Origin of the sequence: Candidatus Merdisoma sp. JLR.KK006 (assembly GCF_036941035.1) — a bacterium.
GTDB lineage: Bacteria > Bacillota > Clostridia > Lachnospirales > Lachnospiraceae > Laedolimicola.
Genome location: NZ_JAYMNS010000020.1, coordinates 1 through 90,601, shown reverse-complemented (window position 1 = coordinate 90,601; position 90,601 = coordinate 1). Strand labels below are relative to the sequence as shown.

The window sequence follows — 90,601 nt, the reverse complement described above, 5'->3', positions numbered from 1 at the left end:
TATTTTTCCTGTGTAATTACATCTAATACATCCTGCGCCAGTCCCTTATCTTTCCAAGATCCAATTACATCTGAAAATCCAGATTTGTCGGCCTGATACATAGAACACAACGCCGTCGCTTTTTGCAAATTAATTTCTTCAATTTTCATCTTTTTCAGCACATCTTTAATATCACTTCTATATTCCGAATAGCAAATATAAAGTGGCTGCATTTTTTCTAGTAATTTGCTATTCTTCTTAAATTCTTCTATGAGTGCATCTAATATCTTTACATATTTTATATCTTTATTCTCCTTAAGTTTTTTTATTAACCGGCTATATTCTGTAGTACGCTTTGATTGTAGAATTTTATTAAATATCGTTAGCTCTGCTTTCCCTAAAGAATCTGATACACTCACATTTATATCTAATGATTCTCTAGTTAAATAAAAATATTTAAGCAAATCTTTTTCATATATATCAATAGGATCTGACTTCAACCATCTAACAAGCTTTTCATCTGACCACTTTCTGTATTCTTCTGGCAATTCTTCATCGTTTCTTGAAATATTTGTTATAGTTTCTAATTCTTTTATTTTGGAATTCTTCTGATTTTCTATAGCCCATTTATACAATTCTTTGAATCGACTCATATCAATATATTCTAAGGTCATAAGTTTTGCTAAAATTGCATAATCAAATGTTCTATCTGTTTTGTAATATATTTCTGCTAGACTTTTTCTTATCAAAAATGAATTAAGAAAACGTTTTGCTTGTCTTGGATTACCCTTTAATATACTTGCGATTACGTCACTAGTTTTACCAATAATGTCAAACATTTTCTCGAATTCATCTATTGTACCCTTATCTAATATAGTATAATCATATTGTTTAAAGGCTGATCTTACAAACTCAAGATCTATTTTTATTCCATTTACAAAGACATTGGTTTCTTTAACTTTAGCCAAAAGAATATCCAATTGATTTTCTTTTGTTGAAGGAACTCTTTTGGACAAAAAAAGTTCACATATTAACAATAGCAAATAATTTTTTATATCTGTTTCCGATAACTCTGGTATACTTATCGGTAACTGAATAATCTTTTCAATATAACTGTCTGAAAAATCTTCTGAGTCCTCTGTGATTTTAGGGTATTTGTTTTCAATAGAATATTTCATAACTTGATTATCTATCGCTATTATAAATGTCGTTTTAGGAACAGATAAAAATAATTTTACAGCTTCCAGTGTTTCTATTACACGTTCAGGCGTACATCTATCCAAATCATCTATCATGACAATCAGATTATCTATTTTTGATTTATCAATCAAATCACTGAATTCTTTTCTAAAAAGCCGAATATTTTCAACAGTAGTATCCTTATCTTCCTCGACTTCTTTCTTACTCCAGACTTGTTTTATATCATCTAAAATTTCTTTTCTTTTTGCTTTTGAAAAATATTGTGCCATAGTAAGTGTAGCTGTCGCCGGATTTATTGCGCTCATAACTAAAGGCATTCCATGTTTTATTGCTGTTGCCCCTAATTTCATAAAGTTAATTCTTCCAATCAAACTCCTTATTTCATCCTTAAGTCCTTCAAAAGCAGGCTGATTATCCATAAGAGTTCGAAGCAAGCTTTCCATAATCGCACTTTTAGCATCATCATACCCTTCAAACACCCAAGAATTTAATGATATGCAGACAAATTTTTTCTTTGTTTCGTCTCTTTCTTCGATATTTTTTTCAACTAATTTTAATAATGTAGACTTCCCGGCACCCCATCGACCAAACAAACCAATAGTTAATGGGTTTAATCGTTCATTTGCTGTTATATTTGTAATTAATTCTGCAAAAGGACTATATGCTAATAAATCAATTTGAGATTCTTTATCTAACCACATAAATCCATTCCTTTCTTCTTTAGCTAAAAATAATGTTAGCACAATGTGTCATTCAAAAAATGTTTCACTATTTCTAAAATACTATCAAATCATCCGAAAATGTTTCAACGCTTCCCTTATAGCCGCTTCTTTCTCTGGCGGACATTTCGGCTGTCTGGACTTTTCCGATTTCGGCATGTTATAATTTGCCCTCTCAATAATACCGCATTTTTGTTTTACCTGTGCGATATACAAGCTACTGACTTTCAATCCCGTATGCTCCAACACATAATCCTTGATTTCCTCATATGTTGCTTTGCTCTCCGCCGCAGTCAAATCCATCTCGCTTATTTCCAATTCCACTTCTATATTCTGTTTTGTATGAAGTTTTGAAAGCAACACGATACTTTCACAATGAACAGTCGAAGGAAACATATCCACCCCACAAGCCCGTTCCACCCTATACCCGCATCCCTGCAGCAGTTCCAAATCTCTCGCCAAACTAGTCGGCTTACAGCTAATATAAACAATCCTCTCCACCCCAAAGTCAATAATCTTTTGAAGCGCCTTCGGATGCACTCCATCCCTGGGCGGGTCAAGTACAATAAGATCCGGCTTCTCCCTCAATCCATCCACTACCTTCAAAACATCCCCGGCAATAAACCTACAATTCGAAAGCCCATTAAGCTCCGCATTCACCTTGGCCGCCTCCACAGCCTCCTCCACGATCTCCACTCCCACAACCTGCTCCGCCACCGGCGCAAGCATCTGAGCAATGGTCCCGGTCCCACTATATAAGTCAAAGATCACCTTATCTTTCGTATCTCCAATATAAGCTCTTGCCGTCTCATAGAGCACCTCCGCCCCCAGAGAATTGGTCTGAAAGAAAGAAAAGGGCGAAATCCGGAACTTAAGCCCCAAAAGCTCCTCATAAAAATAATCTCTGCCATAAAGAAGCTCTGTCCTGTCACTTTGAACCACATCCGCCAAGCTGTCATTATAAGTATGAAGAACCCCCACAAGCTTCCCGTCAAGGGGAAGCTCCAAAAGCCGTTCCAGCCAGGGCACATCCGGAACCTCCATTTGACTGCTGGTCACAAGCACCACCAGAATCTCCCCCGTCTTGACGCCCTTGCGCACCAGCAAATGACGCAGATACCCCATATGACGCAGCTTATGATAAAAAGGCACCTTCTCCTCTTTAAAATAGTCCAGCACACAGGAAAGAATCTTCCGATAATCTTCATCCACAATCCGGCACTGTTTCACCGTCACAATATCATAAAAGCTCCCTCTCTTATGCATACCAAGGGCAAGCGGCCCATCCTTCTCCTCGTCACCAAAGGAAAATTCCATCTTATTCCGGTACATCTCACCATGCGGACTCTCCTTCACCCCTTCAAACAGATAAGGTTCCCCAATGGCACTGTCCAGAAGCTCCTTCAGCTGATTGCTTTTCAGCCGAATCTGCTCCTCATAAGCCAGATTCTGATAGGTACATCCGCCGCAAACCGCAAAATGAGGACACGCTGGTTCTATTTCCAGAGGAGACCGCTCCAGGACCTCCAGGAGCCGGCCCTCACATTTGCCCTTGCGGATCTTGTTTACCTGAAAACGAACCTTCTGCCCAGGGACCGTATGCTTTACAACAACATTCCGCTCCTCACAGGTCACAATCCCTTTATTGGGGAAGTCCACTTTCTCTACCATACCTTCATAAATCTGTCCTTTTTTCATCCCGTTCTCCTCATAATTTTTATATTTCATAGTCCTATACTGCTTCTATTTCTTTTTCTCTCCATCATCCTTCGGCCATTGAAACAGGACCTGTCCCACCAGCGCTCCGCCGCCGAATATGAGGATGAGCATCAGCAAGTAAACATACAAGCTTGTTGCCCGAAATATAAACTGCATATTGGAAATAATAGATGCCAAAATAATTACAATCCCAATTCCGGTTAACAGTTTTGCCCCCACTGAGTCCACATTCAAAAACAGCCAAATAATCCCTGCAATAAAGGGAATCACAATCAAACCGCCGCCAAATCGAATGCCCATAAACCGAAGTCCGAAATAGGTGCTCACAGTCACATTAGACAAAAACCAATATAGCCCCAACGCCAGCATAATCATCCCAATTACAAACTGCCCCAATGGATTTCTCCTTTTCTTCATCAAACGTACCTCCCTCATAGATCAGTATACAATTAAGAAAGAATCTTGAGTCACTTTATCGACCTGATTCCTCTCCGCCCCGGTGCGGTAAATATATTTTATCCCAGAAAAAATTGTAGGGTCTTCCTATTGCGATAAGAAAAAGGGCTGCCGCCTCTGCTGCAACCCCTTCCATACTCTCTTATTCTTCCTCGTCGTCTCCGTCCTCAAAGAAGTCATCGTCAAAATCGTCATCGAAATCATCTTCAAAGTCTTCCAGATAATCCGGAGTAAAGAAACGATACACGGCATAAGCGATAGCCGCTACGGCTGCAACCGCTCCGATGATTGCCAGAATCCAAAGAACCGTATTTTTATTCTTCTCATCTACCTCTCTCTTATGAATCAGCTCATTCAACTTTGTTGCTGTCAGAAAATCTTCCATCTTATTCATTGCACGCACCCTTTCCTAATCGTTAATTGCAATTCATGCTTCGCCCTTGGCTCACACTTACTAAGTGTTCATATTATACCACAACTACATTCAAATTACTATCATTTCCGAAAAATTTATTCTCACAATTTCCTTAACTTGGCAAAAGAAGCAAACAACCGCTTAATCCCGGCTGTGTCAAATTCCACCTTGACCTCGTAATCTTTCTTTCCCTCCGTAATCTCCAATACGGTTCCCTCTCCAAACTTAATGTGGCGTACCCGATCACCCACCCCATATTCCAGTCCGGAGGCTTTTTTCACAATAAGGCTCTGAGATTCATAGGGCTTGGCCCGAAAGCTCTCTTTTGACTGTATCCAGGCAGCCTGCTTCGGAACATTCACAGGCTTTGCGGGGCCTTCCTTTTTCTTCTTGGATTCCAAATATTCCTCCGGAATCTCACGAATAAAGCGGGAAACGGCATTGAACATGGTTTCTCCCCGGACCATTCTCTGACGGGCCGCTGTCAGCATCAGCTCTCTTTTCGCCCGGGTAATCCCTACATAACAGAGCCGCCGTTCTTCTTCCAGTTCTTCCTCCGGATTGTCCCCATTGAGAGACATGTAGCTTGGAAATATCCCTTCCTCCATACCTGCCATATATACATAAGGAAATTCCAGTCCCTTAGCGCTGTGCAGGGTCATCAGCACCACATAATTACTGCTTTCTTCCAGACTGTCAATGTCAGCCACCAGCGCAACCTCTTCTAAAAATCCGCTTAAAGTAGGCTCATCGGCTGTCTCCTCATAGGCTGCCAGCTTATTGAGCAGTTCATCAATATTCTCAATCCTGCCCTTGGCTTCATCTGTCCCCTCATTTTCCAGATCCTTAATATAACCTGTCTCATCCAAAAGTGCTTTCGTCAGTTCAGTCAGGGACATCTCCTTAAGCTGGCTTCGCATATTCTGAATCAATGTGGTAAAAGGCTTAATCTTCCCGCCGCTTCGCCCAAGATTGGGAATCTCCTCAGCCCGAAGAAGAGCATCATAAAAGCTGATGCCATAAGCTCCTGCATAATCCTGCACCCGGTTCAGGGTGGCAGCTCCAATCCCCCGCTTCGGTACATTGATAATTCGGCGGACAGCCACCTCATCCTTTCCATTGTCAATGGTTTTGAGGTATGCCAGCACATCCTTGATTTCCTTTCGGGCATAGAAGTTTACACCGCCTATCAGTTTATAAGGAATCCCTGCTATAATCAGCTTTTCCTCAAACAAACGGGATTGGGCATTTGTTCGGTACAAAACAGCATGATCCTGATAATCCGCTTCACCTTTTCGTACATGGCTGCTGATATCTCCTATAATATGCTCCGCCTCCTCAAATGCATTGAGAAGCAGGTGGAACCCTATGGGCCTTCCCTCCTCGTTTTCTGTCCAAAGCCGCTTTTCTTTCCGCCCATAGTTGTTGCGGATCACCTCATTTGCAGTATTCAGGATATTTTGAGTAGAACGGTAATTCTGCTCCAGCTTAATTACCTTCGCATCGGGAAATACCTGCTCAAAATTCAGGATATTGTAAATATTCGCCCCGCGGAACCTGTAAATGGACTGATCGTCGTCGCCCACCACACAGAGGTTTCGGTATTTTCCTGCAAGAAGGCTGATCAGCTTAAATTGTACTGTATTTGTATCCTGATACTCGTCCACCATCAGATAGCGAAACCGCTCCTGATAGGAGTTCAGAATTTCCGGACAGTTCTGAAACAGTTCTACCGTCTTTACAATCAAATCATCAAAATCCAGAGCGTTATTTCTTCGAAGCTGGGCCTGATATTCCCGGTAGGCTTCTGCCACCCGTTTTTTCTGAAAATCATTTTGTGCCGCCATCTCCATTTCCAGAGGGCTAATCATTTCATCCTTTGCTCTGGAAATAACACTTAACAGGTAACGCTCCTTAAAAATCTTTGTGTCGATATTCAGACGCTTGCACACATCCTTCATAACTGTCTTCTGATCATCCGCATCATAGATGGAAAATGCAGTGTCAAAGCCCAGATGCCCGATATAACGGCGCAGAATCCGCACGCAGGTAGAATGGAAGGTAGCCACCCATACACTGTCAGCTCCCTGGCCCACCAAATTGTTTACACGCTGCCGCATTTCTCCTGCCGCCTTGTTGGTAAAGGTAATCGCCATAATATTCCATGGACTTACCCCCTGCTCCATCATCCATGCAATCCGATGGATCAGAACTCTTGTCTTTCCGGAACCGGCTCCTGCCAAAATCAGAAGCGGTCCTTCTGTGTGAAGCACCGCTTCCTTCTGCTCCGGATTTAAAGTATCATATATACTCATTGAAGTCTCCTGTATCTTTGTGATTAAATGTCCGGTCACAAAACCAATTTATGTGGATTATACCAGCTTTCTTCCGCAATTTGGGCAGAAATTCGCTCCGTTTGTCTTAGTCCCGCAGTCCGGACAGAAATTGGGAGCCGTTCCCCCCACGGCTGCCTGCGGCTGCGAAGCTGCTGCCTGATTCTGCTGCATCTGAGCTGCCATCTGCTGCCCCATTGCCATTCCCATAGCAATACCTGCCATGTCAGAAGCTGCACCGCCGCCCTTCCCGGCAGCGATTGACTCACCCATGGCTACCTGCTGAAAACGTCCCACATCGCCGATCATACTCTGGGCCGCCGCCTTTTCTGCCATCTTCTGCACTTCCTGGGGATAATTAAAGCTGGAAATAGCAAAGCTTGTGATGCTGATTCCGATTTTCAGCATCTCCATATCCAGATCCTCCTGAATGCCCTTTCCTATCTCGGAAGCATTGACCTGAAGGTTAAACATATCCCTGCCTTCTTTTGCAATCCATTTCATCAGAAGCTGATCCAGCATAGAGGTAATGCGCTCCTTTACCTCATCCATCGTATACTGCTGGCGGATTCCGGCTATACGCTCAATAAAGACATCATAGTCCGCCACCTTACAGCTAAAGGTCCCAAAGGAACGAATGGGCATGCCGCCCGGAAGCCCCGGCGCCGGAATCAGCACGGGATTCTTGGTACCCCATTTTACCAGAACTTCTTTTGTGTTGATAAACAGTACCTCTGCCCGAAGGCCGCTGTTAAAGCCGAACTTAAAGCCCTTCAATGTGGACAAAAAAGGAATGATCTGGGACTCAATATCATAGCTTCCATCATCCCTAAACAGTCCCTCCACTTTACCGTTATACAGGAAAATGGCATCCTGCCCCGGACGGATAATCAGGCGGCTGCCCTTTTTTATCTCTTTATTGCTCCATTTCCAGAAAAGTATATCGTCCCGAAATTCCTGCCACTCCACTACATTGGCAAATTGTCCTCCAAATAAGCCCATGCTGCATCCTCCTCTATCTCATAATCATATATTTGCCCTTCTTCCCAGGCAGGCAAAGTATCTGCCCTCATATCAGGGCCGCTGCTGAACCAATATACCAGTGCCACAATAAGCAGAACCAGCAGCACAATGGCACCAATCCGCACCGGGCTTTTGGGATAATCTCCCTCCACCCTTCCGCTCTGTCCATTAATCAGCACCCGGTAGTGCTTCCCTTTATAGGTATAAGCAGTTGAATACATGGGAAGCAGCACATGCTTGTAGGTCTCATCCCGATAGTCTGCCTGAACATGGATATTGCTTACTTCATCATATCTGCCAAGGACCTCACTGCGGGCCATGCTCTCAAGCTCCCGCTCCATGGTTCCCACTGCTTCCCGGTGGGCGTCATCCAGATCCACCGTGTAACACTCTGCACTATAGCCGGACAGATATTCCGGCGCATAAGAAACTACTTGCTTCGTGCCAAAATATCCGGTACGTCGCAGCAGCTTTGAATCCATTTTCTCTGAACCCGGTACAAGAACATCATCAAAAAAATGACGGATGCTTCCGGAGGTAGGGTACCAATCCGTAACTACCTCCCGCACTTCCTTTCCGTCCGGTCCTTTTCGGGTCACAGTCCGGTGCTGTCCTCCCATGGCCGTATAACGGGCATTTACCTTTGCATCAAAAGTCCAATAGGGCACGTAGATCCCCTGAAGCCGGTCCTTCTGATAGAGATGCTTCAACTGGCCGGGAGCAAGCCACCGGCCTTTCATCCACTGACGAAACAGTTCCCCTACCCGATTCTTATCTACCTGAAAGGGCAGAACTCCATCGGGAAGTACCGCATCCGCCTCCCGTTCTGCCAGCACATAGTCCGAACCGCAATAAGGGCACTCAGCAGCCCTGCTGGTACCCTCTACTTCTATCCTGGCACCGCAGCCCTTACATTCCATAGTATGTGTTGTCTTCTCGCTGGCCCGAATTGTTCTCATGGCATGATGAGTAAGACTGTGCTCTACCAATTTACGCTCATCATGAGCAATGGGAACCACTCTGTCACAGTTGGGACATTTAAGGCTCTGCGTAGCTACGTCAAACTCCATGACACCGCCGCAGCCCTCGCAGTAATAGATTTTTTCTTCCATGCTTTTACAGTCCCATCTTCGCCTTTAGAGCTGCCAGCTCATCATCTACAGAAGAAGTATCCTCATCCCCGTCATATTTTGCTGCCAAAGCATCAATGCTGTCTGCCTCAGAATTCAATTCTGCCATAGCATTAGCCTCATCCAGCATCCGATCCACCTTTGCCTCCATGCGGTCAAAGGCTGCCATAGCTTCCCCTGCGCCAGAGACATTTGTGCCCATCTTGTTGAGCTTTTCCTGGGTTTTGGCTACGGCTGCTTTAGCCTTGATCGCATCACGTTTTGCCTGAAGTCCTTCCAGATCCTTGGCCAGCTTATCGTGCATTTCCTTCATCTTGGCTGCATTTGCTGCCGCCAGATCGTAAGCCTGCTGCAAGCCTGCCTGTTTGTTGGTCAACTCGCCCTTTTTCTCCAGGAATCTGCGGGCATCACTCTCATTGCCTGCCATCAGTGCTTTCTCTGCATACTTCTGCATCTTGGCAATCTCATCCTGACATTCGGCAAGTTCCCGCTTTGCCTTGGTCTCCGCCGCCATCACTGCCGCAGTCTCTGCCTTTACGCCCCGCATGTCTTCTTCTATATCCCGAATGTATTTGTCAATCATCTTTTCCGGATCTTCTGCCTTATCCAGAAGTGCATTGATATTTGCTGACATGATATCGCCAAATCTTTTTAAAATATTAGCCATTTTATGTATCCTCCTAATTTCAGTTCCCTAACCCTATTGGCATTGCAAAAAGGGTTATTATTTTGAGTTCTACAGGTTTCATTCCTATTATAATACATCTCAAAAGTCCTGTCATTCTTTTTATTTTCCAAAAAAGAAAAACACAGGAACCTGTTGTCTTACAGGTTTCCTGTGCTTTTTCTACAGGGGATGAGAGAATCGAACTCCCACTAAGGGTTTTGGAGACCCCTGTCATGCCATTTGACCAATCCCCTAACTAAAACGTACTTATTATTTATACCACACCAGTATGTCTCTGTCAAGGTCCAAATTTCTCTCTCATGAAAATAATTCATCACAAATTATCCTTCTGACTCACTTCCATCTCGCAGACGGCTTCCCAGAATGCGGAAAAGAACCCCTGCTCCAAGGATCCCCACCAGGTAAAGCTTTCCTGAAGTCTCTGTCACCAATGGCAGCAGAATACCCAGAATCGGAACGGACAGTCCTACCCTGCCGATAACATTATTGTATGCAATGGGAAGCATATCGTTTCCCGCATTTGCATCGCCTTTGGTGAGAAGTTCCTGCTCTTCCTTATGATTCTCCACAGCCCGATGTGTAATGACTGCGGAAGAATCATGACCGCCATAAAATACGATCACATCGCCGGCTTCTATCTCCTGCGGATTAATCCGCTTGGCATAAACTACACTGCCGACGGAAATCGCCGGCTCCATACTGCCGCTGACAATAGCGTAAAGCTCATACCCCAGCAAACGGGGCACCGTCAGCGGCAGGCAAAGAGCTACAACCAACAGGAGTAAAATCAATCCAAAACCGCTGCATATAGAAGACAGCTCAAAATGCTTTTCCTTTTTCTTTAATTGATCTCCCAATTGTCTATTTCCTCATTCACATGTTTCTTTTTCCAGAACATAATTCCCATTCCAATCAATGCCGCAGCAGCAGATACGCCTATCAAAATAGATGCACCATAGACAAAGCGTCCCTCTGAATTGATAATGAGCTCCTTTAGGTTTGCCAGAGGCACTTCCTCGTCATCCAGATCCACCAGCTCTCCCGGCGCCTGAGGCACCGGATCATCCTGAATGGTCGTTGTTTCAGCTTCTGCATTTTCAGCGTTTTCACCCTCTGCTGCCTCTCCGTCCGTGTCTGCATTGGCATTGGCATTTGCCCCGCCGCCTGTTCCTGTGCCATTTCCTCCGCTTGCATTGCCCTCGCCGGAAATTATCGTAACGCTGCCAGGAACAGCCGTTGTGGTATTGCCGCCTCCTGTCACGGTTGTAGTATTCACTCCGGCCGCTGCCCTGCGATACACAAAGGTGAACTCATTTTTCGACTCATCACTTACCAGTGTCCGGGTCAGATTGTATGCCTGAGGCTCATAGCCTTCAATGTAAAGAAATGCCATCACAGGCTTATCTCCCACATTGCCATAATAGGTTTCGCTGGGTGCCAGCGTATTGCCTGCCTCATCCCTGTAATTTACATGGTAAGCTGCCATATCTCCTTTGATGCCATAGGCTACCACGTAGTCCCGATCACTTTCCACAAGGATAGAATTACTCCTTACCTGCTCCACTGTATTGTTATCACGGCCGCTCTGACGGATTCCCTTTACATAATACTTACTGTCCTCCGGAAGCTTTATAAGGGATACTGCATTAAAGCTTACTCGATCCCGATAGCTTAAGCCGCTGATGGTGATTCTGTCCTGACTGCTTGTAATCATATATCCGGAAGAAAGGCCGGACAAATCTCCAATACCTGAGAACTCCCCCTGATTGCCTGCATAAAAGGTCAGGGTATAGGTATAGGAATCCCCTTGTGCTGCGCCGCTTTCTAAAGGAGCCGCCGAAAAAAACAAGCATAGGGACAGAACAATAAACCAGATTTTACGACATCTACTCATGTTCCTCTCCCCCTTTTCGCCTGCGGCTTGCAGTCGCCAGTCCCATAAATCCGATACCGCTCACCAACGCCAGCAGCGACCAAAGCAGTATGCGGGTCTGATCGCCTGTCCGCACATCATTTCCCACCTTATAAATCTCATTGTCCTCCCGGACGCTTCTGGCATTGGATGATGTGGCTGTGTTTGTATCTCTAAGCTTCTCCACTGCAAAATTCATCTGAAGCTTAGCAATGGTATTCTGATAAGTATTTCCATGAGTTTCTCCATCCAGGGCTACTTTTAGGGAAATGGATGCCTTTTCCCTGCTTGCCAGCTTATCCAGATAAAAGTAATCCTTCAGGCTGTCTGTGGCTTCATGGAGTCCTTCCCCGGCTCTGGTAACAGTCTCACCGCCTACATTTTCGCTGCTGTAGAGGGTTTCCTCCTGTCCGTTGCTGTTCTTATATGTCAAAATATAAGTATAAGCGCTGCCCTCTGCCACCTTCTGGCTGTCCTCCAGGCTTTGGAGCACCTCATTGGTCATATACCAGTCGGTAGATGACGTGTCATTATTTTCCAGACTGATACGAAAGGTAACACTGTCTCCAGGCTCCATTTTTGAAATAGCTTCTGCAACATCAGACGAATTAAAGTTACTTTCCATCTTATTCCCGGTAAACCGGACATACCAGCCCTTTCCGCCTATAAGTTCCTCCGCATGTACAGTCAAAACACTTCCTGCTGCAAGAAGCAGGATCAGAAACAGGCTGCAAAACTTTTTCTTCATTTTCCCTACCTCCCCAGACTCAGATTGCCGGATGCGTCTACAATTACGTCAACACCCCAAGCACTTTTAATAGCATCTGCCCCATTGTGGGTCTGCACGGCATCCGCCTCAACCTCTAATACAAACTCTTCATTCTGGTAAGTATATTTTCCGTCAGAACCCGAGATTCTGAACTCACTCTCTACATCTTTACTGATAGCCAGTGCATCCATAAATGGGGGAGTTGTCTTTCCTGTTCCTACTACCCCCGTATAATAGAGAACAATACGCTCATTTGTACTGGCCGCCTCATCAAGCACCCATCCATTGTAAGAAAGGGTCCCGCTTTGCCCTGTCTCCGTACCATTCCAGGGAGACAGCTTAATAAAGCCCGGAGAAATATCCGTTCTCTTCTTTCTATCCTCTATGGGAACTGGGAGCCCATCGTCTCTCTCCTCTTCATCCACCCAGTAACGGTAAATCAACACTCTCACATATTCGTCGATATTTCCGCTGTTTTTGACACAGAGTACCTCCGGATAATACGTCTCCAACTGAAGTGCTTCCTGCTCTCCGTTCGGTCCGGCATACAGCATATCAGTCAGAAGACCAACGCCATCCTCATACCATTTGTCATCCCGCTGGGTATAATTACGCCAACTCACATCACGGCCGTTTTCCACCAGGGTGACACCAATATCGAAAGTCTGAAGCTGTGCCGAATAATTCTCGCTGTAATATGTCAGTGCCGCCTGACTGCTGCCGGCTACGCTTCCAAGGAGCAGAAGAACTGCCACCGCAAATAAAATTCCTGTGGTGTAGACACCCCGGGATCTGTTTTTCTTTTTCTTCTTCATGATCCGGCCTCCTCATTCTGTTCCGGCCACTCCGCATAGGGTGTACGTGTGCCGTCCGGATTGGTACGGTAAAGCACCGGTGCAGTTTCCTGAACAATCACCACATGGAATGTATCAATAACCGGATTGAGATGCAGATTTTGGTGTGGTGCAAAGGTCATAGCAAGCTCACAGGTCGTTTCCCCTGGCTTTAAGACCTGACTGTAATACCACCAATCACCGTCCTGTGTCCAGTGGACCGCCCCATCCTTTGCATCCGCCTCCTCTACCTTTTTAAGAACAACCATGTCCTCTCCAAAATACGCCCTTATCCGGACAAAGCAGTCTGTCTCTCCTGTATTTTCAATCTGGATCTTCTTGGTCAGATCTTCGATCGTTTCTTCAATCTCCGTATCCGATCCGAAAGTTACCGGCCAGTGGCCGTTTACCCTGGTGTAAGTGGTAAAGTATGCCAGAGAATCCTTTAATGTAGAACCAAACAGAAGCACAAGGGCCAAGGCTGCCAAAAGAGCCGTCCGTCTGCGGTATAATCGCTTTTTACTCATTGGCTGCTCCACCTCCCTGATTTGTTATAATCTGTGCACCCTTCCACTCTCCGTCAATCCGGGTAAATTGATTTACAATACCATCTGTCTTTGGCCCGTCTTCTCCACTGTAATCATTGGTAAATGATACAGTAGCTGCAAGTTCATTCTCTCCCTCTCCGGTTCCCTGGGAAGATACCCAGTCCGCTTTGCCTGACAGGCTGTCTATCACAAAACCGTCTGCCGTCTCCGTTGTTCCCAGAGTAATCCCATCTGCCGGAACTACTTTTTTGGAAACCAGTTGGTACGTTGTGCCGGTACGGATCTCTGTGATTGTCACTTTGGAGCCTGCCGGGACATTCTTTACCCGCACACTCTTGTTACCATCTCCACTGAATTCCAGGCCCACTACATCATGAAACACTACGATTGGCTCTCCATCATCTGTCGTCCCTTTCTCCGCCCTGATTTCAAATATAAACATGGCCTTGCCGGAAGTCGGCTGGTAATTCAATAAGGTCTTATCTATCTCCAGATCCAGATAGCGTTCCTGACGTTCCGGCTTCAGATCTACCACGACATTATAATTCCAATCATCGGAATCCTTATTGAGATCATCCTCTCTTCCATATGCATTGTCCGGAACGGATACCAGGTAAGGAAGAAATGTGTACATATATTTTTCGGTCACAATAGGCTTTGCCCAGACCAGATAGAGCCCCTGGTCTACATCATAGTCTATCCCGTCTCCTGCCAGTATGGTTTTATCATAACATGGCAGACCGATTAAAGTTTCATTCTCTGGGATGTAAAACTTCTTTCCGTCTGACTTCTGCTCTCCCTCCGGAGGAGTTTCCTTATCAACACTATCTTCATTATTTTCATTCTTCTCACTGGTAAATGCGGGAAGTCCTAAAAGCTCTGATACCCAGTGTGCCGTTGTCTCCCACTGGTCGGAGGTTGCATCAAACACCGTCCTGTTCAGTGCCTCGATGTCAAGCACACCCTCCGGAAGCTGACCCGCCAGATCTTTGAATCCATCAACCAGAGTATATTGTCCGTACTCATCCACAGTCGCCAGTTTATACAGATATACCTGCACCTCTGCGTTGGCCAGACTTGCATCTTCTTTCAGCAAATCTTCACTGGTTAAGTTTTCTTTATTTACTTTCAGAGTGTTTTTCTCTCTTTCTGTATCAAGAAGTACTCTGGCTAGGCTGTTCTTATGAGGCAGCATCAGTGTGAGACACAATACAGCCGCCAGTGCGGCACACAGCCAGACCTTTTTTCTGTATTTCCCTCTCATACTCATTCCTCTCTTTCTATCTTCTTCGGTGTCGAATTCGAAACCAGATAAACAACAACAGTAATATGGGCACCATTAAAATCGGCGTAATCAGCACCGGCCTTAACTGCATGGCATCTGCCGTTACGCGAATGGAAGACGCATCCGCCAGATTGTCGATCCGGTGTCCCCGCACCAGCATACGGTGACTGTTGATACCATAAGGCGTACAGGTCACCAGCGTACAGTAATCCATCCCGTCCACCAGTTCCAAATCATTCACCTCTTCCGGCAGAACAATGCGGATCTGATCCACTTCATAAGTCAGAGTCTCATCCAGTACCCGGAGTACAAAAACATCGCCCTCCCGCATCTGGTCCAAATCCGTAAACAGCTTTGCGGATGGCAGACCTCTGTGACCGGACAATACGCAGTGACTTCCCGATCCGCCTACCGGCAGAGAGGTTCCCTCTATATGCCCCACTGCAATCTGAAGCACAGACTCTTCCACGCCGTGATAAATGGGAAGATAGCAGTTGATACTCTCTATCTCAATATAACCCATGATTCCATCGCCGGAAACGTTGAGCAACGATTCATATGCCGCATGTTCCTCCTCTGTGGGATGATATCGGTTGGCCCTGGATCGCAGAGACTGATTGTACTCAACAGCCTCACTCCACAACTGTTCATAGGTCTCATCATCCAAATCCGCCACGGCCTCCGCATAACTGGCAATGGCCTGGGATTGGTGAAATTTGTTCCAGTAGTCGCTGACTGTAGGGTACAGCAGCAAGGACAAGCCTGCAAGCAGGATCACTATTAAAATAATGTTGGATAAATGTTTCTTCATGCAGGATTCTCCTTGCTGTTGTATGCCGGGGATACAAAAGTCTCCCCGGTTGCCGCCATTCACAACAAAAAACTGTGAACTTCAGCCTACAACAGACAAATCATTTATTTTTCACTGCTCATACGCTTCTTTACGACTAACAGGATTCCGGCACCAACTACCAGGATGCCGCCCAGTACGTAGAAGATAGTAGTACCGATACCACCGGTGGAGGGAAGTTCTGCTCCGGTCATATTCTGAACCTTCACCGGATTTGCAAGCATCAGCACTTCATTGCCATCTGCATCTTCCTTTACACTTCCATCTTCATTCAGTTCGGGTATCTGAACTGTTAAAGTTGTCTCTCCTGTGGTTGCATCTGTTGTCTCTGTGATGACAATTTTAACAGGAGCTTTCAACAGATTGTATCCGTCCGGTGCTTTTGTCTCTGTCAGGTAATACGTACCTGCACCCAGACCATCAAGATTGATTTTACCTAATACATCGGTTCCTGCAGGGGATACAACGGTTGTTGTTGTTGTGGCATCCTCTTTTGTTGCTACTCTGTAGTTCCCATTTGTCAGGTCAACAAAACTGATTGGATCGCTTCCGTCTTCATTTTTGGAAAGGGTAAACTCAGCTCCTGCCAATCCTGTTTCTCCACTCTCGGTCTTTGCAAATTTCAGGATGTTTACATCAATATACTTGGTAGGAACTTCCGGTGTCTCTGTTGAGGTGGTATGATTCTCATCACCGTAATCAAGAGTTGCTTTATTGTTTACTTCATCATATTTCAATGCATCCGCATTGATTGTGGCCTTGTAGGTTACTACAATCATGCCGCCCACAGGTAATTTTGCCTCACCGGCTTCTGTAATTGTAATATCAAAGGTATCATCATGATCAAGAGTTTCACCGGACGTAATTGTATAATCCCCGGGAGCTGCAAATCCATCTATTCCGGCCGCATTCTTCACCGCATCCTTATCATCCGGATCCAAAGCGTCAACGGTCTCTTTGCTCAGTACCTTAACCTGAATGGTATCCTCACCGTTAAAGGTCAAACCATCAGACATTTTATCATGAATTACATAATTCTCAGCTCCCGCTGCAATTTTAACTTTTATTACATAGTCAAGAACATCACCAATAGATGCCGTAGGCTGCTCAACCTCTTTCTCAACGGTAGGCTTTTCGTTCTTCTCACTAATTGTCTGATTCGGATTTGTGGTATCCAGGGAACACAGTGCACCTATTGAGGAATCAAGCAGATAATAACCCAAATTCAAATCAGTAAACTTAACAGTAACTGTAGCGTCTGCTGAACTTCCCTCCGGTGCTGCCGGTGCAGTCTCAGTCTTTACAGCCAAATTCTTTCCCTCTGTATAAGCCAGTGCAGCCTTTGCAAATTCTGCCGCATCCTTTTCCGGCACATTTGTATTCCAGGTTACATAGCCATCCTCATCAACTGTAAGATACTTGGAGCCTGCTTCTCCCTTAACAAAATCTTCCCAGCCAGCGGCAACTTTGTACAAATATGCACCATTAGTTGAATTATAGCTTTCCAGATCCAGGATCTTGTAGATGCTGTACTCCGACCCCGGAATGGCATTCTCAACTGTAAGTTCACCTTTCTGATCCTGGTTGTTTCCGCTTGTGGGTTGCGAAGCCATCGCCGTGCTTCCCATTGCCAGTACCAACATCATTGCCAGTACAAGACTTAACAACTTTTTCATACTTTTCATTACTTATTTCTCCTTTTCCCTTTATATCTACTTTGTAACAATGAGTTTCAACGGCCAGGGGCCGCATATTCAGTTCCTGGAGGAACCCGCCCTCCTTTCCCTGATTTTTTTTCTATACATCAGGCCCGCCATCAGCAACAAGCTGATGCCTGCCATTGTATATAAGTTTGTACCCGGCCCTCCGGATTCCGGAAGTTCATAGGTGGTTCGGTTAATGAACGTTACGCTGTCTGTGGTCTCTGTCAGTTCACCGCTGGCTTCGGCCCCCTCTTTTTCATCCTGCTTCCTGTCATCAACTGCCAGTACCGGATCTTCTCCCGTGATATGGCCCACATAATATCCGTCAATGGTAGTCTCCACTACTTTCCAGCTTACTCCGTAGGGCAGACCCTTGATGGTCAGGGTATCTTTTGAACGAAGCTCTATAGATGCCTTTCCACTTTGGAATGTAACCTCTCCTGTCTGTATCTCGGATTCCAGGTTGTCATTAACCCTTTCAATCTCATAAGGGTACGTACCGTCTACGATTACCGTTTCATTACTTCCCGTCAGTTCTATGTCGAACTTGAATGTGGCTTCGCTGCTGTTTCCGCCGGATGCCAGCTTCCGCACTGTCAGATCATGGAGCAGTGTATTCTTAAATGTCAGCGGACTCTTATCGCCTGCGAATGTGACAATTCCGTTTTCTTCCGGAGTAAGGGTAACCTCAGTCGGTTCGACTCCCTCTTTATGAATGAGAACCTTATTCACAGTCACGGTCTCATTCTTTCTGGTAACCTGAACTTCCACCGTATAGGCTGTCTCGTCATATCGTACCGTCGGATCTTTTTCAGTCTCAGTCTCCTCTGCAAGCTCGGTGATCTGGTAATAATATGTTGCAGTCTCTCCATCTTTCAGATTCTTGGTCAGATACAGAATCGGAGCAAATCTCGTTTCCTGTTCTAAAGCCATATCAGCCGTGCCCTTTTCAAACACAAGGGAAACCTCTCCCTTTCTTCCGTCCTCTACTGCATTACCCTGTATGCCGTCCAACTCTACCAGTTGGAATCTGTATGCATGGCTGCTGCCGTCCGGATTACTGAACAACTTATGAATCGGTATCTCCAGTCCTGTACCTTTGGTTGTATTCGTTATTGTAGTAGAAATCTTCGTCTCATCCTCATCATAGATGCTGACGATTCCTTTCACATAGGGTTTTCCGTAATGGGCCTCATCCCCTGCCATTTCATTTCCCATGGCGGGCGGCTTATAGCCTACCTGATACCCCTCTGTGGATGCCGGATCCTCCTGAATGGTATACTCGGTACCTGCCAGAATCTTCTCAATCAGTGCCGTCTCACCGCCCTTTAAGAGAATAATACCCTCCTCCTCTACGGTTCTTGTCTCTTCTGTTCCGTCGGTATTTGTTACCGTGTAGGATGTACCTACCGGCAGCTTCGTGCCGCTTAACTGCACTTCTATGCGGAATGTCTCTTCCGAACTTTCTGCATCCACCTCTCCTATTACCAATTCCTTAGTAATCTTCAGTCTGCCCAGCTTTGTAGTTTTCACTTTATTATCAAAAGCAAAGAACGTGCTGCCGTTCAGCATATGGTAAATTTCCGTCTCTTTTCCTACGAAAGTCTTATCTCCTACATGAATATCATTACGGTCAGTGGTGGAACTGCCTCCTCCCTGCACATCCGCATACTGATCAATGGAACTGCTGTCAAAAAGTTCCCGAATGTAATATCCGCCGCTTATTACCGAAAGCTCCGGAAATACTGCACACTCATCCTTTTTCAGGGTAATGATGCCGCCCTCCCCTGTGATACCCGTTCTTGCCGGATTATCTCCATAGCACTTTCCGCTGTGCCGATGTTCATCGGATGCCGCCATTTTGCACTGCACATAACAGTCCCCATTGTGTCGGTGTTCCTCTGAAGTGTCCATTCCGCAGCGGGGACGATAAACGTTGTACGCCGTGCCCTTTTTGATGAAGAGTTCTTCCGGTTCATTTTCACCCGGCTTATCATTATTGCTGTTTGCTGCCAATACCTGGAACAGGAAGTCCGGATTGCCCAGCACTTCTTCCACTTCTCCGTTATCAACACTCAACGACTTGCCAAGAGCGAGGGCGTTCTTCTCCAGCAATGGGAAGTTGAAATTTATCTTGCACACACCGGAACCGGCACCACGCTCCATATAATAGAACTTGAAATTATGAGCTGAGTTATCCTTAAATGTGGTATAAACTCCATTTTCCTTTTTCAGGGTTGCATCCAGAGCCGCCACAATCTCCGATTCCGTCTTTCCGGCCGCTTTCATGCTCCTCCTGATAACCTGCTCGAAAGTATCTGTCTGATCGGGACTTGTTGTTATATCTCCTGCCTCTACAGTCAAATCATAATAGTAAATTCTTCCATTTACAAAATCAATCTTGCCACCCACATGACGATGAATACCGGACAGATTCAGGTACAGCATCTCATCTATATAGATCCACACATCATCATCACCGGCAAAATTAAATTCCATGGGAATATCATTCGTCAGACCGGTCAGACCCTTTACCGGCTGCGAAAAATCCATCTCCATGCTCATGCCAAAGAAGAAATTCTTTGCCTCGTCATAGTCAACGGAGTATATCTTCTCCAGTTCTTCTTTCGTAAAGGTCCGGGGAATACCGGATGTGGCAAAGTAGGCACTGACTGCTTCTATACCGCCCCAATCTTTGGAACCGTACTTTTCGTCCATCTGCACCACAAATGTTTCCAGATTTCTGCTCAGGGTTTCGTAAGCCGTCTTCAGATTCCCATCGGTTGTCTCTTTTGCTTTTTTTGCCGCAGTCGCCGCAATGATTCGGAAGTAATCCCGGTTAATCTCACTGGCCTGGGTGGCCTCTGTATTAATCTTGCTGAAAGGCAGGAAGTTTCCAAAGGGATACATCATGTAATTAGGCGACAGCAATGCATCATATACAATAAACTGATTGCTGGCCGCATCAAACTCCGCAAAATTGCTGCGGCTGTCAAAGCTGTATTCCCCTGTAGTCTCGTCATAACGGAACAGCCCATCCAGCCCGTCACGGTTCTTCCGTGTAGCATAAGCACTATTACTGAATAAGTAGCCCAGAGATATCCCGCCCTCTTTCAGTTCAGGATAGCCATCCTCTCCCAGATTGGGATTCATCGGACTTGGGTGATTTTCATCCACTCCATGAAGGGGGGTATTTGCACCGCCCACTGTGGCATTGATCAGCCCGCCCTGATTGATAAGACTAAACCCGGTATTCAAATCAGCAACAATATTTCCGCCAAAATTGTAAGAACCTTTCGCTCCCCATAGACTGCCACTATTTAAATCGATCGTTTTCGTTCCGCCGTCATCCTGAAATCCCGGATACCGGTGATCGCTTTTATAAAGATCATTGATATTGCTTCCATAATCGTAGAGGTTAATGTTAATCAGCCCGGCTGTGCTCGCCCTGTCCGAAACAGTTGTCACCTGATTATCCTTGGGTTCTTTGGGGGCTATTAGAGTATCGCCTATGAATACCGTGCCATATCCTCCTCTTACGGCTCCTTGAGGCAATTCGTTAAAGGGTTTTGTTAATGCAAATTCTACAATGTCCCCCTCTTTATAAGCTTTCACCTCGTCCCCATAGAAGAAAAGTATACATCCTCCCTCTGGTATCTTCTCATTGGCTTTGCTCTCACCATTCTTCAACAGCTTAATAACTTCATAGCGTTCATTCTGCCAGCCGACTACGCATCCGCTCCAATATAGAAACGTTGACGTGCTTATATCCCTTATTGATTTATTATCTCCATGAAATAAGGCACACTTATTATCATTGCTATTAGCTGTCATCTGATTGACAGATGTCACTTTCCATTCACTGGCTGTATTGTCCAGTGCCATGGTTGAAGCTTCCCACAATGAACTCATTTCTAAAAGCTTTGGTCCATTGACCACATACTTCTGTAATTCATCCAAATCTTCATAATAACGATAGCTAATCTCTGCCCAGAACGCAGTATCAAGATAATACTCCTCGTATCCCTCATCATCCCCCGCTTCCTCATAGGCCGCCAGCTCCATGCCAATCTCTTCATATGAGGGAAGTTCATCAATCAACTGATCCACATAGAGAATCCGCTCTCTGTCTTCCTCTGAAACCTCCGGTCCGATATAGCAGGCAAAGCTGTGTTCATGCTCCTCCAGGCCGCACTTCAGAACCTTTTCCCCTGCTTCATTTACTTCATAGCATTCCTCTGTATGGGTATGCGTCTCCAGACCGCAGTAAACCGTTCCCTCAAAGCATTCCTCCGTATGTACATGCTCTTCCTTGCCGCAGATCAAATCTTCCGCAAAGCATTCCTCCGTATGTACATGCTCCTGATAGCACCCGTTGTCGTGTACGTGCTCCAGCACCTCTAACTTATCGCACACCAGTCTCCAAAGGAGCTCGCCGTTCTCATCCTGCATCTGGTTTCCGTCATTATCCATGACTGCCTCATAACAGCCGTCTTCTGCCGTATGCTCATGCAGAATGACCTCATCCTTGCCGCAAACCAGTTCTTTCACCACTCCACGGCAGCTTTCCGTATGCTTATGGCCGTTTAAGTTCTCTTCTTTGCCGCAGGTCAATTCACTTTCCACATGATAGCAGGAGTCTCCATGCTGGTGTCCCTCTCTTTCCTCTTCCTGGCAGGTAAGTGTCCTGCTGACTTCATAGCAGGAATATTCGTCATGGACATGTTCGGGATCATCCTCCAGGCCGCAGACGGTCACCCATTCTTCTGTGTAACAGTCATCTATATGGGTATGGCCCTCCCTTTCTTCTTCCTCACAGGTAAGCTCCCGATTCTCTGTATAGCAGGCATCTGCGTGAGTATGGGCTTCCGCCTCTTCCTGGCCGCAGATATATCCGCTGTCATTGACCCGGTAACAGCTTTCCGTATGCTCGTGTTCCTCGATCTCTTCAAGGGGACATACCAGCCTGCCATCCTCATAACAGCCTTGCGTATGCTCATGGACCGCATAATCCGCATAACCACAGATCAGATTGTCTTCTCCGTCATAACATTCTCTGGTATGAACATGCAGTTCCTCCGGAAATGTGCAGACAAATTCAAGGGTTACCGGTTCTTCACTCTCATCCCCGGCTCCCACTTTACCGCAGACTGCTGCCTGGCCGTAACACTCTTCTGTATGGGTATGTTCCTCCAGTCCGCATACACTCTTATGCTCTAAGGCAACCGCAGGCATCAACAGTATATATGCTGTCACAAACACCACGATCGCACCCAGTACTGTCAGGATCTTTCTCCACCGATTATTTTTCCCTTGTTCACGCAGGAACTTTCCCGCTTTCTTCAGAATCGAAGACTCCATCAGAAATCCTCCTTTTTGATACCAACAATCCTTATCCCACCGGCCCTATATCTTTCAGGGGCCACACCCGGAATAACAATCTTCCTACCAACTGCTCTTCAGCCACACAGCCTACGGTTGTACTCCGGCTGTCCACGGAAACGCTTCTGTGATCGCCCATGACGAAGATGCGGTTCTCCGGAACCTGATAGGGAAGCTTAATGTCACACTCGCCTACGGCCCGTTCCACCAGATAGGGTTCATCCAGCAGCACATCATTCACATATACGTTTCCATCCTCATCCATATCCACCCATTCGCCGGACATGGCTATTACACGTTTCACAAGAATCTTATTGTTATAATAAAACGCCACCACATCTCCCTGTTCAAATTCTGTGGTTTTTATGGTGGCGATGATATCGCCGTCATATAACGTAGGGCTCATACTTGTTCCATATATCTGCAGCACCGGCATCAGCAGCGTTGCAATCAGAACGGCTATGGCCGCCACTACAATCAGTGTACTGATCGTGCTTGTCAGCACGCTCTTGTAACGCTTCTTATACTTTACTCTATTCAGCTCTTTCTCCAACTGGGAGAGATCCGGCACCTCGACTGCACTATTTTTTTTCATAATCATCCCCACTGCATCTTCGGAAGCTTACGAACGAAACCCTCCCTGCCGCAGCGGCAAGCTTATCACATCACTGGTTGCTTCCTTTTTTTTTGCAGAACTTACCATATTCTCGCACCGCTTACGAGTGTCCTCTTCCAGTCTCTGGCACTGCTTACGGGTGTCCTCCTCCAGTCTCCGGCATTCCTCCCGGGCACTGTTCAGAAGCAGGTCGGCTCCTCTTTGAGCCTTTTTCAAAATTTCATCTGCTTTTTTTCTGTTTTCCTGTTCTCTCTGCACATAGACTTTCTGCTGCCTGTCACTCAGGTCCTTGATGTTCTCCATATACTGGGACACAGCCTCCTCGGCCGCCTCAAAAATCCCGCTTAAGGCCAGAGAAGCTTCTGCTATGGAACCGGCTTCATCAATGGCGATCTGACGCTTCTCCATCTGTGCTTCCGCTTCCGCCAGACGCTCTTTCAGGCTTTCCATCTCTTTCGCCTGAGCCACCAAAAGCTCCAACAGCTGGGAGCGTCCCAGCTTTCTCAGCTCTTTTCCTGTCATAGCTATTCGTCACCCCTATCCCAACTCTCTTCCGGTGCTTCTTGTGTACTGTCTATCAGCTTCAGCAATTCAAGGGCACTGCGGAAAGGAACGGTCTTATTCTTCTCTGCCCAGGTCACCTGGCCCTGCCAGCTTGCATTCTGACGATATTGAATACGTACCACGAAAGTTGCCTTTTCACCCTGATGTTTGTTCATCGCTTCTTCATTTACCACTATGCTTCGTTCTCCTTTTTGCTTTATTCTGGCTTCCTGTGGGGAAGCCGTCTCCTGGAGAACTCTCCTTTCGGAGGGTTTCTTCCGAAAACTGCGGTTTTCCATGGATGCCTGGGGATACCCCAGCCAGTTATAAAATCCGTCCAATCGCTCCAGCAGCTCCCCCGTATTCCGAAAGCTTACCGGCTTCTCCTGATACCTTGTATAAAATCTGCCGCCCCAGTCCCCGCTCTCAAATCTGTCACAGCAGAGCCGGACAACACTGGAGGCTGCTATACTGATATATTCACTGTTCATCTGCATACCTCTACTTATTCTACCTTATTGTACCTCACGCACTGTTAATGGCCCCATTAAAATTCATCCGTTTTTGTGCAAAAATAGGGCGGAAACTTAAGAAAGTTTCCGCCCCAGAAGTTCCGGGTTGACCGCATAGGTCAATGCAGTCTCTTTTGTAATTCTCCCCGCCCGGTAAAGCCTGAGGATGTCACTGTCCATGGTCCGCATCCCCGCATCTCCTCCGGAATATATCACGTTATCCATCTGGTGTATCTTGCCCTCCCGAATCATGTTCTGAATGGCCGGGTTTACAATCATAATCTCGAATACCGGTTCCAGTCCGCCGTCAACTACAGGCAAAAGCCGCTGGGATACGACTGCCCGCAGCACCATGGAAAGCTGTACCCGCACCTGGGCCTGCTGCCCTGCGGGAAATACATCCACAATCCGGTCTATGGTCTTCGCCGCACCGATGGTATGCAGGGTTGACAGGAGCAGCTGTCCCGTCTCCGCCGCCGTCAGTGCAGTCTGAATGGTTTCAAAATCCCGCATCTCACCTAAAAGTATCACATCAGGTGTCTGGCGAAGAGCCGCCCGCAGGGCAGTCTCGTAACTCTCCGTATCCAGGTCAATCTCCCTCTGGCTTACCAGGCATTTCTGATGGGAGTGAATATACTCGATGGGATCCTCGATGGTGATAATATGTCCGCTCCGCTTTTGATTAATCTGGTCTATCAGGCAGGCCAGCGTCGTAGTTTTTCCGCTTCCGGCCGGGCCGGTAACCAGAATCATGCCGTTCTTCTGGCGATAGAGATCAATGACCGCCTGGGGAATATGCATCCGTTCACTGTCAGGCAGCCCAAATGTTACGATTCGAAGAACGGCTGCCAGAGAGCTTCTCTGCTTATAGGCATTGCACCGGAACCGTCCGGCACCTTTTACAGAAAAGGAGAAATCGTCGTCCCCTCTTCTTTCCAGCTCTTCAATATCACGATTGGCAAGCTGATAGATCTGCTGCAACAGTTCTTTCGAAGAATCCGGCATCACCCGATCTGAGGTGATCGGAAAGATCTCTCCTCCCCTTTTCAGGCTTATCGGAGACCCCGGAATCACAAAGATATCCGAGCCTCCCATTTCCAACCCCGTCTTTAAGATCTCCTGTATCTGTATACTCATCTCACATTCCTCCATCCCAAATATTGACTCCCGGTCCCGGATTCCATTCCACTGTATTTACAAGACGCTGCCAGAGAACCTGATAGCGTCCCTCTCCCTCGGACGGTTCCTTACGCTCTACGATCAGAAGAAGCTGCTGAATCTCCTGTACGTCCGCCTTAAGCTCCCACAATCCCTGGTGGGGTATCTCCGCCGTGCCCGCCAGAAGTTCCGCATCAAGCTGTGCCAGCTGCTCTTGTAACTCTTCCTCCGCCTGATAGTAGGCGGCGGCTGTGGCAAGGGACTTGCGGCTCATCCTCACATCCGTCATGGCGGATACCAGGGAAAGCACACCGAACGTTGTAAAGGCCAGCACCATTACTATCAGCAGAATGGATGCCATTCCTACCCCGGCCCCTCTGGATATACCCCGAACCCCCTCCTTTTGTTCCGGCGGTCCCTCCCACCTGTCTGTCTTCGCTCTCATATCTGATCCTTTCTGTCCCGCTTATGCTTCCGGCACATACCTGGCCGTCTCAAGCTCTGTTTTAAGCTTTCCGTCCCCCACACCGGTAATCAATACCCGGATATGGTATAACACGCCCGCCTCTGTCGCTTCATTCCACAACTCTGTCCGAATCTCATAGGCCGCATCTTCCGGGGCAGACAGCTCCATGCTTTCCGTGCAGCCTGACAGAAAAGTCCGAACGCTGCCGCCGGTCTTTTCTTCTCTCCAGCCGTTCTCCGGAGAAAACAGCAGTTCCGGACTGGCCGGTGTCTCTTTCCACTGCTCCAACAGATCCTCAGACAAGATTAAGCCCAGGGTCTGGGCCTGGCTCTCCTGACTCACCTGATGTGCTTTTACAAAAACCTGGACCAGCACTACGGAGGATAGAGCAAAGAACAGAATCACCAGAACCAGTTCCACCAGTGCCGGATTTCTCTTTTCCGCTATTTTCATACTGATTTCCCCTCTATATACAGATGCAGGCTGTGCTGATTCCCTGCCGCATCCGTTGTATGCATAACCAGATGTCCGTTTTCCGTCTCCTCTATGTGAAACTCCGGGATCTCCATAAGCTTCTCACCCATCTCCGGAGAAAAGGGCTGATCCGCCGCCTGATATACTTCCCTGAGAACGCCGTCACAGTAATAGATCCGGGTCTCATACCCCTCTGTTCCGGACTCAAGAACCAGCACTTCTATTCCGTCCTGCTCCCAAAGCCGGACTGTCCCCGCCGCCCGGGTACTCATCCGAACCTTATTCGCCACATAGGACAGGGATGAGCGTACCTGGGTATTGGCATTGCCTGCCGAGACGATATTTCGGTAAACCCTCGCCCCAACCACCACCAGAAGCAGCGAAAACAGGGCAAAGAGTCCGTAAATCAGAAGTGTGAGCAGTCCGTTCACCCCATGTCTTCTCTCTCTCATGCTCATTCTCCATCCCCTGCCTCTCCTAAACGAATCACTTTCACCCGAGGCTTTATATTTTCCGCAAATATCTCATAGCTAACGGCATATTTGTCAAAGTCAACCTGTATCCCGTAATTGTCTATCAGGTACTGTATGCTTTCCGGATACCTGCCCTCCATGGCATAGCAGTTTACCACAGCCTGATTAATCGCATCCGAGAGGAGTTCCTGCTGCTCATTCCAGGCTGTCTCTTCCATCCGCTTGCTGCCTGCGGCCAGAAAAAGGACTGCCAGGAAAAAGATTCCCAGGACCAGCACCCAGCGTATAAAATGCTTCTTTTTTCTTTTATATAAGTGCATGGGTTCCCTCCTGTTCCCATCGGTCAACTAATGGACATCATAATACTCACCAGCGGCAGCATGACAGACAATAAGATTCCGCCAATGATCAGGGTCAGCACCGCCACCAGTGCCGGCTCGATCCAGGAGACCAATCGGTGGATGCCCTCGTCTACTTCTATCTCATAGATTCCGGCAATCCGTTCCATCACCCGATCTGTCTGGCCGGACTCCACGCCCACGCGGATCATCTTTTCATGAAGAGGGTGAAAGATACTTGCCTGTTCCACCGCTGCCGCAAAGTCACCGTTTTGCTCCATGTATGCCAGGCACTTTTCGGCCTTTCGAATATTACGCTTATCCGGCAGCAGATCCGGTATCAGCTCCAGGGCATGTTCCAGATGATAGCCGCTTGCCAGAACCATGGCAATCACTTCCGCAAACCGCTGAGCCGTCTGATTGTCCAAAAGCCGGCGGACCGGCGGAAGAATCTGACTGGCCCGCAGGAGAATCTGCTTTCCGCCGGCACTCCAGATAAGAAACAACAGCAACACAAAGGTCAGCAATACGGCCGCTGCCGCCAATACGATGCGTCCCGCTGCCAGGCCGCCGGATAAGACTGCCGCCTCTGTCCCTGCCAGGCCCGTTCCCAGGCTCAAAAATACTTCCGTGAAGATGGGCAGCACCCGAATCACCAGCACTGCGATCACCACTGTCATCAGCACCACCAGAATCAGGGGGTAGACGATGGCACTTCGAATAGATGCCTGCATTCTGCTCTCGCGTTCATAGTAGTCTCCCAGAGATTCCAGCACTTGATCAAGCTCCCCTGATGTCTCTCCCACATGTACCATATGTACCATATATTTAGGGAAAAATCCCGCCGCTTTCACACCCTCATACAGCGTGCCCCCATCCCGAACGCCCTCATAAATCTTCTGAAAGGCTCCTGCGTAGGGTGTCTCTTTATAATTGCGGTACAGAACCTCCATCCCGTCATACAGCGGAATTCCGGCTTTCAGTATCATTGCCGCCTGCTGGCAAAACAGAGATACTTCTGCCGCAGGCAGGCTCTTTGACTTTTTATCTTTCATCTTATTTCCCACTCCCCTCTAATACTGCCGTTCCTGTGTGTAATTATCTTCCGTATGGGAGGAGGATGGGCCAAAGGTTGCATCCATCCATACCCATTCTCCATCTATATAGACCTGATTCCAGGCATGATAGATATTCTCAGGCTGTACATACCCTATAGCCAGCCGTACCGGTATGTCCTGGGCACGGAGCATGGCCGCAAAGAGTGCTGCGTAATCAAAACAAATCCCCTTTCGCTCCCGAAGTGTTGCATCCACATCCGGAAGATATCCCTTTTCCACCGTAGCCGCTTTCTCATTGTCGTAGGTAAGGTATGCCACAATATAGTCATAAATGCAGGCCGCCTTATCGGCATCAGAACTTAATTCGGCACACAGATCGTAAGAAAGCTTTACTGCATTTTTGTCATTGGTATACCACACATATTGGCTGGGGTACAAAAATACCCGATCTGTATCCGGCATCTCAACTTCAAACTCCGTCTGATAAATCGGGCTGTAGGAGGTTCCCTCTACTTGCTGAAATACCTGAACTTCATAGGACCCATTTCCCATTTGAAGAGGGTATACTTCGTACTCTTCCTGCTGGTTCAGGTCATAGGTATAGGTCTCCTCGCCCAGTGTGACCTGGGCTTTTAAACGTGTATCAGAGGGTATCCCTTTTACCATAATATAGCCGTCCTCTGTATGACTGGCATCTACCGTGACACCATTCCCCTCATATACTATATCGCCCGAGGCCTCCGGAAGCGGTACGTCAATAGGCCCTGTATAAACAGAGCCTGGTTCAACCACCCGAAAATCCCCCTGTGCATCCGACAGAGGGCTTTTGGCTTCTACTGATTGCATGTTATCTTTTGGGAACTGCTCCTCAGAGGTTCTCTTCCCGCAGCCGGTCAGAAGACACAGGACTGTCAGAAGCACCATCAAGGTTCTTAAACCCATCCTTTTCCTCCCACTCTGCCACCTGATCAGAATCCGGAAAATTCTCTCCATAATCTCCCGGTATATTAGCAATAGACGCAACCCGATAATTCACATGAACACGACGGCTGCTTATCTTTTTACGAAAACACGTATCAATACGACTGGTCGCAATATGACAATCTTCCCGGCGGGTTCCCGTAAGAAGTACCAGGTATTGACTCAAATTGTAACGGGTAAACGCATCTCCCCGACGCAAGGTCTCCTGAATCGCCTCCGCCAGGCTTTCAGAAAGCTTTTTCAGGCTCTCGGAATCCTCCATCCGCTTCTGTCTCTCATCCAATATGGTACAGAGCAGCAAATAGACAGACTGCCCGGATCGTTCCATGGTCCGTACGATAATACGGTAAATATCCATAAAGCTGGGATATGTGCAAAAATAGGCACCATTCAACCGGGGATGTTCTTTAAGCATCTCCTGTATCTCATAGAAATCACCCGTATTCAATTGGATCTGTCTGCTCATATGGCGGAAGCATTCGATCATCCGCTCTGACGGAGGCATATCCAGTTCATCAAAATACATCTCTGTGGTTCTCTCATAGAGAGCCATGGCTTCTTTTGGCCGTTCCAGAGCCAGCAGACATTCTATCTGATAAATCTGCCATTCATCAAAGGGATACAATGCGGCTGCTGAACTGCTGAGTTCCAGAAGTTCTGTGTATTCTCTACGCTCCAGCATCCGCTGGCAGACTTCCTCCAGTGCGGCAAAATACAGATTCTGGAAATGAGCACCTGCAATCACCACCCACTCCTCGCCCATTAAAGCCGGCAAAAAATATCCTTTGTAATAATAACATGCTTCTTTCAAAAGCTCAAGTCTTTGTTCGGGATTCTCTGTCTGCTCCGCCTGCTCCAGAAGCATCTCAAAGTGTACCACATCTACCTCTATGGGAAAGGAACAGACAAAGCGATAACGTCCGTTCTCTGTACTGATATACTGTTCCTTGGGCAAACCCGTCTTTTCCAGAAGCTTCCGCAGGTGGAAAACCGTAACACGCAGGTTATTTGACCGATCGCCATCCAGATCCGCATTGTATAAGCGTTCGATTAACTGAAGCCTGGTAAGTCCCTGGGAGCCGGCATACAAAAGTAACTGCAAGAGCTGCAGAACCTTTGTGGTCTGATTTCTCCCAGTTTGTATTATTTTTCCTTGATAGGTCATTACAAAATCGCCCAGCATCTGGACTTTCAGACAATTCTCTCCCTCCATGCCGGTCCCTCCCTCTCTTGGAAAAGTTTTTTGTTTTAAAAATTTTATTTTTATTTTAAAACTAACTCGTTAATTATACCATACAATAAGTAGAAGTCCAACGAATTCCAACTTTTTGTACAAAAAAATAATATAAAAGGTATAATTTTTACCTGCTTTTCAATTATATGGAAGCAACTTTCCGTTTTTTCCTCTTTAATTACAATTTTATCCACCAGCACCCGCAGATTATTCCATAGTTCATAATTCTATGCGGCAGACTGGTATCAGGCAGCACCACATTTATAAATCAGCATAACGCTTATATTATGGAAGCTATTATTTGTAAGTTTCTGCAAAAAATCCCCGCCACATCGTTGTGGCGAGGATTTCACTAAAGGGGAGGATATAAGTAATTCGTTTCTCTTTTGTCTAATTCTAGTATGACCCAATATTCCGGCTTTATACAAAAAAAGTTGAAAATTTCTATACTTCTTTTTAAAGATGTGTTATGTTAAATGAAATACCACTCAAAGGAGGTTTCCTATGTTTCGGAAGCTCAAACGCATCCTGGCCCTTTTAGGTGCTGTTCTTTTAGCCGGCATGTATCTTATCACTATTGTTCTGGCCTTTATGGACCACACCGCCACCAGAGACTGGCTGATGGCATCCGTGATCTGCACGATCGTAATTCCCTGCTTTTTGTATGCCTATATTCTGATCTATCGGTATTTGAAAAAATAGCCATTTAACCTTATTCTTATTCCGTTTCTGTCACCACCGTATCAAACCGATAGGCAGAGAGAATCAGTCCTGACATCAGTGCACTGCCTGTAATACTGGCAAGTCCCTCCGACACAAAAGGCAGATTTCCAAACATTCCAAATTGACATCCAAAGTTTCCCAACAGGTAAAACAGGAATTGAATCCCTATGGCCAGGCTTCCTGACAAAGCTACGATTCGTCCCAGGCGGTTCCTGATCCGAAAAGCTGTGATAAACAAAAATCCATAGGCTGTGCAGAGAAAAAGCGTCAAAACTATGCCCGGAAGCCAGCCATATTGGAGAATCCACCTTGCAATCCGATAATTATTGTGATAATGCTGAGGCAGAATATCCAAAAGCTCCAGTTCATATGGACCCTGATACTGCATCCGATAATCCACATAGTCCTCCAGGGTTCTGTTTATACCATTTCCACCCCACACACCGGGACCATCCTCATAATACCACTGAGCCGTCCTATAACGAACCAGTTCTTCCTGACTAAGTTCAATTTTTCCAATTCCTTTTGCCCGTCCAAGAAGTTCCCGAATCAAAACATTATTGTATCCATCCTCCCATGGACTTTCCGTCTGAGCTTCCGGATTTATAAATAATTCCAATTCCTTGTAAACCTGTTCTCTCTGAACCCCTGCCCAGACTGTGATTAAAATAAGAAAGCAGGCAATTGCCGTTCCAAAGCCTTTCTTCTTATCCGCATTCAGGTATCCTTTTCCCACCATATAAAGCTCCGCACCCAGACAGGAAAACAGGAATGTCAAAAAAGCCACATCCGCATATCCCCAAAAATAACAGTAACTGATAAAGCCCAGTAAAAGAAGCTGCACCCCTCCAATCAATATAAGAGAACACACTCCCTTATGGCGGCTGCGGTACAAAAGAACCACGCTGACGGGAATCGCCAACTGTAGAATTCCAAAAACCGCACTGGGGCTATTTGGATCAAATCCTATGATAAAGGGCATTATCATCCCGGTATCTAAAATCAGAATACGGCCCACTGCAAAGAGTACTCCTGCTGCTCCCAAAAGTATCAATATCTTTCCCGTATGCTTCAGCAAAAGCGGATAACCATATAAAGCCACAAGCATCAGTACAATCAATCCCCATAAAAAGTAGCCATTATAGGATATCTCCCACAGGGAAAACCCTCTGTCCACAAAATTCCCGATTATGCCAAGGCACAGAAGTCCCAACAGCGAAAACAGCAATGGCTTCGCCATTCGAATATGATGTGTCGCATTCATCTCTATTCCAATCACAGAAGCATCACCCATGTCACGAATGGCTTTATCATAGGCTTCATCCTCCTCCACACCATATTCCATATAGACCTCAGCCTTATCCTCCACATGGGCCCGCAGCTCCTCATTCACCGCCGCATGAATGGGACGATAAGAAATCTGTTCATCCACATCCTCCAGAAAACGTTCCAATCTTTCCTGTTGTTCAGATCGCAAAGGACATACCTCCCCTCATGACATCATGAACCGCCTTCTCATAGACCTTCCATTCTTCCCTTTTCTTTTGAAGAAGCTTTCCGCCTTTTTTCGTCAGACGGTAATATTTCCGCATCCGCCCGGTTTCCGCCTGCCGTTCGTAGCTCTCCACCGCCTCCTGCTCCTCCAGAGAATGGAGAATGGGATACAAAGTCCCCTCTTTCAGAGAAAAGACCTGGCTGCTCCGTTCCTCCAGCTTTCGAATCATCTGATACCCGTACATATCCTCTTCCTCCAGAAGCTTCAAAAGAAGCATGGCCGTACTCATAGCCATCATCTTCTTATCCATGAAATCACCTCTCTTTCTGCATCTCATACAATACCTTTTTCTCAGGCTATCTTATACATAGATTTCCTATGTATATAGAATACCTCTGTAATCTAGGTATGTCAAGAATAATATTTTTTTGAACCTCTTGCGTTTTTCCCCGGATGATGCTACCATAATATGGAAATCTTAACAGAAAGCACTTCCGCTTTCCAATTCCCAATACCATAAATTCAAATATGGGTACAGATCTTTAAGCTTTCCCCTCCATACCCATAAAAAGCGAGTGTGATGCCTATGATTGTTATTCTTTATCCTTGCGGAACCAATTGAAAAGCCCTATAATAAAAGGAGAAAATATGAAAAAGAAAAGACACTATGGATTCCCTTTTGGAAAAATGCCAAAGGCTGCGGGAATATGCGGAATTTATTGAAGAAATCCGGCAAAAGCTTCAAGAGGGACTGGATCTGGATCATGCGGTAGAGGAAGCCATGAAGTATTGCATGGAATGCGGAATCCTGGTGGATATTTTGAGCAAATGCCGAATGGAGGTGCGAAGTATGCTGCTGGAAGAGTATGATGAAAAAGCGGAGCGGGAATATCTGCGGAAAGAAGCTATTGAAGAAGGCCGGAAGGAAGGGCTGGAAAAAGGGTTTAAGGAAGGAATTGAGCGAGGGATTAAGCAAGGAATTGAACAAGGAATTGAACAAAGCACCAAACTCCTCATTAAAAATGTACTGGATTCCACCCACAGCATCAGTCAAACTGCTCTTCTCTTAAAGCTGCCCAAAGAAGAGATAGAAAAAACAGCCCGGGAATGCGGCTTACACACAAACGATATCTGAACAGACTGACAGGCGAGTGGCCATAGGACCTCTCGCCTGCTTTCAATTTCACTTTATCCCAAAAGCCTGTAATTCCTCCCTGGCCTGCTCCTGAGAAGAAAACAGAATCCCATGTATCCCCAGTCTCTTGGCCGCCAGAACATTCTCCCTGGTATCATCCAGAAATACCGCCTCCTCCGGCCGGATTCCATACTTCTCCATCAGCCGCAAAAACGCTTTCTCGTCCGGCTTAATCAAATGCTCCTGAAAGGAAAGAAAATACCCGTCCATCAGTTCCAGGAAATCAAGCTTCTTCCCTCTCTGATCATAAATATGCTTGGGCCAGTTAGACAAAGCATACACCTTGTACCCATTCCCTTTCAACTCCTGGATCCAGGGAATGGCATAATCCAGGGTCCAGGTACATTCCCCCAGATTTTCATAGACTGCACGGATCTCTTTTTCATACTCCGGAGCCGCCGCTACAAAATCCCGAATCTCTTCTTCCTCGCTCAGCAGTCCCTTGTCATGCTCCACCCACGCAGGATTCTTAAAAATGGCGTTCTCTACTGCCTTATATGCCACCGGATCCGGCACCACTTTCTTCAGGTAAGTTTCCCACCCATACCCATTCAGCACACGTCCGATATCAAAAATAATTGTTGTTATTTTCATTGCTGTCTCCAATCAATATCGCCGTCTAAACTGTTATCGGTAAATGATATCCTCTCGTCCAGGTCCGTTAGAAATCATCGTAATGGGACACTCTATCTGCTTCTCTATAAACTCAATATACTTCCGGCAGTTCTCCGGCAGTTCCTCATACTTTTTAATTCCCCGGATATCGCATTTCCAACCGGGAAGCTTCTCAAATACCGGCTTTGCTTTCTCAAGGAGGTGAGTCACCGGGAAGTCTCTCGTAACTTCTCCGTCAATCTCATAGCCAACACAAACGGGAATCTCCTCCAGATAGCCAAGCACATCCAGCACCGTAAATGCCACATCCGTAGTTCCCTGAATCCGGCATCCATATCGGGAAGCCACACAGTCAAACCATCCCACTCTCCTGGGCCGTCCCGTAGTCGCCCCAAACTCACCGCCGTCTCCGCCTCTCTTACGAAGCTCATCCGCCTCATCCCCAAAGATCTCACTTACAAAGGCCCCTGCACCGACCGCACTGGAATAAGCCTTGCACACCGTAACGATCTCCTTGATCTCATAGGGCGGAATTCCTCCGCCGATAGCACCATAACCTGCCAAAGTAGAGGAGGAAGTCACCATGGGATAGATCCCATGATCCGGATCTTTCATAGAACCCAGCTGGCCCTCCAGAAGAATATTCTTTCCATTGCGAATCGCATCCCACAGAAATGCAGAGGTGTCACACACATAAGGTTCCACCATGCTCTTATACTCCATCAGTTCCTCATAAAGCTTCTCCTGATCAAGAACAGGCTTATGGTACAGATGCTCAAGAATCGTATTTTTCTGAATACAGACATTGGCAATCTTCTCACGGAGATAGCTTTCCTCTGCAAACAACTCGCTTACCTGAAAACCGATCTTCGCAAATTTATCCGAATAAAAGGGGGCAATTCCCGACTTAGTAGAGCCAAAGGACTTTCCGCCCAGCCGTTCTTCCTCACACTGATCAAACAGAATGTGATAGGACATTACCATCTGAGCCCGGTCAGACACCAGAATCTTTGGTGTCGGAACCCCACGTTCCACAATACTTTGGATCTCCCGAAACAGAACCGGAATATTAAGAGCTACGCCATTGCCGATAATACTTGTGGTGTGATCATAAAATACTCCGGAGGGAAGCGTGTGCAGTGCAAACTTTCCATAATTGTTTACAATCGTGTGGCCCGCATTTGCTCCGCCCTGAAAGCGTACAATAATGTCTGATTCCCGGGCAAGCATATCCGTGATCTTTCCCTTACCCTCATCTCCCCAGTTTGCTCCAACGACTGCTTTTACCATAGTCTGAATTCCTCCTATTTCCAGTTCCACAATACTCTTTCAGCACGCAAGTAACATAGATGAATTTCCGGCCACCAAAATATGTGTCCGTAAATCCATCTGGGTACTGAAAGAGTATTGCTATTTCCAGTTCCGCAATACTCTTTCAGCACGCAAGCAACATAGATGAATTTCCGGCCACCAAAATATGTGTCCGTAAATCCATCTGGGTACTGAAAGAGTATTGCTGTTTCCAGTTCCGCAAACATAACGCTGGCTGCAAAGGCTCTGTGCCCCGCCGCCAACGTTATCTAGTATACATGCTTTTTCAGTTGTTGTAAACCTTTTTTACTTATCCTTAGCCTTGCCAAGATAAGCCGCTTTCACTTCCTCATTCTCCAGAAGTTCCATGCCCGTGCCCGTAAGGGTAATCCGGCCGGTCTCCATGACATAGCCCTTGTTGGCGGCTTTCAAAGCCATATTGGCATTCTGCTCTACCAGAAGAATGGTTACTCCCTGCTTATTGATCTCACGGATAATGTCAAACACACCCTGAACAATGATGGGAGCCAGGCCCAGAGACGGCTCATCCATCATAATCAAATCCGGCTTGGACATAAGGGCACGGCCAATGGCAAGCATCTGCTGTTCACCGCCGGACAGGGTTCCCGCCAGCTGCCAGGAACGTTCTTTCAGACGAGGGAACAGATCGTGAACCCATTTCAAATCCTCATCCAGAGAATCCTTTCTCATATAAGCACCAATCTTCAGGTTCTCAAGAACCGTCAGATCCGGAAATACTCTTCGTCCCTCAGGCACCAATGTGATTCCCTTGGACACGATCTGATCCGTGGAAAGTCCCGCAAGCTCCGTACTTTCAAACTGAATGCTGCCGCTCTCCGGCTTTACCAGTCCTACAATGGAACGTAAGGTGGAACTCTTTCCGGCACCGTTGGCACCAATCAGAGTGACAACCTCGCCTTTTGGCACATCAAAGCTAATGTCCTTTACCGCCTGGATTCCGCCATAAGCAACGTGAAGATTCTTTACTTCCAATATATTACTCATCCTGTGCACCTCCCAGATACGCCTCAATAACCCGGGGATTGTTCCGAATCTCCTCCGGTGTACCCTCGGCAATGGGCTTTCCAAAATCCAGTACATAGATCCGATCGGAAATCTCCATAACCAGATCCATGTGATGCTCAATCATAAAGATCGTCAGGCCAAATTCATCCCGAATTCTTCCGATAAACTGCGTCAATTCCAATGTCTCCTGTGGATTCATACCCGCCGCCGGCTCATCCAGAAGCAGCAGTTCCGGCTTGGTGGCCAGGGCACGGGCAATCTCCAGATGACGCTGCTTTCCATAAGGAAGAGAGGTGGCAAGTTCATTCCGCACATCCGTAAGCTCCATCAACTCTAAAAGCTTTTCGGAATCTCTTCGCATCTGGGCCTCCTCCTTGCCGTTCAGCTTGAAAGCAGCCGTAAAAATATTGCTGGTACGCAGCATATGCTTTGCAATCAGTATGTTCTCAAATACGGTCTGACTCTTAAAGAGACGGATGTTCTGGAACGTTCTTGCGATCCCAAGCCTTGTAATCTTATCAGGAGTAGGTGCGATTGGATGATGTCCCGTGTACATCACCGGGTTCTCTCCCCGATACAGCTTTTTCATCTTGCCCTGAGGATGGTTCTGTATAATCTTATTTCCCTTATAATAGACCGCACCATTGGTTGGTGCATATACGCCGGTGATTACGTTAAAAGCAGTCGTCTTTCCCGCACCGTTGGGACCAATGAGGGATACGATCTCACCCTTATCCACCTCAAGGTTCATATTGTCCACTGCGATAACGCCGCCAAACTGCATGGTGACATTTTCCACTTTTAATACATTTTCTTTACTCATGGGAGACACCTCCCTTTTTTACTTTTTTTCGGCCTGGTTTCTTTCTGAAGAAATTGACAATTCCCTCCACGGAAAACTCCCTGGTTCCCATAATTCCCTGCCGGTAGAAAAGCACCATTAGCATAATTACAACGGCAAATACCACTTTTCGGAATCCCGGACGCAGGAAAGGCACATGAAAACTGCCAATATAGAGATTCTCATTATCCAGAAAACGAAGCCACCACTCGGAACATGCAATAAACAAAAAGGAACTGATACAGCTTCCCGTTACGGAGCCGATGCCGCCGATAACCACAATCAGCAGAATCTCATAGGTCATAGCCGACTTAAACATAGATGCCTGGATCGTTGTCTGATACATGGCAAGAAGCCCTCCGGAAACGCCCGCAAAGAAAGAACTGATAACAAATGCCAGCCGCTTATGGTGAGCCAGATTTATCCCCATAGCCTCCGCCGCAATTTCATCATCCCGAATAGCTTTAAAAGCCCGTCCATAAGTGGAATTGATCAGCATCACAATCAGGGCAATGCAGATTCCCGCCACCACAAAGGGAAAGATTACAGATCGAAAAGACGGGAAGTTCCGAAGCAGGTTGGAACCATTGGTAATGGGTCCCAGCTTATCCCACTGGAACACCGCACGGATGATCTCCGCAAATCCCAGAGTCGCAATCGCCAGGTAATCACTCTTCAGACGCAGTACCGGAAGTCCGATGAGGTAAGCAAAGACAGCCGCCACAATTCCTCCCGCAATGAGAGCCACCGGTACCGGAAGCGTGAACTGAATGATTCCTCCGTCAAAATACTGATATACACTGTGTCTGGACTCCACCGGAATAGTCAGGATGGCGTAAGTATAAGCACCCAGCAGCATAAAGCCCGCCTGCCCCAGGGAAAACAAACCGGTAAATCCATTTAAAAGATTCATAGACACTGCTACCAAAGCATAGATAGCACCTTTTTTTAATACGGTGAAAAGCATGGAGCTGGATGGCATCACCTGCTCCAATAAAAAGAGCAGTATCAGCAGTGCAGCAATAAGGCCCACGTTCCATGCCGTTTTTTTCTTTGTACTCATTCTGAACGCCTCCTTATACTTTATCCGTTGCTTTCTCACCAAACAGACCCGTAGGCTTGGCGATTAAAATTACAATTAACAGGGCGAACGTAAACGCATCCGAGAAAGTTGTCCATCCAAGACCCTTGATGATATTTTCACAGATGCCGATGATAAACGCACCGATGACCGCACCGGGGATGGAACCGATCCCCCCGAACACAGCCGCCACAAATGCCTTAAGTCCCGGCATGGCTCCTGCTGTAGGCGTAACGCCCGTATAGTTGGTAAAGAACAAAAGGCTTCCAATGGCCGCCAGAAAGGTACCGATAATAAAGGTAAAGCTGATAACGGAATTAATCTTGATTCCCATAAGCTGTGATGTTTCAAAATCCTTGGAAGCTGCACGCATGGCCATGCCGATCTTCGTATGCTTAATCAGCAATACCAAAAGTACCACCAGTACAATCGTTAATATAGGAGTGATAACAGTAACACGCTTCGTGGCTGCTCCAAATATCGTCACCGTATCATTAATCCAGGGAATTGCCGGATACTGCTGGGACAGTCCGCCTGTCACATACAATGCCAGGTTCTGCAGCAGATAGGAAACACCGATGGCAGAAATCATAATCGACATACGGGGAGCACTCCGAAGCGGCTTATAAGCTACCCGTTCCACCATAAAACCCAGGAACACCGTTACTACAATCATAAGTGGAATTGCTATGTATATAGGCATCACCGTGGTGGCATAAACCATAATCAGACCTGCCACCATAAAAATATCACCGTGGGCAAAGTTAATCAACCGCAGAATACCGTAAACCATGGTATAGCCGATTGCAATCAGTGCATACTGACCGCCCACTGAAATCCCTGCCATCAGGTAGGGCAGGTTTCTACTCATCCAATCCATAAAAAACCTCCAAACTATTGAATTAAAATCCAGGAAGATGTGCAATTCCCAAAAGATAAGGCAGGGGCTATCGGGAAAGTTTTCTATCTTATTTCCCGACGGCCCCTTCCTATTTCCTATCAACTGCTCTTAGTTTACACCCTGCTCAGCTACAAAATCCCATGCACCAGTGTCTGTATTTGCACATTTTACATACGCTGTGTCACGAAGAGCATCACCGTTCACGTCGTCGAATTTGATCTCTCCGGTTACGCCTGTGTAAGTAACACCCCAAAGAGCTTCATTTACATCTGCCGGATCGGTAGAGCCTGCTGCCTTCAAAGCCTCCAGAGCTACATAATATGCGTCATAACCCATGGCTGTTACGGCTGCGATGGTGTCGTCTCCGCCATTGTTAGCCTTTGCGGTAGAATCACCATTGATCCACTCCTTGATGCCTGTATCAAACTCTTCATTACCGCCTTCCTGATAGAAAGTTGTTACATAGATCTCAACATTCTTGCCCTTTGCGGCGTTCAGAATAACGTTGGAATCCCAGGTGTCGCCGGCCATCATGGGGATGCCCATGCTCTGTGCCGCTGCCTGCTCAATAATCAGTGCGGCTGCCTCGGTGGATACTGGTGCAAAGAATACGTCTGCTCCTTCATTCTTTGCAGAAGTTACATAAGAAGTAAAGTCGCTGTTACCTTCCTGGAAAGTCTCTTCTACAACCTCTCCGCCCAGTCCTGTAAAAGCTTCTTTGAAGTAATATCCAAGTCCGGTAGAATAGTCATCACCAAGCTTTGTCAGGATGTATGCTTTCTTTGCCTGGAAGTTCTCATTTGCAAAGTTAGCAAGTACGGTGCCCTGGAACGGATCCAGGAAACAGATACGGAAGTAATGGGTATTGCCCTCTGTAACCTGAGGATTCGTACAGGTAACACCCATAGCAGGGATGCCTGCCTCCTTAAACACATCGGAAGCCGCAATGGATACGCCGGAACCATAGGAGCCAAGTGCGATGGATACGCCTGCACTTACCAGTGAAGAAGCAGCGGAGGGTCCCTTGTCATTGGAAGACTCATTGTCCACGATCTCCAACTGTACGGTGTACTCTTCTCCGCCAATCTCTACGGTAGGAGTCTCCTGATTTGCATACTGCATACCAAGCACTTCCTGCTTGCCGCCTGCTCCGTTGTCTCCAGATGCCGGCTCATATACACCAATCTTTACTACCTTTGCACCGTCTGCCGCTGCTGCAGGTGCATCCGTTCCTGTCTCGCCGCCGCTCTTACTGCAGCCTGCCAGCATGGAACCAACCATAGCAGTTACCAGTGCAATTGCTAATACACGCTTTTTCATAACTCATCATCCTCCTATTTGTACGTGTGTCAAAGACATTTGTACGTAGATTTTTCAATACGGGCATTAGTATACCATGTTTACCGCCTGATTTCAAGAAAAATGCTATAAAACAGTGGAAATTTTTCTTCCACCTTAGTCAAATGGGCATAACGGCATGTCTCCTTGGCTCGTTGCTCACAAGTATAAAACAAGGCATGTTCTCCCTCAAAAGAACATGCCCATACATCTGTTTCCTTGCAAAACCCGCAAAATAAGTCATCCCCACTGCCGCCTGCTTATCTTTGCTCCCCGATATACTCCTTAATAATAGGAGGCATTTGTGCCATCATATTATCAATATCTTCAAACATCGTACTCTTCGTAGTTCCCAAAGCACTGGCCTGGGTAATATGCTTTACCACCACCTGGTACTGTCCCTTCACCTGCACAAAGAAATCACAGAGTCTCTGCAGGGCTGCCTTTGACTGATCAATCACCCCGGAAATCTCCGTATGCACCGTTGTTGCGCTCTCCGCCGAGTGGGTAATCTCATCAAACATCTCATATGTCTCATTCACCTTAAGGATACTGGCTCCGAGGGCTTGCTGAGATGTGGCAATACTGCTGCTAAGCTGCTCCGTTCCCACCTCCACATCGTGAACTCCGGAATCCACCTCCCCGGTCAGATCTTTAATCTCATCCGCAAGCTTCTTAACCTCTACGGCCACCACCGCAAAGCCTTTTCCCTGCTGTCCGGCCCTGGCAGCCTCAATTGATGCATTGATTGCCAAAAGATTGGTCTGCTCCGCAATGGACACAATCTTGTTGGTACACTGCTTAATCTTAACCACAGCCTCCTGAAGAGCCTCAAAGGTACTCTCCATTTCTCCAAAATACGTCTCCACCTGCATAGAGTTGCTTTTCAGCTCTTCCACCTGGCTCTGCGCTTGGGAAACGGACTTGGAAATCGTCTCCTTTACCTCTATAAACTGCTCGGACACCATCTCAATACTGGTAAAATTCTGCCCGAAATCCTGCAGCTTTTCTTCAAAGTTCTCCGCATCCCGCAGCACGGTCCCAAAAGAGCTTCTGATTCTCCCAAGCTCTTCCAGAGAGCTTACCTCTTTCTGCACCAGTTCCGTGCGGTAATCCTTTAAAGTATCTATCACATGCAGCACCGGATCCAGAGACAGTTCTCCTGCCGGCATTCTTTTTTCTTTCCCGTTCTTTTTTCCAAACAACATGGCTCTCCCCCCTCTACTCGAATACAACGCAGGACATGGACTGATTGATAAACCGGTTATTGTAGTGTTCTCCCAAGCCCACCAGACCGGCATGACCGCCTAGCCGCCCCATTTCCGCCAAGTATTCTTCCATGTAGTGATTTTGACTGAACAGCAGATAACGGAATAGGCAATTTATGGAAAACACCGCCGACACCCTGGGAAAATCATGCTGTATCATGCGGACCGTATTTTTTACAATTGCCTTATAATCCCCTAACTGGAGCAGCACCAGCACATCCGAGTCATTCACCTGGCGATAGCAGGTAAGGGAATCTCCAACCACCTCTTTGATAGATACAATGCAGATATCATTTCCATTCAGCTTGCCGAAGGGGTTCTTAAAGGTCTGATTCTGAACCTCCTCGTCCGAAATATGTAAAATATCCCTGTACACCCGTTTCGCCGGCTGGCCATTCAAAGCGCCGATGAGATATCTGGCCTTATCCGTCTGAGAAGCGATAAACCGATAATCCTTCATCTGATGGTAAATATTTTCCTTATAAGCCTTCACCCGGCCGGTTTGATTCTTCACCAGGCCATAGGCCACCGCATCCTCATAAATCCTTCCGTTGGCAGAAACCTTATTCGCATCACCCGTTCCGCCCACCAGGGAAATTCCCCTGCTCTTTAAAACAGAGTAAATAGTAGTCAGCGCACAGGCATCATTTCCCGTGCAAAAATCAATGCAGATTGTATTCTCCTGAGAACCGTTAACCGCACGCACATCCTTCATCAGCCGGTCAATATACTTCACCGGCATCACAGACACTTCCTCCAGTACATTAGCCGCCGCCTGAACGCCATCGGAAAACGCTATAACACCAACACCCTTTTCCACTACCTTAGTATCATAGCACATTCCCACGCATCCAATGCTGGGAACACCGGGATAAAGCTTCTCAAGCTCATATACATGGGAATCAAACTGTTCTTTATTGGAAAACAACATTATAAATTGCGGATTGCTCAACCCACGGACCGCTTCTCTCAAATCTCCGTATTGACTTTTCCCGTAAAACTGTCTCATGTTAAACTGCTCCTCTCTCAATTTGAGTATGTTCCGTATTTTTTTATCTTTATTGCATTGTCCACGGTATGTAGTACATAAATGCAGAAATTATGTACATTATATGTTATATTCAGGGGCACCGTCAACAATTATTTTAGTCATGGATGCGAAAGCATAAAAATACATAAATTCCCAATTCAAACTCCTGATTATTCACGAACAAAATGTTCTTTTCCGAAAGAATCCATATCAGGATGTGCCCGCAGAGGATACAAAATCAAACAGCGACAGCTGATTGGATTCCGGCATATCTCCCAGAAGCCCCAGATCTCCCATCAAATCAATGAGGCTCTTGGAAATCTTACTTCTCTGCCGCAGATCGTCCTTGGATAGAAAAGGCCCGTCCTTGGCAGCTTCATAGAGCTGCTCCGCCGCTTTGTCTCCCATGCCTTCTATCGTACTCAGAGAAGGCATCAGCTTCCCGTCGATGATTTGGAAGCGATCCGATTCTGCACAGTAAATATCAAGAGGCAAAAATTCAAAGCCCCTTGCATACATCTCCTGGACAATGTGCATATCCTTCATAGTATCCTGCTCTTTTTTCGAGAGCTGATCACTTCTGCGCTTATAATCTGCCATATAGTAATTGAGACGCTCCTTGCCCTGACACATCAGCTCATAACTGAAAGCTGAGGCACGGATACTGAAGTATGCCGCATAGTAGGCCAGAGGATAATTAATCTTACAGTAGGCAATTCTCCAGGCCATCATAACATAGGCCGCCGCATGAGCCTTGGGGAACATGTATTTGATCAGAGTACAGGATTCAATATACCAGTCCTCCACCCCTGCCTCCTTCATAGCTTTGATCCATTCTTCCTTCAGGCCCTTGCCCTTCCGGACACTCTCCATGATGGTGAAGGAAAGGCTTGGCTCCACTCCTGTATTGATAAGATACAGCATAATATCATCACGTGTACAGATAGCGGTAGAAATCGTTGCCTTCCCCTCTTTGATAAACCGCTGTGCATTGTTAAGCCACACATCCGTACCATGGGAAAGTCCCGAAATCCGCACTAGATCTGAGAAGGACTGAGGCTTGGCATCCACCACCATCTGGATAACAAAGTCCGTTCCAAACTCCGGAATTCCAAGACACCCCAGAGGACACCCGTCAATATCCTCCGGCCCAATCCCCAGAGCCTCCGTACTCTTAAACAAAGACATCACCCCCGGATCATCCAGCGGAATGGTCCTTGCGTTCAATCCGGTCAAATCCTCCAGCATACGTATCATGGTCGGATCATCGTGTCCCAGAATATCAAGCTTTAAAAGGTTATGGTCAATGGAGTGATAATCAAAATGAGTCGTAATAATATCCGTAGTCATATCATTGGCCGGATGCTGCACCGGTGTAAAGGAATGAATCTCCTCCCCATGAGGCAACACCACAATACCGCCGGGATGCTGTCCCGTAGAACGCCGCACTCCCACACAGCCCTGGACAATCCGGTCAATCTCGCAGTTGCGCTTATGCTGGCCGTGCTCCTCATAATAATTTTTCACATAACCGAAGGCCGTCTTGTCGGCCAAGGTAGCAATCGTTCCTGCCCGGAAGGTCTGTCCGGTTCCGAAGATAACCTCCGTATATTTGTGTGCCTTGGACTGATAATCACCGGAAAAGTTTAAGTCAATATCCGGCTCCTTATCCCCCTTAAATCCCAGAAAGGTTTCAAAGGGAATGTCAAAGCCCTCCTTCTTCAAGGGTGCGCCGCACTTTGGGCAGACCTTATCCGGCATATCACAGCCGGCCGCTCCTGCGTATTTGCGAACCTCATCCGAGTCAAAATCGCTGTAATGACACTCCGAACAGTAATAGTGCGGCGGCAGAGGATTAACCTCCGTAATTCCGGCCATAGTAGCTACAAATGAAGAACCCACGGAGCCACGGGAGCCTACCAGATACCCGTCATCATTGGACTTCCACACCAGCTTCTGGGCAATGATATACATAACCGCAAAGCCGTTGGATATAATGGAATTAAGCTCCTTTTCCAGGCGCTCCGTTACCATCCTGGGAAGATCGTCTCCATAAATCGAATGAGCCTTATTGTAACAGATATCCCGGAGAGTCTGATCCGAATTTTCAATCACCGGCGGGCACTTGTCCGGCCGCACCGGGGAAATGTATTCGATCATGTCGGCAATCCGGTTGGTGTTGGTGATAACCACCTCCTCAGCCTTATCACTTCCCAGGTACTCAAACTCCGAGAGCATTTCCTCTGTGGTCCGCAGGTACAAAGGCGCCTGATTGTCCGCATCCTTGAAGCCCTTTCCGGCCATAATAATCCGACGGTACACCTCATCCTCGGGATTCAGAAAATGCACATCACAGGTGGCTACTACCATTTTTCCAAACTGCTCGCCTAATTCTACAATCCGCTTGTTGAGACGGATAAGGTCCTCCATGGACTCAAATGCGGGCCGCTCTCCCCGAAGCATAAATTCATTGTTTCCAAGGGGCTGAATTTCCAGATAATCATAGAAATTCACCAGCCTCGCAATCTCTTCCTCCGGCGCCGAGCGTACCAATGCCTGGTAAAGCTCTCCGGCTTCACAGGCAGATCCAATTATCAGTCCCTCCCGGTGCTTTTGAAGCACGCTCTTGGGAATCCGGGGGCGCTTGGCATAATATTCCAGATGAGACCAGGAAACCAGACGGTACAGATTCACCCGTCCAATCTCATTTTTGGCCAGGATAATCACATGGTAAGTGGGAAGCTTCTTGATGGCATCCGCATCCAGGGTTCCCATCTCATTTACCGCGGTCAGATCCCGCACGTCCCGTTCCTTCAGCATTTCCGCAAATTTTACGAAGATCTCTGCCGTACATCCTGCATCATCCACTGCCCGGTGATGGTTCTTCAGGGACACGTTCAATGCCTTGGCAACCGTATCCAGTTTAAACCGATTCAAATTGGGAAGCAGCACTCTGGCAAGTGATACCGTATCTACCACAGTAAATGCACAGGGAAGCCCCTGGCGCTCACTGTTTTTTCGGATAAAGCTCATGTCAAAATCCGCATTGTGGGCCACCATGACGGCTCCCTCGCAGAATTTCAGAAATTCCGGAAGCACCTTGGCAATATCCGGCTCATGAAGCACCATATCGTCTGTGATGCCCGTCAGCTTCTCAATCTCAAAGGGAATCGGCGTATGAGGATTCACAAAGGCACTGAACCGATCGGTAACAGCGCCTCCCTCCACCTTTACCGCACCAATCTCAATAATCTGATCGTTCTCCGCACTAAACCCTGTAGTCTCAATATCAAAAACCACATAAAGATCATCCAGGCTCTGTCCCCTTGGATCAGTGACAATCTCCTTCAAGTCATCTACAAGATAGCCTTCCAGACCATAAATCACCTTAAAGGAATCCCCCTTATCCAGACTGTGGCTTGCATCGGGATATGCCTGGACCACCCCATGATCTGTCACGGCAATGGCTTTGTGTCCCCAGGCCTTCGCCTGTTTGATGAGATCCTTTACCTCGGATACGCCATCCATATCGCTCATTTTCGTATGGCAGTGAAGTTCTACCCGTTTTTGCTCATGGTTGTCCACCCTGGCTTTTCTGAAATCCGAGGATTTCTTAATTCCTGTCAGAGAGCTTAAAGTCAGCTCATTGTCAAAGCAGTCTATGGCTGTCATTCCTTTGATCCGCACAAAGATCCCTTTCTTTACTTTTTCCCGAAAAGCCGGCAATTCTTCATTTTTTGCAAAGAGCTTGGCTCGAATAGTGTCCGTATAATCGGTAAGTGTAATGGTAACAATGGTTTTTTCTCCCCGGATCTCCCGCTCGTCTATGGCTGTAATATGCCCCCGTACAATAACCTCGCCCATCTCTCCAATTATCTGGCAAAGCTCTGTGATCTCTCCATCCTCAAAGCCCCGGCCATAGAGCACATCCGGATCAGATGAGCGTCCGCTTCCGCCGCCATTGCTGCCTCCCCGAAGAGTCCGGCGGTAAGGATAGTCATCCTTGCTCCGGCCGGACCAGCCCTTCTTCGCTCCTGCGGTTGTTCCGCCTGCTGCCTGCCGCTCTGTGGACACTTTGGTTTTTTGCTCTGTCTGCCGGTCTTCCGAAGCATCTTCCCGAGCCTGCTCCGCCTGCTGCATGCGCTCCATCAATGCCGCCGCCTGCTTTTCTACATATTCCTGACTCTTTCGCCGCTTTTCCTCATGCTCATGTTCCTTTTCTACCAGCTCAGCCTGAATATCCACTTCCATGCCGCAGCGCTCCCAAAAAATCTTATGAAGCACCCGAACCAGATCGTCCGCTGCATCCTGTCCCAAAGTAGTTTTCTCCAGAACCAGATGCATCTGATTTTTATTTAAAAACGAAATCTCAGCTCTACGGAAGAGATTATATTCCAGAATATTGTAGGATTTCAGCTCAAATAAAATGCTGTCACGATAAAGCTCCAAAACCTTCTCCGGCGTATACTGTCCTGAGAGCTCAAAGCGCTCCACAATCTTCAGCTCTACGGGATTTTTCCCAAATATCTGCCTTTTGAGGACGCATTCAAGCTGAAATAGCTGTTCTCTGTGAATCAGCTTTCCGCTTACAAGATAGACCTTAACATAAGTTTTCGCTCGATTAGATGTAATCCGCTCCACCCGTACCTGCTCCAAAAGCTCTGTCAGCCCCTGGTCCAGATGCAGGGGCGGAAATACCTCTGCAAACATTTTTTCCATGACAGTTCTCCTGCTTTAGTTCCGCATCCCCTGCTCTGTGTACCTTAGCGTCTCTCTATCTGACTCTGTCTTCTGCCAGCTTCTCCAGTTCTTTGCGCAGAGCCTGCAGAAGCTCACTCTCCGGTATGCCCTTCTTTACAACCACACCTTTTCTAAAGAGTATTCCCACTCCTTTCCCCCCTGCGATTCCAAGGTCTGCTTCCTTTGCCTCCCCCGGCCCGTTGACCACGCAGCCCATTACGGCTACCTTTATATCATCCAGCGGAAATTCCTCCACCATTGTCTCCACCTGATTGGCCAGACGGATGAGATCAATCTGAGTTCTTCCGCAGGTAGGACAGGACACTACATCAATCCCACCCTTATAGAGCCCCAATGTCTTTAAAATACGGTGTGCTGATTTAATCTCCTCCACCGGATCACCCGTAAGAGAAACACGAATGGTATCTCCGATGCCTTGATAAAGGATAATTCCCAATCCTACCGCCGACTTAATGTTGCCGGAATAGAGAGTTCCTGCTTCCGTAATTCCCACATGGAGGGGATAATCCGTCTTTTCGGCAATGAGTTCATGGGCGCGGGCACACATAAGCACATCTGAGGACTTAATGCTTATTACCAGTTGTTCATAACCCAGGTCTTCAATCATATGTACCTTATCCAGCGCACTCTCTACCAACCCCTCCGCAGTAACACCGCCGTATTTCTCTAACAGTTCTTTCTCCAGAGAGCCGCTGTTGACACCTACCCGAATGGGTATTTCCCGTTCCTTTGCCACATCTACCACGGCCTTCACCCGATCTTTTCCTCCAATATTCCCCGGATTGATGCGGATCTTATCTGCTCCATGTTCCATGGCAGCTATGGCCATGCGATAATCAAAATGAATATCCGCCACCAGAGGAATGGCGATCTGCTTTTTGATCTCGGTCAGCGCCTCTGCCGCCTCCATCGTGGGCACTGTACATCGGATGATCTCACAGCCAGCGGCTGTCAAGCGCTGTATCTGCTCTATTGTCCCCTTTATATCCTCTGTCTTTGTATTGGTCATAGACTGAATCAGAATGGGATTGCCGCCGCCAATGAGGCGATCTCCGATTCGTATAGTCCTTGTATTCTTTCTCATTCTTACCTCCGTTCCAGCTTCGCATCACCTATTGCAAATGCTGCTCCCTATACTCCTGTTCCCGTTTAAAACGTCCCCATTTTTCCACATTCAGCACCATTCCCAGCTCAATCAGCAGGAACACAGTTGCCGTTCCTCCATAGCTGAAAAAGGGTAACGTGACTCCTGTAGTGGGAAAAAGCCTTGTTACAACCATCAGATTCAATACTGCCTGTAAAGCCACATGAGAGAAGACGCCTATGGCAAGCAGACGCCCAAATAGATCCTCCGCCGTCTGAGCAATCACATACAGACGGAACAAAAGATAAATAAACAGCAGAATCACAAGACCAGCCCCAAATATACCCAACTCCTCACAGATAATTGAAAAAATCATATCATTGTAGGGCTCCGGAATCCGAAGCTTCTGAATACTGTTTCCAAGACCCTTGCCCATAAGCCCGCCGGACCCAATGGCATAGATGCCCTGAAGTGACTGATAGGCCGTATCCGATTCATACTCATAAGGCTTCAGCCATGCTAAAATTCTGGCAATACGGAAGGGCGAATCGGAATCTCCTTCCGGCATATGGAGCGTATAGTAAATAACACCTGCGGCAACCGCCGCCGCAAACAGCCCCATAATGAAAAACGGATAATACTTTGGATGTACCATAAATACCATTAAGAAGCTGATACCAAAGACAATAACTGCCGTACTCATATTATTGCTGATTTTCAGAATCATCACTGCAACCAATGCCGTAGGCGCCATTACCTTAAACAGCACCTTCCAATCTCCCAGGCGTTGGGCATACTTACAGATGAAAGCTGCAGAAAAAACAATCATTGCTACCTTTACCGGCTCCGCTACCTGAAACTGTCCCAAACCGGGAATCTGAAGCCATCTGGTAGCGCCTTTTACCGTAACGCCCAGACCCGGCACTTTTAAGAGAAGAATCAGGATCACCGATCCAACCAGCCCCAGCATGGCAAAATAGCGCCATTTATGATAATCAATATTAGCTACCACCAGCATCGCTGCGACTCCAAGAACGCTGTACTTAGCCTGACTTTTTAAAAGGTATGTAGGATCATAATTAAAAGCCTGTCCCATGCTCGCCGTGTAATAGCTGGCGCTATAGATCATAATCAGGCCAAATACAATCAAAAAAATGACTGCTACAATCAGATTCATATCGAAACTCAGCAAATAGGAACGGAGCTTCCACCGTTTCCGCTTGTTTGCCATACCATTCCTCCCGGTTTACTGTACTAGCTAATCCATAACCATACTGACTCCACGCCAATCAGATGAGTGACTTGCTGTTCCTGCCTGGCAGCAAATGCAAATACTGCCCTCCTGCGGGGCATCTGCTTCACAATACCTCTTAATTGTACAGTATAACACAAAATCTAAATCTGTGTGTGAATTTTTACTCTCCTGTTCTCTTTTGTCATTATACGTTTTTCCTTCTCTTTGCGCAAGAAGCGAAAAACTGTTTGAACAATACTTCTGCACACAGTCAAAATTGCCATTACAGGACAGTTCGTAAAAAGGCTGTTGTAAATAGGCACTTCTATCTACAACAGCCTTTTTCTTTTGTATTTTATGCTTCTTCAGCAATGCATTTTCTTATCTATTTTACTTCCACAGTCCAGCCGAATGTATCTTCTACCTTGCCTAACTGAATACCTGTTACCGTATCATAGAGTTTCTGACTCAGTTCACCGATACCGCCGTCTCCAATCTGGAATACCTCATTCTCATAGCGCAGATGGCCTACCGGAGAGATAACAGCCGCCGTACCGGAACCCCATACTTCTTCCAAAGCTCCCGTTCTGGCCGCTTCTTCCAGTTCATCTACGGAAACCTTGCGTTCTTCCACCGGCAATCCCCATGACTTGCACAATTCCACACACGTTCTTCTGGTTACACCCGGAAGAATGCTGCCATTTAACTGAGGCGTCACTACAGTACCATTGATCTTGAAGAAGATATTCATAGCTCCTACTTCTTCAATATACTTTCGCTCTACACCATCCAGCCAGAGTACCTGAGAATAGCCCTCCTCATGAGCCTTCATCTGGGCTGCCAGAGACGCCACATAATTGCCTCCCGTCTTTGCCTCACCAATACCGCCCCGAACTGCACGCACATACTCATCCTCAATCCAGATCTTAACCGGATTCAATCCCTCCGGATAGTAAGCGCCTACCGGTGAGAGGATGATCATAAACTTATAAGTATAAGAAGGCCGCACGCCAAGGAAGGGATCTGTCGCAATTACAAAGGGACGGATATAAAGAGAGGTTCCCTCCTTTGTGGGAATCCACGCCTGCTCGATTCGAACCAGCTCTTTAAGAGCCGTAAGGAAATCTTCTTCCGGAATCTCCGGAATCATGAGGCGGCGGTTCGAGTTGTTGGCACGTTCAATGTTCTTGTCCGGACGGAACATAAGGATCCTGCCATCCTCTGTCTTGTAAGCCTTCAGGCCCTCGAACATCTCTTGTCCATAGTGAAATACCATAGCAGAAGGCTCCAGACTAATAGGCGCATAAGGCTCAATTCTGGCATCATGCCAGCCCTGTCCTTCTGTATAATCCATTACAAACATATGATCTGTAAAAATTGTACCAAACACCAGCGGATTCTCCGGTCCCGGAATAGGCTTGGGATTTTCAGTTTTGATGAATTTGATGTCTAACATAACATCACTCCTCTTTTACGTTTTTTCTCATTATTCTACTTTTTTTAGATGATGTCAATGCTTTTTTGAGTTTCCAAGCATACGCTGCGGCCTACATCACCGGCCTGCTGTTGCAGTACTTTACAAACTCAAATTCCAGATCATAATAAGTCTTTTCTCCGCTGGAAGCCTCCACGCTCCACTCCGGCTTTTCGTCCAGATTCGGAAAATAAGTATCCGCCTCATAAGCATAATCAATCTTTGTAACATGAGCAGCCTTGCAGTAAGGAAGAAACTGCCTGTAAATACTTGCGCCTCCAATAATATAAATATCTTCGGACGGATAGTTTTTCAATTCTTCCAATACTTCTTCCATTGTGTGAAAAACCAGCGCTCCTTTCACCTCATAGTCCGGATTGGCAGTTAATACAATATTTGTCCGGTTCTTTAAGGGCATTTTGTTAGGGAAAGTCTCCAGAGTTTTCCTGCCCATCACTACTACCTTTCCGGTGGTCTCTGTCCGAAAAAACTTCATATCCTCCGGAATGCTCACCAGCAATTTGTTTTTCAGGCCGATTCCCCAATTTTTATCTACCGCTACAATCAGATTCATATTCTCTCCATTTCAATTCCGCAATAACTCTTATTTTTCAGACAGCCACAGGAATATTTTTTACCTGAGGCCCTGTCTCATAATCCTCTATCAGTAGATCTGCCGTGGTAAATGCGTAAAAATCTGTAATATCCGGATTCAGTGATACCTTTGGTGCTGCATATGCAGGACGCTCAATCAGTTCCTTTACAATCTCCACATGACGGTCATAAATATGAGCATCTGCAATGACATGAACCAGCTCTCCCGGAAGCATATTACAGGACTGGGCTACCATCATAAGCAGGATGGCATACTGACACACATTCCAGTTATTAGCTGTAAGTACATCTTGAGAGCGCTGATTAAGAACCATGTTCAATGTCAGCTTTTCCTCTCCTGTTTTTTTCGTCACATTATAAGTGGCACTGTAGGCGCAGGGATACAGATTCATCTCACTTAAGTCTGCAAATACATAGGTATTGGTCATAATCCTGCGGCTGTAAGGATTATTCTTCAGATCATAGAGTACTCGATCCATTTGATCCATCATGCCTTCTTTATACCGGCTTTCAACGCCGATCTGATAGCCATAAGCTTTTCCAATAGAGCCAGATTCATCTGCCCATTCGTCCCAAATACTGCTGTTTAAATCATGGATATTGTTGGATTTTTTCTGATAAATCCAAAGAATCTCATCCATGCAGCTTTTTAAGGCCGTTCTTCGAAGAGTCAGCGCCGGAAATTCCTTTGACAAGTCATAGCGGTTCACCACTCCGAACCGCTTGATTGTGTAAGCATAGCTTCCGTCCTCCCATTTGGGACGCACTTTCTCTCCCTCTGTGCTTGTTCCGTTCTCTATAATATCACGGCACATGTTGATAAATAGCGTGTCCGCATAACTCATCCTTCTTCTCCTTTTCTGCTGACTCCAAGCTGACCGAATCCAGACTTCCATCTTACCATCCCGCATAGTGCTGCCAGTCAAATGAATACCAGAGCAAAAGCTTCTAAGTTTAACTCTCCACAACCTCAAGTACATCCATAGGGCATGCTTTGGCACAGATTCCGCAGGCAATACACTTGGAGGCTGCGGGAGAAGTCTCTGCCTTCACCATCAGGCCAAAAGGACAAGCCTCTGCACACTTGCCGCAGCCTGTACAAAGCTTCTTATTTACCATATAAACGCCCTTGGCATTCTGAGTGATTGCCCCTGCTTCACAGGCTTCTGCACACTTGCCGCACTGAGGACAGACCAAAGGACGTACGCTCTTTTTCTCCACAATCTGCAGACATGCCTTGTCCGGATCAAACTCTTTATAAAATGCCTCAGAACATGCCCGTACACATTCCAGACACGCCATACAGGTAGACCCTTTTTTCATCATCAGTTTCTTCATCTTCAATTCCTCCGTTATTTGGTATAAAGTATTATTACGATTGTTCTGCCGGCTGACCGAAATCCAGTACGAAAAAGCGGTCATCCATTGATGCTTTTAAGTGTACCATCATTACAGCAATTTCTCAACCCAAACTTTTTTCAAAAAAAGTATTGACAAATGTTTTCGTTTGTTGTATTATCAATCATGTCGCTGATACAAAACGGCAAAGTACTGATGCGATAGTGGCGTAGTTGGTAACGCGCGACCTTGCCAAGGTCGAGACCGCGGGTTCGAGCCCCGTCTATCGCTCTCAGAACCTTTGAGCTCATGCAGTTCAAAGGTTTTTTTGCGTCTTATTTTTTTATTTCTTATATGATTTATCCAAAATATTTATAAAAATTCCCCTTCTGACACATACTACTCCTAAGATCCAATGGACTATCAATGTCTCATCAGAAGCAGAGAGATTACCTGCATACTGGAAAGATATTGCAGAACTAGTCCAGCTAAAAAATGTCAAGTGTTTTAAGAAATATTTTATGCTGGACGGTAAAGTCGCAAAGGCACACGAGAGGAACCTTCATGAGTGCCCTTTCGAATGAAAGTTTCTCTCATTACAGGTGTGCCGAAGTGACTTTACCCTTTAGTACCGTTGCGCAACAACTTAAGGAGGAATATTTATGTGCCACAGACCCCACAAACCATCTGCCATGGAACTGCCGCCATCCTGCCGGGCAGCGGCAGATCGAATGGAACAAGCCCTTCAAAAAGAAGATCTTGCATCTTATACTGCCGCCCATCTCTCCGGCTCTGCCGCTGATACTCTAACCAGTACAGAGCAAAAGCTTTCCAGAGAGCTTGGCCGCAACATTGTACTTGTTGCATATGAATCCAAATAACCCGCTATAAACACTACGAAAGGAGTATTTATCTATGTCTGTTGATTTTCAGCACAGCGAAACAAGAGAAAACCTGATGAGGGCCTTTGCAGGTGAAAGTCAGGCCCGTAACCGTTACACCTTTGCAGCGGAGGAAGCTAAGAGACAGAAGCTTCCTGTAATCGAAAAGCTGTTTACCTTCACAGCCAATCAGGAAAAAGAACATGCAGAAATCTTCTACAATCACTTAAAGCCTCTGGCCGGCACAACTATCGAAGTTGACGGCGGCTATCCCATTGATCTCTATCCCAGTATGGCAGAGCTTCTCAGGGCCGCTCAGCATAATGAATATGAAGAGCACGATCCAATTTACAAAGCTTTTGGTGACAAAGCCAAGGAGGAAGGCTTCCTAGCAATCGCTTCATCCTTTTATGGAATTGCAGATATTGAAAAGATTCACGGAGATCGTTTCTGCGCCTTTGCAAAACTAATGGAAGACAATGCGCTGTTTTCCTCTGACAAGCAGGAGGCCTGGATCTGCCTGAACTGCGGCCATATCCACATGGGCCCCATGGCTCCGGCTGTCTGCCCCATCTGCCACAAGGAACAGGGCTTCTTCCTTCGCCTTTCCATGATGCCTGTAACTTTGCAGAATTAATAATCTTGAAATAGCGGAAAAATCCTCTTATAATGAAATAATAGAAATCAGGAAACAGCAGTGCCTGAATAATCCTCAGATAGATTTACAGACCCATGGTCTTGCGATCGGAAATTTATCTAAGCAAATGAAGATTGTTCAAGCACTGCGGAACTTAAGATAGGAGGATCGAAATCTATGACACCAAAGAAGCAATATTATGAAAATACGGCCAAAACCATTATTTCCAACTTGGAAAAGCGCCAGATGAAGGGCTGGTACTGCGAAGACAGTGCTGCTGCTGTGAAAAAAGTTTTGGAGCTGCTCCCTGAGCAGGCATCTGTTACCTGGGGCGGAACTATGACCATGGAGGAATGCGGCCTGATGGATGCCTTAAAGAAGGGAAATTATACTTTGATTGACCGATTTGCAGGTAAGACCCCCCAGGAGAAAAAGGAGATTTATGCAAAAGTCGTCTGTGCTGATTACTTTTTTATGAGCACCAATGCCATTACTTTGGACGGCGAGCTTGTGAATGTAGACGGTGCCGGAAACCGGGTTGCCTGTCTTAGTTCCGGCCCGGACAATGTCATTATACTGGCTGGCATGAATAAGGTTGCAGCTTCCGTGGAGGAAGGCCATGATCGTGTTCGCAATACTGCCGCTCCCATCAATGCACTGCGGCTGAACAAGAAGACCCCCTGCGCCGTTACCGGAAGGTGTTCCAACTGTCAGTCTCCTGACTGTATCTGCAGTCAGATTGTCATTACAAGAAGATCACACATCCCCGGCAGGATTCAAGTAATTTTGATTGGAGAGGAACTGGGATATTAGTAAAAACAGGGCTGTAACAAATCAGAGCTGCAATACTCCTGCAGCTCTGATTTGGGTACAGCCCTGTTTTTATTGCTTTTCTATTCTTCTGGTTTTGTTTTCTGCTTACGTCTCACAAAATAAACACTTCCGAATGCTCCGGCTGCTACGGCTGCTCCCACTAAGCACCATACAACAGGTCCTGCGCCGATACCGCCTGTTCTTCCAGACTTGGTATTCTGCCTGCCCAGAGGTGTAACATTTGCACTGTTGGGCGTTTCCTCATCTATACTGTCATCTCCTGCCGGAAGCTGATCTGCCTGTATACCTGATGTGGATTTTGGAGGTTCCGCAGGATCCTTAGCTGTACCGGTTTGATTTCCGGAGGATGCAGGGGGATTTGCTGTTCCAGAATGCTGCGACGCCATAGTCACAGTAAAGTTTAGATCATAGGCGAGATAATTGGCAGTCTCTGTCACCGGCACTGTAACTACCGCCGATTTTCCCTCTTTACCCTCATCATCTGTCAGCTTGCAGGATAATACCGTCTTGGCGATGGTTGGAGTTTCCGCAAAAATTTTATCCGGATCTGACACTCGAATATCTCCCAGCTTATAACCCTCCGGAAGCATGGAGAAAAGGCTGAAAACCGCCGTGCCGCCGGATTCCATAGAAGTACTGCCCGTTTTTGTCCCTTTATATTCTGCCTTATCAATGGTAAAAGATGCCTCCACCGCCGAACTCCAGGTATAATTGCCGCCGCTGCGAGGTCTGGCAGCCACCCTTCCGGTTCCCGCATTCCTGTTATTGCTAACTGACAATTCATAGTCAGATGCTTCCAATACATCTGTTCCATTTGCCACAGTTACTGTTGGCACTACTGCGCGGCCGGTGTAGCTGTAGTTTCCTGACACCTTCATGGCCGGGGTGATTGTCTGGGGCAGAATCTCACAGGGCACCTCCATCTGATTGCTGCCCAGCTCATAGTTATTTGCTGCTGCCCCGCTTAGAGTAAGGTTTGCCGTCATTCTCTGCTGCCCGTTTACATTGGGATCTGTATAACCTTCCGGCACTGCCTTAACGTCAAGCCTGTTGGCATCTTCCGCCAAAACATTGTTAAGAACTAATTGACCGGAAGCAGTTCCTCCTGACCTTGTTCTGTCATAGGTCTTACTCACCTTATAGCTTCCTTCTGATACAGTAACGACACGTTTTTTTACATCTACTGTTCCTTCACACACCAATTCATTGGTATAAGTATGCCCGCCGATGGTGCCGTTGTATAATACATGAAATCTCTGACCGCTGCCCACTCCCGGCGTTCCGCTTTCCTGTAATGTAAAATGCCCTGGAGCACTGTCACTTCCTGCACCCAGTTTCGCTGTAATGGAACCGATTCTCACAATCTCTGACCAGGAGTCACCATAAACCGCATCTGTTTTAATTGTCACCGCATTTGCCGCCGAAGCCCGCTCATTACCTGCCATAAATTGTAGAGCGCTGCGATCTCCGGGGTTGATTTTCAGATTGTTTCCTGTAAAGACAATCGTATAATTAGGGTTCTCCGTATCAGTCAAAGTGCCCTGAAGGATAGAATAAGTTCCCACTTCTTCGCCGGATGTCCGGGCCAGTCTGCCAGACAAGGGATATCCCTCTATAACATTAGAGTATGTATAAGTCCATTCCGGATCCGGATCCCCGTAGGTTTTGCTTTTTGCCTCCGCCTGAACGGTCACGGGCCTTCGATTCACCTTCACCCTGACGGAAACATCTTCCACCGGAGGATACTGAGGATTCTCCGGTGTAAAAACCGCCTGCAGAGTATTCGTACCTGCATTTCCGTAGAAGGTCACTCCGTCAGCCCATGTAAAGGTGCCTGAAACTGCCTCCTTCTTCTCATTTACGGCAGAGCCTCCTATGAGCGCTCCATTATCTACAGCATCACCAAAGGTTACTTCTGCAGTCGGAGGGGTAACTGTCAGCTTCAGCTTATCCGGATCCTGATATTGATAAGGAGAAAGCTCAAGAATATCTCCGAAAATACCCGACTGCCCCCTGCCATATTCATATGTAATGGCATCTTTTCCTTGATTCAGGGAAAAGGTGTAGCCGTCCCTTGCGGATCCTTCTGTTCCTGCCAGAAATAATTGATCCGGCGCTCCAACTGCCTGTGTGCTGCAGTTGGCCACATCCACCAGATAATTATTTCCTTCCAGGGTGACGATGTTCCACATATAGCTGCCTTCGCCCACTCCCCCTGATACGGCTCCCTCCACTGTATAGCATGCCGCATTCTGAAATTCGGACATATCGCATAAATACTGGAAAGCGTCTGCATAACCCTCATATGCCGCATTTGTGTTTCTGTCGCCGTCAAACACCCATATAAACTGCCACGGAGCCTCACAGGACACCGAATCATCATCATAGATACTCTCGTCATAGGAAACAAGATTATTGATTTCTTTCACATAGCCCTTCAGTTTCTTGTAATCGGATGCCTTCTCGTATTTTTCTACAATAGCCTGGGCGTTTTCTGCAGACTTTTGTGCCGCCTTCGCTTTCTGAGTATCTATCGTATACAGATCGGAATCCTGATATTCTGGCAGCACAGCCAGGGAAACTGTCATGGAACGTACTTTACCATCATCTTCCACAGGCCACTCACCATAATATTCTTTTCCATACCAATAGAAATCGCCGGGATAATCTTGCAAAAGATCGGACATAATCCCATCAAGCATTTCCGTGATTTCTTCCGACGAATTCCAAAGAGAAGTAAAACCACTCATATTTACAATTGTAGATATTCTTTTGCCTGCGGCAATTCCTTTTGCCGCAGATTTTAATGCATTATAAATCCTCTTTTCGTCGGCTGTCAGGTTTTCCCCGCCTGCGGTCTCATAATCGGAGCTGCCAGTTCTGCCGGCTGCCATTGCTGCCAACGTCCAATAATTGGTGCCTCCTGTAACCAATGCCGCCGTCAAAACCGCTAAAAAAACACTTTTGAGCCTGCATTTCCATTTTTTCATCATTTTGATTCTCCATTGTAAAAACAAGTCCATCTGCCAGATGCAGAGCTAAGGGTTCCATATAAAATACGCAAAAGCATTGTATAATTATAGTATAACACAATATTTCTATGGCACAAGCACCTTAAAGATACTTTAATTGCCGATTTCTGTCCTAAGCTCATAATTGTTGTATACCCGAAAGGCCAATTGTTCTTCTCCGGTTAATGACATAGGAAACTGAATTGTGTCTCCTTTATCCCACAGCTTTAAGCTGCCGTAAGTCTCTCCCCCGTCCAGACTGTAATCATAATACATCACCCTGCTTTCCCGCTCCACACCATGAAGCGTGATCAGCCACCTTCCGTCTCCTTGCTGTTCCTTTCTGTACCACACTTCTTCCGGCGGTGTGGTATCCGGGCGGACTACAGAAGACGGAATTGTCTCATCTATAGTCGGGAGCTCTGAAAGTATCTTCCCCTTTTCCAAGCCGTAATACGCTGCAAGTCCTGCCCCGTCTCGCCGCCCAAGAGCTTTCAGGGCATCTGTTGTATTCATTCGTGCCCAATCGGAATCCTCATCCATATAGCCATGCTCTACGATCAGCGCCGGGATTCCCAGACTTTTGCATTCACGGATAATGCCATAATAGTCCGCTCCCTTGCTTCCCAATCTGGTCTTTACTCCCTTTGAGACAAAGCCATAGTCTGTAAGCTGGTTCAGAATGCTCTCTCCCACCCCTGCACCTCTGGCATAAAAATGATCAAAGGCTGACACAAAGACCTCAGACCCATAAAAATTATGCTCCAAAGATGCATTTAAATGAAGGCTTACCAGAAGATCTCCTCCTACGGATTCTGCATAAGCCGCTCTCTCTTTTAAAGTCAGCGCCCGATCTGTATTCCTGGTCATAAAAATCTCTACATTCCCATACTGAGATAGTTCTTCTTTCATAGCTTTTGCAATCTCCAAAGTCAGATATTTCTCATAGGTATCCCGGTAAATAGCTCCAAGCTCCTGCTCATCCTTCAATCCCGGGCCTCCATGACCCGGATCCAGTACAATCCGAAGCTTGGGCGCCATATCCGGATCTACCTCCTCATCCTCCGCATTTGGAATGGTATCCGGCTCCTTTGGTACTTCCGGTTCCTGTGATTCCATTTCCTCTGATTCCGTGTCCTCTGGCTCTGCTTCCTTCTGAGCTTCGGCCAAAGCGGCTGCTTTTTCTCTCTCCTGTTCTGAAAAAGCCTCCTGGCAGACCGCTTCCGCCTTTTTTGCATACGCCAAAATGACAGGCCCAGTAATTTCACCAGACCTGTCGTTTCTGTCTATCACTATCCATGCTACCGCTCCCATACTGATGCTGATTATCAGCATGGACAGAACCATCAGCAGGACTTTTCCTGCCGTTCTCCTTCTCCGTCTTCTTCGTCGTCTCATTACTCTACTCATTTCGTATCGCTGCCAGGGCACTCAGACGCATGGCTCTAAGAGCCGGAAACAAACCTGCCAGCATTCCCATAAATACTGCAAATATCATAGCCAGAAGCACAAGATAAATGGGGATATAGGAAATTCCGGAAGCATAACTGGCTTTTGTGACAAAATTAATAATGGCCGATATTCCATAACTCAGCATCAATCCCACAATTCCTCCAATCAGGCCGATGAACCCCGCTTCTGCCAGAAACATATTCCGAATAGCACCCATATCGCAGCCCAACACCTTCATAACGCCAATCTCCTTGGTTCGTTCATAGATGGACATCATCATGGTGTTGGCAATACCGATGGCTGCCACAAAGAAGGACACTGCTCCAATGCCGCCAAGAGCCATCTGAATGGATCTGGACTGCTCCTGCACCTGATTCATCCACTCCACATTGCTTTCCGCCTGAAAACCAAGTGCCCGAATCTGGTCCTGTACATCTGTTACATAATTCATATCATCCACACGGATATACGCCTGATTATAATAAATTTCTTTATAGGGCTTTCCCGACTTGTTGGTAGGCTGCCCCGGTATTACCTTTCCCTTGAATACCTTTTTTAATTGGGCCTTAAGCGCCTCCACATCGCAGAGAATGCTGTTGGCATTTTCTCCCCATTCCTCCGGGCCTCCGTCCATCAGGCCGCAGGCAGGCACCATATATTTCTTGGGAGCCGGTATGGGATTACCGTTCTCATCCGTTCCGCCGTATTGAGATTCATAGTAGGCATCCGTATCAAAAATCACAAACATGGGTGTATTCATTAGATCCACATCTGCCAGCACGTTATTCTCCGGATGCTCATAATCATAATTCTCGTAGTAAGGGTTCATACCTGTCTTTGTGTTATAAAAGTCCGTAATCACCGTATTTCCATAGAAAAACTGCAGCTCTCCGCCCTCTTCCGGAAGGCTTCCCTCTTTCACATCCAGATCCATTTTTTCCAGAGCTTCTCTGCTCATGCCGCGAATGGAAGCGCTGTTCTCCCACACGCCCTGACGCAGCAAAACCCATGTGCTGAGCACGGGAGATGCTATCTCCACATGCTCCATATGGGAAAACTGTTCAATGGCAGCATCATCAATTCGAACCGGTTCCTGGCTGTCGCTGTCACTGCCGCCATCCGCAGAAACTGCCACTTCGCCGCCATAATAGCTGTAGCCGCCGCCCTCGTTGGAATAAACCGTAATCGTAGTAAGACCGCCATACTGTTCGATTTGTTCCATGCTGGTTTTATTAAGGCCCAGACCCAGAGAAATCATAACCACTATGGATGCCGTTCCAATAACTACACCAAGAACGGTCAGAATCGTCCGAAGCTTTCGGCGCCAAAGGCTGCTAAGGCTCATTTTGAGCAAATCTGCTACACTCATAGACCGTTCCTCTTCTCTGACCTCCGCTTCTTCCACTTCTTCCACGGACTTAGCTTTTCTGTTTCCCCATCACTTTCTTCGTACCCGGAGCGTCCTTCCGGACCGTCTTCACTCAGTTCCTCCAGATCATCCTCCAACTCCTGAAGCTCCTGAGCTTTTTTCTTCTTCTTTCTGCGGATTACAACAAATATAATAATGCCGATAACAACCAGCACTGCCGGCACGATCACCCACCAGATTTTAAAGCCGCCCTGCTGATCCATCATATCCTCACCGTACATATCATCCATCATCATGTCATCCGAGAAATACATCTCATTAACAAACAGAGTCATTTCTTTTTCAATGGTGGTTGCTTCTCCTGCCTCGTCCTCAAAGGTAATCTCTATCTTTACAATGCCGTCATCCATGGTAGCTGCGGCGCCTGACAGATATGCGTCCACGTTGGCTGTTGCGCCTGGTTCAATATTGCCCAGATATGTATCACCGCCGCTGACAGAATCTGATATAAACTTTATGCTTGTATTGTAAAGCTTTGTCTTTCCGATATTGTAGACGCTGAACATAACGTTGGCTTCGTTACCTACATCAATGGAATCGGGCATTACCTCAATGCTGCTGATATCCACACGGGCCTCCTGGCGAACCGGGATGGATACGCTGGCTGTATTTTCATAGGCATGAACGCTCTCGTCCTCGTAATTCATCTTTACATTCACCACATAGGGCTTCTGGGCCAAATCGGACCGGGCCTCCATCTCCATGGAAATGTCCTTGGTGGCCCCTGCTGCAATCCGATCTACAAAGATGGTGCTGGAACCCGCTGTGGGAAGAAATGCTGCCGCTACATAGGTAGTGTCTGTGCTCTCACTGGCTGCCTGAATATCGAAAAGCATATTCTGAACTGCCGTTGATTTGGAGGTATTCTGCATGTGCAGGGTCAAGGTAAAGGTCTCACCTGCACGTACTTCCTCCGGATCTGTGGTGAAGCCTGTGACAATTACACGGGGAGTGGAGGCTGTTCCGTCTGCGGATGTACCTGTAGTTCCCTTTACATTTACGTAGGTGGTCAGATTCACGGTGGTCAGGGTGTGATCGTCATTCTCAAAGGTTACATCAAAAACAACGGGACGATAGCCTCCTGGTGCATCCTTTCTGGTTCTTAAAATCCATGTCAGCTCTCTGCGGCGCTCCATATCGTCTCCCCCGTCATCTGTACCGGGAAGACGGTCAATGGTCTGGGTGTAATTGGATGTCTCGATCTCAAAGGGCCATTTACTGGCATCGTCGCTGATCTGAGGGGTTACTACTACATTTTTGACACGGGTACGGCCCATATTGACTATAGGAAGTACTACGCTTACCTGGGCTCCGCCGTTGGCTACCGGAGTGATCCAGTTGCCGCCTACCATGATGTTGTTGTTTGTGGTGGTGGGCTCAGGTTCTGGTTCGGGCTCGGGTTCTGGTTCCGGGTCAGGATCTTTTATTGTAAAAGTTTCAAACTTTGCAGCAGTTTCCGTTACAATATCTTGTATAATGCTTTTTGAAGTAATTGTTGAATCGTTTATCAATGCAATTGCTTCATCTCTTGTTGCCTCTGCTATTTCTTTTTTTCCTACTGCTTCAATCTGCTTTTGTTTCGTAAGATACTTCTGTTTAATTTGCGAAACAGCAGTCCTTTTGTCTTCCTCATTTGCCGTATCATCCTCATTCTTTGGCGATACACCTGGGCCTCCTGCACCTTCCCCACCTGGCAATTGACTACTCGCCTCCACCGCTATCGGCTCCCACAGCATCCCAATCGCCGGAACCGTCAACATACCGCACAGCGCAAGCGCCAGTCCTCGTTTTATCAATCCCAATCTTCTCATAATGTCTCTACCTCCCCGTTCTTCCGGTTGTCCTCAATTTTCACAATTTTTCCGTCTATAATATGAAAAATCCGATCCGCAAAACCGGCCAGATGATTATCATGCGTTACCATCACCAGCGTCTGATTCTGCTCCCGTACAATCTTTTTCATCAGCTCCATAACCTCTGCCGAAGTATTGGAGTCCAGATTACCTGTGGGCTCATCCGCAAAAATAATCTCCGGATCCACCACCAGCGCTCTTGCCACGCCCACACGCTGCTGCTGTCCTCCGGACATCTCATTGGGCTTGTGAGTCTTATGCTTGCGCAGTCCTACCAGATCCAGCATCTTGTCTGCCTTATCAAGCCGCACCTTCTTTGGAACGCCCCGAAAGGTCAGCGGCAGAGCCACATTTTCCTTCGCATTCATTGTCCCCAGAAGATTAAAGGATTGAAAAATAAAACCCACATGTTCCCGGCGGAACCTTACCAGCTGGTTCTCATTCATCCGCTCCAGATGCTCCCCTGATATAATCACCTCGCCCTTAGTGGGTTTCTCAAGACCAGCCAGCATATTCAGCATGGTAGATTTACCCGAACCGGAAGTACCCACTATGGAGCAAAACTCTCCTCTATAAATCTCTAAATCCACACCGTTCAGGGCTCTGACTTTGTTTTTTCCCACTCGGTAAATTTTATACAAATTCTTTACCTGAATCACAGGCTCTCTTTCCTGTGCCATAATATTCCCCTTTTGCCTCCAGTTACTAGTAGTCCGTATCGGAAATCCTTGTGCATATTTCTGAGGATATTTTTCCGAGAGTGCAGGTCAAAAAACGCAGACGTAGTGGTGCTACGGCGAGGCTTTTTGACCTGTGCTATCGGAGAAATAGACCGGAAATATGCACAAGGATTTCCGGTACGGACTACTAGAAGCCATTTCTCTATAAGCTAATTTCTATCTTCTTCTGATTTCCACCGCATAAGCCAAATACATATATCAAAATCAGCTCATTATTCGCAGAAATCAACCAAATATACCATATCTACATAATACATCCCTAGTATAGCACAACTGTTTTGAAAATACTATTTAAGAATTCCTTAAAACCATGGCATATACAGGAATCACCCTCACTTTAAATTTTTTGATATCATAGGAATTGGAAAACGGAGTCGTCTTCCTATGAAGTCTTCGAAATCAAAAGAGGAGCCTGTAAAATAAATAATTCTCTTTTTTATTTCTCACATTTTTTCTAAATCTATAACCCAAAGTTATATTCTAATACATCTCTCACGGATAGGCAGGTATCAGCCATTAAGGTACACTCTTACATATTTACATATCCAGCGGGTACTTATCTGTCAAGCTCTTTACCAGAGCCTTTGCCTTTTCTGTGGCTGCTTCACCCTCTTTGATCATCATGGCTACCGCTTCCGCCACAATCTCCATATCTGCTTCCTTCAATCCTCTGGCTGTTACTGCCGGTGTTCCGATGCGAACTCCGCTGGTAACAAATGCAGACTTGGGATCATTGGGAATGGTATTCTTGTTGGCAGTAATATTGGCAGCATCCAGAAGATGTTCCACTTCCTTGCCTGTCAAATCAAAGGGAGTCAGATCTACAAGCATCAGATGATTATCTGTTCCTCCAGATACAATCTTTATGCCCCGATCCATTAATCCCTTACAAAGAGCCTGCGCATTCTTTACAATCTGCTGCTGATACTCCTTATACTCCGGTGTCAGCGCTTCGGCAAAGCAAACTGCCTTAGCCGCAATCACATGCATCAAAGGACCGCCCTGGATTCCCGGAAATACAGCTTTGTTGAAGTTGAACTTCTTTGCTGTCTCCGCATCGGACATAATCATACCGCCTCTGGGTCCCCGAAGGGTCTTATGAGTAGTTGTTGTAGTTACATGCGCATAGGGAATGGGACTTGGATGAAGTCCTGCTGCCACCAAACCTGCAATATGAGCAATATCTACCATCAGATAAGCGCCTGCCTCGTCCGCAATCTCCCGAAACCGCTTAAAGTCAATGGTTCTGGCATAAGCGCTTGCTCCTGCAATGATAAGCTTCGGCTTGCACTCCAGAGCCAGACGGCGAATCTCCTCATAATCCAGCACACCGTCATCATTCACCCCATAGGGCACTACCTTAAAATACTTTCCGGAAAAGTTGGCAGGGCTTCCGTGTGTCAGATGTCCGCCATGAGCCAGATTCTGCCCCATAATGGTATCTCCCGGTTCCAGCATGGCAAATTCAACTGCCATATTCGCCTGAGCACCGGAATGGGGCTGCACATTTACATACTCACAGCCAAAGATCTTTTTCGCACGCTCAATGGCCAAATCTTCTACCATATCCACGCACTCACAGCCGCCGTAGTAGCGCTTTCCAGAATAACCTTCCGCATATTTATTGGTTAAAGGACTTCCCATAGCTGCCATAACAGCTTTGGATACCCAGTTTTCCGATGCAATCAATTCAATGTGGCTGTTCTGACGATCCATCTCCGCCCGGATGGCTGCAGCCACTTCACTGTCCACTGCTTTTACTTCATCAAAAGAATACATAGAGTTCCTCCTACTTTTGCTTTTCTGCGCCTTTCATTTGTCTTTCTGCAACGTACATTTGTCTTTTTAACACATGCTTCATTATATGCGAGACGATACAAAAAAGCAAGTACTTTTTTACTGTACCTTCAAGAAAAGCATCTTGAAATCGAATGAGCTTTACACTTCTCAAGCCATTTGGTATAATACAGCTGCAAATACTTGGCAAAATATTATACCAGCATAACAGAAGGCAGGTGATCATATGCTATCCGGTATTATACTCTGCTATCTATTTTTTATAAATGTTCTTGGTTTTATTCTTATGGGTCTGGATAAGTACAAAGCCCGCAGCAGAAAATGGCGCATACCGGAAAGAACGCTGTTTCTCGCCGCAATCCTGGGCGGCAGTGTCGGCTCTATCCTTGGTATGCAGATTTTCCGGCATAAAACAAGGCATACCGCCTTTGTCATCGGTATGCCCTGCATTTTAATCATCCAGATAATCCTGGCTATTCTTTTTCTGCACTACCTATCTACGGTAGCTGCATTCTTTGTCGTTTTTACATAATCAATATATATATCCTTAGGACTCTTTCTTCTCCTCCGGCAGTTCAAGCCCAATGTGCACATCCTTAAGCTGCTGGGGATCTACCTCGGCCGGCGCTCCCATCATTACATCCTGAGCCGTCTTGTTCATGGGGAATGGAATAATCTCTCGGATACTCTCTTCGCCTGCAATCAGCATCACCATGCGGTCAACTCCGGGAGCAATCCCTGCGTGGGGCGGTGCTCCGTAACAGAAAGCATTATACATGGCCGGGAACTTCGCCTTCACATCTTCTTCTCCCAGTCCCACCAGCTCAAAAGCTTTTACCATAATCTCCGGGTCATGGTTCCGAACGGCTCCGGAGGACAGCTCCACGCCATTGCAGACCAAATCATACTGATAAGCATAAATATCCAGCGGATCCTTTTCCAGCAGATCCTTCATGCCTCCCTGAGGCATGGAAAACGGATTATGACAGAATTCCAGCTTTCCGGACTCTTCCCCAATCTCATACATAGGGAAGTCTACGATCCAGCAGAACTCATAGCACTCCTTATTCATATGACCTTCCACAGTATTTCCAAGAACCTTCCTGAACACGCCGGCTGTCTTCTGGGCTGTCTCCTTCTTTCCTGCTGCCAATCCTACAAAATCGCCTGGCTGTAAAGAAAGGGCTTCTATTACCGCATCCTTTCGCTCTGCCAGAAACTTGGAGATGCCTCCTACTAATTCGCCCTTTTCATCCAAACGGAACCAGTATGCCTTATTTCCTGTCTGTACCTCCACGTCTGCACACATTTTATCAATTACTTTTCTTGTAGCTCCGAATTTACTGAATACCACAGCCTGTACATTCTGCCCCTCAAAGGGACCAAAGCCGCAGTCCTCCATACAGCCGGCAGCGTCTGTCAGAGTCAGATCAATCCGCAGATCCGGCTTGTCCGATCCATACCGTTCCATAGCTTCGTGGAAGGAAATACGCTTAAAGGGGGCTTTTGAAGCCGTACCATAAGTCCCATACTTTGCAAAAACAGGGGGAAGCACATCCTCAAGCACTGCAAATACATCCTCCTGGGTGGCAAATGCCATCTCCATATCAAGCTGATAAAATTCCCCGGGAGAGCGGTCGGCTCTGGCATCCTCATCCCGGAAGCAGGGAGCAATCTGAAAGTAGCGATCAAATCCAGAGGTCATCAAAAGCTGCTTAAACTGCTGGGGTGCCTGGGGGAGTGCATAAAATTTCCCTGGATGATTTCTGGAGGGCACCAGATAATCTCTTGCACCTTCCGGAGAGGAACAGGTGAGAATGGGTGTGGTGATCTCCAAAAATCCGTGCTCTGTCATACTCTTTCTAAGCTCCGCCACCACATTGCAGCGCAGAATAATGCGGTCCTTTACTGCCGGATTTCTCAAATCCAAATAGCGGTAACGCAGACGGGTATTTTCGTCTGCTTCCTTGGAACGGTTAATCTCAAAGGGCAGTTCATTGTAGCGGCATTTGCCCAAAACCTCTATAGACTCCGGCACTACCTCAATCTCCCCTGTAGGCAGATTGGGGTTCTTGCTGGAACGCTCCCGTACCTTACCCGTGACAGACAATGTGGATTCATTGTTGACGCCGGAAAGCTTTTCCATCATTTCTTCGGTTTCAATGACAAATTGGGTTGTTCCATAAAAATCACGCAGTATCAGAAAACCCAGATTTTTGCTGACCTTGCGCAGATTTTCATACCATCCGGTCAGCGTTACGGTTTCCCCTGCATGCTCTATACGCAGGTCATTGCAAGTATGTGTTCTTGACTGAAACATCTCTAGCCTCCTTATTAAGTTCCGCAGCATTCCTCCAGCACCTCTTATATAGAACAATTCCCAGCCACTTAAAGCTGTGTCTGTAAATTGTTCTGGCACTGTTCTGAATGCTGCTGTTTTTCACTTCTATAATTATACAAACAGCTTTGGCAGTTCGGAAAGCTTCACTTCCGTCTGCTCCCCTGTTGCCATATCTTTTACATTTGCCGCATCCTTTTCAAGCTCATTTTCGCCGATAATCACAACCTTTTTTGCACCAATCTTGTTGGCATATTTCATCTGAGCCTTCACGCTGCGATCCATATAATCCGTCTCCACAATCAACCCATGGCTGCGGATCTCATTTACCAGCTTATAAGCTCTGGCTTTTGCCTCGGCTCCCAAAATTCCCACGTAAAGATCCGGTGTCTCCATAGCCGGAAGCTCCACGCCCTCCTTTTCCAGGAAATAGAGAATCCGCTCAATTCCCATTCCAAAGCCTACGGAAGGAATGTCCTGTTTCTCGTCAATCTCGTGAATCAGGCCGTCATAGCGTCCGCCGCCGCAGAGGGTAAAGCCGTCCTGGTTCACAAACTCAAACACGGTCTTTGTGTAATAATCCAATCCCCGTACAATTCCCGTATCAACCTCAAAGGGAATCCCCATCTGGGTTAAAAGACTCTGAAGCTCATCAAAATGAATTCGGCACTCATCATCCAGATACTCTATGGTTCTGGGGGCATCCTTCACAATCTCCTTACATTCCGGAACCTTGCAGTCAATAACACGTAAAGGATTCTTCTGCATCCGCTCCCGGCAGGTGGGACACAGCTTGTCTTCATGCTTTCTTAAATAAGAAAGAAGGGCATCATTATAAGTCCTTTTACAATTGGGACAGCCAATACTATTGATATGAAGCTTTGCATCTTTAAGTCCCAGTCTCTTTATAAAAGATGTAACCAGAGAAATCAATTCCACCTCTGCCAGCGGGCTTTTTGTCCCCACAAATTCCACCCCAAACTGGTGATGCTGACGCAGACGGCCGCTTTGAGGCTTTTCATAGCGGAAAGCCTGCGTTACATAATACAGCTTGGCCGGAGCAGGATTGGCATACATATTATGCTCCAAGTAAGCACGCATCACCCCTGCGGTCCCCTCCGGCTTTAAGGTAATGCTCCGATCCCCCTTATCTGTAAATGTATACATCTCCTTCTGCACTACATCCGTAGTCTCCCCCACACCGCGCTGAAACAGCACGGTATGCTCAAACATGGGGGTGATAATCTCTGTCATATGATAGCTTCTGGCCAGCTCTCTGGCCAGCTTTTCTACATAAGCACGCCTGTGCATCCGCTCGCCGTACCAATCCTCTACACCTCTTGGAGCTTGTGTAATCATATTTTAGTCCTCCTGTTATACTTATTCCAATTCCAGAATTCCAACCCTAAAGCTTCTTGGCGCCCATTTCTCCTGCTTCTCTTCATCATGAATCACAAGCTGGAACGCCAGAAACACCTTCATGTCAAAATTTTTTATTTCCTCGATCATCAATTCAATAGCCGTATTCTTATCAAAGGCGCCTCGATAAGGGCGATCTGAGGTAAGTGCTGCATATGTATCACAAACCCTTAGAATCCTTGCCCCCATGGGTATCTGATCACCTGCCAGATTTTCCGGATATCCAGAGCCGTCATAGTTCTCATGATGATACAGAATACTCTCCAAAATATTATCCGAAAAATCATAGCGAATCAAAATCTCATATCCCAATCTTGGATGCATTCGGACATATTTCATTTCCTCAATATTCAAGGTATCTTCATTTCTGCCATAGAGATAACCGGAAACCCGAAGCTTCCCTATATCATGGAGAATTCCCGCCACTGCCAGCTCATGGCACTGATCCTCGTAGAGTCCAAGCTGCTTTGCAACACAGTAAGCCAGATTGCTGACACTGATACTATGCCTCAACTCTTTTGTGATGTCCTCCTCAAACATCGCCCAATCGTCTGCGAACTTATCTTTCAATGCTGCCACACTCATCGTCTCACCCAATTCTATATTCCTGTTCCGCAACGCAGTAAAAAACTTCTTTTGCGCTCTATCATTTCCTCAATCCGGCTGATATACTGAGCCACATCCTTTACATTCTCCACACGCTCTATATGATCTGCGTTCAATACAAACTTCGATGCCGCCCCTGCTCCTGCTGCCAGAATGGTCTGTTTCTCCTCCATAATCAGTATATTGTAAATTCCTGCTTTGTCAACCTTTGCATACCCTACATTTTCAAAATTTCCTGCCATATTCTTCTGACGGTACAAATAGTATGGATAAAGCTGCTGCTCCGCACAGCTTAAATAAGCCAGATCCATAATTTCCTGACTATTTTTCAGCCCCATCTCCCGGTACTCATCCTGAAACAGTCTAAGGCGTGCCGCACGTTTCACCGCCAGAGAATGGACCGTAATACTGTCCGGCTTCAAAATCCGAAGCTCTTCCAAGGTGTGCTGCACCTGCGGCAGCTCTTCTCCCGGCAGCCCCACAATCAAATCCATGTTAATGTTGTCAAAGCCGGCTTCCCTTGCCAGATAAAAAGCTTCCTTCGTCTGTTCCACCGTATGCTTCCGGCCGATCAGACAGAGCGTCTCCTGATTCATGGTCTGAGGATTTACTGAGACACGGGTCACTCCATGGGCCTTCAGCACCTGAAATTTTTCCAGCGTTACACTGTCCGGCCGGCCGGCCTCCACTGTCAGCTCCTTAAGATATCCATAGTCAAAGCATTCCTCAAGGACACCCAGCAAACACTCCAGTTGGGAAGCCGTAAGCGTAGTGGGTGTGCCGCCGCCTACATAAATCGTATTCAGCTTCCGTCCCTTATAAGCCTTTCCAATAAAACGAAGTTCCGAAAAAAGCGCTTCCAGATAATTTTCTACCTGTTTCTCCCAGAGCTTCAAAGGAGAGGAAGAAAATGAGCAGTACAGGCAGATGCTTGGACAAAACGGAATTCCCACATAGAGGCTATAGCCATCCTGATAATCCAGCCCCTTCAGCACCTCCCGTTCCCTGTTTGCAATGGAAATGGCCAGGGCCGTCTTTTCATTACTGCAAAGATAGGTGCTGCGCATATAATCTGCGATCTCCACATTGGAGCTGCCCTGTTCCAGCATAGCCATGGGAATCTTCACCGGACGAATGCCCGTAAGGGTTCCCCAGGGCAAAGTCCTTCCCGTATAATCGGAAAGTACACTATAAATCAACTGCTTTAATTGATTCTTAACCAGCTTTCGTTCCGGATTTTTCACACAAACACGGCTCTTCTTTTGAAGAGCCTGATTTTCGTATAATGCAAATTCGATTTCCTCATCCCTCACATCCACCGCTATCTGCAGGAATGTATCTTCTGTAAACGTCTCCTTTTCACGGACATTTACTTCCTCTTCCGGGTAAAAAGCTTTAATCAACGAATGAATATCGTATGCAAAGCTTTCCTGATTCACCTTTACTTCAATCATGATTCTGCTCACTTTTTATCCCATATATGGATTATATTTCTTTTCATGCCCAATGGTGGTCATTTCCTCATGGCCCGGATACACCTTCACGTCCTCCGGCAATATCAGAAGCTTTTCCTTTACTGAGCGCACTAACTCGGATAAGCTTCCTCCCGGAAAATCCGTCCGCCCTATGGAACCGCAGAATAACGTATCTCCGCTAAACAGCACCCTCTCCTCAGGCAGATAATAACAGCCGCCTCCCGGTGTATGTCCCGGCGTGTGAAGAAAGCAGAAATGCATACCTGCTTCTTCAAACTCCTGCCCATCCTTCAACAGTACATCCGGACAGACTGTAACTGCTACTCCAAAAAGAGCCTTTGATAAGTTCTGGGATGGTTCCAAAAGCAATGGCTTTTCCGCCTCTGCGGCATAGACCTTCAGCCCAAAGTCCCGTTTCAGATCGGAAACTGCAAGAATGTGATCTCCGTGACCATGAGTCAGGAAAATGGCCTTTAAAGTCAATCCCTCGTCCATGGCTTTCCTTGCAATCACATCAGCCCGATCCGCCGGATCCACCACAATAGCTTCCTTTGTCTTCTCCTGTATCAGAAGATAGCAATTGGTTCTCACATCCCCTAAAGCAAGCGTCTCTATCTTCATTCTGCCTGTCTTCCTTTCTTCCTTCGGCAGTCCATCCTGCCCTTTTTGTCTCTGTCAGCCCATAGCCCGCTCAATATCCAGTACACTCTCCACCTGATGCAGCTTCTCTGCAATCCGCTGCAGTTCGTCCTTACCTCCAATATCAAAGGTAATGGAGATGGTCGCCGTCCCCTGCTTGCTGGTCCGCACATTAATACTGGTCATATCAATGTTCCGCTCTGTAAATATACGGGAAATATCCACCAGCAATCCCGTCCGGTTATTGGCATAAATTTTAATCTCTGTAGTATATTTTTCTCCGGAAGCAATCGCTCCCATATCCTGCCACTCTGCATCAATAAGGCGACGCCGCTCAAGCTCCTGTAGATTCAGCACATTGATGCAGTCCGTTCGATGGATGGATACCCCTCTGCCCCGGGTTACAAAGCCAATAATCTCATCTCCCGGCACCGGGCTGCAGCATTTGGAAAACCGCACAGACACATCCGCAAGCCCTTTAACCACAATTCCGCTCTTGGACTTGGCTATCCGAATCTTACTGTCCTTATTGTCTGTAACCGCCTCCAATACCTTTTCATCGGTAACTTCTTTCTTATGGAGCTTCTCATACTCCTCTGTCATCTTATTGATGACCTGACCTTCTTTTAAACCTCCGTGACCAACGGCTGCCAAAACAGAGTCCCAGTCCCGAAAGCCGTATTTCCGCATTACCACATTCTGAAATTCCGGCTTCATAATATCGTGCATATTAATGGACTTTACCTTGCAGTATTGAGCCAGCAGTTCCTTGCCCTTAAGTATATTTTCATCCTTAAACTGGTGCTTGAACCATTGATTAATCTTATTTTTCGCCTGAGTACTCTTTACCACATTCAGCCAGTCACGGCTGGGCCCTCTGGAATTCTGAGAGGTCAGCACCTCAATGCGGTCTCCATTCTGTATGGTATAATCAATCGTAACCAGCTTTCCATTTACACGGGCGCCAATCATCCGGTTCCCCACAGCGCTGTGAACACTGTAGGCAAAATCAATGGGTGTAGAGCCGCTGGGCAGAGTTTTCACGTCCCCGGAAGGCGTAAAACAGTAAACACTCTCAGAAAACAGATCCAAATCGCTTTTCAGCAGGTTCATAAATTCCTTGTTGTCAGACATATCCCTCTGCCATTCCAGAATCTGCCGCAGCCAGCTCATCTTCTCCGCTTCCTGCTGATCCACGGTTTTCCTGCCGTCACTGCTCTCTTTGTACTTCCAATGAGCCGCAATTCCGTACTCGGCAGTCTTATGCATCTCAAAGGTACGAATCTGAATCTCAAAGGGCTGTCCGTTGGGCCCTATAAGCGTCGTGTGAAGAGACTGGTACATATTGGGCTTAGGCATAGCCACATAGTCCTTGAACCGCCCCGGAATCGGCGTGTACATCTCGTGGATCACTCCAAGAGCTGCATAGCAGTCCTTCACCGTGTCCACAATAATCCTCACTGCAAACAAATCATAGATCTGATCCAGCGTCTTATTCTGGTTCACCATTTTTTTATAAATGCTGAAAAAGTGCTTGACCCGGCCGTCCACATGGGCATCAATCCCTGCATTCTCCATATGGTGCTTTACCTGACTTACAATCTCTTGTACAAAAGCCTCTCTTGCACTCTTTTTATCGGAAATCTGCTCCTTCAGTTCATAATAAACCTCCGGCTCCAGATACTTTAAGGACAAATCGTCCAGTTCATTCTTTACTTTGGAAATACCGAGCCTCTGGGCAACCGGGGCATAAATGTCCATAGTCTCCCGGGCCTTTTCCTTCTGCTTCTCCGGTTTCATATACTGGAGCGTGCGCATATTGTGCAAACGGTCTGCCAGCTTAATCAAAATCACACGGATGTCCTTTGCCATAGCAAGAAACATCTTCCGCAGATTCTCCGCCTGAATCTCAATCTTATCCTTGGAGTAAGACAACTGCCCCAGCTTAGTAACGCCGTCCACCAGAAGCGCCACCTCATCACTGAACTCCCGGGCAATCTCATCCGTGGTCATAACCGTATCTTCCACTGCATCATGAAGAAGCCCTGCCACAATCGTCTCCTTATCCAGCTCCAGATCCGCCAGAATGATGGCAACACAAAGAGGATGAATGATATAAGGTTCACCCGATTTGCGAAGCTGCCCCTCATGAGCTTCAGAGGCAATTCGATATGCTTTTTCAATCATGGAAATATCCGTGGATGGATGGTACTTCCGTACGCTTTTGAGCAATTCCTGATAAAGCTCCGCCGGATCCGTAAAATCCTGCATGGTCTTTACATTCTCATCAGCTCTGGTCAAGACTCCATCCCGGTCTTTTACGCCAATCTTCATTTCTGCCATCTGTCAACCACCTGCTTCTTGTTCCATTTCTAAACCCACATGTTCGCCCGACACGCTGCCATATATACAAAAATAACTATTATAGAGGCGCTTTTGCAAAATGCATTAATTCCCCTCGTAGCAGATCACAGACGCCACATCATACTTGGCAAGCTTCTCCCTGCCTTTAAGACCTGCAAGCTCCATAAGGAAGATAATCTTCACAACCTCTCCACCCAGGGACTCCACCAGCTCCGCAGCCGCCTGTATGGTTCCGCCCGTAGCAATGAGGTCATCCACCAGAACCACTTTCTGTCCCGGCTTAATAGAATCCTTATGCATCTCAATCACCGCACTTCCATACTCCAAATCATATTCCTTGGAAATGGTCTCACAGGGCAGTTTGCCTTTCTTACGTACCAGCACAAAGGGCTTATGCAGATTATAAGCAATGGGCGTTCCAAACACAAAGCCTCTGGATTCAGCTCCTACCACCACGTCAAAATCCACGTCTTTTAAAAGCTCCTGCATGGAATCTATAGCCAAATGCAGGCCATCCGCATCCTGCAGCACAGAAGTCACATCACGAAAAATAATCCCTTTCTCCGGAAAATCCGGAATACTTCTTACATATTCTTCCAGTTTTTTCATCCCTTTATGCTCCTTTCATTATTATGCACATGTTTTTTGTGCATAAAGGTATACCCGCAGGGTGTTTCCTCAATATGCACATGTTTTTTTGTGCATAAAAATATGCCCATAGGGTGTTTATCCCAATAATAAGTGACATACAAAACAACAGAGTACCCGCCCCTGTTCATTAATGGAACTAATTATAGCACGGTTTTTTCCATTTGACAACACTTTACAAACCGCCCCATCTGCGCTAACGGTAAGCCGTAATCACCAGTTGAACCGTACGCCGTCCCATATATTCATTCATTTCCGGATAATAAAGTACAGAGATCCTGTCCTTGCTCTCTATGTATTCCAGATCCCCCTCCACATCTCCAAAGCTGATGGCTTCCATCCGAGTGCCTTTCCCGTCCTCCAAAACAAGCTTCAGTACATTGGCATTCTTCCCGATAATGCGGGCGCTTTTCACCAGCAAATTTCCTGCCGCAAGAAGCGGCTTCTCATTTCCCTTTCCAAAAGGCTCCAGAAGCTCCAGTTCTTCTATCAGCTGCTCACCCGCATACTGTATGGGCAGTACCGCATCATAGGATTTCTTCGGCAGCAGATCCTCTTCTGTCAAAGTACAGTTCTCGTTCAGCCGGCGGCGAAGCTCCTCCACTTTATCCGGCTCCATAGAAAGTCCGGCCGCCATAGGATGCCCCCCGTAACGGGTAAATAATTCCCGGACCTTCGTCATCTCATCAAACATGTGATATCCCTGAATCGAACGCCCGGAGCCTTTCACTCCATCCTCCCCATTCGTAAGAATAAAACAGGGACGATAATAGCGTTCCCGAATCCGGCCTGCGATAATACCCGCCAGACTCTCATGACAATCCGGAAGATACACCACCAAAACCCGATCCGCCTTTAATGTTGTTTCCTCAATCTGCCTTACGGCCTCCTCCGTGCCCTTAACAGTCAGCGCTTTCCGGCTGTCATTCAGGGCTTTCAGATCTCCTGCCAGTTCTTCCGCCTGACCGGGAGTTTCCGCTCCCAGAAGATTCAAAGCACGCTTCGCCGTATCCAGCCGTCCGCTGGCATTAATACAGGGCCCAATCACAAATCCAATGTGATAGGCCGTCAGCTTCTTTCCCTCCAGCCCATTTACCGCAATCAGCCCACGATATCCAAAATTTCCCGTCTGCTCCAGCCGCTTAAGTCCATATCGAACCAGGATTCGGTTCTCTCCCGTAAGCTCCATAATATCCCCCACCGTAGCAACCGCCGCAAATTCCGCCAGATTAAGAGCCTCTTCCTCCGAAATCCCCTCCGCCCTGTAGAGAGCCTGTACAAGCCTCCAGGCAACCGCCGCCCCGCAAAGGCATTTAAAAGGATAGTCACAATCTGCCTGCTTGGGATTCACAATCACATCTGCCGGCGGCAAAACAGGCGTGCGCCCTCCGTCCGCTTCCTCCCGGTAAGGGATCTCATGGTGATCCGTCACCAATACTGTCATCCCTAAGTCCTTGGCAAAAGCAATTTCCCCCGCCGCCGCAATTCCGTTATCGCAAGTAACGATCGTATCAATCCCGGCCTCAGCCGCCTCCCGAATCAGATTCTCATTAATCCCATATCCATCTCTCATCCGATCCGGAATCACCGTATCCGCCTTAATCCCAATCCTCCTAAGCCCCGTAAGAAGAATATGCGTGGCATTTACCCCGTCAATATCATAATCTCCAATAATCCGGACGGAAGCCCCATTATCCCTTTTCTCGCGAAGCAGACGAACCGCCTCACTCATCCCTTTCATAAGCAGGGGATCCGCCAGACTGCCGATCTCCCCGTAAAGATAATCCCGAACAGCCTCCTCACTCATCCCCGCCCGGTTCCGAATCATCCGAACCGTCAAAGGACTCACCCGAAGCCTCTGGGCCAATTCCTGATTTCCCTCTATCTTAGGCGCCTCAATCCACTGTTCTCTCATGTCCATTCTCCCCTTTTCCTATTATGAATAAGCCAAAACAACTCTCTCCGGAAAGTCAGGAGGGGACTGCCGCAAAGCCCCATGACTTGCTTTGCGGCAGTCCCCTCCGTCTCTTCTGTCAACCCTTCTTCTGAATCTTAGTCTTCATCACATACCAGAGCGCTCCCGTAATACAAACGGAAGAATAAGCCCCGCAGACAATCCCCACCATAAGCGGCAGCGCAAACTCCCGAATAGAAGCCACGCCCAGCACAAACAATGCAGCCACCATAATAAATGTAGTCAAAGACGTATATATACTCCTTGTCAAAGTCTGCGTAATACTCCGATTAACAATCTCTTTCAGCTCATCCTTTTTCCCCGCCGCAGCCATATTCTCCCGAATCCGGTCAAAAATAACAATCGTCGCATTAATAGAATATCCCACAATGGTCAGCATACAGGCAATAAATGTATTCCCCACAGAGATTCTCGCCGCCGCATAAAAAGCCAGAACCACCAGTACATCATGCACCAGCGCCGTCACCGCACTGGCCGCAAACCGCAGGTCCTTAAATCGGAACCAAATATACAGCAGCATTAAAACAGAAGCCATAATCACCGCAATCACTGCGTCCGCCCGAACCTCATTGCTAATTGAGGAACTAATACTCTCCGCCGTAATCGCCGTCTCATCCACTCCAAACTGCTCCGCCAGAGTCGCATTCAGCGCCTGTCTGGTCTCCAGAGAAAGTTCTTTCGTCTTAATTACCACGTCATTGCTTCCCTGGACTTTTTGAGCCTGAATCTCATTGCTTCCGATAACCTCACTCACCACCGGCTTCACATTGGCATCAATCTCCTCAATGGTCATAGCTTCTGTAAACGGAATGGTGGTAGACGTGCCGCCCTGAAATTCCAGGCTGTAATTCAATGCTCCTGCTCCCCGTCCGGCCTGGACGCCCATAACTGCAATGCCGGCCAAAATCACAGCAGCGGATACCAGGAAACATATATTTTTCTTTCCAAGGAAATCAATGGTCCTGCGCTCCTTTTGTACTCCGTAAATCTTTTCATTCTTAAGTCCCAAAGCATACAGAGCGTTCAAAACCAGCCGTGTCACCACAAGAGCCGTAAACATAGAAAGGACAATACCAAGGGCCAGAGTCTGGGCAAAGCCCTTTACACTTCCCGAGCCCCGAAGCCCCAGAACAACTGCTGCAATCAAGGTAGTAATATTACCGTCCACAATAGCGGACAGAGCCTTTTTAAATCCAATCTTCATAGCGGAGCGCACGGTCTTTCCCGTAGCAAGCTCCTCCCGAATCCGGGCAAAAATAATGACATTGGCATCCACAGCCATACCGATGCTCAGGATAATACCTGCAATACCCGGCAGCGTCAGCGTCATTTCAAAAGCATTGAGCATCACCAGCATCAAAGCCACATAGATAGTCAGCGCAATGCCCGAAGCAAGACCCGGAAGCAGATAAATCACAAGCATAAACAGAATTACTAATACAAAACCCACAGCACCGGCCTTTAAACTGCTGGAAATAGCTTTCTCTCCCAGCTGTGCCCCTACAACCTTAGATCTCAACTCCTGAAGTTCCAGTTGAAGAGAACCAATCCGAATAGTAGAGGCCAGACGCTCCGCAGCCTCATAGGATTCCATATTCGTAATAGACGGATTGCCGTCCGTAATCTCAGACTGTACCGTAGGCGCACTGATTACCTCTCCGTCATAAACGATAGGGATCTGCCTGCCCAGATTCTCTCTTGTAGCCTCGGCAAATTTCTCGGCTCCCTCGTCAGTCAGAGTCAAAGCCACCTGATAAGAGTTGTTGCCCAGATTGTCCGAATAAGCCTTTGCCTCAGCTCCTTTAATATCCGTTCCCTCAATAAGAACATTTCCTGAAATGTCCTGGAATTCCAGGGATCCGGGACGTCCCAGCTCTTCCAGAATCGTATTGGCATCCGACACACCGGGAATCTCAATGTTAATCCGATTGTCTCCCTCCTGATATACCAGAGCCTCCGTGCTGTAGCCTTCCACACGCCTCTGAAGCTTGTAGATGGTATCATCCATCTGCTCCTTGGTGGGATTGTCAATCACCGTCTGATAGGTAATGCTGACACCTCCGGCCAAATCAAGGCCCAGCTTAATATTTTCTGCCGCACCTGTCCGGCTCGCCCCGAAGCCTACGGCCGCACCGTAGATCAGGCCGGCTGTCACTATCAGAGTAAGCAACAGGGTAAGTATTCCCGTATTTTTTTTCATCTCTTTTCCTCCTATTTCAAGTTCCGCAATACCCCTCTCAGCGCATCTTTATCCAGAAGAATTTCCAGCCGCAAAAGCATACGTCTGTAAATTCTTCTATGCACTTCGGGGGTATTGCTGTTTAAAGTTGCTGTGCCTTTGTGACTTTACCGTCATTCTACATCTACGGCTGTTTCAGCCGTAGCCGCCTTTATCATAACAGCGCACTCCACACGCTTGCGCTGCAGCTCACACCCGATGTCATAGGCGTCATTGATAGAGCCATGGAAATTATATGAATTAGCCGCACAGCCGCCGCTGCAGTAGAATCTGGCGAAGCAGTCTCTGCATTTTTCCTTGGCATACACATTGCAGCCCTTGAATTCGTCCCGAAGATCCGTATTTTGAATCCCATCGAATACATTTCCCATAAGGAACTTCTCTTCGCCCACAAACTGATGGCAGGGATAGAGATCTCCCCAGGGCGTCACAGCCAGATATTCCGTACCGGAGCCGCAGCCTGATAAACGCTTGTAGACACAAGGCCCTCCTGTTAAATCAATCATAAAATGGAAGAAGTTGAAATCCTGATCTGTTCCATGACGCTTTACCATCTCCGCCGCCAGGCGATCATACTGCTCACAGATCAACGGAATATCCTCTTCCCTAATGGCATAGGGCTCCTCCGGAGACGCCACCACCGGCTCCACGGAAATCTGCTTAAAGCCCAGATCCGCAAGATGCAGAACATCCTCGCTGAAATCAAGGTTATTCCGAGTGAAAGTTCCTCTCACATAATAATTATTCTGATTCCGGCTTTCGGCCGCTTTTTGGAACTTGGGAACAACCAGCTCATAGCTTCCCTTTCCATTCCGGAAAGGACGCATCTTGTCATGAACCCTTTGCCGGCCGTCAATGCTCAGAACCATATTGCTCATTTCTCGATTGACAAATTCCATTACCTCGTCATTCAGGAGCACGCCGTTGGTGGTCAGGGTAAACCGAAACTTCTTATCATGAAGCTTCTCCTGCTCTCTGCCGTAAGCCACCAGATCCTTTACTACCTGCCAGTTCATCAGCGGCTCACCGCCAAAGAAGTCTACCTCCAGATTTCTCCGGCTTCCGGAATTCTCAATCAGAAAATCCAATGCCCGCTTTCCCACCTCATAGCTCATCAGCGCCCGGCGTCCATGGTATTCACCCTCTTCCGCAAAGCAATACTGACAGGCCAGATTGCAGTCATGGGCAATATGCAGGCACAGAGCTTTCACTACGGTGGACCGCTTTTTAAAGTCAATGATTTTATCTTTATAGGTATCCTCCGTAAAGAGAATGCCCTGATTTTTCAACTTTTCAATATCCTCCAGGACCTCCCGGATCTCTTCCTTTGGATACCGGTCCTGAAGCTGATTCACAATCTCCTCAGCGCTTTCTTTTTCATAGAGCGCAATTGCTTCATACGCCAGCTCATCTACCACATGAACTGCGCCGCTGTTTACATCCAGCACAATATTGTAGCCGTTATTTCTATATTGATGGACCATCTTTGTCCCCTTTCTCGCCGTATCATGAGAGTCTCACTCAAAGGCTGATTGTGCGGCAGGAAAACCTGGCATTTCTCATCGCACAACAAGGATGTCCCAAAAGCCCGCCTGCTGCCCTGGGCTTTTGAGACACCCTGTTCCTGTTCCTAATGTTTCATGTGAGTTCTGCTATTTGTGATTCTCACAGGTCTGATTTCCTACCGTGCAAGAAGTCTTGCATGCGGACTGGCAGGAAGTCTGGCACTCACCGCAGCCGCCCTTTTTTACGGTATTCTGTAAAATCTGTGTGTTTAAAGTCTGAATATGCTTCATCCTCTTCACCCTCCTGTTTCGTATATTACCTGGTTGCCGTTCCCTCCTTTGGCTGTTCCAATACAAAAAACATCTGCCGGAACGCAACGCTGACGCACACAGTATAACATACTCTTGCATAATTTGAAAGTATTTTTTCTCCGGCCTGTTCATATATTTGTTTTAAATAACAGCAAGAGGATCGCCCTGCGGCGGCTCCCCTATGCATTCATTCCGGGAGGATCATTATGGATAAAGGAAAAACTTATCAAAATATGGCAATACGGATGCTGAAATCGCTTTTAAGCGCTTATATCATTACCGGAGTTCTGCTTTTATTTCTGGCTCTCCTTCTGTACAAATTTCAGCTTTCGGAGCCCAAGGTCAATATCGGAATCATCATTGTCTATGTGCTTTCCAGCTTTCTCGGCGGATTTCTGGAGGGTAAAATGATGAAAACCAGAAAATTCCTTTGGGGCGCCGCCGCCGGACTGCTCTATTTCGCCATTCTTGCTTTGATTTCCCTGGCGGTGAACCAGAGCTTCGGAAGCGGGTCCTCTCATTTTGTAACAACACTGATTTTGTGTACCGCCGGAGGAACCCTGGGAGGGATGGTGTCCTAAGCTTCCGGCTCCAAGTTAATCAGCAGCGTGTTTGACCCGGGCCGGATAGCAACCCCATACTTGCATTTCCGCAAAAAGTATTGTATAGTAAAAAAGATACTTTATTACTGCCCCACGGAGCCGGACCGGACTTTGCCCTGGCTGCCTGAAGGCACATTATACAAAGGAGTGAACTTTTCTTGGATCCAAGTGACGCCATACAATTGGCCGTACTACTACTGTTGTTAGGTCTTTCCGCATTTTTTTCTTCTGCGGAGACTGCGTTAACTACCATAAACAAAATCAGAGTCCTGACCCTGATAGAAGAGGGGGACAAGCGTGCCCTGATGCTTCAAAAGGTTCTGGAGCAGCCTTCCAAAATGCTCAGCGCTATTTTAATCGGAAATAACATCGTCAACATGAGTCTTTCTTCTCTTGGTACTGTTATTGCCACCAAAGCCTTTGGAAGCGCCGGAGCCGGTATTGCAACAGGTATTTTGACCTTTCTGGTGCTTGTTTTTGGAGAAATTACCCCAAAAACCTGTGCAACACTTTCTGCGGAAAAGCTGTCTCTGCGCTTTGCAGGCATTATTTACAGCTGGATGCAGATTGCTACGCCCCTCATTTTCATCATCAATACTTTTTCCATGGGCGTGCTGAAACTTCTCCGTGTGGACCCCAACAAGCGGAATGACATTTATACGGAGGATGAGATCCGTACCATTGTTGAGGTCAGCCATCAGGACGGCGCTATTGAGAGCGAAGAGCGCAAGATGATCAACAATGTGTTTGACTTAGACGACCATCAGGCAAAGGATATCATGGTTCCCCGGGTGGATATGACTTTCTTAAATGTCAATGCCTCTTATGCGGAAACCATTGAAGTATACCGGCAGGATTTATTTACCAGACTTCCTGTCTATGAGGAACACCGGGACAATATTCTGGGTATTTTGAATGTAAAGGATCTGCTTCTCTATGAGGACAAGGAGCATTTTGATGTGCGGCATATTCTCCGAGAGGCTTATTTTACCCATGAGTTCAAAAAGTCCTCGGAACTGATGATGGAGATGCGTGAGAATTCCATCAGCCTGGCTATTGTCTTAGATGAGTACGGCGCAACTGTGGGCCTTGTAACCCTGGAGGATCTGCTGGAGGAGATTGTGGGAGAAATCCGGGATGAGTATGATGAATCGGAAAAAGAACTGATTCGTAAAATCAGTGATTATGAATATATTGTGGAGGGTTCTTCCAAGCTTGAGGATCTGCAGGATCAGATTGGTCTGGACCTTGAGTCGGAAGATTATGACTCTATCGGCGGTATTGTGATTGAGCTTCTGGACCGGCTGCCCCAGTCCGGGGAATCCGTGACTACGGAGAACGGGATTCGGCTGGTAGTGGATGAGGTGGAGAAGAACCGGATTGATAAGGTGCATATTTATCTGCCGGCGGAGGATGAAGAAGCGCCTGCGGCTGATAAGGAATAGCAGCTTAAATGTATGAAGAAAAGGCAGCAAGATCATAATTTTCTTGCTGCCTTTTCTTCATACATTTCCCGATTGGGCACTGCCTATAATAGATTTTAGTTTTTCATATACTCCGAACAAGCTTGATACATGCAATATGATCCGTAAACAGCATATGAGAATCTGTCTTTTCAACATCAAATTCCGGAAACAAATTGATATATTCATTTTTTGTTTTAGGTTCTGTATATCTGCTCACCTGGGCGCCATCCTCCACATGCTCAAATAAATAGATGGTATCCGCCATTCGTCTCATATTCCATACAATTTCCTGCAGCTCATCCGCATTATGTATCAGGACCAGAGAACATATCAGCAAATCAAAGTGTATGTCTTCCTGATAATCTTGAAAAAAGCAATTTACATAATTGACCTTTTTTGCTAACTGCTCTCCTAAAAAATCTCTGTTCCTTTGAAGCATCCCCTTGGAAACATCCACACAAGTGATGCTTTTTGCATGCTCTGCAAAATATTTTGTAAATAAACCGATTCCCCCTCCTATTTCAATCACTGTTTTGTCCGATAAATTGTCATCTATAAAAGAAATTACTTTTTTATAATAATCCTCCGATATTTGAGAAATATGCACTGCCGGATATCGATTGCTTAATACTGCCAGGCATCCCTCCCTTTGTGCCCTTCTCTCCCATTCCTGTATGACTTGATGCCGGAAATTCTTCTTTTTTCTATTTGGATCAATATGCTTTTCTACGATCCGTTTGCTGAAATTCTTTACCATTAACGTAATTAAATTCGCTTTTGCCGTTTCATCCCATTCATTTTCCGAAATCAATTTCCACACTGCCTTATAGTGAAAATCCACAGCTATTATCTTCTGCAATTCTATATGAAAATCTCTCGCCATGGAAGCATTCTCCATAAGCTCTTCTGCTGTTTTATCCGATTTCTCATAAAATGAAAATTGATAGTACCCTGTGTCATAGTCTATTCCGAAAGAGTACAATTTCAGCTTCTCAATATCAGGACAATATCCGATCTCTTCTTCGCATTCTCTGATAATATCACAAAAGGGATTTGTTTTCTCATCCGCCCAGTTCATACTTCCACTGGCTGTATAGATATAGCGTTCCGGATTTACAGCCACATTTTTTGAAGATTTTGATATAAGTATCTTATTATCCGATGTAATAATAAATATTCCAACACCGCATATGTTAGGAAGCCAGCTTGTAATCAAAGAGTGCTTGTAATTGAAATATTTGCTTCTTACAGTAGCACCAGACGCAAGCTGCTGATCCATAACCGATTTTACAATCAAAAAATCCTTATATTTTACCCTTGAAAAATCAAAAATAAGCTGGTGCGGATTATTCCCTCCCATAATCTTCACAGAGTAATTATCTATCCTCACCTTTTCCTCATAAACATTTTCAAGAATATCTTCCGGTGCATCTGCTGTTTGAAGAAAACATTCATAAATATCTGAAGGCATTTTATAGCTTGCATTTTTGATATTCGTCACTACATCTCCGAAATAATATTCATCCTCACCATGATTCCATGAACATATAATCGGTAAAAATCTTATTGTTTTTCCTGCTATGCAAAACAAATTTGACTGTGTGACAATATCTTCCTCTTGTTCCAAAGCGGCTGTTTCTGCAATCTGGTTATCTTCATTTGCTTTTTCCCCGGATTCAGTCCTTTTCCACCTATTATTTCCCGGCAATGTGATTTTTTCTTCCTTACTATCCCATTGCCCGCTTGAATAATAATACCGTATTCTTTTCTGCTCACAATTTGCAGCATCAAAATTGATTTCATATGCATAAAAACAATGTGGATAGTGCTTGTCCTGATAGAGCGCACCGCCAGACACTACCAACGCATTGCCCGCATTTATATTCAGACCATTCGTCTCATGCGTATGACCAGACAGCACAATATCCGCCATCTCGCATATTTCCTTAAATACATTCGTATTATGCCCAAAGTCACAGCGTTCCTCTTCATTCCAGGAAGTGTTGGGATGGTGCATAATCACTATAGTTGGCTTTTTCTTGCACTCTGAAAGTTCTCTTTTTATAACCTCCATAAATCCGGAGCCAACCCACATTCTATCCTTTACTTCATTGCCCTTTGCATACCATGCCGTATTTAAGCAGATCACCCTGAAATCAGCCATGTTCCTAATTCCCACCAGAGGACTTTTTCTCGAACCAATTGTATACTCTTCCAAGCCCATCTGATGAAAAAATTCCGTATAATGCTTAAATCTCATGCCAAGCTCGTCCAGTTTTTCTATGCGTAGATATTTATCCGCTATATTTTGAGCCCTCGGAAATTCCAATTGCTCCACAAAGTCTCTTTCAACATCATGGTTTCCCGGACAAACAAAAACCCTCTCCGGCAGCAATTTGCATCGTTCCAATATATCTTTTAACCATTTTTCAGCCTTTGCATAATCCTTTGACGCGGCCCTCCATGCAATATCTCCGGTGACTAAAATAAAATCAATCTTTTTCTTCTGATTGATCTCATAAATCAGATTTGCCAGCACATTCATATAATTGCTTCTGACTGCCAGCCCGGTCTCATCTTCACCGCCATTTGGGTTCATGCCAAAATGCATATCAGATAAATGTAAAAAAAACATATTTTCCTCCCCCATTTTCTTCCGCTTTTCAGCTATTGGCATAATGTGAATTTAATCAGCCGCTTCATTCAATTCTCCAAGCCGCACCAGACAATTCTTCTTCCTGCATGCAATTCCGTATTTCAAAATCCTGGTCATTCCATCCTGGAAAAGCCTGGCATCATAGCTCATTTTTTCAATCTGATCAAGAGCCTTTTGGCATCCGGCATAATAAATGCATGCCGGCCGGTCGTATCTACGTTTACAAGCTGCTTGTATTGCTCTTTTTCCCTAGCGGAAAGTTCTCTGCTCTTCTCCAAAAACGGGAGCCTCATTGCTTCGTTTCCTATGATAGAAGCCAGCATCTCCCTGGCCGTCCCAAAGTTTCCGGATCCGGCTCCCTTTAGGGTAACCGAAACCACCAGAAATTTTCCCATGTATTCCCGACAGAGCTTTTCCTCTTTTTCTATGGCAAGGCCTTTAAAGAGACTGCTGTCGCATCCTTACTCAAAGAAATATTGGAGCATATTCATATTCAGGGATTTCCCGAATCTTCTTGGCCTGGTGAACAGGTTCACTTTTGCCTTGTCTTCTAACAGTTCTTTTATCATCCCTGTTTTATCTACATAGTAAAAGTCTTCCCTGCGCATTTCTTCAAAATGCTCGATGCCGATGGGCAGGTTTTTGGGCGTCTTCATGATCGTTTCACTCCCTTGCGGAATCTGTTAATGTTTATGAAACTGCTGATTTTTTTATTTTAGCAGATATTTGGGAAAGTTCATAGGATTATTTAGAAGATTTTCTGTTCTTTATAAGGCCTATAATTTTTTCAAAGTATTTAATAACTTGTGAGTTGAAAGTTTATACCACTAAGAAACCAGAGAATCCCACTGTTCTTCTGGCTCTTTCTGCAATCTCTGAATTATCTGTGTTATGGATAATTCGGGCTTTTGGCTTAATAGTTGGAAAAAATGTTGCCGGAAATAGTGCATAAGGGTTGCCTCGGAAACCCTTCCTTTGGATGGCGTCCTCTGGTAACGGATCTGGCTGGAGCTAATCTTTCCGGTAAAGCGGATGGAAAGGCTCTGTAGTATCCCCATTGCGATGCAGGACAGTGCCATGTGCATTTCAATGGCACGTACGGCTTCCAGTATTTTTTTTCGGGGCTTTTCGCCCTCCGCACGCTCTAAGGGTACTGGCTCCCCATTCCTTTGGTAATAGTTTAGCTTCGGCATGTATTTTGACCAAAAATGATAGCAGAATGCGCCCGTCTGCTGCTTCAGCTCACGGAATGTGCATTCGATCCTGAACCGGTAGCTGTAAAGCCGGATAATGGACAGCGGATCCAGTGTCAGACTGGTGCTTGCCAGGATGCTCTGGATGCCGTTCATTTCCACCAGCACAAACCGCAGCTCCTGGTAGAGCTTCTGTCCCCACAACAAGTCAATGCAGTAATAACGGATGGTTTCCGTTTTGCCATAAAGCTCTATCCCCGTTTCCCGGAACTGCCCATTATGGGAGACGAACAGCTCTTTGATATGGACAGTGGTCCCCTTTTTAGGCGGACGTCCCCTCCCGGGCTTGCGGGGACCCGGCTTCTGGAAAGCGGTACAGGATTTTTTCGCTTTTGTAATGATTTCCATGCGCACATCCCCGCTGGCATTAAGGGATTTCAATTTTTCAAGAGCCGGCACAGTAAGGAAATACCTGTCCAGCAGGAGCAGGGAGTCTCCAAAAGGAAGAGCGGCATGATAAGCATCCTCCACCATCTGGACCACATGGGAGGCGGCTGAAACAGATGCGCCTTTCCATTCCCTGGCAGCCTGGAGCCCGTCATGGAGCCGGATGCTTAAAGGAATGCATGCCCAGTTACGGACGCTCCCAGCCAGGATGCCAAGCCCGCCGAACATATGCCCGTGAATGTATTCCGGTTTTGCGGAATTCTCTGATTCCTGGAACAGCTTCTTCACCCCCGGCATACGGCGTCCTTCTTTGGATTGCTTCACACCGTCTCCTACAAGGACACGGAAGCCTCCTTCTCTGTAAAGGAGCGCATATTGCCTGACGGCAGAGAACCAACGTTTTCGGATCTCATCTAACGACCAGGAGGATGCCCTGAAAAAATGCAGGATGGAGTCATAACAGCCCGGGTTAAGCGCAAGGTCACGGATTATGGAAGTGACGCCAAGCTTATCAGAGCGGAGCATAAGCCCTATGATAATAGCCACAAACCAACGGAAAGCAGCTTTGCGGGAAAAACAGTTTTCAAAGTGGCACAGAATATTTTCAATATAATTTAGCATAATCGTATGGTCAACCACCTAAAAGTATGGTAAACTCATACATGCAATAACTCTTTCGGGTGGTTTTTATCCTTTTGTTGTGGTGACTATAAGGATACCATAAAACATGCGGAAGGGTTATTTTTTATTGAAAACTTTCAACTCTCAAGTTATATATAATCTTTGGGTAATGAAATGTTCCTAAAAGTTTTTTATATTATGTGCGTTCAAACATGTCTTTCCTGCTGTACATACATCCGTCTTACCTATTAGCGTCGTGGGAATCATAAAAAACGGTAACCCACGCATATATGTTGAAACAGCAAACGATACTAAATCAAGGCATATCGCTCCGCCAATCACTACAACTACACCATATCTTATGGCAGTATTGCTTTCCAAAAAATCGATCAGTTCAGGATAATAATCAATAGATTTTGAATACTCCTTGGAAGTATAAAATTAAACAGCATTCCTATCATTGTAGAGATAAAAGAAAAATCAAAATTTGACTTTTCCAACAAATTATTTAATCTATTAAATATTATGGTCTCCTTTTTTGCATTTTTTCATATCATCAAATTCATACTTTTATGTTGTCATCCAAAAACCGATTTTATAATTGAATTCTTTATTGAAATTTTATCATATCGTGTAATAACATATGCATATATAAGTAAGAGTAGTATACTTATAGTAAAACTTTTTATTGTACTTTGATAATGCCATAAATCAAAATCAAAAAATTTTTTAGAGACTAGCATTAGGAGCTTTAATGGATAATAATGTGTACAAAGAATTAGCACAGTATGTGTTCCAAAACCACATAAAATTTGTTTTATTTCTTTGTGTAAAAATTTTTTATCAGTAATAGATATTATAATTGCTAGGTACCACCAGATCACAATACCAGCAATACCAGCTAAAAAAGTAAATAAAAACTTTGTATATATAACATGATATACAGAAATTGTCGAATTAAATATTACGCCAAAACATATATTAATAATTATCAAAAAAATCAACGATTGATAATTCATTTTCACTATAAACCTTTTAACTGAATTTTTTTTTACAAAAATTCCTAAAGATGAATACAATAATGCAACAGGTACAATATGAAAACCTAATGGTAGTATTATTTGATATTTTGAAATCAAGATCCAACAAGCCAATATTATCCCCAAAAATCCCCAAAATACATATGAATTCATTCTAATCATAAATTGTTGTAATAACTCATCCCAAAAGAGAACCAATAAAAACCAAATAGGTGCGTTCCAACTAACCCCTCCCTATTTAGTCAAGTCTTTTTCCTTATTTTTCAAGGATTTT

General features: G+C 46.4%; 75 protein-coding genes, 2 tRNA genes and 1 pseudogene. 9 read left to right on the top strand and 69 right to left on the bottom strand.

Annotated elements, in window-relative coordinates; translation table 11 throughout:
- The 29 genes from VSQ61_RS15170 to VSQ61_RS15030 form a co-directional block, all read right to left on the bottom strand.
- Positions 1-1,880 (bottom strand): KAP family P-loop NTPase fold protein (locus VSQ61_RS15170; RefSeq protein WP_334345236.1); only part of this gene is annotated, 1,880 nt, incomplete at its 3' end.
- Positions 1,881-1,964: 84 nt separating this feature from the next.
- Positions 1,965-3,596, bottom strand: coding sequence for a 23S rRNA (uracil(1939)-C(5))-methyltransferase RlmD (gene rlmD, locus VSQ61_RS15165; protein WP_334345235.1), 1,632 nt, complete (start codon positions 3,594-3,596; stop codon positions 1,965-1,967).
- A 45-nt stretch (positions 3,597-3,641) separates the two neighbouring features.
- Positions 3,642-4,034 (bottom strand): hypothetical protein, encoded by a 393-nt coding sequence (locus tag VSQ61_RS15160; RefSeq protein WP_334345234.1) that lies wholly within the window; start codon positions 4,032-4,034, stop codon positions 3,642-3,644.
- A 181-nt stretch (positions 4,035-4,215) separates the two neighbouring features.
- Positions 4,216-4,467, bottom strand: a complete 252-nt coding sequence (locus VSQ61_RS15155; RefSeq protein ID WP_334345233.1) for a DUF4366 domain-containing protein — start codon at positions 4,465-4,467, stop codon at positions 4,216-4,218.
- A gap of 122 nt (positions 4,468-4,589) precedes the next feature.
- Entirely contained in the window at positions 4,590-6,803 is a 2,214-nt protein-coding gene (gene pcrA / locus VSQ61_RS15150) for a DNA helicase PcrA (protein ID WP_334345232.1), read from the bottom strand.
- Between the two features lie 57 nt (positions 6,804-6,860).
- Positions 6,861-7,823 (bottom strand): SPFH domain-containing protein, encoded by a 963-nt coding sequence (locus VSQ61_RS15145; protein WP_334345231.1) that lies wholly within the window; start codon positions 7,821-7,823, stop codon positions 6,861-6,863.
- A complete protein-coding gene (locus tag VSQ61_RS15140) occupies positions 7,790-8,956 on the bottom strand; it encodes a TFIIB-type zinc ribbon-containing protein (protein ID WP_334345230.1) in 1,167 nt (388 codons plus the stop codon). Before VSQ61_RS15140 ends, VSQ61_RS15145 begins: the two co-directional genes overlap by 34 nt.
- A gap of 4 nt (positions 8,957-8,960) precedes the next feature.
- Positions 8,961-9,641, bottom strand: a complete 681-nt coding sequence (locus VSQ61_RS15135; RefSeq protein ID WP_334345229.1) for a PspA/IM30 family protein — start codon at positions 9,639-9,641, stop codon at positions 8,961-8,963.
- Positions 9,642-9,824: 183 nt separating this feature from the next.
- Positions 9,825-9,895: transfer RNA gene (locus VSQ61_RS15130), tRNA-Trp, on the bottom strand.
- A gap of 87 nt (positions 9,896-9,982) precedes the next feature.
- On the bottom strand, positions 9,983-10,519 hold the full coding sequence (locus VSQ61_RS15125; protein ID WP_334345228.1) for a signal peptidase I: 537 nt from the start codon (positions 10,517-10,519) through the stop codon (positions 9,983-9,985).
- Entirely contained in the window at positions 10,504-11,556 is a 1,053-nt protein-coding gene (locus VSQ61_RS15120) for a MucBP domain-containing protein (protein ID WP_334345227.1), read from the bottom strand. The genes VSQ61_RS15125 and VSQ61_RS15120 overlap by 16 nt, the downstream gene beginning before the upstream one ends.
- The gene (locus VSQ61_RS15115; protein WP_334345226.1) at positions 11,549-12,322 is read right to left on the bottom strand and encodes a hypothetical protein; all 774 of its coding nucleotides are present in this window, start codon (positions 12,320-12,322) and stop codon (positions 11,549-11,551) included. The genes VSQ61_RS15120 and VSQ61_RS15115 overlap by 8 nt, the downstream gene beginning before the upstream one ends.
- A gap of 5 nt (positions 12,323-12,327) precedes the next feature.
- Positions 12,328-13,158, bottom strand: a complete 831-nt coding sequence (locus VSQ61_RS15110) for a hypothetical protein (protein ID WP_334345225.1) — start codon at positions 13,156-13,158, stop codon at positions 12,328-12,330.
- Positions 13,155-13,703, bottom strand: a complete 549-nt coding sequence (locus VSQ61_RS15105; RefSeq protein WP_334345224.1) for a hypothetical protein — start codon at positions 13,701-13,703, stop codon at positions 13,155-13,157. Before VSQ61_RS15105 ends, VSQ61_RS15110 begins: the two co-directional genes overlap by 4 nt.
- On the bottom strand, positions 13,696-14,988 hold the full coding sequence (locus tag VSQ61_RS15100) for a DUF5979 domain-containing protein (protein ID WP_334345223.1): 1,293 nt from the start codon (positions 14,986-14,988) through the stop codon (positions 13,696-13,698). Before VSQ61_RS15100 ends, VSQ61_RS15105 begins: the two co-directional genes overlap by 8 nt.
- A 16-nt stretch (positions 14,989-15,004) precedes the next feature.
- The gene (locus VSQ61_RS15095) at positions 15,005-15,820 is read right to left on the bottom strand and encodes a class C sortase (protein ID WP_334345222.1); all 816 of its coding nucleotides are present in this window, start codon (positions 15,818-15,820) and stop codon (positions 15,005-15,007) included.
- A gap of 104 nt (positions 15,821-15,924) precedes the next feature.
- Positions 15,925-17,544 carry a SpaH/EbpB family LPXTG-anchored major pilin gene (locus VSQ61_RS15090; protein ID WP_334345221.1) on the bottom strand — a complete coding sequence of 540 codons (1,620 nt, stop codon included), beginning with the start codon at positions 17,542-17,544 and terminating at the stop codon, positions 15,925-15,927.
- 69 nt (positions 17,545-17,613) lie between these two features.
- Positions 17,614-22,923, bottom strand: a complete 5,310-nt coding sequence (locus tag VSQ61_RS15085; RefSeq protein WP_334345220.1) for a DUF7601 domain-containing protein — start codon at positions 22,921-22,923, stop codon at positions 17,614-17,616.
- Between the two features lie 31 nt (positions 22,924-22,954).
- Positions 22,955-23,539, bottom strand: a complete 585-nt coding sequence (gene lepB / locus VSQ61_RS15080) for a signal peptidase I (protein WP_334345219.1) — start codon at positions 23,537-23,539, stop codon at positions 22,955-22,957.
- Positions 23,540-23,566: 27 nt separating this feature from the next.
- Positions 23,567-24,082: a hypothetical protein gene (locus VSQ61_RS15075; protein WP_334345218.1), complete on the bottom strand. Its 516-nt coding sequence runs from the start codon at positions 24,080-24,082 to the stop codon at positions 23,567-23,569.
- Positions 24,083-24,084: 2 nt separating this feature from the next.
- The gene (locus VSQ61_RS15070; protein WP_334345217.1) at positions 24,085-24,594 is read right to left on the bottom strand and encodes a hypothetical protein; all 510 of its coding nucleotides are present in this window, start codon (positions 24,592-24,594) and stop codon (positions 24,085-24,087) included.
- Positions 24,595-24,690: 96 nt separating this feature from the next.
- Positions 24,691-25,746 carry a type IV pilus twitching motility protein PilT gene (locus VSQ61_RS15065; RefSeq protein ID WP_502877048.1) on the bottom strand — a complete coding sequence of 352 codons (1,056 nt, stop codon included), beginning with the start codon at positions 25,744-25,746 and terminating at the stop codon, positions 24,691-24,693.
- A 7-nt stretch (positions 25,747-25,753) separates the two neighbouring features.
- Complete coding sequence (locus VSQ61_RS15060; RefSeq protein WP_334345215.1) at positions 25,754-26,218, bottom strand: hypothetical protein; 465 nt, start codon at positions 26,216-26,218, stop codon at positions 25,754-25,756.
- A 21-nt stretch (positions 26,219-26,239) separates the two neighbouring features.
- On the bottom strand, positions 26,240-26,692 hold the full coding sequence (locus VSQ61_RS15055; protein ID WP_334345214.1) for a hypothetical protein: 453 nt from the start codon (positions 26,690-26,692) through the stop codon (positions 26,240-26,242).
- Positions 26,689-27,165, bottom strand: a complete 477-nt coding sequence (locus tag VSQ61_RS15050; RefSeq protein ID WP_334345213.1) for a DUF4860 domain-containing protein — start codon at positions 27,163-27,165, stop codon at positions 26,689-26,691. The genes VSQ61_RS15055 and VSQ61_RS15050 overlap by 4 nt, the downstream gene beginning before the upstream one ends.
- 2 nt (positions 27,166-27,167) lie before the next feature.
- The gene (locus VSQ61_RS15045) at positions 27,168-27,506 is read right to left on the bottom strand and encodes a hypothetical protein (RefSeq protein WP_334345212.1); all 339 of its coding nucleotides are present in this window, start codon (positions 27,504-27,506) and stop codon (positions 27,168-27,170) included.
- 23 nt (positions 27,507-27,529) lie between these two features.
- Positions 27,530-28,579, bottom strand: coding sequence for a type II secretion system F family protein (locus VSQ61_RS15040; protein WP_334345211.1), 1,050 nt, complete (start codon positions 28,577-28,579; stop codon positions 27,530-27,532).
- Between the two features lie 18 nt (positions 28,580-28,597).
- Positions 28,598-29,524, bottom strand: coding sequence for a transglutaminase-like domain-containing protein (locus VSQ61_RS15035; RefSeq protein WP_334345210.1), 927 nt, complete (start codon positions 29,522-29,524; stop codon positions 28,598-28,600).
- Positions 29,451-30,776 (bottom strand): AfsR/SARP family transcriptional regulator, encoded by a 1,326-nt coding sequence (locus VSQ61_RS15030; RefSeq protein ID WP_334345209.1) that lies wholly within the window; start codon positions 30,774-30,776, stop codon positions 29,451-29,453. The genes VSQ61_RS15035 and VSQ61_RS15030 overlap by 74 nt, the downstream gene beginning before the upstream one ends.
- Positions 30,777-31,301: 525 nt before the next feature.
- Here VSQ61_RS15030 and VSQ61_RS15025 point away from each other — a divergent pair.
- Positions 31,302-31,499: a hypothetical protein gene (locus tag VSQ61_RS15025; protein WP_334345208.1), complete on the top strand. Its 198-nt coding sequence runs from the start codon at positions 31,302-31,304 to the stop codon at positions 31,497-31,499.
- A gap of 16 nt (positions 31,500-31,515) precedes the next feature.
- On the opposite strand, the gene VSQ61_RS15020 is transcribed toward VSQ61_RS15025, so the two are convergent.
- Positions 31,516-32,997 carry a permease prefix domain 1-containing protein gene (locus tag VSQ61_RS15020; protein ID WP_334345207.1) on the bottom strand — a complete coding sequence of 494 codons (1,482 nt, stop codon included), beginning with the start codon at positions 32,995-32,997 and terminating at the stop codon, positions 31,516-31,518.
- Positions 32,987-33,325 carry a PadR family transcriptional regulator gene (locus VSQ61_RS15015; protein ID WP_334345206.1) on the bottom strand — a complete coding sequence of 113 codons (339 nt, stop codon included), beginning with the start codon at positions 33,323-33,325 and terminating at the stop codon, positions 32,987-32,989. Before VSQ61_RS15015 ends, VSQ61_RS15020 begins: the two co-directional genes overlap by 11 nt.
- Before the next feature lie 357 nt (positions 33,326-33,682).
- Between VSQ61_RS15015 and VSQ61_RS15010 the strand changes: the two genes are divergently transcribed.
- On the top strand, positions 33,683-34,150 hold the full coding sequence (locus VSQ61_RS15010; RefSeq protein WP_334345205.1) for a hypothetical protein: 468 nt from the start codon (positions 33,683-33,685) through the stop codon (positions 34,148-34,150).
- Positions 34,151-34,198: 48 nt separating this feature from the next.
- Here VSQ61_RS15010 and VSQ61_RS15005 read toward each other — a convergent pair whose 3' ends face one another.
- The 16 genes from VSQ61_RS15005 to VSQ61_RS14930 all read right to left on the bottom strand — a co-directional run bounded on the left by VSQ61_RS15005 (position 34,199) and on the right by VSQ61_RS14930 (position 54,148).
- A complete protein-coding gene (locus VSQ61_RS15005; protein ID WP_334345204.1) occupies positions 34,199-34,804 on the bottom strand; it encodes an HAD family hydrolase in 606 nt (201 codons plus the stop codon).
- 33 nt (positions 34,805-34,837) lie between these two features.
- Positions 34,838-36,115, bottom strand: a complete 1,278-nt coding sequence (locus tag VSQ61_RS15000) for an adenylosuccinate synthase (RefSeq protein ID WP_334345203.1) — start codon at positions 36,113-36,115, stop codon at positions 34,838-34,840.
- Positions 36,116-36,442: 327 nt separating this feature from the next.
- Positions 36,443-37,162: an ABC transporter ATP-binding protein gene (locus tag VSQ61_RS14995; protein WP_502877047.1), complete on the bottom strand. Its 720-nt coding sequence runs from the start codon at positions 37,160-37,162 to the stop codon at positions 36,443-36,445.
- Positions 37,155-38,006 carry an ABC transporter ATP-binding protein gene (locus tag VSQ61_RS14990; RefSeq protein WP_502877046.1) on the bottom strand — a complete coding sequence of 284 codons (852 nt, stop codon included), beginning with the start codon at positions 38,004-38,006 and terminating at the stop codon, positions 37,155-37,157. Before VSQ61_RS14990 ends, VSQ61_RS14995 begins: the two co-directional genes overlap by 8 nt.
- Complete coding sequence (locus VSQ61_RS14985) at positions 37,999-39,087, bottom strand: branched-chain amino acid ABC transporter permease (protein ID WP_334345201.1); 1,089 nt, start codon at positions 39,085-39,087, stop codon at positions 37,999-38,001. Before VSQ61_RS14985 ends, VSQ61_RS14990 begins: the two co-directional genes overlap by 8 nt.
- A 13-nt stretch (positions 39,088-39,100) precedes the next feature.
- A complete protein-coding gene (locus tag VSQ61_RS14980; protein ID WP_334345200.1) occupies positions 39,101-39,985 on the bottom strand; it encodes a branched-chain amino acid ABC transporter permease in 885 nt (294 codons plus the stop codon).
- Positions 39,986-40,114: 129 nt separating this feature from the next.
- A complete protein-coding gene (locus VSQ61_RS14975) occupies positions 40,115-41,326 on the bottom strand; it encodes an ABC transporter substrate-binding protein (RefSeq protein WP_334345199.1) in 1,212 nt (403 codons plus the stop codon).
- A gap of 278 nt (positions 41,327-41,604) precedes the next feature.
- Positions 41,605-42,552, bottom strand: a complete 948-nt coding sequence (locus VSQ61_RS14970) for a methyl-accepting chemotaxis protein (protein ID WP_334345198.1) — start codon at positions 42,550-42,552, stop codon at positions 41,605-41,607.
- Positions 42,553-42,565: 13 nt separating this feature from the next.
- The gene (locus VSQ61_RS14965; protein ID WP_334345197.1) at positions 42,566-43,621 is read right to left on the bottom strand and encodes an FIST N-terminal domain-containing protein; all 1,056 of its coding nucleotides are present in this window, start codon (positions 43,619-43,621) and stop codon (positions 42,566-42,568) included.
- A gap of 231 nt (positions 43,622-43,852) precedes the next feature.
- Complete coding sequence (locus VSQ61_RS14960; protein WP_334345196.1) at positions 43,853-48,361, bottom strand: PolC-type DNA polymerase III; 4,509 nt, start codon at positions 48,359-48,361, stop codon at positions 43,853-43,855.
- A gap of 55 nt (positions 48,362-48,416) precedes the next feature.
- Entirely contained in the window at positions 48,417-49,487 is a 1,071-nt protein-coding gene (ispG, locus tag VSQ61_RS14955) for a flavodoxin-dependent (E)-4-hydroxy-3-methylbut-2-enyl-diphosphate synthase (RefSeq protein WP_334345195.1), read from the bottom strand.
- Positions 49,488-49,515: 28 nt separating this feature from the next.
- On the bottom strand, positions 49,516-50,718 hold the full coding sequence (locus tag VSQ61_RS14950) for an FtsW/RodA/SpoVE family cell cycle protein (RefSeq protein WP_334345194.1): 1,203 nt from the start codon (positions 50,716-50,718) through the stop codon (positions 49,516-49,518).
- 388 nt (positions 50,719-51,106) lie between these two features.
- The gene (locus tag VSQ61_RS14945) at positions 51,107-52,177 is read right to left on the bottom strand and encodes a branched-chain amino acid aminotransferase (RefSeq protein ID WP_334345193.1); all 1,071 of its coding nucleotides are present in this window, start codon (positions 52,175-52,177) and stop codon (positions 51,107-51,109) included.
- Positions 52,178-52,268: 91 nt separating this feature from the next.
- Positions 52,269-52,769 (bottom strand): dihydrofolate reductase, encoded by a 501-nt coding sequence (locus VSQ61_RS14940; protein WP_334345192.1) that lies wholly within the window; start codon positions 52,767-52,769, stop codon positions 52,269-52,271.
- Between the two features lie 37 nt (positions 52,770-52,806).
- Positions 52,807-53,655: a thymidylate synthase gene (thyA, locus tag VSQ61_RS14935; protein ID WP_334345191.1), complete on the bottom strand. Its 849-nt coding sequence runs from the start codon at positions 53,653-53,655 to the stop codon at positions 52,807-52,809.
- 109 nt (positions 53,656-53,764) lie between these two features.
- Complete coding sequence (locus tag VSQ61_RS14930; protein WP_334345190.1) at positions 53,765-54,148, bottom strand: 4Fe-4S binding protein; 384 nt, start codon at positions 54,146-54,148, stop codon at positions 53,765-53,767.
- A gap of 218 nt (positions 54,149-54,366) precedes the next feature.
- Between VSQ61_RS14930 and VSQ61_RS14925 the strand changes: the two genes are divergently transcribed.
- The 4 genes from VSQ61_RS14925 to VSQ61_RS14910 all read left to right on the top strand — a co-directional run bounded on the left by VSQ61_RS14925 (position 54,367) and on the right by VSQ61_RS14910 (position 56,479).
- Positions 54,367-54,439: transfer RNA gene (locus VSQ61_RS14925), tRNA-Gly, on the top strand.
- 371 nt (positions 54,440-54,810) lie between these two features.
- Positions 54,811-55,029, top strand: coding sequence for a hypothetical protein (locus tag VSQ61_RS14920; protein WP_334345189.1), 219 nt, complete (start codon positions 54,811-54,813; stop codon positions 55,027-55,029).
- A 34-nt stretch (positions 55,030-55,063) separates the two neighbouring features.
- Positions 55,064-55,666 carry a rubrerythrin family protein gene (locus tag VSQ61_RS14915; RefSeq protein ID WP_334345188.1) on the top strand — a complete coding sequence of 201 codons (603 nt, stop codon included), beginning with the start codon at positions 55,064-55,066 and terminating at the stop codon, positions 55,664-55,666.
- Between the two features lie 177 nt (positions 55,667-55,843).
- The gene (locus VSQ61_RS14910) at positions 55,844-56,479 is read left to right on the top strand and encodes a lactate utilization protein (protein WP_334345187.1); all 636 of its coding nucleotides are present in this window, start codon (positions 55,844-55,846) and stop codon (positions 56,477-56,479) included.
- An 80-nt stretch (positions 56,480-56,559) separates the two neighbouring features.
- Here VSQ61_RS14910 and VSQ61_RS14905 read toward each other — a convergent pair whose 3' ends face one another.
- The 6 genes from VSQ61_RS14905 to glyA all read right to left on the bottom strand — a co-directional run bounded on the left by VSQ61_RS14905 (position 56,560) and on the right by glyA (position 66,764).
- Positions 56,560-59,493 carry an MBG domain-containing protein gene (locus VSQ61_RS14905; RefSeq protein ID WP_334345186.1) on the bottom strand — a complete coding sequence of 978 codons (2,934 nt, stop codon included), beginning with the start codon at positions 59,491-59,493 and terminating at the stop codon, positions 56,560-56,562.
- 132 nt (positions 59,494-59,625) lie between these two features.
- Positions 59,626-60,909, bottom strand: coding sequence for an N-acetylmuramoyl-L-alanine amidase (locus VSQ61_RS14900; RefSeq protein ID WP_334345185.1), 1,284 nt, complete (start codon positions 60,907-60,909; stop codon positions 59,626-59,628).
- 4 nt (positions 60,910-60,913) lie between these two features.
- Positions 60,914-62,332 carry an ABC transporter permease gene (locus VSQ61_RS14895; protein WP_334345184.1) on the bottom strand — a complete coding sequence of 473 codons (1,419 nt, stop codon included), beginning with the start codon at positions 62,330-62,332 and terminating at the stop codon, positions 60,914-60,916.
- Entirely contained in the window at positions 62,329-64,203 is a 1,875-nt protein-coding gene (locus tag VSQ61_RS14890) for a COG1361 S-layer family protein (protein WP_334345183.1), read from the bottom strand. Before VSQ61_RS14890 ends, VSQ61_RS14895 begins: the two co-directional genes overlap by 4 nt.
- Positions 64,200-64,925, bottom strand: a complete 726-nt coding sequence (locus VSQ61_RS14885; protein WP_334345182.1) for an ABC transporter ATP-binding protein — start codon at positions 64,923-64,925, stop codon at positions 64,200-64,202. The genes VSQ61_RS14890 and VSQ61_RS14885 overlap by 4 nt, the downstream gene beginning before the upstream one ends.
- A gap of 597 nt (positions 64,926-65,522) precedes the next feature.
- Positions 65,523-66,764, bottom strand: a complete 1,242-nt coding sequence (gene glyA, locus VSQ61_RS14880) for a serine hydroxymethyltransferase (protein WP_334345181.1) — start codon at positions 66,762-66,764, stop codon at positions 65,523-65,525.
- 244 nt (positions 66,765-67,008) lie between these two features.
- Between glyA and VSQ61_RS14875 the strand changes: the two genes are divergently transcribed.
- Positions 67,009-67,314, top strand: a complete 306-nt coding sequence (locus VSQ61_RS14875; RefSeq protein WP_334345180.1) for a DUF1294 domain-containing protein — start codon at positions 67,009-67,011, stop codon at positions 67,312-67,314.
- 15 nt (positions 67,315-67,329) lie between these two features.
- Here VSQ61_RS14875 and aspS read toward each other — a convergent pair whose 3' ends face one another.
- The 11 genes from aspS to scfA all read right to left on the bottom strand — a co-directional run bounded on the left by aspS (position 67,330) and on the right by scfA (position 82,281).
- Positions 67,330-69,102 (bottom strand): aspartate--tRNA ligase, encoded by a 1,773-nt coding sequence (gene aspS, locus VSQ61_RS14870; RefSeq protein ID WP_334345179.1) that lies wholly within the window; start codon positions 69,100-69,102, stop codon positions 67,330-67,332.
- A 132-nt stretch (positions 69,103-69,234) separates the two neighbouring features.
- A complete protein-coding gene (gene hisS, locus VSQ61_RS14865) occupies positions 69,235-70,479 on the bottom strand; it encodes a histidine--tRNA ligase (RefSeq protein WP_334345178.1) in 1,245 nt (414 codons plus the stop codon).
- A 21-nt stretch (positions 70,480-70,500) separates the two neighbouring features.
- Positions 70,501-71,136 carry an HD-GYP domain-containing protein gene (locus VSQ61_RS14860; RefSeq protein ID WP_334345177.1) on the bottom strand — a complete coding sequence of 212 codons (636 nt, stop codon included), beginning with the start codon at positions 71,134-71,136 and terminating at the stop codon, positions 70,501-70,503.
- A gap of 2 nt (positions 71,137-71,138) precedes the next feature.
- Positions 71,139-72,599 carry a coproporphyrinogen dehydrogenase HemZ gene (gene hemZ, locus VSQ61_RS14855; RefSeq protein ID WP_334345176.1) on the bottom strand — a complete coding sequence of 487 codons (1,461 nt, stop codon included), beginning with the start codon at positions 72,597-72,599 and terminating at the stop codon, positions 71,139-71,141.
- Positions 72,600-72,614: 15 nt separating this feature from the next.
- Positions 72,615-73,241, bottom strand: coding sequence for an MBL fold metallo-hydrolase (locus VSQ61_RS14850; RefSeq protein ID WP_334345175.1), 627 nt, complete (start codon positions 73,239-73,241; stop codon positions 72,615-72,617).
- Between the two features lie 54 nt (positions 73,242-73,295).
- Positions 73,296-75,602, bottom strand: coding sequence for a RelA/SpoT family protein (locus VSQ61_RS14845; protein ID WP_502877045.1), 2,307 nt, complete (start codon positions 75,600-75,602; stop codon positions 73,296-73,298).
- Positions 75,603-75,707: 105 nt separating this feature from the next.
- Positions 75,708-76,232, bottom strand: coding sequence for an adenine phosphoribosyltransferase (locus VSQ61_RS14840; RefSeq protein WP_334345174.1), 525 nt, complete (start codon positions 76,230-76,232; stop codon positions 75,708-75,710).
- 235 nt (positions 76,233-76,467) lie between these two features.
- Complete coding sequence (gene recJ / locus VSQ61_RS14835; RefSeq protein ID WP_334345173.1) at positions 76,468-78,186, bottom strand: single-stranded-DNA-specific exonuclease RecJ; 1,719 nt, start codon at positions 78,184-78,186, stop codon at positions 76,468-76,470.
- A gap of 118 nt (positions 78,187-78,304) precedes the next feature.
- The gene (secD, locus tag VSQ61_RS14830; RefSeq protein WP_334345172.1) at positions 78,305-80,446 is read right to left on the bottom strand and encodes a protein translocase subunit SecD; all 2,142 of its coding nucleotides are present in this window, start codon (positions 80,444-80,446) and stop codon (positions 78,305-78,307) included.
- A 152-nt stretch (positions 80,447-80,598) separates the two neighbouring features.
- Positions 80,599-81,969, bottom strand: coding sequence for a thioether cross-link-forming SCIFF peptide maturase (scfB, locus tag VSQ61_RS14825; RefSeq protein ID WP_334345171.1), 1,371 nt, complete (start codon positions 81,967-81,969; stop codon positions 80,599-80,601).
- A gap of 168 nt (positions 81,970-82,137) precedes the next feature.
- Complete coding sequence (scfA, locus tag VSQ61_RS14820; RefSeq protein ID WP_160565146.1) at positions 82,138-82,281, bottom strand: six-cysteine ranthipeptide SCIFF; 144 nt, start codon at positions 82,279-82,281, stop codon at positions 82,138-82,140.
- Between the two features lie 227 nt (positions 82,282-82,508).
- On the opposite strand from scfA, the gene VSQ61_RS14815 reads away from it, so the two are divergent.
- Together VSQ61_RS14815 and VSQ61_RS14810 are read left to right on the top strand one after the other, a co-directional pair.
- A complete protein-coding gene (locus VSQ61_RS14815) occupies positions 82,509-82,883 on the top strand; it encodes a TIGR04086 family membrane protein (protein WP_334345170.1) in 375 nt (124 codons plus the stop codon).
- Between the two features lie 179 nt (positions 82,884-83,062).
- Entirely contained in the window at positions 83,063-84,349 is a 1,287-nt protein-coding gene (locus VSQ61_RS14810) for an HlyC/CorC family transporter (RefSeq protein ID WP_334345169.1), read from the top strand.
- Positions 84,350-84,452: 103 nt separating this feature from the next.
- Here the strand turns inward: VSQ61_RS14810 and VSQ61_RS14805 are convergent, their stop codons facing one another.
- The 5 genes and pseudogenes from VSQ61_RS14805 to VSQ61_RS22850 all read right to left on the bottom strand — a co-directional run.
- Positions 84,453-87,005, bottom strand: a complete 2,553-nt coding sequence (locus tag VSQ61_RS14805) for a metallophosphoesterase (protein ID WP_334345168.1) — start codon at positions 87,003-87,005, stop codon at positions 84,453-84,455.
- A 167-nt stretch (positions 87,006-87,172) separates the two neighbouring features.
- Positions 87,173-87,421 (bottom strand): hypothetical protein, encoded by a 249-nt coding sequence (locus tag VSQ61_RS14800; protein ID WP_334345167.1) that lies wholly within the window; start codon positions 87,419-87,421, stop codon positions 87,173-87,175.
- Between the two features lie 66 nt (positions 87,422-87,487).
- Positions 87,488-87,682: an AAA family ATPase gene (locus VSQ61_RS14795; RefSeq protein WP_334345166.1), complete on the bottom strand. Its 195-nt coding sequence runs from the start codon at positions 87,680-87,682 to the stop codon at positions 87,488-87,490.
- Between the two features lie 171 nt (positions 87,683-87,853).
- Entirely contained in the window at positions 87,854-89,287 is a 1,434-nt protein-coding gene (locus VSQ61_RS14790) for a transposase (protein WP_334345165.1), read from the bottom strand.
- A 180-nt stretch (positions 89,288-89,467) separates the two neighbouring features.
- Positions 89,468-89,707: pseudogene (locus VSQ61_RS22850) on the bottom strand (hypothetical protein); the annotation flags it as partial.
- Positions 89,708-90,601: the final 894 nt, after the last annotated feature.

Bases quoted from the DNA above. Each gene is read 5' to 3' on its own strand.
- rlmD (WP_334345235.1), bottom strand. From the start codon at position 3,596: ATGAAAAAAGGACAGATTTATGAAGGTATGGTAGAGAAAGTGGACTTC.
- VSQ61_RS15160 (WP_334345234.1), bottom strand. From the start codon at position 4,034: ATGAAGAAAAGGAGAAATCCATTGGGGCAGTTTGTAATTGGGATGATT.
- VSQ61_RS15155 (WP_334345233.1), bottom strand. From the start codon at position 4,467: ATGAATAAGATGGAAGATTTTCTGACAGCAACAAAGTTGAATGAGCTG.
- pcrA (WP_334345232.1), bottom strand. From the start codon at position 6,803: ATGAGTATATATGATACTTTAAATCCGGAGCAGAAGGAAGCGGTGCTT.
- VSQ61_RS15145 (WP_334345231.1), bottom strand. From the start codon at position 7,823: ATGGGCTTATTTGGAGGACAATTTGCCAATGTAGTGGAGTGGCAGGAA.
- VSQ61_RS15140 (WP_334345230.1), bottom strand. From the start codon at position 8,956: ATGGAAGAAAAAATCTATTACTGCGAGGGCTGCGGCGGTGTCATGGAG.
- VSQ61_RS15135 (WP_334345229.1), bottom strand. From the start codon at position 9,641: ATGGCTAATATTTTAAAAAGATTTGGCGATATCATGTCAGCAAATATC.
- VSQ61_RS15120 (WP_334345227.1), bottom strand. From the start codon at position 11,556: ATGAGTAGATGTCGTAAAATCTGGTTTATTGTTCTGTCCCTATGCTTG.
- VSQ61_RS15115 (WP_334345226.1), bottom strand. From the start codon at position 12,322: ATGAAGAAAAAGTTTTGCAGCCTGTTTCTGATCCTGCTTCTTGCAGCA.
- VSQ61_RS15110 (WP_334345225.1), bottom strand. From the start codon at position 13,158: ATGAAGAAGAAAAAGAAAAACAGATCCCGGGGTGTCTACACCACAGGA.
- VSQ61_RS15105 (WP_334345224.1), bottom strand. From the start codon at position 13,703: ATGAGTAAAAAGCGATTATACCGCAGACGGACGGCTCTTTTGGCAGCC.
- VSQ61_RS15100 (WP_334345223.1), bottom strand. From the start codon at position 14,988: ATGAGAGGGAAATACAGAAAAAAGGTCTGGCTGTGTGCCGCACTGGCG.
- VSQ61_RS15095 (WP_334345222.1), bottom strand. From the start codon at position 15,820: ATGAAGAAACATTTATCCAACATTATTTTAATAGTGATCCTGCTTGCA.
- VSQ61_RS15090 (WP_334345221.1), bottom strand. From the start codon at position 17,544: ATGAAAAGTATGAAAAAGTTGTTAAGTCTTGTACTGGCAATGATGTTG.
- VSQ61_RS15085 (WP_334345220.1), bottom strand. From the start codon at position 22,923: ATGGAGTCTTCGATTCTGAAGAAAGCGGGAAAGTTCCTGCGTGAACAA.
- lepB (WP_334345219.1), bottom strand. From the start codon at position 23,539: ATGAAAAAAAATAGTGCAGTCGAGGTGCCGGATCTCTCCCAGTTGGAG.
- VSQ61_RS15075 (WP_334345218.1), bottom strand. From the start codon at position 24,082: ATGACAGGAAAAGAGCTGAGAAAGCTGGGACGCTCCCAGCTGTTGGAG.
- VSQ61_RS15070 (WP_334345217.1), bottom strand. From the start codon at position 24,594: ATGAACAGTGAATATATCAGTATAGCAGCCTCCAGTGTTGTCCGGCTC.
- VSQ61_RS15060 (WP_334345215.1), bottom strand. From the start codon at position 26,218: ATGAGAGCGAAGACAGACAGGTGGGAGGGACCGCCGGAACAAAAGGAG.
- VSQ61_RS15055 (WP_334345214.1), bottom strand. From the start codon at position 26,692: ATGAAAATAGCGGAAAAGAGAAATCCGGCACTGGTGGAACTGGTTCTG.
- VSQ61_RS15050 (WP_334345213.1), bottom strand. From the start codon at position 27,165: ATGAGAGAGAGAAGACATGGGGTGAACGGACTGCTCACACTTCTGATT.
- VSQ61_RS15045 (WP_334345212.1), bottom strand. From the start codon at position 27,506: ATGCACTTATATAAAAGAAAAAAGAAGCATTTTATACGCTGGGTGCTG.
- VSQ61_RS15040 (WP_334345211.1), bottom strand. From the start codon at position 28,579: ATGAAAGATAAAAAGTCAAAGAGCCTGCCTGCGGCAGAAGTATCTCTG.
- VSQ61_RS15035 (WP_334345210.1), bottom strand. From the start codon at position 29,524: ATGGGTTTAAGAACCTTGATGGTGCTTCTGACAGTCCTGTGTCTTCTG.
- VSQ61_RS15030 (WP_334345209.1), bottom strand. From the start codon at position 30,776: ATGGAGGGAGAGAATTGTCTGAAAGTCCAGATGCTGGGCGATTTTGTA.
- VSQ61_RS15025 (WP_334345208.1), top strand. From the start codon at position 31,302: ATGTTTCGGAAGCTCAAACGCATCCTGGCCCTTTTAGGTGCTGTTCTT.
- VSQ61_RS15015 (WP_334345206.1), bottom strand. From the start codon at position 33,325: ATGGATAAGAAGATGATGGCTATGAGTACGGCCATGCTTCTTTTGAAG.
- VSQ61_RS15010 (WP_334345205.1), top strand. From the start codon at position 33,683: ATGGATTCCCTTTTGGAAAAATGCCAAAGGCTGCGGGAATATGCGGAA.
- VSQ61_RS15005 (WP_334345204.1), bottom strand. From the start codon at position 34,804: ATGAAAATAACAACAATTATTTTTGATATCGGACGTGTGCTGAATGGG.
- VSQ61_RS15000 (WP_334345203.1), bottom strand. From the start codon at position 36,115: ATGGTAAAAGCAGTCGTTGGAGCAAACTGGGGAGATGAGGGTAAGGGA.
- VSQ61_RS14995 (WP_502877047.1), bottom strand. From the start codon at position 37,162: ATGAGTAATATATTGGAAGTAAAGAATCTTCACGTTGCTTATGGCGGA.
- VSQ61_RS14990 (WP_502877046.1), bottom strand. From the start codon at position 38,006: ATGAGTAAAGAAAATGTATTAAAAGTGGAAAATGTCACCATGCAGTTT.
- VSQ61_RS14985 (WP_334345201.1), bottom strand. From the start codon at position 39,087: ATGAGTACAAAGAAAAAAACGGCATGGAACGTGGGCCTTATTGCTGCA.
- VSQ61_RS14980 (WP_334345200.1), bottom strand. From the start codon at position 39,985: ATGGATTGGATGAGTAGAAACCTGCCCTACCTGATGGCAGGGATTTCA.
- VSQ61_RS14975 (WP_334345199.1), bottom strand. From the start codon at position 41,326: ATGAAAAAGCGTGTATTAGCAATTGCACTGGTAACTGCTATGGTTGGT.
- VSQ61_RS14970 (WP_334345198.1), bottom strand. From the start codon at position 42,552: ATGTTGTTTGGAAAAAAGAACGGGAAAGAAAAAAGAATGCCGGCAGGA.
- VSQ61_RS14965 (WP_334345197.1), bottom strand. From the start codon at position 43,621: ATGAGACAGTTTTACGGGAAAAGTCAATACGGAGATTTGAGAGAAGCG.
- VSQ61_RS14960 (WP_334345196.1), bottom strand. From the start codon at position 48,361: ATGGAAAAAATGTTTGCAGAGGTATTTCCGCCCCTGCATCTGGACCAG.
- ispG (WP_334345195.1), bottom strand. From the start codon at position 49,487: ATGAGAAAGAATACAAGGACTATACGAATCGGAGATCGCCTCATTGGC.
- VSQ61_RS14950 (WP_334345194.1), bottom strand. From the start codon at position 50,718: ATGGCAAACAAGCGGAAACGGTGGAAGCTCCGTTCCTATTTGCTGAGT.
- VSQ61_RS14945 (WP_334345193.1), bottom strand. From the start codon at position 52,177: ATGTTAGACATCAAATTCATCAAAACTGAAAATCCCAAGCCTATTCCG.
- VSQ61_RS14940 (WP_334345192.1), bottom strand. From the start codon at position 52,769: ATGAATCTGATTGTAGCGGTAGATAAAAATTGGGGAATCGGCCTGAAA.
- thyA (WP_334345191.1), bottom strand. From the start codon at position 53,655: ATGAGTTATGCGGACACGCTATTTATCAACATGTGCCGTGATATTATA.
- VSQ61_RS14930 (WP_334345190.1), bottom strand. From the start codon at position 54,148: ATGAAGAAACTGATGATGAAAAAAGGGTCTACCTGTATGGCGTGTCTG.
- VSQ61_RS14920 (WP_334345189.1), top strand. From the start codon at position 54,811: ATGTGCCACAGACCCCACAAACCATCTGCCATGGAACTGCCGCCATCC.
- VSQ61_RS14915 (WP_334345188.1), top strand. From the start codon at position 55,064: ATGTCTGTTGATTTTCAGCACAGCGAAACAAGAGAAAACCTGATGAGG.
- VSQ61_RS14910 (WP_334345187.1), top strand. From the start codon at position 55,844: ATGACACCAAAGAAGCAATATTATGAAAATACGGCCAAAACCATTATT.
- VSQ61_RS14905 (WP_334345186.1), bottom strand. From the start codon at position 59,493: ATGATGAAAAAATGGAAATGCAGGCTCAAAAGTGTTTTTTTAGCGGTT.
- VSQ61_RS14900 (WP_334345185.1), bottom strand. From the start codon at position 60,909: ATGAGACGACGAAGAAGACGGAGAAGGAGAACGGCAGGAAAAGTCCTG.
- VSQ61_RS14895 (WP_334345184.1), bottom strand. From the start codon at position 62,332: ATGAGTGTAGCAGATTTGCTCAAAATGAGCCTTAGCAGCCTTTGGCGC.
- VSQ61_RS14890 (WP_334345183.1), bottom strand. From the start codon at position 64,203: ATGAGAAGATTGGGATTGATAAAACGAGGACTGGCGCTTGCGCTGTGC.
- VSQ61_RS14885 (WP_334345182.1), bottom strand. From the start codon at position 64,925: ATGGCACAGGAAAGAGAGCCTGTGATTCAGGTAAAGAATTTGTATAAA.
- glyA (WP_334345181.1), bottom strand. From the start codon at position 66,764: ATGTATTCTTTTGATGAAGTAAAAGCAGTGGACAGTGAAGTGGCTGCA.
- VSQ61_RS14875 (WP_334345180.1), top strand. From the start codon at position 67,009: ATGCTATCCGGTATTATACTCTGCTATCTATTTTTTATAAATGTTCTT.
- aspS (WP_334345179.1), bottom strand. From the start codon at position 69,102: ATGTTTCAGTCAAGAACACATACTTGCAATGACCTGCGTATAGAGCAT.
- hisS (WP_334345178.1), bottom strand. From the start codon at position 70,479: ATGATTACACAAGCTCCAAGAGGTGTAGAGGATTGGTACGGCGAGCGG.
- hemZ (WP_334345176.1), bottom strand. From the start codon at position 72,599: ATGATTGAAGTAAAGGTGAATCAGGAAAGCTTTGCATACGATATTCAT.
- VSQ61_RS14850 (WP_334345175.1), bottom strand. From the start codon at position 73,241: ATGAAGATAGAGACGCTTGCTTTAGGGGATGTGAGAACCAATTGCTAT.
- VSQ61_RS14845 (WP_502877045.1), bottom strand. From the start codon at position 75,602: ATGGCAGAAATGAAGATTGGCGTAAAAGACCGGGATGGAGTCTTGACC.
- VSQ61_RS14840 (WP_334345174.1), bottom strand. From the start codon at position 76,232: ATGAAAAAACTGGAAGAATATGTAAGAAGTATTCCGGATTTTCCGGAG.
- recJ (WP_334345173.1), bottom strand. From the start codon at position 78,186: ATGAGAGAACAGTGGATTGAGGCGCCTAAGATAGAGGGAAATCAGGAA.
- secD (WP_334345172.1), bottom strand. From the start codon at position 80,446: ATGAAAAAAAATACGGGAATACTTACCCTGTTGCTTACTCTGATAGTG.
- scfB (WP_334345171.1), bottom strand. From the start codon at position 81,969: ATGGTCCATCAATATAGAAATAACGGCTACAATATTGTGCTGGATGTA.
- scfA (WP_160565146.1), bottom strand. From the start codon at position 82,281: ATGAAGCATATTCAGACTTTAAACACACAGATTTTACAGAATACCGTA.
- VSQ61_RS14815 (WP_334345170.1), top strand. From the start codon at position 82,509: ATGGATAAAGGAAAAACTTATCAAAATATGGCAATACGGATGCTGAAA.
- VSQ61_RS14805 (WP_334345168.1), bottom strand. From the start codon at position 87,005: ATGTTTTTTTTACATTTATCTGATATGCATTTTGGCATGAACCCAAAT.
- VSQ61_RS14800 (WP_334345167.1), bottom strand. From the start codon at position 87,421: ATGGGAAAATTTCTGGTGGTTTCGGTTACCCTAAAGGGAGCCGGATCC.
- VSQ61_RS14795 (WP_334345166.1), bottom strand. From the start codon at position 87,682: ATGAAGACGCCCAAAAACCTGCCCATCGGCATCGAGCATTTTGAAGAA.
- VSQ61_RS14790 (WP_334345165.1), bottom strand. From the start codon at position 89,287: ATGCTAAATTATATTGAAAATATTCTGTGCCACTTTGAAAACTGTTTT.